The sequence below is a fragment of the Aquitalea sp. ASV15 genome (genome assembly GCF_016429115.1).
In the GTDB taxonomy this organism is placed as follows: domain Bacteria; phylum Pseudomonadota; class Gammaproteobacteria; order Burkholderiales; family Chromobacteriaceae; genus Aquitalea; species Aquitalea magnusonii.
Map to the genome: position 1 here is coordinate 1 of NZ_JAELTZ010000004.1, position 113,210 is coordinate 113,210.

The 113,210-nt window shown below is 62.5% G+C and carries 109 protein-coding genes, 2 other RNA genes and 1 pseudogene (1 of these 112 running past the window's edge); 22 read left to right on the forward strand and 90 right to left on the reverse strand.

Translation table 11 applies throughout. From position 1 onward, the window contains the following. From JHD64_RS02480 to JHD64_RS02595, 24 genes are all read right to left on the reverse strand, one after another. Positions 1–1,987 (reverse strand): retention module-containing protein (locus JHD64_RS02480; RefSeq protein ID WP_199052153.1); only part of this gene is annotated, 1,987 nt, incomplete at its 3' end. A 176-nt stretch (positions 1,988–2,163) separates the two neighbouring features. Beyond that, entirely contained in the window at positions 2,164–2,772 is a 609-nt protein-coding gene (locus JHD64_RS02485; RefSeq protein WP_199052154.1) for a response regulator transcription factor, read from the reverse strand. Beyond that, complete coding sequence (locus JHD64_RS02490; protein WP_199052155.1) at positions 2,769–4,178, reverse strand: HlyD family type I secretion periplasmic adaptor subunit; 1,410 nt, start codon at positions 4,176–4,178, stop codon at positions 2,769–2,771. The genes JHD64_RS02485 and JHD64_RS02490 overlap by 4 nt, the downstream gene beginning before the upstream one ends. Further along, positions 4,178–6,346 carry a type I secretion system permease/ATPase gene (locus tag JHD64_RS02495; protein ID WP_059286599.1) on the reverse strand — a complete coding sequence of 723 codons (2,169 nt, stop codon included), beginning with the start codon at positions 6,344–6,346 and terminating at the stop codon, positions 4,178–4,180. Before JHD64_RS02495 ends, JHD64_RS02490 begins: the two co-directional genes overlap by 1 nt. Positions 6,347–6,576: 230 nt before the next feature. Next, positions 6,577–6,924: a DUF2069 domain-containing protein gene (locus JHD64_RS02500; protein ID WP_059286600.1), complete on the reverse strand. Its 348-nt coding sequence runs from the start codon at positions 6,922–6,924 to the stop codon at positions 6,577–6,579. Next, positions 6,921–7,664: a twin-arginine translocase subunit TatC gene (tatC, locus tag JHD64_RS02505; protein ID WP_199052156.1), complete on the reverse strand. Its 744-nt coding sequence runs from the start codon at positions 7,662–7,664 to the stop codon at positions 6,921–6,923. The genes JHD64_RS02500 and tatC overlap by 4 nt, the downstream gene beginning before the upstream one ends. Then, a complete protein-coding gene (gene tatB / locus JHD64_RS02510; protein ID WP_199052157.1) occupies positions 7,661–8,173 on the reverse strand; it encodes a Sec-independent protein translocase protein TatB in 513 nt (170 codons plus the stop codon). Before tatB ends, tatC begins: the two co-directional genes overlap by 4 nt. A gap of 15 nt (positions 8,174–8,188) precedes the next feature. Then, positions 8,189–8,392: a Sec-independent protein translocase subunit TatA gene (gene tatA / locus JHD64_RS02515; RefSeq protein WP_059286603.1), complete on the reverse strand. Its 204-nt coding sequence runs from the start codon at positions 8,390–8,392 to the stop codon at positions 8,189–8,191. Positions 8,393–8,450: 58 nt separating this feature from the next. Next, positions 8,451–8,774, reverse strand: coding sequence for a histidine triad nucleotide-binding protein (locus JHD64_RS02520; protein WP_059286604.1), 324 nt, complete (start codon positions 8,772–8,774; stop codon positions 8,451–8,453). Positions 8,775–8,796: 22 nt separating this feature from the next. Beyond that, the gene (locus JHD64_RS02525; protein WP_059286605.1) at positions 8,797–9,117 is read right to left on the reverse strand and encodes a phosphoribosyl-ATP diphosphatase; all 321 of its coding nucleotides are present in this window, start codon (positions 9,115–9,117) and stop codon (positions 8,797–8,799) included. Between the two features lie 125 nt (positions 9,118–9,242). Beyond that, complete coding sequence (hisI, locus tag JHD64_RS02530; protein WP_059286606.1) at positions 9,243–9,635, reverse strand: phosphoribosyl-AMP cyclohydrolase; 393 nt, start codon at positions 9,633–9,635, stop codon at positions 9,243–9,245. Then, positions 9,632–10,399 (reverse strand): imidazole glycerol phosphate synthase subunit HisF, encoded by a 768-nt coding sequence (hisF, locus tag JHD64_RS02535; RefSeq protein ID WP_059286610.1) that lies wholly within the window; start codon positions 10,397–10,399, stop codon positions 9,632–9,634. Before hisF ends, hisI begins: the two co-directional genes overlap by 4 nt. A gap of 62 nt (positions 10,400–10,461) precedes the next feature. After that, positions 10,462–11,205 (reverse strand): 1-(5-phosphoribosyl)-5-[(5-phosphoribosylamino)methylideneamino]imidazole-4-carboxamide isomerase, encoded by a 744-nt coding sequence (gene hisA, locus JHD64_RS02540; protein WP_059286607.1) that lies wholly within the window; start codon positions 11,203–11,205, stop codon positions 10,462–10,464. A gap of 19 nt (positions 11,206–11,224) precedes the next feature. Then, positions 11,225–11,866: an imidazole glycerol phosphate synthase subunit HisH gene (gene hisH / locus JHD64_RS02545; RefSeq protein WP_199052211.1), complete on the reverse strand. Its 642-nt coding sequence runs from the start codon at positions 11,864–11,866 to the stop codon at positions 11,225–11,227. Between the two features lie 37 nt (positions 11,867–11,903). After that, a complete protein-coding gene (gene hisB, locus JHD64_RS02550; protein WP_199052158.1) occupies positions 11,904–12,497 on the reverse strand; it encodes an imidazoleglycerol-phosphate dehydratase HisB in 594 nt (197 codons plus the stop codon). 4 nt (positions 12,498–12,501) lie between these two features. After that, a complete protein-coding gene (gene hisC / locus JHD64_RS02555) occupies positions 12,502–13,572 on the reverse strand; it encodes a histidinol-phosphate transaminase (protein ID WP_059286609.1) in 1,071 nt (356 codons plus the stop codon). A gap of 206 nt (positions 13,573–13,778) precedes the next feature. Continuing rightward, positions 13,779–15,071 (reverse strand): histidinol dehydrogenase, encoded by a 1,293-nt coding sequence (gene hisD, locus JHD64_RS02560; RefSeq protein WP_199052159.1) that lies wholly within the window; start codon positions 15,069–15,071, stop codon positions 13,779–13,781. 17 nt (positions 15,072–15,088) lie between these two features. Further along, positions 15,089–15,730: an ATP phosphoribosyltransferase gene (gene hisG / locus JHD64_RS02565; RefSeq protein ID WP_059287418.1), complete on the reverse strand. Its 642-nt coding sequence runs from the start codon at positions 15,728–15,730 to the stop codon at positions 15,089–15,091. Between the two features lie 39 nt (positions 15,731–15,769). Next, positions 15,770–16,534: a flagellar brake protein gene (locus tag JHD64_RS02570; RefSeq protein ID WP_239688839.1), complete on the reverse strand. Its 765-nt coding sequence runs from the start codon at positions 16,532–16,534 to the stop codon at positions 15,770–15,772. 46 nt (positions 16,535–16,580) lie between these two features. Continuing rightward, entirely contained in the window at positions 16,581–17,171 is a 591-nt protein-coding gene (locus JHD64_RS02575; protein ID WP_199052160.1) for an SCO family protein, read from the reverse strand. Next, positions 17,171–18,079, reverse strand: a complete 909-nt coding sequence (gene cyoE / locus JHD64_RS02580) for a heme o synthase (RefSeq protein ID WP_199052161.1) — start codon at positions 18,077–18,079, stop codon at positions 17,171–17,173. The genes JHD64_RS02575 and cyoE overlap by 1 nt, the downstream gene beginning before the upstream one ends. Then, on the reverse strand, positions 18,058–19,119 hold the full coding sequence (locus tag JHD64_RS02585; protein ID WP_110313581.1) for a heme A synthase: 1,062 nt from the start codon (positions 19,117–19,119) through the stop codon (positions 18,058–18,060). Before JHD64_RS02585 ends, cyoE begins: the two co-directional genes overlap by 22 nt. A 43-nt stretch (positions 19,120–19,162) precedes the next feature. Beyond that, positions 19,163–19,669 (reverse strand): hypothetical protein, encoded by a 507-nt coding sequence (locus JHD64_RS02590; protein WP_199052162.1) that lies wholly within the window; start codon positions 19,667–19,669, stop codon positions 19,163–19,165. Further along, the gene (locus JHD64_RS02595; RefSeq protein WP_199052163.1) at positions 19,666–20,283 is read right to left on the reverse strand and encodes an SURF1 family cytochrome oxidase biogenesis protein; all 618 of its coding nucleotides are present in this window, start codon (positions 20,281–20,283) and stop codon (positions 19,666–19,668) included. The genes JHD64_RS02590 and JHD64_RS02595 overlap by 4 nt, the downstream gene beginning before the upstream one ends. A gap of 88 nt (positions 20,284–20,371) precedes the next feature. Here JHD64_RS02595 and JHD64_RS02600 point away from each other — a divergent pair, with 88 nt between their 5' ends. After that, positions 20,372–20,572, forward strand: coding sequence for a DUF2909 family protein (locus tag JHD64_RS02600; RefSeq protein WP_059284703.1), 201 nt, complete (start codon positions 20,372–20,374; stop codon positions 20,570–20,572). Positions 20,573–20,583: 11 nt separating this feature from the next. On the opposite strand, the gene JHD64_RS02605 is transcribed toward JHD64_RS02600, so the two are convergent. The 5 genes from JHD64_RS02605 to coxB are packed head-to-tail and all read right to left on the reverse strand — an operon-like array spanning position 20,584 to position 24,963. Next, the gene (locus JHD64_RS02605) at positions 20,584–21,447 is read right to left on the reverse strand and encodes a cytochrome c oxidase subunit 3 (protein WP_199052164.1); all 864 of its coding nucleotides are present in this window, start codon (positions 21,445–21,447) and stop codon (positions 20,584–20,586) included. Between the two features lie 10 nt (positions 21,448–21,457). Continuing rightward, positions 21,458–21,634 carry a DUF2970 domain-containing protein gene (locus JHD64_RS02610; RefSeq protein ID WP_082693270.1) on the reverse strand — a complete coding sequence of 59 codons (177 nt, stop codon included), beginning with the start codon at positions 21,632–21,634 and terminating at the stop codon, positions 21,458–21,460. Next, positions 21,631–22,176, reverse strand: a complete 546-nt coding sequence (locus tag JHD64_RS02615; protein WP_199052165.1) for a cytochrome c oxidase assembly protein — start codon at positions 22,174–22,176, stop codon at positions 21,631–21,633. Before JHD64_RS02615 ends, JHD64_RS02610 begins: the two co-directional genes overlap by 4 nt. A gap of 14 nt (positions 22,177–22,190) precedes the next feature. Next, the gene (ctaD, locus tag JHD64_RS02620) at positions 22,191–23,816 is read right to left on the reverse strand and encodes a cytochrome c oxidase subunit I (RefSeq protein WP_199052166.1); all 1,626 of its coding nucleotides are present in this window, start codon (positions 23,814–23,816) and stop codon (positions 22,191–22,193) included. A 10-nt stretch (positions 23,817–23,826) separates the two neighbouring features. Then, complete coding sequence (coxB, locus tag JHD64_RS02625; protein ID WP_082693269.1) at positions 23,827–24,963, reverse strand: cytochrome c oxidase subunit II; 1,137 nt, start codon at positions 24,961–24,963, stop codon at positions 23,827–23,829. 363 nt (positions 24,964–25,326) lie between these two features. Here coxB and JHD64_RS02630 point away from each other — a divergent pair, with 363 nt between their 5' ends. Next, entirely contained in the window at positions 25,327–26,598 is a 1,272-nt protein-coding gene (locus JHD64_RS02630; RefSeq protein WP_199052167.1) for an HD-GYP domain-containing protein, read from the forward strand. A gap of 9 nt (positions 26,599–26,607) precedes the next feature. On the opposite strand, the gene bioD is transcribed toward JHD64_RS02630, so the two are convergent. From bioD to ilvB, 6 genes are all read right to left on the reverse strand, one after another. Then, on the reverse strand, positions 26,608–27,237 hold the full coding sequence (gene bioD / locus JHD64_RS02635) for a dethiobiotin synthase (RefSeq protein ID WP_199052168.1): 630 nt from the start codon (positions 27,235–27,237) through the stop codon (positions 26,608–26,610). A gap of 306 nt (positions 27,238–27,543) precedes the next feature. Beyond that, positions 27,544–29,340 carry a 2-isopropylmalate synthase gene (locus tag JHD64_RS02640; protein ID WP_059284723.1) on the reverse strand — a complete coding sequence of 599 codons (1,797 nt, stop codon included), beginning with the start codon at positions 29,338–29,340 and terminating at the stop codon, positions 27,544–27,546. A 301-nt stretch (positions 29,341–29,641) separates the two neighbouring features. Next, positions 29,642–30,403, reverse strand: coding sequence for a CDP-diacylglycerol--serine O-phosphatidyltransferase (pssA, locus tag JHD64_RS02645; protein WP_059284699.1), 762 nt, complete (start codon positions 30,401–30,403; stop codon positions 29,642–29,644). Positions 30,404–30,632: 229 nt separating this feature from the next. Beyond that, a complete protein-coding gene (ilvC, locus tag JHD64_RS02650; RefSeq protein ID WP_045845777.1) occupies positions 30,633–31,649 on the reverse strand; it encodes a ketol-acid reductoisomerase in 1,017 nt (338 codons plus the stop codon). 64 nt (positions 31,650–31,713) lie between these two features. After that, complete coding sequence (gene ilvN, locus JHD64_RS02655; protein ID WP_059284698.1) at positions 31,714–32,205, reverse strand: acetolactate synthase small subunit; 492 nt, start codon at positions 32,203–32,205, stop codon at positions 31,714–31,716. A gap of 10 nt (positions 32,206–32,215) precedes the next feature. Beyond that, positions 32,216–33,982: a biosynthetic-type acetolactate synthase large subunit gene (gene ilvB / locus JHD64_RS02660; RefSeq protein WP_059284697.1), complete on the reverse strand. Its 1,767-nt coding sequence runs from the start codon at positions 33,980–33,982 to the stop codon at positions 32,216–32,218. 227 nt (positions 33,983–34,209) lie between these two features. Between ilvB and JHD64_RS02665 the strand changes: the two genes are divergently transcribed. From JHD64_RS02665 to JHD64_RS02680, 4 genes are read left to right on the forward strand one after another with little or no spacing between them, the layout of a single operon-like run. Further along, complete coding sequence (locus JHD64_RS02665; RefSeq protein ID WP_059284696.1) at positions 34,210–34,776, forward strand: RNA polymerase sigma factor; 567 nt, start codon at positions 34,210–34,212, stop codon at positions 34,774–34,776. After that, the gene (locus JHD64_RS02670; protein WP_199052169.1) at positions 34,773–35,168 is read left to right on the forward strand and encodes a DUF3619 family protein; all 396 of its coding nucleotides are present in this window, start codon (positions 34,773–34,775) and stop codon (positions 35,166–35,168) included. Before JHD64_RS02665 ends, JHD64_RS02670 begins: the two co-directional genes overlap by 4 nt. After that, on the forward strand, positions 35,161–35,562 hold the full coding sequence (locus tag JHD64_RS02675) for a DUF3106 domain-containing protein (protein ID WP_199052170.1): 402 nt from the start codon (positions 35,161–35,163) through the stop codon (positions 35,560–35,562). Before JHD64_RS02670 ends, JHD64_RS02675 begins: the two co-directional genes overlap by 8 nt. Before the next feature lie 22 nt (positions 35,563–35,584). Further along, positions 35,585–36,130, forward strand: a complete 546-nt coding sequence (locus JHD64_RS02680) for an RDD family protein (RefSeq protein WP_059284693.1) — start codon at positions 35,585–35,587, stop codon at positions 36,128–36,130. On the opposite strand, the gene guaD is transcribed toward JHD64_RS02680, so the two are convergent. Further along, complete coding sequence (gene guaD / locus JHD64_RS02685) at positions 36,127–37,446, reverse strand: guanine deaminase (RefSeq protein ID WP_199052171.1); 1,320 nt, start codon at positions 37,444–37,446, stop codon at positions 36,127–36,129. The two genes, JHD64_RS02680 and guaD, sit on opposite strands and share 4 nt — an antisense overlap. Before the next feature lie 164 nt (positions 37,447–37,610). On the opposite strand from guaD, the gene JHD64_RS02690 reads away from it, so the two are divergent. Then, on the forward strand, positions 37,611–38,108 hold the full coding sequence (locus JHD64_RS02690) for a MarR family winged helix-turn-helix transcriptional regulator (protein ID WP_059284691.1): 498 nt from the start codon (positions 37,611–37,613) through the stop codon (positions 38,106–38,108). Between the two features lie 53 nt (positions 38,109–38,161). Here JHD64_RS02690 and JHD64_RS02695 read toward each other — a convergent pair whose 3' ends face one another. Genes JHD64_RS02695 through JHD64_RS02705 form a run of 3 tightly spaced genes read right to left on the reverse strand, consistent with a single transcriptional unit; the run spans position 38,162 to position 41,868 of the window. Then, a complete protein-coding gene (locus JHD64_RS02695; RefSeq protein ID WP_199052172.1) occupies positions 38,162–39,469 on the reverse strand; it encodes an Nramp family divalent metal transporter in 1,308 nt (435 codons plus the stop codon). A gap of 54 nt (positions 39,470–39,523) precedes the next feature. Further along, positions 39,524–40,162 (reverse strand): lytic transglycosylase domain-containing protein, encoded by a 639-nt coding sequence (locus JHD64_RS02700; protein ID WP_059284690.1) that lies wholly within the window; start codon positions 40,160–40,162, stop codon positions 39,524–39,526. Continuing rightward, entirely contained in the window at positions 40,162–41,868 is a 1,707-nt protein-coding gene (locus JHD64_RS02705; protein ID WP_059284689.1) for a proline--tRNA ligase, read from the reverse strand. Before JHD64_RS02705 ends, JHD64_RS02700 begins: the two co-directional genes overlap by 1 nt. 298 nt (positions 41,869–42,166) lie before the next feature. On the opposite strand from JHD64_RS02705, the gene kup reads away from it, so the two are divergent. Next, positions 42,167–44,032 carry a low affinity potassium transporter Kup gene (gene kup / locus JHD64_RS02710; protein WP_199052173.1) on the forward strand — a complete coding sequence of 622 codons (1,866 nt, stop codon included), beginning with the start codon at positions 42,167–42,169 and terminating at the stop codon, positions 44,030–44,032. A 246-nt stretch (positions 44,033–44,278) separates the two neighbouring features. On the opposite strand, the gene ampD is transcribed toward kup, so the two are convergent. Beyond that, positions 44,279–44,854: a 1,6-anhydro-N-acetylmuramyl-L-alanine amidase AmpD gene (ampD, locus tag JHD64_RS21895; protein WP_233170310.1), complete on the reverse strand. Its 576-nt coding sequence runs from the start codon at positions 44,852–44,854 to the stop codon at positions 44,279–44,281. 3 nt (positions 44,855–44,857) lie between these two features. After that, positions 44,858–45,334, reverse strand: a pseudogene (locus JHD64_RS22440) (GNAT family N-acetyltransferase); the annotation flags it as partial. Between the two features lie 183 nt (positions 45,335–45,517). Between JHD64_RS22440 and JHD64_RS02720 the strand changes: the two are divergent. Continuing rightward, the gene (locus tag JHD64_RS02720; protein WP_199052175.1) at positions 45,518–46,048 is read left to right on the forward strand and encodes a hemerythrin domain-containing protein; all 531 of its coding nucleotides are present in this window, start codon (positions 45,518–45,520) and stop codon (positions 46,046–46,048) included. Between the two features lie 258 nt (positions 46,049–46,306). Here the strand turns inward: JHD64_RS02720 and tal are convergent, their stop codons facing one another. The 4 genes from tal to phoB form a co-directional block, all read right to left on the reverse strand. Then, a complete protein-coding gene (gene tal / locus JHD64_RS02725) occupies positions 46,307–47,368 on the reverse strand; it encodes a transaldolase (RefSeq protein WP_199052212.1) in 1,062 nt (353 codons plus the stop codon). A gap of 93 nt (positions 47,369–47,461) precedes the next feature. Then, positions 47,462–47,761 (reverse strand): Dabb family protein, encoded by a 300-nt coding sequence (locus JHD64_RS02730; protein ID WP_059284685.1) that lies wholly within the window; start codon positions 47,759–47,761, stop codon positions 47,462–47,464. A gap of 127 nt (positions 47,762–47,888) precedes the next feature. Then, positions 47,889–49,208 (reverse strand): phosphate regulon sensor histidine kinase PhoR, encoded by a 1,320-nt coding sequence (gene phoR / locus JHD64_RS02735; RefSeq protein WP_059284684.1) that lies wholly within the window; start codon positions 49,206–49,208, stop codon positions 47,889–47,891. Between the two features lie 7 nt (positions 49,209–49,215). Further along, positions 49,216–49,905, reverse strand: coding sequence for a phosphate regulon transcriptional regulator PhoB (phoB, locus tag JHD64_RS02740; protein ID WP_059284683.1), 690 nt, complete (start codon positions 49,903–49,905; stop codon positions 49,216–49,218). Positions 49,906–50,358: 453 nt separating this feature from the next. Between phoB and JHD64_RS02745 the strand changes: the two genes are divergently transcribed. Next, positions 50,359–50,802: an Lrp/AsnC family transcriptional regulator gene (locus tag JHD64_RS02745; RefSeq protein ID WP_059284682.1), complete on the forward strand. Its 444-nt coding sequence runs from the start codon at positions 50,359–50,361 to the stop codon at positions 50,800–50,802. Positions 50,803–51,010: 208 nt separating this feature from the next. On the opposite strand, the gene gap is transcribed toward JHD64_RS02745, so the two are convergent. From gap to JHD64_RS02775, 6 genes are all read right to left on the reverse strand, one after another. Continuing rightward, complete coding sequence (gene gap, locus JHD64_RS02750; protein WP_199052176.1) at positions 51,011–52,021, reverse strand: type I glyceraldehyde-3-phosphate dehydrogenase; 1,011 nt, start codon at positions 52,019–52,021, stop codon at positions 51,011–51,013. 175 nt (positions 52,022–52,196) lie between these two features. After that, the gene (gene nagE, locus JHD64_RS02755) at positions 52,197–53,939 is read right to left on the reverse strand and encodes an N-acetylglucosamine-specific PTS transporter subunit IIBC (protein ID WP_199052177.1); all 1,743 of its coding nucleotides are present in this window, start codon (positions 53,937–53,939) and stop codon (positions 52,197–52,199) included. A 63-nt stretch (positions 53,940–54,002) separates the two neighbouring features. After that, positions 54,003–56,504 (reverse strand): phosphoenolpyruvate--protein phosphotransferase, encoded by a 2,502-nt coding sequence (ptsP, locus tag JHD64_RS02760; RefSeq protein ID WP_199052178.1) that lies wholly within the window; start codon positions 56,502–56,504, stop codon positions 54,003–54,005. A 172-nt stretch (positions 56,505–56,676) separates the two neighbouring features. Further along, positions 56,677–57,699 (reverse strand): SIS domain-containing protein, encoded by a 1,023-nt coding sequence (locus JHD64_RS02765; protein ID WP_082693500.1) that lies wholly within the window; start codon positions 57,697–57,699, stop codon positions 56,677–56,679. Further along, positions 57,680–58,801, reverse strand: coding sequence for an N-acetylglucosamine-6-phosphate deacetylase (nagA, locus tag JHD64_RS02770; RefSeq protein ID WP_059286462.1), 1,122 nt, complete (start codon positions 58,799–58,801; stop codon positions 57,680–57,682). Before nagA ends, JHD64_RS02765 begins: the two co-directional genes overlap by 20 nt. Continuing rightward, on the reverse strand, positions 58,798–59,532 hold the full coding sequence (locus JHD64_RS02775) for a GntR family transcriptional regulator (RefSeq protein ID WP_059286461.1): 735 nt from the start codon (positions 59,530–59,532) through the stop codon (positions 58,798–58,800). Before JHD64_RS02775 ends, nagA begins: the two co-directional genes overlap by 4 nt. A gap of 80 nt (positions 59,533–59,612) precedes the next feature. Here JHD64_RS02775 and JHD64_RS02780 point away from each other — a divergent pair, with 80 nt between their 5' ends. Further along, positions 59,613–59,915 carry a hypothetical protein gene (locus JHD64_RS02780; RefSeq protein ID WP_199052179.1) on the forward strand — a complete coding sequence of 101 codons (303 nt, stop codon included), beginning with the start codon at positions 59,613–59,615 and terminating at the stop codon, positions 59,913–59,915. Positions 59,916–60,014: 99 nt separating this feature from the next. On the opposite strand, the gene yedA is transcribed toward JHD64_RS02780, so the two are convergent. From yedA to rnpB, 10 genes are all read right to left on the reverse strand, one after another. Beyond that, positions 60,015–60,890, reverse strand: a complete 876-nt coding sequence (gene yedA, locus JHD64_RS02785) for a drug/metabolite exporter YedA (RefSeq protein ID WP_059286460.1) — start codon at positions 60,888–60,890, stop codon at positions 60,015–60,017. Positions 60,891–61,004: 114 nt separating this feature from the next. Beyond that, a complete protein-coding gene (gene tolQ / locus JHD64_RS02790; protein ID WP_370540924.1) occupies positions 61,005–61,664 on the reverse strand; it encodes a protein TolQ in 660 nt (219 codons plus the stop codon). A gap of 35 nt (positions 61,665–61,699) precedes the next feature. Further along, positions 61,700–62,287, reverse strand: a complete 588-nt coding sequence (locus JHD64_RS02795) for an L-threonylcarbamoyladenylate synthase (protein WP_233170303.1) — start codon at positions 62,285–62,287, stop codon at positions 61,700–61,702. 81 nt (positions 62,288–62,368) lie between these two features. Continuing rightward, the gene (locus JHD64_RS02800; RefSeq protein ID WP_199052180.1) at positions 62,369–63,097 is read right to left on the reverse strand and encodes an ABC transporter substrate-binding protein; all 729 of its coding nucleotides are present in this window, start codon (positions 63,095–63,097) and stop codon (positions 62,369–62,371) included. A gap of 432 nt (positions 63,098–63,529) precedes the next feature. Continuing rightward, positions 63,530–64,807, reverse strand: a complete 1,278-nt coding sequence (gene purD, locus JHD64_RS02805) for a phosphoribosylamine--glycine ligase (RefSeq protein WP_199052181.1) — start codon at positions 64,805–64,807, stop codon at positions 63,530–63,532. A gap of 78 nt (positions 64,808–64,885) precedes the next feature. Beyond that, positions 64,886–65,737, reverse strand: a complete 852-nt coding sequence (locus JHD64_RS02810; protein ID WP_199052182.1) for a hypothetical protein — start codon at positions 65,735–65,737, stop codon at positions 64,886–64,888. A 152-nt stretch (positions 65,738–65,889) separates the two neighbouring features. Further along, entirely contained in the window at positions 65,890–67,467 is a 1,578-nt protein-coding gene (purH, locus tag JHD64_RS02815) for a bifunctional phosphoribosylaminoimidazolecarboxamide formyltransferase/IMP cyclohydrolase (RefSeq protein ID WP_199052183.1), read from the reverse strand. Positions 67,468–67,612: 145 nt separating this feature from the next. Continuing rightward, a complete protein-coding gene (locus JHD64_RS02820) occupies positions 67,613–67,849 on the reverse strand; it encodes a helix-turn-helix domain-containing protein (RefSeq protein ID WP_045845804.1) in 237 nt (78 codons plus the stop codon). Positions 67,850–67,942: 93 nt separating this feature from the next. After that, positions 67,943–68,962 carry a tRNA dihydrouridine synthase DusB gene (gene dusB, locus JHD64_RS02825; RefSeq protein WP_199052184.1) on the reverse strand — a complete coding sequence of 340 codons (1,020 nt, stop codon included), beginning with the start codon at positions 68,960–68,962 and terminating at the stop codon, positions 67,943–67,945. Between the two features lie 143 nt (positions 68,963–69,105). After that, positions 69,106–69,468: RNase P RNA component class A (rnpB, locus tag JHD64_RS02830), an RNA gene on the reverse strand. Between the two features lie 105 nt (positions 69,469–69,573). Between rnpB and JHD64_RS02835 the strand changes: the two genes are divergently transcribed. After that, complete coding sequence (locus JHD64_RS02835; RefSeq protein WP_199052185.1) at positions 69,574–72,747, forward strand: EAL domain-containing protein; 3,174 nt, start codon at positions 69,574–69,576, stop codon at positions 72,745–72,747. Here JHD64_RS02835 and JHD64_RS02840 read toward each other — a convergent pair. From JHD64_RS02840 to JHD64_RS02900, 13 genes are all read right to left on the reverse strand, one after another. Further along, complete coding sequence (locus tag JHD64_RS02840) at positions 72,724–74,142, reverse strand: MFS transporter (protein ID WP_110313588.1); 1,419 nt, start codon at positions 74,140–74,142, stop codon at positions 72,724–72,726. The genes JHD64_RS02835 and JHD64_RS02840 overlap by 24 nt on opposite strands. Beyond that, positions 74,139–75,083: a nucleoside hydrolase gene (locus JHD64_RS02845; RefSeq protein ID WP_199052186.1), complete on the reverse strand. Its 945-nt coding sequence runs from the start codon at positions 75,081–75,083 to the stop codon at positions 74,139–74,141. Before JHD64_RS02845 ends, JHD64_RS02840 begins: the two co-directional genes overlap by 4 nt. Before the next feature lie 72 nt (positions 75,084–75,155). After that, positions 75,156–76,343, reverse strand: a complete 1,188-nt coding sequence (locus JHD64_RS02850) for a M20 aminoacylase family protein (protein WP_199052187.1) — start codon at positions 76,341–76,343, stop codon at positions 75,156–75,158. A gap of 104 nt (positions 76,344–76,447) precedes the next feature. Then, complete coding sequence (locus JHD64_RS02855; RefSeq protein WP_199052188.1) at positions 76,448–80,275, reverse strand: translocation/assembly module TamB domain-containing protein; 3,828 nt, start codon at positions 80,273–80,275, stop codon at positions 76,448–76,450. After that, a complete protein-coding gene (locus JHD64_RS02860) occupies positions 80,275–82,035 on the reverse strand; it encodes an autotransporter assembly complex family protein (protein ID WP_233170304.1) in 1,761 nt (586 codons plus the stop codon). Before JHD64_RS02860 ends, JHD64_RS02855 begins: the two co-directional genes overlap by 1 nt. 211 nt (positions 82,036–82,246) lie before the next feature. After that, positions 82,247–84,046 carry a dihydrolipoyl dehydrogenase gene (lpdA, locus tag JHD64_RS02865; protein ID WP_059287336.1) on the reverse strand — a complete coding sequence of 600 codons (1,800 nt, stop codon included), beginning with the start codon at positions 84,044–84,046 and terminating at the stop codon, positions 82,247–82,249. Between the two features lie 138 nt (positions 84,047–84,184). Then, a complete protein-coding gene (gene aceF / locus JHD64_RS02870; RefSeq protein WP_199052189.1) occupies positions 84,185–85,843 on the reverse strand; it encodes a dihydrolipoyllysine-residue acetyltransferase in 1,659 nt (552 codons plus the stop codon). A 122-nt stretch (positions 85,844–85,965) separates the two neighbouring features. Further along, positions 85,966–88,629: a pyruvate dehydrogenase (acetyl-transferring), homodimeric type gene (gene aceE, locus JHD64_RS02875; protein WP_059287366.1), complete on the reverse strand. Its 2,664-nt coding sequence runs from the start codon at positions 88,627–88,629 to the stop codon at positions 85,966–85,968. Positions 88,630–88,933: 304 nt separating this feature from the next. Further along, a complete protein-coding gene (locus JHD64_RS02880) occupies positions 88,934–90,385 on the reverse strand; it encodes a M48 family metalloprotease (protein WP_110313597.1) in 1,452 nt (483 codons plus the stop codon). 135 nt (positions 90,386–90,520) lie between these two features. Further along, positions 90,521–92,230, reverse strand: a complete 1,710-nt coding sequence (locus JHD64_RS02885) for a SulP family inorganic anion transporter (protein ID WP_233170305.1) — start codon at positions 92,228–92,230, stop codon at positions 90,521–90,523. Then, positions 92,218–92,637 (reverse strand): DUF6691 family protein, encoded by a 420-nt coding sequence (locus tag JHD64_RS02890; protein ID WP_199052190.1) that lies wholly within the window; start codon positions 92,635–92,637, stop codon positions 92,218–92,220. Before JHD64_RS02890 ends, JHD64_RS02885 begins: the two co-directional genes overlap by 13 nt. A gap of 2 nt (positions 92,638–92,639) precedes the next feature. Further along, positions 92,640–93,077 carry a YeeE/YedE family protein gene (locus JHD64_RS02895; protein ID WP_170124167.1) on the reverse strand — a complete coding sequence of 146 codons (438 nt, stop codon included), beginning with the start codon at positions 93,075–93,077 and terminating at the stop codon, positions 92,640–92,642. Positions 93,078–93,086: 9 nt separating this feature from the next. After that, positions 93,087–93,407, reverse strand: coding sequence for a helix-turn-helix transcriptional regulator (locus JHD64_RS02900; protein ID WP_059287647.1), 321 nt, complete (start codon positions 93,405–93,407; stop codon positions 93,087–93,089). 163 nt (positions 93,408–93,570) lie between these two features. Here JHD64_RS02900 and JHD64_RS02905 point away from each other — a divergent pair, with 163 nt between their 5' ends. The 7 genes from JHD64_RS02905 (at position 93,571) to rlmH (ending at position 98,577) form a co-directional block, all read left to right on the forward strand. Then, positions 93,571–94,431: an MBL fold metallo-hydrolase gene (locus tag JHD64_RS02905; protein ID WP_199052216.1), complete on the forward strand. Its 861-nt coding sequence runs from the start codon at positions 93,571–93,573 to the stop codon at positions 94,429–94,431. 32 nt (positions 94,432–94,463) lie between these two features. Then, the gene (locus JHD64_RS02910) at positions 94,464–95,456 is read left to right on the forward strand and encodes a DUF2804 domain-containing protein (RefSeq protein ID WP_199052191.1); all 993 of its coding nucleotides are present in this window, start codon (positions 94,464–94,466) and stop codon (positions 95,454–95,456) included. A gap of 4 nt (positions 95,457–95,460) precedes the next feature. Further along, the gene (locus tag JHD64_RS02915) at positions 95,461–95,907 is read left to right on the forward strand and encodes a GNAT family N-acetyltransferase (protein WP_059285808.1); all 447 of its coding nucleotides are present in this window, start codon (positions 95,461–95,463) and stop codon (positions 95,905–95,907) included. A 267-nt stretch (positions 95,908–96,174) separates the two neighbouring features. After that, positions 96,175–96,756, forward strand: a complete 582-nt coding sequence (locus tag JHD64_RS02920) for a carbonic anhydrase (protein ID WP_059285809.1) — start codon at positions 96,175–96,177, stop codon at positions 96,754–96,756. Beyond that, positions 96,753–97,397, forward strand: coding sequence for a nicotinate-nucleotide adenylyltransferase (nadD, locus tag JHD64_RS02925; RefSeq protein WP_199052192.1), 645 nt, complete (start codon positions 96,753–96,755; stop codon positions 97,395–97,397). The genes JHD64_RS02920 and nadD overlap by 4 nt, the downstream gene beginning before the upstream one ends. A 213-nt stretch (positions 97,398–97,610) precedes the next feature. Next, positions 97,611–97,982 carry a ribosome silencing factor gene (gene rsfS / locus JHD64_RS02930; protein WP_059285811.1) on the forward strand — a complete coding sequence of 124 codons (372 nt, stop codon included), beginning with the start codon at positions 97,611–97,613 and terminating at the stop codon, positions 97,980–97,982. Between the two features lie 124 nt (positions 97,983–98,106). Further along, a complete protein-coding gene (gene rlmH / locus JHD64_RS02935; protein WP_103524801.1) occupies positions 98,107–98,577 on the forward strand; it encodes a 23S rRNA (pseudouridine(1915)-N(3))-methyltransferase RlmH in 471 nt (156 codons plus the stop codon). 94 nt (positions 98,578–98,671) lie between these two features. On the opposite strand, the gene JHD64_RS02940 is transcribed toward rlmH, so the two are convergent. Beyond that, entirely contained in the window at positions 98,672–99,121 is a 450-nt protein-coding gene (locus JHD64_RS02940; protein ID WP_199052193.1) for a YiiD C-terminal domain-containing protein, read from the reverse strand. Between the two features lie 145 nt (positions 99,122–99,266). Here JHD64_RS02940 and JHD64_RS02945 point away from each other — a divergent pair, with 145 nt between their 5' ends. After that, positions 99,267–99,776 carry a YcnI family protein gene (locus JHD64_RS02945; protein ID WP_233170306.1) on the forward strand — a complete coding sequence of 170 codons (510 nt, stop codon included), beginning with the start codon at positions 99,267–99,269 and terminating at the stop codon, positions 99,774–99,776. 242 nt (positions 99,777–100,018) lie between these two features. Here the strand turns inward: JHD64_RS02945 and ahpF are convergent, their stop codons facing one another. The 3 genes from ahpF to JHD64_RS02960 form a co-directional block, all read right to left on the reverse strand. After that, positions 100,019–101,569 carry an alkyl hydroperoxide reductase subunit F gene (gene ahpF / locus JHD64_RS02950; protein WP_199052194.1) on the reverse strand — a complete coding sequence of 517 codons (1,551 nt, stop codon included), beginning with the start codon at positions 101,567–101,569 and terminating at the stop codon, positions 100,019–100,021. Positions 101,570–101,863: 294 nt separating this feature from the next. Then, positions 101,864–102,433: an alkyl hydroperoxide reductase subunit C gene (gene ahpC / locus JHD64_RS02955; protein ID WP_045845828.1), complete on the reverse strand. Its 570-nt coding sequence runs from the start codon at positions 102,431–102,433 to the stop codon at positions 101,864–101,866. A 280-nt stretch (positions 102,434–102,713) separates the two neighbouring features. Then, entirely contained in the window at positions 102,714–103,106 is a 393-nt protein-coding gene (locus JHD64_RS02960; protein ID WP_199052195.1) for a YidB family protein, read from the reverse strand. A gap of 125 nt (positions 103,107–103,231) precedes the next feature. Here JHD64_RS02960 and JHD64_RS02965 point away from each other — a divergent pair, with 125 nt between their 5' ends. Beyond that, complete coding sequence (locus JHD64_RS02965) at positions 103,232–104,026, forward strand: lytic transglycosylase domain-containing protein (RefSeq protein ID WP_199052196.1); 795 nt, start codon at positions 103,232–103,234, stop codon at positions 104,024–104,026. Between the two features lie 94 nt (positions 104,027–104,120). Here JHD64_RS02965 and JHD64_RS02970 read toward each other — a convergent pair whose 3' ends face one another. From JHD64_RS02970 to JHD64_RS03000, 7 genes are all read right to left on the reverse strand, one after another. Then, on the reverse strand, positions 104,121–104,354 hold the full coding sequence (locus tag JHD64_RS02970; RefSeq protein WP_226034325.1) for a hypothetical protein: 234 nt from the start codon (positions 104,352–104,354) through the stop codon (positions 104,121–104,123). Positions 104,355–104,604: 250 nt separating this feature from the next. Continuing rightward, positions 104,605–105,609, reverse strand: coding sequence for a DNA polymerase III subunit delta (holA, locus tag JHD64_RS02975; RefSeq protein WP_059285817.1), 1,005 nt, complete (start codon positions 105,607–105,609; stop codon positions 104,605–104,607). Continuing rightward, complete coding sequence (gene lptE, locus JHD64_RS02980) at positions 105,590–106,150, reverse strand: LPS assembly lipoprotein LptE (RefSeq protein ID WP_082693422.1); 561 nt, start codon at positions 106,148–106,150, stop codon at positions 105,590–105,592. Before lptE ends, holA begins: the two co-directional genes overlap by 20 nt. Positions 106,151–106,264: 114 nt before the next feature. After that, entirely contained in the window at positions 106,265–108,883 is a 2,619-nt protein-coding gene (gene leuS / locus JHD64_RS02985; RefSeq protein WP_199052197.1) for a leucine--tRNA ligase, read from the reverse strand. A gap of 173 nt (positions 108,884–109,056) precedes the next feature. After that, a complete protein-coding gene (locus tag JHD64_RS02990; protein ID WP_199052198.1) occupies positions 109,057–109,449 on the reverse strand; it encodes a hypothetical protein in 393 nt (130 codons plus the stop codon). A 31-nt stretch (positions 109,450–109,480) separates the two neighbouring features. After that, complete coding sequence (gene pip / locus JHD64_RS02995; protein WP_199052199.1) at positions 109,481–110,422, reverse strand: prolyl aminopeptidase; 942 nt, start codon at positions 110,420–110,422, stop codon at positions 109,481–109,483. 30 nt (positions 110,423–110,452) lie between these two features. Continuing rightward, positions 110,453–110,911, reverse strand: coding sequence for an EVE domain-containing protein (locus JHD64_RS03000; RefSeq protein WP_059285821.1), 459 nt, complete (start codon positions 110,909–110,911; stop codon positions 110,453–110,455). 129 nt (positions 110,912–111,040) lie between these two features. On the opposite strand from JHD64_RS03000, the gene JHD64_RS03005 reads away from it, so the two are divergent. Then, positions 111,041–111,199: a hypothetical protein gene (locus JHD64_RS03005; RefSeq protein WP_158527745.1), complete on the forward strand. Its 159-nt coding sequence runs from the start codon at positions 111,041–111,043 to the stop codon at positions 111,197–111,199. Between the two features lie 21 nt (positions 111,200–111,220). Here JHD64_RS03005 and JHD64_RS03010 read toward each other — a convergent pair whose 3' ends face one another. From JHD64_RS03010 to JHD64_RS03030, 5 genes are all read right to left on the reverse strand, one after another. Then, complete coding sequence (locus tag JHD64_RS03010) at positions 111,221–111,835, reverse strand: 5-formyltetrahydrofolate cyclo-ligase (RefSeq protein ID WP_199052200.1); 615 nt, start codon at positions 111,833–111,835, stop codon at positions 111,221–111,223. Positions 111,836–111,907: 72 nt separating this feature from the next. Beyond that, positions 111,908–112,090: non-coding RNA, 6S RNA (gene ssrS / locus JHD64_RS03015), on the reverse strand. A gap of 32 nt (positions 112,091–112,122) precedes the next feature. Then, a complete protein-coding gene (locus JHD64_RS03020; protein WP_059285823.1) occupies positions 112,123–112,434 on the reverse strand; it encodes a cell division protein ZapA in 312 nt (103 codons plus the stop codon). After that, a complete protein-coding gene (locus JHD64_RS03025) occupies positions 112,431–112,658 on the reverse strand; it encodes a hypothetical protein (RefSeq protein ID WP_059285824.1) in 228 nt (75 codons plus the stop codon). The genes JHD64_RS03020 and JHD64_RS03025 overlap by 4 nt, the downstream gene beginning before the upstream one ends. Before the next feature lie 21 nt (positions 112,659–112,679). Beyond that, a protein-coding gene (locus tag JHD64_RS03030; RefSeq protein ID WP_199052201.1) for a cobalamin-binding protein crosses the window boundary here: on the reverse strand, positions 112,680–113,210 show its 3' portion. 345 nt of this gene lie beyond the right edge of the window; 531 of the gene's 876 nt are visible here — the last part of the coding sequence; its start codon lies off the right edge, out of view; its stop codon occupies positions 112,680–112,682.

Consider the following 113,210-nt stretch of genomic DNA (forward strand, 5'->3'; position numbering starts at 1 on the left):
TGGCCGTCCAGTTGCCATTGCCATCGACGGTGGCGGTGCTGCTGGCGGTATGGCCCTGGCTGTCGGTAAAGGTGACGGTAACGGTCTGGCCGGCTTCGACGCTGCCGGTGCTGCCGCTGACCACCACTGCGGTGCTTTCAGCCTTGTTGTAGACGTGATCGCTGCCGGAGCCATCACTGCTGATGGCAATGGTGGCAACCGTATCCTTGCTGTCGGTATTGCTGGCGCTAGCGGTATTGCCGGCCACATCGCTGACCGTGGCTTTCACGGTCACCGGTCCATCCACCAGGCCGCTCAGGCTGCTGGCCGGAACGGTCCAGCTGCCATTGGCGGCTACGGTCGCCGTGGTGGTGACCACGTGGTTGGCGCTGTCGGTAAAGGTGACGGTGACAGTCTGGCCGGCTTCGACACCCGTGGTGCTGCCGCTGACCACCGCGGCGGCGCTTTCGCTGCTGTTATAGACATGATCACTGCCACTGCCATCACTGCTGATGGTGATGGTGGCGCTCAGGTCGAGCTTGGCGCTGTTAGTGCCGGTGGCCGAGGTATTGCCTGCCGGATCGGTGATGGAGGCAGTCACCGTCAGCGTTGCACCATCTCCCGGGGCAGCCGGGGTGAGAACGACCTGACCTGCAGTAATTTCCGCAGCGGTCAGCACATGACCGGCTTGCGCCACGCCATTGATGGTGACGTTCAGCGTATCGCCTGCCTTGGCATCTGCCGGCAGGCCGATGTTGACGGTGTCGGTGCTGGCACTGCCCTGCTCGGCCTTGTTGATGAAGCCGTCGTGGTTGGCATCGGTGGCGATGACCACGGTCGGTGCCGACGGGGCGGTGGTATCCAGCGTACCGCTGTCTTTACCCTGGCCGGAGGTATTGCCCACGGCATCAGTCTGGGTGGCGGTGATGGTGACGGTGGCGTCCTGTGCCGGCGGCGTCATGCTGATGGTGACGGTGCCATTGTTGTAACTGCCGCTGACCGTGCCATCGGCACCGGTCACGCTGCCATCGCTATGCACCACCAGCGTGGTGGTATGGCCGCCATCGTTGACCACGATGGTGGCGCTGCCGTTCTTGGCCAGATCAGCGGCATCCAGCTTGACGGTGGCTTCCACCTTGCCGTTGACCAGATCGCCAGCGCCAATCACGCCGTTGGGATCATTATGTTCGGCGATGGTCACCGTCGGCGTGGCCGGCGGCGTGGTATCGATGATGGCGGTACCGGTGGCGCTGGCGGAAGAACCGGCCGCATTGGTGCTGGTGGCAATCAGGGTGTCGGTGCCATCCGGCAGCTTCGACGACGGCGTCAGCTGCCAGTTGCCGTCGCTTCCCACGACCGCGCTGCCGATAACGGTGCCGGCGGCATTGCTCACCACGACGGTCAGGCCGGGGATGCCGGTACCGTGGATGGTGGGGGTGGCGTTATTGGTGGCGCTGATGTTCTCGATGGAAACGCTGATGGGCGTGGTAGCCGTAAGCGCTTGCGCAGGTGTGGTGCTGAAGGTCTCGCCCTGTACGGTGGGCACAACGACTTCGGCCGTGGCGTTATTGTCCAGGCTGAGGCTGTTGAGGGTTTCGCTGATGCGCACCAGGCGGACAAAGCTGTGGCTGCCTTCATCGGTGGCACCGCCTGCGTTCAGACCGGCAGCAGCGGAGTCGAGCTGCGCCAGCGGATCCTGGCCATTTTCCAGGGCGGCCAATACTTGTTGCGCTTCCGGGGCCAGCTTGGCCACGGCGGCCTCGCTCTTGTCGGTGCTTTGCGGCGTGAGGGTTTCGTCAGTCAGTGCCAGATCACGCGGGCCATCCACCGTGATGCTGTCGCCACCGGCGCGGGAGACGGTCAGTGTGGCACCATCCAGCAGCACGACATGCTCGCCTGGCTGAATGATGTCGCCAGCCTTGAGAATGCGCTCGTGCCCTTGGGCATCGATGACTTTGACAATACCGTGGATGGCAACAACCTGACCTTGGATCGCGGGGGCATTCATGACTGACTCCTGAAGACGCAATAAGTATTGCGCCCAGATTAGTCAGGCAGCCGGGAAAAACCTATTGTACCGAAGGGCAATTTCCTAATTATTTTCAGAAATTTCTTAGCTCTGTAAAAAATCAAAGCCGCCGTACCAGGGCGGCGCGGCGGCTGTGCAGGCTGACGGCGGTGGCACTAACCGCCGGTGAGCTTGAGCAGCAGTTGCAGGCGGTCTTCCACGCCGAATTTCTGGAATACCGAGGTCAGGTGCGCCTTGACCGTGCGCTCGGAAATATCCAGCAAGCGGGCAATCTCCTTGTTGGCCTTGCCCTGGCGCAGCGCCTCCACCACCGCCAGTTCGCGCTCGGACAATTTGGCGGCCAGTGGCGATGCCGGCGTCGCCGGCAGGCGGCTGCCAAAACGGGCACACAATTGCTGCATGATGCTGCGGCCTACCCAGGTACCACCTGCGGCGACGGTCTCGAACATCTGTTGCAGCAGGTCGCCCGTACTCATGGCATGGGCATAGCCCACCGCGCCACATTGCAGCCAGTACAAACCTTCCGCATCGCTGGGCTGCGAGGACAAGGCCAGTACCCGGCAATGGCGGCAGGCCTGGACGATGTCCTGCTCCTCCACGTGTTGCTGGGCCAGATCAACCAGCACCAGGCTGTCGGTGGCCACGCCATGGCGGTTGAGCGCGGCCAGATCAGCCAGGCGCACGGCATCTTGCAGGCCCAGGCTGTCGGCCCAGTAGTCGGCCAGCGCCGGGCTGGCGGTAATCAGGATCACACTGTCGCTCATCGTTCGGTCAAAGCCTCTGCCTTGGCGCGCAGCACCGGTTTCAACAGATAGGAAAGAATGCTCTTCTTGCCGGTCATGATGTCCACCTGGGCCACCATGCCCGGAATGATGGGCAGGTGTTTTTCGCCCAGCGCTCCCTGTTTGGTTCGGACCTTGACGATATAAAAGGCATTGCCCTTGTCATCGGTCACCGTGTCGGCACCGATTTCCTGCAAGCTGCCCTCCATGCCGCCATACACCGTGTAGTCATAGGCGGTAAAGCGCACCATGGCGCGCTGGCCGGGGCGCAGGAAGGCGATGTCGCGCGGCGAAACGCGGGTTTCGATCATCAGCGAATCTTCCAGCGGCACGATTTCCAGAATGTCCTTGCCCGGCTGCACCACACCACCGATGGTGTTGACGAACAGGCGCTTGACCTCGCCTTTCACCGGCGAGCGTACCTCGGACAGCTTCACCTTGTCGGCCAGGCCGGAGCTGCCCGCGGACAGGCTGTTGATCTTGCCCATGGTGTCGGACAGATCGGCGCTGGCCTGATTGCGGAAATTCAGTTCCACTTCCTGGATTTTGTGATTGGCCTCGCTGATGGCCGATTGCAGCTTGGGGATCTGCGCCGCAGCCATGTCGCGATCCCCCTGATAGCGCGATACATCGCGCTGCAGGCGCAGCAGGTCGACATCGGACACCGCGCCGGATTCCCTCAGCGGCTTGGTCACCGCCAGTTCACGCTGGGTCAGTTGCAAGCCTTGCTGCGCCTGTTCGTAACGGGCACGCACCTCACTCAATTCCTGGGTACGCTGGGTCACTTCCTGGCGGGCAATGGATACCGTAGCCTCCAGTTCGCGGCGCTTGGTCAGGTACAGATCCATTTCCTGCTTGGCCACATCGGGCGCCTGCGTGGTGACTTCCTTGGGCAGCTCGAACGGCACATTATTGGCGATGGCACGCAGCCGCGCCGCCTTGCCCAGCAGGGACAGGTATTGCGCCTGGTTTTCGTTGAGCGAGGAAACAAAGCGGGTATTGTCGATATTCAGCAGCAGCTGGCCTTTTTGCACGATCTGGCCTTCCTTCACCAGAATCTTCGACACCACGCCGCCATCCAGGCTCTGGATATGCTGGTTTTGCGAAACCGGCACCACCTTGCCCTCACCGCGGGCCACTTCATCGATTTGCGAGAATGCCGCCCATAGCAGGGCCACCAGCAGCAAGGCCAGCATGGTCCAGACAAACACCCGCGGCCGCCCCGGATTTTGTTCCAGAATGGCCCAGTCGCCATCGGTGGCGAAGTCCAGCCGGTCTTGCAGGTCGCGCGCGGCGGCCCAGTCCATCAGCTTGTCCCAGTAGGGCGAGGTTTTGTCCTGACCGCGCGCTATCCAGCCTTGCAGCCTTTGCTTCCAGGTCGTTTTCATCAGTTCGCCCTCCCTACCTGGCCCTGCTGCAGGGCCTGGATCACCGCGGCCTTTTCCCCGTCGGCGACAATGGCGCCGTTGTCGATCACGATCAGGCGGTCGGCCAGCTCCAGCAATGAATTGTGGTGGGTGACCATGATCATGGTCTTGCCGGCCATGACCTTGACCAGCGTCTGCTTGATCTGGTTTTCGGTGCTGTTGTCCATATTGCTGGTCGGTTCGTCCATCAGCAGGATGGGCGGCGCATTCAGCAAGGCACGGGCGATGGTGACGGCCTTGCGCTGGCCGCCGGACAGCGAGTCGCCACGCTCGCCGATGATCATGTCAAAGCCTTGCGGGTGGCCGTTGATGAACTCGGCCAGGCCAGCCAGCTCGGCCGCGGCGGCAATGCTGGCATCGTGTGCATGCGGTGCGCCCATGGCGATGTTCTGGCGCAAGGTGCCATAGAACAGTACCGAATCCTGCGGCACATAACCGATATGGCGGCGCAACTCGGCCGGATCGATCTGGTTGATATCGATACCGTCCACCCGCACCGAGCCCTCCGTCGGCCGGAACAGGCCAAGAATCAGCTTTTGCAGGGTGCTCTTGCCGGAGCCGACACGGCCGATGATCGCCACCCGCTCGCCCGCCCTGATCTTGAACGACACATTGCGCAGTGCCACCTGCGGATTGTCCGGGTAGCTGAACGACACATTGCGGAATTCGATCTCCCCCTGAAAACTGGTGCGATGGAAGAAATTGGCATCCTGTTCGCGCTCCACCGGCATCTTCATGAAACCGTCCAGCGAAGACAGCGAGGTCTTGGCATTGTGGTACTGCGTCAGCAGCCCCACCAGCTGGCCTAGCGGTGCCATGGCACGGCCGGACAGCATTACCGCCGCAATCACCCCGCCCTGCGAGGTATTGCCGTCCATGATCTGGTACACCCCCAGCACCAGCATCACGATGGATACCAGCTGGGTGATGAAGCCGGCAAAGGTATTGGCCGAGGTGGCCAGCAGCTTCAGCCGCGCCCCCACCTGGGCCAGATACAGCGTGCCCTGTTCCCAATGCCCCTGCTGCTGGCCTTCCGCCGCCAGGATCTTGATGGTTTCCAGGCCGGCCAGGTTCTCCACCAGCTGGGCATTGCGCTGGGCCGAGGCACGCAGGGTGGCCTCGGTCAGCTCCTTCATCTTTTCCTGGATCAGCAAGGCAAACACGATCATCAGCAGCCCGCCCACCACCACCGGCAAGGTCAGCAGCGGCGACACCCACAGGATGGCCAGCAGGAAGATCAGCACGAAGGGCAGGTCGATCAGCGCGGTAATGGAGGCCGAGGCGATGAAATCGCGCACCGTTTCAAAGGCGCGCAAATTGGACGAAAACGCCCCGACCGAGGCCGGCCGCGCTTCCATGCGAATGCCCAGCACCCGCTCCATGATCAGGCTGGACAGGGTCACGTCCACCCGCTTGCTGGCCAGATCGATCAGATAAGCGCGGGTCATTTTCAGCAGGAAATCGAAAATCAGCGCCAGGAGACCGCCAATGGCCAGTACCCATAGCGTTTCGGTCGCCATATTGGGCACCACCCGGTCGTAGACATTCATCGACACCAGTGGAATGACCAGCGCAAACAGATTGATCAGCAAGGCGGCAATCATCGAATCGCGATACAGCGGCAGGCCACCATAAACCGTCTGCCAGAACCAGTGGCGCGAACGGATATCACCCAGCTCGGGCGCGCGGCGTTCGAAATTGAAGCGCGGCCGCACGAAAATGGCCAGACCAGCATATTTCTCCGCCAGATCAGCCAGCGGGATGCTGGTTTCCGCTTCGGTCAGCTCGGCAAAGCTCACCCGCGCCATGCCGCTTTCGCGATCGATGCCGCGCAGAATGCAGGCCTCGTCGCCGTGCAACAGCAGCACGGCTGGCAGCAGCTGCTCGCGCAGCTTGTCCAGCGGCTGGCGCACCACGCGTGAAGTCAGGCCGATGCGCCGCGCCGAGCGCGAAAACATCGAGGGATTCAGCCGGTTGTTGATCAGGGGAATACCCGCCACCAGCGACTCGCGGGTGGCATTGATGCCATAGGATCGCGCCAGCGCGAACAGGCAGTCCAGCAAGGGATCCAGATGGGTTGCCTGCAGGGGAATGGAGCTATGTTGCGGTTCCGGGGAAGGGGAATGCATGCGCTGCCCTCAATATGCTTTTGTTGTTGGCGACTGTTGAGCGGGTCGCCGTTAATGCCGACATTCTAATGGAAGCTTTTATATCGGCAAATTCTTTCAATTAATTAAAATAATTGATTAAAAAAAACAGAAAATTCTCTGCGGACTTTCATCACTTTATTAAAATCCGCCGCTAAAAACAAAAACCTGCCATTAAAGACAGGTTTTCGATCAATTACCGCAGCAAGCGCTCAATGTGCCGGGCGTTTGAAAGTTCGGGCAAAGCCCAGCACGCAGGCAAAAAACACCACGCTGATCGCCACCTCGCACAGGGCCAGCGTCTGCGACAGGCCGTGGTCCGCCCAGCTGCGCATGATGCCTTCGGTAAAGAAAGCCAGAATGAACATGCTGGACCACTGATAGGTATACAGCCGCTCTTTCAGGATGCCCATCAGCGGCGCCAGCAGCAGCACCGCTTTCAGTGCCAGAAACGAGCCGCCCGGCCGCAGCGGTGCCAGCCACAGCTCCCAGGCCAGGGTCAGCAGAATCAGCGCCACCAGACTGGCGGTGGCTCCATAGTGAAACAGTTTGCGGTTCATTTTTCCTGATTTCCGGCGGGTTCGGCCGACGCGGGACGCGTCATGCATGCAGCCATGATGATGCCTGCTTCGTACAGCAACCATAGCGGCACCGCCAGCATGGTTTGCGACAGCACATCGGGGGGCGTCACCACGGCGGCCACCACAAAGGCGCCGACGATGACATAAGGCCGGCCCTCGCGCAGCTTGGCCACCGACACCACCCCCATGCGCACCAGCACGATGACGATGATGGGGACTTCAAAGGTGACGCCAAAGGCCAGGAACATGCCCATGACGAAGGACAAATACTTGTCGATGTCCGTCATCATGCTCACGCCGCTGGGCGTCATCATGGAAAAGAAATGAAACGCCACCGGAAACACCAGGAAATAAGCAAAACTCATCCCCAGCAAAAACAGCAGCACGCTGGCCACCACCAAGGGCAGGATCAGCTTCTTTTCATGGCTGTACAGGCCGGGAGCGACAAAGGCCCAGATCTGGTACAGGGTATTGGGCAGCGAGATGAGGAAGGCCACCAGCATGGTGAGCTTCATCGGCACGAAAAAGGTGGCGGTGACTTCGGTGGCGATCATGCTGCCGCCATTGGGCAGCGCATCCAGCAGCGGCTTGGCCAGCAGGTGGTAGATGTCACCAGACCAGTGAAACAGGCCGAGAAACACCAGCAGCAGTCCCAGAATGGCGCGCACCAGCCGTGTACGCAATTCCAGCAGGTGGGCAAGCAGAGGTTGTTCGTTCATGCGTGAGGGCGGGATTCGGTAGCAGGCTGCACAGCAGCCGGGGGAAGATCATCAAACAGGTCGAGCTGGTTTTCGTCGCGTACGGGCGGTTCGGCCGCACTGTTTTCCACCACCAGTGCTGACGCCACGGCAGCCGGCGCGGCAGGGGCCTGCAGATCGAGCGCGCCATGAATGCTGCGTTCGGCCTCGGCAAAGGGCGCACTGGCCTCGCCGGACAGCTGCTGCAACTGGGCGGACTGCTCGGCCATCACCTGGCGCACACCTTGCACCTCGGCCTCCATCTGCGACTTGAAACTGTTGGCCGCATCCTGGATATCGTTGCGCAGGCCATCCAGCCCGCTCAGATTGGCCTGCTGATGGATGTCGGCCTTGACGCTGGCAACAAAACGCTGGGCGCGCGCCACCAGCGCCCCCAGGGTGCGGGCCACGGTGGGCAGCCGCTCCGGCCCCAGCACCACCAGGGCCACGATGCCGATCAGGAGGATCTCACCAAAACTGATATCGAACACGGCGCGCCCTGTGGGTTATTTCTTGTCGGATTCGTTGTCGATGATGCGGCCGGTTTCGGCAGGCTTGTCGGCCTTGTCGTTCTCGCCCTTCATGCCTTCCTTGAAGCCACGCACCGCGCCGCCCAGGTCTTCACCCACGTTTTTCAGTTTTTTGGTGCCGAAAATCAGCACCACGATCAACAGCACCACCAGCCAGTGCCAGATACTGAAAGAACCCATTGCCACTTCCTTTCCAAATAGTCTGGCGCGCCGGCAAGCGGCGCACCGTCAAAACCGTTCAGCCCTTGTGGCCGAAAACATGCACATGCAGGTGGAACACTTCCTGGCCGCCGCCACGCCCGGTATTGATGCCGGTCTTGAAGCCGGCGCTCATGCCCTGCTCGGCTGCCAGCTTCGGCACCAGGCCCATGATGCGGCCCAGCAAGGCTTCGTGTTCTGGGCCACAGTCGGCCAGCGAGGCCACATGCAGCTTGGGAATGATCAGGAAATGCACCGGCGCAATCGGGCGGATGTCATGAAAGGCGACGACATCGGCGTCTTCGTAAATCTTGTTGCAAGGGATGTCCCCTGCGGCGATCTTGCAGAAAATGCAGTCACTCATTGCTTGGTCCTGTACGAATGGTTCAGGAAGGACGGGAGGCTTTTTCGTCGATGCCGGAAATGCCTTCGCGGCGATGCAGCTCCATCAGCACATCTTCCGGGCGCAGGCCATGATAAGCCAGCAAGACCATGGTGTGAAACCACAGGTCGGCCACTTCGCGCACCAGATGCAGCTTGTCCTTGTCCTTGGAGGCCATGATGGTTTCAGCCGCCTCTTCTGCCACTTTTTTCAGAATGGCGTCTTCACCCTTGTGAAACAGCGAGGCCACATAGGAGGACTGGGGGCTCGCTTCGCGGCGGGCTTCCAGGGTATCGGCTACAGTCTTGAGCACATCGAAGGTCATGATGCTTCACCTTTGCATACTGGGAATTCGGCAAGTATAGGCCGATTCACACATCGGCCGTTAGCGCCCGAAGGCGACCTGCCATTGTAAGGGCTGCGGATGGCAGCCGTTTGACACGGCGCAACTCAATGCTTGTGCTGGTAAATGGCGTCCGGGTCTTTGAGCACTGCATCCACCACCGTCCAGCCGCCATTTTCAAAACGGCGATAGAAGCAGCTTTCGCGGCCGGTATGGCAGGCAATGCCGCCGGCTTGCTGGATCTGCATCACCACCACGTCGCCATCACAGTCCAGTCGCAGTTCCTGTACGGTTTGCAGATGGCCGGACTCCTCACCCTTTTTCCACAGTTTCTGGCGTGAACGGCTCCAGTAGTGGGCAATGCCGGTGTCGGCGGTCAGTTGCAGGCTCTCGCGGTTCATCCAGGCCACCATCAGCACGCGGCCGGTGGCGCTGTCCTGGGCAATGGCGGTCACCAGGCCCTGGGCATCCCATTTGACTTCATCCAGCCAGTGGCTCATAGCCTTACCTCGATGCCTGCGTCACGCATGGCCTGTTTGGCCTCGCGCACGGTGTATTCGCTGAAATGGAAAATGCTGGCAGCCAGCACGGCATCGGCCTTGCCCAGCTTTACGCCATCCACCAGATGCTGCAGATTGCCCACCCCACCGGAGGCGATGACCGGAATGCCCACGCCTTCGGACACGGCACGGGTCAGCGGCAGGTTGAAGCCGATCTTGGTGCCATCGCGGTCCATGCTGGTGAGCAGGATTTCCCCGGCGCCGTATTCCTGCATCTTCTGCGCCCATTCCACGGCATCGATGCCGGTACGGTTGCGCCCGCCATGGGTAAACACTTCCCAGCGGTCGTTTTCCGGGGTGACCGCCTTGGCGTCCACCGCTACCACGATGCACTGGCTGCCAAACTTGGCGGCGGCTTCGCGCACCAGCTCGGGATTGGTCACCGCCGCGGTATTGATGCTGACCTTGTCGGCACCGGCGTTGAGCAGACGACGGATGTCTTCCACCTTGCGCACGCCACCACCCACCGTCAGCGGGATGAACACCTGCTCGGCTACCGATTCGATCACATGCAGGATCAGGTCACGGTCGTCAGAGCTGGCGGTAATGTCCAGAAAGGTGAGTTCGTCAGCGCCTTGTTCATTGTAGCGACGGGCGATTTCCACCGGGTCGCCGGCATCGCGCAGCCCGACAAAGTTGACGCCCTTGACGACGCGACCGGCAGTCACGTCCAGGCAGGGAATAATGCGTTTGGCCAGAGTCATGTTCACGACACAAAAAAAGCTTGGCCGAAGAGTCTTCGGCCAAGCTGGGGTTTAAGGCAGGATCAGGCCTCGGACAGTTCGTCGGCCAGCGTCTGCGCGGCAGCAAAGTCGATGCTGCCCTCGTAGATGGCCCGTCCGGTAATGGCGCCTTCGATGCCTTCGTCTTCCACCGCGCACAGATTGCGCACATCATCCAGATTGGTCAGGCCGCCCGAGGCGATGACCGGGATGGTGAGGGCCTGTGCCAGCTTGACGGTGGCTTCGATATTGACGCCGTTCATCATGCCGTCGCGGCCGATGTCCGTGTAGATCACCGAATTGACGCCGTAATCCTCGAAACGCTTGGCCAGGTCAATCACATTGTGATTGGTGATCTTGGCCCAGCCATCGATGGCCACCATGCCATCCTTGGCATCCAGGCCGACAATCACCTGACCGGGGAAGGCATCGCAGGCATCGTGCAGGAAGCCGGGGGTTTTCACCGCCGCCGTCCCGATGATGACGTAGGACAGGCCCATGTCGAGGTATTTTTCGATGGTGTCCAGATCGCGGATGCCGCCACCCAGCTGAACCGGCATGTCATCGCCCACTTCCTGCAGAATCGAGCGGATGACATTCAGGTTCTTGGGTTTGCCGGCAAAGGCACCGTTCAGGTCAACCAGATGCAGACGACGGGCTCCCTGGTCTCGCCAGTGAGTGGCCACCTTGACCGGATCGTCAGAGAACACGGTGGCATCGTCCATAACGCCTTGTTTCAGGCGTACGCATTGACCATCCTTGAGGTCGATAGCGGGTATAAGCAGCATGGTGCTAGATCAACGTAAGTTAAACACTGCCGTCCCATGCCAGGAAGTTCTTCATCATCTGAAGTCCGGCACGGTGGCTCTTTTCGGTATGAAATTGCGTCGCAAAGATATTGCCACGCCCGACGATACAGGAAAACCTGTCCGGGTACTCACTTTCCGCCAGCGTCAGCGTCGCATCGGCCGGGGCGAAATGGTAACTGTGGACAAAATAGAAACGCTCGCCATCCTCGATCCCGGCAAACAGCGGATGGGATACGGTCTGGTAAACGCGGTTCCAGCCCATGTGCGGCACCTTCAGGCGCTCGCCAGCGGCGTCAGTCAGGTTAGCCGAAAAACGGACCACATTGCCCGGAAACAAGCCAAGTCCGGGGGTATCGCCCTCTTCACTGTGCTGGAAAAGCAACTGCGCACCCACGCAGATGCCAAAAAACGGCTTGGTCTGCGTGGTTTCACGTACTGCCTCGGCCAGACCGTAGCTGTTCAGCTCGCGCATGCAGTCCGGCATGGCACCCTGGCCGGGAAACACCACCTTGTCCGCCTTGACGATGGCTTCCGGGTCGCGGCTGAGGAAAATATCCGCCCCGGTTTCATTGACTGCCTGGATGGACTTGAGCACCGAGTGCAGATTGCCCATGCCATAGTCGATTACTGCGACTTTCATCATGCCCCTAACTGTTCAGGTGGAGATGGCCTGCGGCTCAGGCCGTCAGCGTGCCCTTGGTGGACGGTGTGGCACCACCCATGCGTTCGTCCACTTCACAGGCCATGCGCAGTGCGCGGCCAAAGGCCTTGAAGATGGTTTCGGCCTGGTGATGGCTGTTCACACCGCGCAGATTGTCGATGTGCAGGGTCACCATGCTGTGGTTGACGAAGCCATGGAAGAACTCGGAGAACAGGTCGACATCGAACTGGCCGATGCTGGCGCGGGTGTAATCGACGTTGTACACCAGGCCGGGACGGCCGGAGAGGTCGATCACCACGCGGCTGAGCGCTTCGTCCAGCGGCACATAGGCATGGCCGTAACGGCGGATGCCTTTTTTGTCGCCAATGGCCTTGGCAAAAGCCTGGCCCAAGGTGATGCCGATGTCTTCCACCGTGTGGTGGGCATCGATGTGCAGGTCACCCTTGGCGACGATGTCCAGGTCGATCAGGCCGTGGCGGGCGATCTGGTCCATCATGTGATCGAGAAAAGGCACGCCGGTATCGAAATGGCTGCGGCCATGACCATCCAGATTGATGGTGACGGTGATCTGGGTTTCCAGGGTATTGCGGGTAACGGATGCGGTTCTCATGATTTCAGGCAAAGTAGCGGCCCAGTGCGGCAAGCACGGCCGTGTTTTCTTCCGGGCTGCCCACGGTAATGCGCAGGCAGTTGTCGAGCAGCGGGTGGCTGCCATGCAAGTTCTTGATCAGGATGCCATTTTTCTTCAGCCATGCAAACAGCTCACCGGCATCCGGCACCCGTAGCGTGATGAAATTGGCTTGCGAATCAAAAACGGTGGTCGCCGTAAACTGGCGCAGCGCCTGCAACAGGCGCTGGCGTTCGTCGCACAGGGTTTGCGCCTGCTGCATGAACACATCCAGATGGCGCAGCGCAAAACGGGCGGCGGCCTGGGTCAGTACATTGATGTTGTAGGGCGGGCGTACCTTGTCCAGCTCGTCCATCCACTCGGCAGGGCCGGCGGCATAACCCAGGCGCAGCCCGGCCAGCCCCAGCTTGGACAGCGTGCGCATCACCAGCAGATTGGGACGACTGCCAGCCAGGTCCATCAGGCTGTCGCTGGCAAAGGCCTGATAGGCCTCGTCCACCACCACCAGTCCCGGTGCGGCATCCAGCACGGCCAGTACCTGGTCGCGGGCGAACTGCGGGCCGGTGGGATTATTGGGATAAGACAGGAACACCACCGCCGGTTGATGGGTGGCAATGGCCTCCAGCAAGGCCGGCAGGTTCAGGCTGAAATCGGCATGCAGCGGCACACCCACATACTGCAGGCCGGAGAACAGCGCGTTCATGCGGTACATGACGAAGGACGGCTCCAGCGCCAGCATCACCGCACCGGGACGCGCCAGCGCCTGGGCGATCAGGGTGATGATTTCGTCCGAACCATTGCCCAAGAGCACGCTGGCCGCTGCCGGGATGGCAAACGCCGCCTTCAGTTCGTCCTTCAGCCCGCCGCCATGCGGATCGGGATAACGGTTGATGGCGACCTCGGCCAGGCATTGCCCCAGTTCGGCGCGCAGGGCAGCCGGCAAGGCATAGGGGTTTTCCATGGCGTCCAGCTTGAGCAGGCCGGCGGCATCAGATACATGGTAGGCCTTGATTCCGGCGATTTCCGGACGGACCAGTTGCTTGGCAGTCAATGTCATCACGATGGGGCTGTAGCGGTCATGGCAACCGGGCCAGCCATGCAGGTCAACAGGGGGCGTTGTCAGGACAACGCAGCAGGTGGCTATCCTACCGTGTTCGGCCGGTTTGGGCTACCCGGCCATGTCCACCGCCGCCCATGGCCGGGCTGGCAAAAACATGGCCAGACACTGTCTGGCCATGTTCAACGCGGACTGATCGGGCGGGCTCAGGGTTCCAGACGCAGCTCGGCCGCGCGGGCGTGGGCGGTGAGGCCTTCGCCATGCGCCAGCACGCTGGCGATCTTGCCCAGCTTTTGTGCCCCGGCCGCAGAAACGCGGATCAGGCTGGAGCGCTTCTGGAAGTCGTACACCCCCAGCGGGCTGGCAAAACGCGCCGTGCGGCTGGTGGGCAGCACGTGGTTGGGACCGGCACAGTAGTCGCCCAGGCTTTCCGAGGTGAAACGGCCCATGAAGATGGCACCGGCGTGGCGCAGCAGCGGCAGCTGCTGTTCCGGCTCGCTCACCGACAATTCCAGATGTTCCGGCGCGATGTAGTTGGCAATCTCGCAGGCTTCTGCCAGGTCGCGCACCTGAATCAGCGCACCACGGTTGCCCAGGCTGGCTTCGATGATGGCGCGGCGCGGCATGCTGGGCAGCAGCTTGGCAATGCTGGCTTCCACTTCGGCAATATATTCCGCCGACGGGCACAGCAGGATGGCCTGGGCGATTTCGTCGTGCTCGGCCTGACTGAACAGGTCCATGGCGATCCAGTCGGCCGGGGTGTTGCCATCGCAGATCACCAGGATTTCGGACGGGCCGGCCACCATGTCGATGCCGACCACGCCGAACACGCGGCGTTTGGCAGCGGCCACATAGGCATTGCCCGGCCCGGTGATCTTGTCCACCTGCGGGATGGTTTCGGTGCCATAGGCCAGCGCGGCCACCGCCTGGGCGCCGCCACAGGTGAATACCTTGTCCACGCCGGCGATGAAGGCGGCAGCCAGTACAAGGTCGTTACGCTCGCCCTGCGGGGTGGGCACCACCATGATGATTTCACCGACACCGGCCACCTTGGCCGGCATGGCGTTCATCAGCACCGAGCTGGGATAGGCCGCCTTGCCGCCCGGCACATAGATGCCGACGCGGTCCAGCGGCGTGACCTGCTGACCCAGCAGGGTGCCGTCTTCGTCCTCGTAGCTCCAGGAGTGGGCCAGCTGCTTTTCATGATAGCGGCGCACGCGCTCGGCAGCGGCGCTCAGGGCCTGTTGCACCTCGGCCGGCAAACGATGCCAGGCGGCTTCCAGCTGCGCGCGCGACAGGGTGAGCTCGGCCATGGTGCTGGCCTGCATGCGGTCGAAGCGGTTGGTGTATTCCAGCACGGCGGCATCGCCACGCGCCTTGACGTCATCGCAGATGGCGGCCACGGCGCTGTCCACTGCCGGGTCCTGCGCGGTTTCAAAAGCCAGCAGGGCTTGCAGCTGCTGCTGGAAATCAGCTTGGGTAGAAGACAGTTTCAGCATGGGATTCCGTTCCTGCCTTATGCCGGCACGGCAGAGGCAAAGGCATCCAGCACCGGCTGGATGCGGTCGTATTTGAGTTTGAGCGCAGCCTGGTTCACCACCAGCCGCGAGCTGATGTCGATGATGTGCTCCACCGCCACCAGATTGTTGGCGCGCAGCGTGCCGCCGGTGGATACCAGGTCGACGATGGCATCGGCCAGGCCGACCAGCGGTGCCAGTTCCATCGAGCCATACAGCTTGATGATGTCCACATGCACGCCCTTGGCGGCAAAGTGTTCGCGGGCGATTTTCGGGTACTTGGTAGCCACCTTCAGGCGGGCGCCCTGGCGCACCGCATTCTGGTAGTCGAAACCGTTTTCCACCGCCACCATCATCTTGCACTTGGCGATATTCAGGTCCAGCGGCTGGTACAGGCCATCGCCACCGTGTTCGATCAGCACGTCGCGGCCGGCAATGCCCAGATCGGCCGCGCCATACTGAACATAGGTGGGGACATCGGACGCTCTTACAATCACCAGCCGTACATCGGCATGATTGGTCTCGATGATGAGCTTGCGCGAGGATTCCGGATCTTCCGCCGGAACAATGCCGGCCGCAGCCAGCAGGGGCAGGGTTTCTTCAAAGATGCGCCCTTTGGACAGGGCAATAGTCAGGGTCATGATATTAAGCAGGCAATAGGAAAAGAAGGGAAACCGCCATCAGCCGACCAGGGCGCGCCGTTCGCGCTCCAGCTGGCCGACATAACGCTGCACCAGCGTTTCTGACGACGGAGTCATATTGAGAAAGGCGCAACCGGCACGGACGGCTTCATTGCCGTTGCGCAGCTGGGTGGTCAGGCGGTGGCGGATTTCGATACCCACCCGCAAACTGCCCAGCGGTTTCAATTCGAGTGAACAATTCTGGTATTTCTGGCCCAGCTCGAAACCGGGCGCATGCGGTGCCGGCAGCCACAGGCTGCAGCCACCCAGGCTGATGTCGAACAGCACCAGGTCCAGCGGCCGGCCGGGGTAGTCGGCAATATGGCAGCTGACCGGATTGCTGACCGGGGTCTGGATGCGGAAAAACTCGCGCCGCTGCAGCTTGATCACCTGCTCGGGCAGGTCCACCTCGAAGGCCGGGCCACTGTCCAGCACCACCTTGCGGGCTGCGCCGGTGACAAACTGGGTCTTGACCCCGTCCGGCGAGCAGACGAATACATTGCGCTCGCTGTTCAGCAGCTGTTCATTGGTGGCCGGGTCGGCCCCCCAGTCGAGCAACAGCACGCCTTGCCTGGCGTCCACCTCCAGAAAGCGCGTGAGAATGAAGGTTTTTCCCTTGTTGGAAAACACCGTCACCATGTGCCCGGACTTGGCGATAGACGTCAGATGATGCACGACCTCAACCGGGGTGGCCAGGATATACCTGGTCAGATCGGGCTGGGCATGGTCGCCGTGCAGCATACCGGGGGTGTTGTCTTCGCTCACGATGGGCGCTTCTTTCCGCAGTCAAGGTTGGGTGATTGCCTGAATTCTAGCGTAACAGCTGACGAATATCATGAGTCAGGCTGTCTGCCGGCGTGGCATAAGCCTCATAAACCCGCAATTTTCCGCTTTTGTCGAACAGATAGGAGCCGGCACTGTGGTCGACCGTATAAGCGCCACCCGGCACGGCCACTTTCTGTGCCACCACCTTGTAGGCCGACTTGACCTGCTCGATCTGCGCCGTGCTGCCGGTAAGGCCGACAAAACGGGGGTCGAAGTGCGGCACATAGCCGGCCAGCACCGCCGTGGTGTCCCGTTCCGGATCTACCGTGACAAACAGGACTTGCACCTTGTCAGCGTCCGCGCCCAGCTTTTTCATGACCGTGGCGTATTCCAGCATGGTGGTGGGGCAGACATCCGGACAATGGGTATAGCCGAAGAACAGCGCGACCACCTTGCCGGAGAAGTCGGACAGCTTGCGTGGCCGGCCCTGATAGTCGGTCAGGCTGAAATCGCCGCCCAGCTGGGTATCGCTCATGTCCGTGCCTTTGAGATCCAGCTTGGGCGCCGCCGGCGGCGCACAGGCAGCCAGTGCGATGGACAGGATGAACAGGGAGAGCAAACGTAGCAGATGGCGCATCAGGAAACCGGTAGCAGACAGTAATGATCGGACAGCATCGCGGCAAACAGCCAGGTCAGATACCAGATCGACCAGGAAAAGGTGCGGCGAGCCAAGGCGTCAGCATACTGACGATGCAGTTGCACAGCAAGAAACAAGAAGCGTCCGTCCAGTGCCAGCGCTGCCAGCAGATACAGCCAGCCGGCCACGCCCAGTGCCACCGGCAGCAGGGTGACGGCGGTCAGCAGCAGGGTGTACAGCAGAATGGACAAGGTGGTGAAACCCTGGCCATGCGTCAGCGGCAGCATGGGCAGGCCGGCGCGGGCGTAGTCGGCACGCCGGTATAGCGCCAGCGCCCAGAAGTGCGGCGGCGTCCAGGTGTAGATGATCAGCAGCAGCAACAGTGCATGCGGGCTGACCTGCCCGGTCATCGCCGTCCAGCCCAGCAATGGCGGCATGGCCCCGCTGATGCCGCCGATGACGATGTTTTGCGGGGTGTATGGTTTCAGCAGCAGGGTATACACCAGCGCATAGGCCAGCAGGGTGGCCAGCGTCAGCCAGGCGGTCAGCGCGTTGACCCAGCCCCACAGCAGCAGCATGCCACTCCCACCCAGCAGCACCGCCAGCAGCAGGGTTTCGCCACGCCCGGCGCTGCCCCGCGCCGTGGCACGCCAGGCGGTGCGCTGCATGCGGGCATCCAGCGCATGCTCCAGCAGGCAGTTGAGCATCGCCGCCGCGCCAGCCATCAGCGCAATACCCAGCGTGGCCGGCAATAGCAGCCGCAGGGCCGGCAGCGCTGGCTGTGACAGCAACATGCCGATCACGGCGCAGAACACGATCAGTGCCACCACGCGCGGCTTGGCCAGTTGCAGCATGGCCAGCGCATGCTCATAGCCGGCTTGCAGTCTCACACTGGCAGACAGGGCCATCTTGCCGTTCTCCGGTGTCCCTGCCGGCGCGACAACATGCCACCGCGCCAGGGCCGGACGGTACTGCTGCGGCTCTGCCAGCCCAGCCAGTGCTGGCGCAAGGGCCGATAAGCGGCCGGCACCTGCAGCCGGCACAGCAGCATGCTGCTGCCCGCCAGCAGCAGCATGGCCCCGGCATGGTGGGCCAGCGCCAGGGGCAAGGGGTGCAGCCACAGCACATTGGCCACGCCCAGCATAGGCTGCAGCAAGCCTAGCGCCAGCAGCAACAGCAATTGGCGACGCAGACCGGGTATCGACCACAAACGCCAGCACAGCAGGCCCAGCACCAGCATCACCAGCAGCGCACCCAGCCGGTGCAGCCAGTGCATGGCAACCAGGCTGGCCATGGGCAAGGCTCCGCTCTGCAGCACAAAGGCGTCAGCCAGAGAAGATGATGGCCACCAACTGCCGTTGCAGCGGGGAAAACCCTGGCAGGCCAGCGCCGCCTGATGGGACGACACCCAGCCCCCCAAAGCAATCTGCCCGGCCACCAAGCACAGCAACAGCCACGCCAGCCTGCGCTGGCCTGCCCTCACCCGCACGCCCGGCCAGCGGCTGCCGGCCGCCTGCCACAACAGCACGGCCAGCAGGCTCATGCCCAGCAACAGATGAGCGGTGACCACCAGCGGCTGCAGGCGCATGGTCACCGTCAACATGCCCAGCAGCGCCTGAAGGGCCAAGAGCAGCAGCAACAGGCCGGCGACACGCCGCTGCCGGCCGCTGCGCCAGGCTTGCAGCGCCTGCCACAGGATCAACAGCCCCAGACTGCCCGCCAGGTAGCGATGCAGCATTTCCTTCCAGGCCTTGTCCGGGCTGACCGGGCCATCCGGCTGCAGCTGCATGGCCTGCGCGATGGCCGTGGCGGCATGCGCCGGACTGAGCCGGCCATAGCAACCCGGCCAATCCGGACAGCCGAGGCCGGCATCCGACAAACGCACATATGCCCCCAGCGGCAGGACCACACAGGCCAGCAGCAGGGCCAGCCAGGCCAGTTTTTTCATTGCGGCCTCCTTGCCAGCGCGCAGCGCCGGCAGCTGCACGGCATCATCCCAAGCCGTTGTTAACCTTCATCAGCTGTTGCACTTCCTTGATGATCTTGTCCGGACGCAGGGCATCCGGGTAAAACAGCACCTGGTTGCCCAGCGGGTCGATCAGGTAAAAACCGTCGGCTCGGGCCGGCAAGCGCTGGCGTGCCACGGCCAGCTGCACGAAGCCATCTGCCGCCACCGGTGCCGCCGCGCTATACAACAGCACCCGCTGCAAGCGCCCGGCAGCTTCGCCCTGGGCCAGATGAATCTGTCGCATGGTGAACAGGCGCTGGCGGCATACCCGCTCGCAACTGCCCTGAAACTGGCCAACCAGCACCCAGCGCTTGCCAGGCCAGTCCGCCCGGCTGGCGGCGGCGAAGGGCTGGATCGGCAGCAATTCGCCAGCGCTATTGCCGCCCTGCGGTGGCCAGTAGCGATAACTGAACCAGGCCGCCAGCAGCGGCAGCAGACAGAGCAGCACGATCAGCAACAACACCAGCCGGCTGTAGCGTCCCGTGTTCATCCCTTCCTCCATCTGCGTGGCCGCAGCAATAGCAGCAGGCATAGCGCCAGCACCGCCCATTGCAGGGCATAGGCAAAATGCCGCTGTGCCGACAGGGGGGGCTGCAGCGGCCACATCTGCAAACCCGGCAGCGCGGGCTGCAACACCAGCACGCCCTGGCGCCAGCGGCCCGGATACACCTGCGGCAAGCTGGCCATGGCAACCTCATCCACCCGGCCGGCAACGCCCGACCGCGCGCCGGGCAAGGTCCAGCGTCCATGCCACGGCAACCATTGCCCGCGCAACTGCGGTGGCAGCAACAAGGCTGGCTGCGGGCGGGAGTCGGCCAGCCAGCCCAGATCGAGCAGCAGCATGCTGTCATCCGCCAGCCGCACCGGCAGCAGCAGCCTGGCTCCCGGCTGCTCGTCCAGCAGGCTGTTGCCCAGCTGGATCACCGGCCCCAGCGGGCGGGCCCCTGCCACGCTGCGGCGGGAATAATCCGGGGCCTGGGTCAGCGGCACCGCCGACCACACCTGCACCGGCTGGCTGCCCGCCCGTGCCAGCGCCTGTTCACGCTGCAAGGCATCGCGGCCACGCAACACCTGCCAGCAGGCCAATACAAAAGGTAACAACACACAGAGCAACAGAAGCCCACGACTACGCTTTTTGCCACTAGACTGAAAGCATGTTTTTGCAGGCGCAGCAGCACCGGAGGGCTCAGCCATGAAAATCGTCATCGTCTTTTTGCTTGCCTGCATCGTGCTGGCCCTGTTCTGGGGGCTGTCCGGCCTGCTCAAGGCCGAGTCCGGCTCACAGCGGCTGATCCGTTCGCTGACCCTGCGGCTTGGCTTGTCCATTGGCCTGTTCATCCTGCTGTTGCTGGGCGTGCTGTTTGGCTGGTGGCGTCCGCATCAGCCCAGCTAGGCTGGCTGCGGCTACAGGCAGTAGACGAAGACAAACAGCAGCAGCCACACCACATCGACAAAATGCCAATACCAGGCCGCCGCCTCGAAAGCGAAATGGTGTTGCTGGTCGAAGTGTCCGCGCAGCACCCGCAACCACACCACCAGCAGGATGACACTGCCCAGCAAGACGTGCAGGCCGTGCAGGCCGGTCAGCATGTAGAAGGTCATGCCGTAGCCTCCCGCCGACAATGTCAGCTGCTGTGCCGTCCAGGCATGGTGGTATTCGATGGCCTGCAGGCAGAGAAACCCCAGCCCCAGCACGATGGTGATCAACAGGCCCAGCTTCAGTTGCGCCCGTCGCCCCAGTAGCAGGCCCCAGTGCGCCCAGGTCAGGCTGACCGCGGAAGACAGCAGGATCAGCGTATTGAGCGCCGGCAGCCCCCAGGCTTCCATGGCCTGATAAGCCGGCCCCGCCACCGGGGCGGTCTGCAGCGGCCAGCTGGCGGAAAAATCCGGATAGAGCAATTTGTAATCCAGGCTGCCCAGCGTCGGCAGCGCCACCTGGCGCACCCAGAACAGCGCGGCAAAGAATGCGCCAAACAGCATGACTTCCGAGAAAATGAACCAGCCCATGCCCCAGCGGAAGGACAGCGCCTCCTGCCCGTGATAGCGGCCGCCCACGCTCTCGCGGATGACATCGCCAAACCAGCCGCACAGCATGCGCAGCAGGATCAGCCCACCCAGCGCCAGCAGCCACCAGCCCGGCAGCATGCCGTTCAGCGCACAAGCCGCGCCCAGTCCCAGGCAGAACAGTGCCACGGCCCCCAGCAGTGGCCAGCGTGACGGGGCGGGGACGAAATACTGCACCGGCCCATGCTCATCCAGTAGCGCCATGATGCTCTCCTCAATGGCTGATCCAGTTCACCAGTAGCAGCAGCAAGCCGATAAGGGCCGCCACCAGCAACAAGGCGGTGGCAATCAGCTGCAGCGGCCGCAGGTGTCCATCCTGCTGTGCCGCCTGCTGCCGGCGGATACCGGCAAACGCCGCCAGCACCGCCAGCACGCCACGCCACCAGCTCATGGCCTGCCCTCCCCCTGCGGCACATCGAACACGCTGTACGACAGGGTGATGCTGTCTATCGCGGCCGGCAGCGCCCGGTCTATCACCAGCACCACCGGAAAACGCCGTGTCTCACCCGGCTGAAACAGCTGCTGGCGGAAACAGAAGCACTCCAGCTTCTTGACATAAGCCGCCGCCTCGGCCGGCAGATAGCGCGGAATCGCCTGCCCCACCACCTGCTGCCGGCTGTTATTGCGCAGCTCGTACTGCAGCTGGATGAACTGCCCGGTTTTCACCTGCAGCCGTGATTGCAGCGGCCTTACCTGCCAGGGCAGGCCCGGCTGCACCATGGCATCCAGTTGCAGTACCACCGGCCGTGCCGCGACCTGTGCCGCATCCCTGCCCGGCATGGCATCGGCCACCACCACCCGGTTCAGACCGGTCACCTCGCAAATCACCCGGTACAGCGGCACCAGCCCCCAGGCAAAACCGAACATCAGCAACACCAGCAGCAGCAACCTGCGCAACAGGGTGAGATTGGCTGCCTGCATACCGCTGGCCATGGTGGTCTCCCGCGCTAGCCGTGCTTGCCGCCCTGCATGGCAACCACCACGCCATTTTCCGCCACGTCCAGCTGCGGAGCCTCGCTGAAGCTGTGATACGGCGCGGGCGTCGGCAGCCGCCACTCCAGGGTATTGCCCCCCTCCCACGGTTGCTGGGCAGCCGTTTTGCCATGGCGCAGCGAGTACAGGATGTTCACCAGGAAAATCAGCTGGCCCAGGCCGAACATGAAGGCACCAACGCTGGCAATCTGGTTGAACTGGGTAAATTGCAGTGCGTAGTCGGGAATGCGCCGCGGCATGCCGGCCAGGCCAAGAAAATGCATGGGAAAGAAGGTGACGTTGAACCACAGCAGCGACCACCAGAAATGCAGCCGCCCCAGGCGCTCGCTATACATCTTGCCGGTCATCTTGGGAAACCAGTAATACACGGCGGAAAACAGGCTGAACAAGGCACCGGCCACCAGCACATAATGAAAATGCGCCACCACGTAGTAACTGCCATGCAGCTGCACGTCGACTGCGGCCACGCTGAGCGTGACGCCGGACAGCCCGCCAATGGTGAACAGCAGGATGAAACCGATGGCAAACAGCATGGGGGTTTCAAAGCTCATGCTGCCTTCCCACATGGTGGCTATCCAGTTGAATACCTTCACCCCGGTGGGCACGGCGATCAGCATGGTGGCGTACATGAAAAACAGCTGGGCGGTAGCCGGCATGCCGGTGACAAACATGTGGTGTGCCCACACCATGAAGGACAGCACACCAATCGAGCTGGTGGCATACACCATGGAGGTGTAGCCAAACAGCGGCTTGCGGGCAAAGGTGGGAATCACCTGGCTGACTATGCCGAAGGCCGGCAAGGCCATGATGTAGACCTCGGGGTGACCGAAAAACCAGAACACATGCTGGTAGAGGATGGGGTCGCCGCCACCGGCGGCATTGAAAAAATGCGTGCCGAAGTGGCGGTCGGTCAGCACCATGGTCACCGCACCGGCCAGCACCGGCATGACGGCGATGATGAGATAGGCGGTAATCAGGCTGGCCCAGGCAAACATCGGCATCTTCATCATGCTCATGCCGGGGGCGCGCAGATTGATGATGGTGACCACGATATTGATGGCCCCCATGATGGAGCTGATACCCAGGATATGGATGGCAAAAATGGTCAGATCCATGCCCATGCCCAGCTGCACCGACAAGGGCGCATACAGCGTCCAGCCGGCCGCCGCGGCGCCGCCAGGCACCACAAAGGACAGCAGCAACAAGGCCATGGCCGGTGGCAACAGCCAGAAGCTCCAGTTATTCATGCGGGCAAACGCCATGTCCGGCGCGCCTATCATCAGTGGCAGCATCCAGTTGGCCAGGCCGGTAAAGGCCGGCATGATGGCGCCGAACACCATGATCAGCCCATGCAGAGTGGTGAGCTGGTTGAACAACTCCGGCTGGAAAAACTGCAGGCCGGGGCGAAACAGTTCGGCCCTTATGCACAGGGCCAGCACCCCGCCCACCAGAAACATGCAGAAGGCAAACCACAGGTAGAGCGAACCGATGTCCTTGTGATTGGTGGCAAACAGCCAGCGCCGCCAGCCATGCGGCCGGTGCGACTGCTGCGGTACTGCTGCAAGACCGGCAATAGCCATGCTGCCCTCCTCAGGATGCGGCACCGGCACGGGCGGCCCTGATCTCGGCCGGCTGCACCAGTTGCCCGGTGTGATTGCCCCAGGCATTGCGCTCGTAGCTGATGACCGCCGCGATGTCGGTATCGGACAACTGCTTGCCCCAGGCCTGCATGGCGGGATTTTTCTGGCTGCCATTGAGCACGATATTGATATGGCCGGCCTTGTCGCCATTGACCACGGGCGAACCATCCAGCGCCGGGAAACTGCCGGGGATGCCCTTGCCGTTCGCCTGATGGCAGGGAATGCAGTTCTGGCCATACACCTTCTCGCCACGCTCGCGCAGCGCCGCCAGCGTCCATACCCGGGTCGGGTCGTCAGCACTGGCTGCCGCCTGCTTCAGCCGCGCATCGCGCCAGCGCGCATAGTCCTCAGGGCTGCGCGCCTCCACCACGATGGGCATGAAGCCATGGTCCTTGCCGCACAGCTCGGAACACTGGCCGCGATAAATGCCGGGGGTATCCACCATGAACCAGGCATCGCGCAGAAAACCGGGAATGGCATCCTGCTTGATGCCCAGCTGCGGCACCCACCAGGAGTGGATGACATCGTTGGCCGTCAGCAGCAGCCGCACCTTGCGCCCGGTGGGCACCACCAGCGGCTCATCCACCTCCAGCAGATAATTGGCCGGTTTGGCTGCCGTACCGGCAATGGCACTGGCTGGCGTGGCCAGATGGCTCATGAAGCCGAAATTGTCGTCGAGATAGTCGTAACGCCACTTCCACTGATAGCCGGTGATCTTGATGGTCAGCTCCTCCCCGCGCGTGCTTTTCTGGTTCAGCACCGCCCGGGTCGCCGGCCAGGCGATCAGCAGCAGGATCAGCAGTGGAATCAGCGTCCAGATGATTTCCACCGTGGTGTTCTCGTGAAATAGTCTGGCGGCGTGGCCGGCCGACTTGCGATGACGCACGATGGCATACAGCATGACGGCCAGCACCAGCAGGAAGATGCCGCCGGTCACCAGCAGCAGCATGGTGTGCAGATCGTATTCCAGGCGGGCAAGCGAGGTGGCGGGGGCTTGCAGATTGATGGCCGCGCCCCGGGCCTGCATGGCGGTGCAGGCAAGCAGGCTGCTGGCAGCGGTACGGCCCGGCAGGTACCGGCAGGACATGGCCCCCCCTCTCTGGCCAGCCGGCTGTGACACTGGCCTTTTCAAGCGCTGACATTAACAATCATCAGCAGCTGCTTGAAATGCTAGGTCACCCGCAGATAAAAACAAGAATCTTTCATGATGCAATGCAAAAGGCAATCTTCATACCAAAAGCATAAACTTGTAATTGGAATGAGATGACAAATAATGAGGATACACCTAGCGCTTTTTGGCTAAGAGCCGCGCACAACACCGCGCAGAGGCCCCGGCTCAGGGCGGGCTGACGCAGACAGCACCAGCACAATGGCCAGGAGGCACAACGCCGGGGTGGTGGGTTTTGTCAGTGGGTCTAAAACGCAAGCAGTCCAGACGGCAACTCAGATCATGTCCAATGCCAGCCGTGCGCAATACAGCGCCAATCCGCATTTCCTGCACACCCTGTCCGGCCTGCTGGCCAGACAGGCCATTGTGGTGGAGCATGCCATCAGCGCACCCGATGGCAGCATTCTGTTGACCAGTGGCAGCCGCCTGCAGCCACGGCATTTCCAGCTGCTGCCACAGCAGCAGCTGCGCTCGCCACTGGAATCCAGCCTGGCTCTGCCTGATTTTGCCGCACACCGCCTGTTACGGGAAAAGAGCGACCAGCTGCTGGCCGATCAAGCACTGTTACAACAGCTGCTGCAAAAAACAACACACCGGCATGCCTGCCTGGCCGTGTTGGAAAACCTGCCCCTCAATCCTGCCCTCACCGTCTTGCTGGCCATGCTGGATCAACAACAGCTGCTGGAACACGGCCTGCTGTGCTGCCTGTTCAGTCTGGGACTGGCCTTGCGCACCGGGCAATCCAGCGCGCTGCTGGAACAAATCGCCCTGGCCGCACTGTTCCATGACATCGGCGAACTGTATCTGGATGCCGGACACCCAGCCCAAGCGGCCGCGGGCAGCGCGCCGCTTGCATGGCGGCACCGCATGGTGCATCCGCTGATTGCTTACCGGCAGATGCTGCAATTGGGTCAGCATCCGCAGCTGGAGGCCATTGCCCTGGCCATGCTGCAGCATCACGAGCGGCTGGATGGCAGCGGCTACCCGCGCCGGGAAAAGGAAAAACAGCTGGGCATTGCCGGCCAGCTGATCGCGGTGGCCGACCTTAGCTGCCGGCTGCTGCAGAAAAGCCACCCCGGCCAGCGGCTGGATATTGCCTTGCGCATCATCCCCGGCGAATTTCACCGCCCGGCGGTGGCGGTGATGCACCGCGCACTGCAGCAGCTGGACAAGGACACGGCGGCCATGCCGACGTCGGCGCAGGCGATGGCGGCATTGCATGCGCTGCTCAAGCGCATCGGCGAAATCACCCACCTGCTGCTCAATCTGCAGGAAGAAACGCTGACGGCGGCTGGTCAGGCGGCGCTCGGCCGCTGCATGGGCCAGTTTGATACCATCCAGCGCTCGCTGTTCAGCACCGGCATGCAAGCCAGCCAGCCGCTGGCGCAGGAGGAGGATCTGCAGCTGGAGATTCTGCTGGTGACCGAGGAAATCAACTGGCGGCTACGCAATCTGGGCCGCGATCTGAGTCTGGCCCAGGACAAGCTGGGCCCGGATGATGCCATGCTGTTCCAGTCACTCAGCAGCGTGTTGCTGGCCGGCACGCCGGCTTGAGCGCACCGCTCAGGCTGGCGCGTAGGGTAGCTCCAGCAACAAGGGCGCCGCGATGGCGGCTTGCAGGGTGGCCAGATTGTCGGCATAGGCCAGTTGCTGCGGCACCACCCGGTTGGCCACCCAGCCGGCCAGCTGCAAGCCGGATGCCTGAATGGCACGCACAGTCAGCAAGGCATGGTTGATGCAACCCAGGCGCATGCCCACCACCAGAATCACCGGCAGTTGCAGCGCCCGTGCCATGCCTTCCATGTAGACACCCTCGGCCAATGGGGCCAGCCAACCGCCTGCGGCTTCCACCAGCACGGTGTCCGCCTGCGCCGCCAGTTGCTGGTAATGGCTGACAATGGTGTCCAGCACAATCTCCACCCCGGCTTCGCGTGCGGCGATATGCGGCGAGACCGGCGGCAAAAAGCGGTAGGGGTTCATCAGGTCCAGATCCTGCTGGCCGGTGGCCGCCACCAGCCGTGCCACATCGTCATTCAGCCAGCTGCCATCCGGCAGAATCTCGCAGCCGGAGGCCACCGGTTTCATCGCCACTACCCGCTGCCCCTGTGCCTGCCAGTGACGGATCAGCGCGACAGCGGAATGGGTTTTGCCGATTTCAGTATCGGTGCCGGTAATGAAAAAGCCTTGAGCCATGGTGGGTTTGCCTTGCATCTATGAAGCAGGCTGGATGATAGCGCGGGAAAGGGTAATGCGGGAAACCGGGGGCCAGCCCGCCAGCGCAGCGACGCCGACCTCCTGGGTCGGCGATCTGCCACGCTGGCCTTGTGAGCCTGGGCTGTATGGATGCGGCCTTGTGAGCCTTAGGGTTTCAATATCGGAGTGGACTGAAACCGGTTTGCCAGGGCTTGCCCGTGGCTGCCTGCCCGCCTGCCGGGAACGGGATGGGAAAATCCGGCAGACGGTAAAGCAGCACGGGACCGGCCCGGCAGGTATTGCTAATCAGACATTGCCTTGCGCCTTGACGCGTTCCTGACGGTTGCTCAGCTTGTTGAGCGCCGACAGATAAGCCTTGGCACTGGCGACAATCACATCGGTATCCGCGCCCTGGCCATTCACCACACGGCCATCCTTGGCCAGCCGCACGGTGACTTCGCCCTGCGATTCGGTACCCTTGGTAATGGCATTGACCGAGTACAGTTCCAGTTCGGCCTGGCTGTTGACCGTGCTTTCGATGGCCTTGAAGGCGGCATCCACCGGGCCGGAGCCACTGGATTCGCAGCGCTTTTCCACGCCATGCTCGACAAACACGATGGCAGCCTGCGGTGCTTCGCCGGTTTCGGTATTCACCTTCAGCGACACGAACTTGTAGTCTTCCTGCAAGGTGGCCACCAGCTCGTCCGACACCAGCGCGTGCAGGTCTTCGTCGAAGATTTCACGCTTGCGGTCGGCCAGATCCTTGAAGCGGGCAAAAGCGGCGTTAAGCGCTTCTTCGCTGTCCAGCACGATGCCCAGATCGGTCAGCTTGGTCTTGAAGGCATTGCGACCGGACAATTTGCCCAGGGTCAGGCGGTTGGCACTCCAGCCCACGCTCTCTGCCGACATGATTTCATAGGTTTCGCGATGCTTGAGCACGCCATCCTGGTGGATGCCGGATTCGTGGGCAAAGGCATTGGCACCGACGATGGCCTTGTTCGGCTGTACCGGATAGCCGGTCACCGTGGATACCAGCTTGGAAGCCGGCACGATCTGGGTGGCATCGATACGGGTTTCCACCGCAAAAATGTCCTTGCGGGTACGCACGGCCATGACGATCTCTTCCAGCGCGGCATTACCGGCGCGCTCGCCCAGACCGTTGATGGTGCATTCCACCTGACGGGCACCGCCCAATACGGCAGCCAGGCTGTTGGCCACGGCCATGCCCAGATCGTTGTGGCAATGGGCCGACCAGATCACCTTGTCGCCACCCGGCGTCTTGCTGATCAGCTCGCGGAAGAAGGCTTCGGTGGCACGCGGCACGGCGTAGCCCACGGTATCCGGCACGTTCAGCGTGGTGGCGCCGGCCTTGATCACTTCGCCAAAGATGCGGGCGAGGAAGTCGATATCCGAGCGCAAGGCGTCTTCGGCGGAAAATTCGACATCATCGGTGTATTCACGCGCCAGCTTGACGGCCTTTACCGCAGCCTCTACCACCTCATCCGGCGTCATGCGCAGCTTCTTTTCCATATGGATGGGGCTGGTGGCGATAAAGGTGTGGATGCGGCCACGGGCAGCCGGCTTGATGGCTTCACCGGCGGCGCGCACATCGCGCTCGTTGGCACGGGCCAGGCTACAGACGGTGGAATCCTTGATCACCTCGGCAATGGCGTGGATGGCATCGGCATCGCCCGGGCTGGCGGCAGCAAAGCCGGCCTCGATCACATCGACACCCAGACGTTCCAGCTGGCGGGCGATGCGGATCTTTTCTTCCTTGGTCATGGAAGCGCCCGGCGACTGCTCGCCATCACGCAAGGTGGTATCAAAAATGTAAAGACGGTCGCCCATGTCGAATGCTCTCCCTTGTCCCTGTGCTGCTGTCCCGGCTGCGTTCAGGTAATCGTTGAAATCGAATCTCTTGCCCTGGCTTGCCGCCAGTTGCGCCAACTTGTTCAACTGCGCCAGCGGTAGGCTGCCGCGTTCTCTCCACTTGTAGACTGCTGCACGGCTGACCGGCTCATCGGGAAAAATCCGGCTCAGGCCTTCTGCCACCGCACCGGGGCCGCCCAGGTCGTCAATGAGTCGTTCAATGTCCAATTGCATGTTGTGCTCCTGCAGCAAGTTTTGATTCAATGTAACGATTCGACGACATAACGTCAAACCCGCAGTGCAACATGCGGCAAAAATATCGTCAAATCTGTGTCAAATTTACAATTATTAGACATTAAGTCTAATTTACAACAAAAAACGTAGTTCCCTCCGCGTCAACCTAGCCTTGCAGCCAAGTATTTTCCTGCCATCCGATAAGAAATATCAGACCAATCCGTCCAATCACCCACCCGCATCAAGCAAAAGCCCCGCTGCTGCCGGGGCAGGAGCGGGGCTTGATCACACAGATCGACAATCAGGGCGAGACCGCCGGCAGCGGCTTGCGCCGCAGCAGATTCCAGCCTGCCATCACATAGCCGGACAGGGCATAGCAGACAAAGAAGCCGAACAGCACCAGCGGCGGCTCCGACATCAGCAATAGCAAGCCCACCACCAGCGCCAGCAACATCACAAACGGCACACGGCGGCGCAGGTGGATCTCCTTGAAGCTCCAGAACTTGACATTGGTCACCATGGTGATGCCGGAAAAGGCAGTAAAGCCCAGCAGAACCCACTTCAAACCCGGCAGGCCAGTGTAGTCATAGGCATGGCAGATCCACACCAGCCCCGCTACCAGCGCCGCTGCTGCCGGGCTGGGCAGGCCGGTAAACCAGCGCTTGTCGGTACTGCCTATCATGGTGTTGAAACGGGCCAGCCGCAGTGCGGCGCCGGCACAGTGGATGAATGCCACCATCCAGCCCAGCTTGCCCATGTCTTTCAACAGCCATTCATAGGCCACCAGCGCGGGAGCGACACCAAAGCTCACCATGTCCGACAGGCTGTCGAACTCGGCACCAAAAGCACTCTGGCTATGGGTCAGCCGGGCAACCCGCCCATCCATGCCATCCAGGATCATGGCAACAAAGATGGCAACGGCAGCAATCTGGAAATTCTGGTTCATCGCTTGCACGATGGCGTAGAAACCGGCGAACAAGGCCGCCAGGGTAAAGGAGTTGGGCAGCAGGTAAATACCCTGACGGCGCAGGGACGGCTTACCCGGAACGGGGTCATGGATCATGGTGTTATCCGTAAGCGAAGCTATCGGTACGGCGCTGAGCACACACCGGCGCGGGCCGGCTGTCAGTACGTCGACGATCTAGACAAAGGGCGCATGCGCGCAGAGCCGCTGATTTTAATCCAAGCCGGCCCCGGCAGCAAAAGCGCCGGTCCGCCCGCACTGCCGACCACCCATCCTGCATGAAAAAAGCCGGGTTTCCCCGGCTTTGGCACACTGACTGACTTCGAAATCAGTTCTTGGACTGGTCGACCAGTTTGTTCTTGGAGATCCAAGGCATCATGGCGCGCAGTTCGGCACCCACCTTTTCGATCGGGTGATCGGCGGTCAGGCGGCGACGGGCAGTCATGCTCGGATAGTTGGTCTTGCCTTCCAGGATGAACATCTTGGCGTATTCACCGGACTGGATGCGATACAGCGCCTTTTTCATGGCTTCCTTGGTGGCGGAGGTCACCACTTCCGGGCCGGTCACGTACTCGCCATACTCCGCGTTATTGGAGATGGAGTAGTTCATGTTGGCGATGCCGCCTTCGTACATCAGGTCGACGATCAGCTTCAGTTCGTGCAGGCACTCAAAGTAAGCCATTTCCGGAGCGTAACCGGCTTCGGTCAGGGTTTCGAAACCGGCTTTCACCAGTTCTACCGCGCCGCCACACAGCACAGCCTGTTCGCCGAACAGGTCGGTTTCGGTTTCTTCGCGGAAGTTGGTTTCGATCACGCCACCCTTGGTGCCGCCGTTGGCAGCAGCATAGGACAGGGCCACGTCACGGGCCTTGCCGGACTTGTCCTGGTAAACGGCGATCAGGGTCGGCACGCCGCCACCCTTCACGTACTCGGAACGCACGGTGTGACCCGGGCCTTTCGGGGCCACCATGATCACGTCCAGGTCTTCGCGCGGAACGATCTGGTTGTAATGCACGTTGAAGCCGTGGGCAAAAGCCAGGGCAGCGCCCTTCTTGATGTTCGGGGCGATTTCGTTGCGATAGACGTCCGGCTGGGATTCATCCGGCAGCAGAATCATCACGACATCGGCCTTCTTCACTGCTTCGGCCACTTCCTTCACCTTGTGGCCAGCCGCTTCGGCCTTTTTCCAGGACGCGCCGTCCTTGCGCAGACCCACGATCACATCAACGCCAGATTCCTTCAGGTTCTGGGCGTGGGCATGGCCTTGCGAGCCGTAGCCGATGATGGCGACTTTCTTGCCCTTGATGATGGAAAGATCCGCGTCCTTGTCGTAATACACTTTCATTTGCTTTGTCCCTTGTTATCCGGGCGGCCACCTGCTGTGGCCCGCCGTCAGATGTATAGATATATCAGATTTTCAGAACCCGTTCACCACGGCCAATGCCGGATGCGCCAGTACGGACCGTTTCCAGGATCACTGCGCGGTCGATGGCCTCGATAAAGGCCCCCAGCTTGTCGCTCGTACCAGTCAGCTCGATGGTGTATGTCTTTTCCGTAACATCAATGATGCGACCGCGGAAAATATCCGCCATGCGCTTCATTTCCTCCCGGTCCTTGCCGGTAGCGCGCACCTTGATCAGCATCATCTCGCGTTCGATGTGCTCGGATTCATTGAGGTCTATCACCTTGACCACCTCGATCAGCTTGTTGAGCTGCTTGGTGATCTGTTCGATGACTTCGTCGGAACCATGCGTGACGATCGTCATCCGTGACAGTGTCGGATCCTCGGTAGTCGACACCGTCAGTGAGTCAATATTGTAAGCCCGGGCCGAAAACAGCCCCACCACGCGGGACAATGCGCCCGCTTCGTTTTCCAGCAAAATCGAAAGAATATGTCTCATACCGTCCGCCTCAGCACATATTGCCGTAGTCACGGTTGTTCTCGAAGGGGACCTGCTGGACGTCGCGCATGTGCGGCGGCAAATCCATCTGGTCCAGACCCTTGCCATTCTGGATCATCGGGAACACGTTCTCGGATTGATCGGTACGGAAGTCTAGGAAGACCAGACGTTCCTTCAGGGCGGGGCCAAAGGCCTCGCGCAGTACCGGCTCGACATCGGACGGGTTTTCGATCTTGAAGCCAACGTGGCCATAGGCTTCCGCCACCTTCACGAAATCCGGCAGCGCATCCATGTAGGATTCGGAATACCGGGTGCCGTAGAAGAATTCCTGCCACTGGCGCACCATGCCCAGATAGCGGTTGTTGAGCGCCACGATCTTGACCGGTGTGTGGTACTGCTTGCAGGTGGACAGCTCCTGGATGTTCATCTGGATGGAGCCTTCGCCGGTAATACAGGCGACGGTGGCATCCGGATTGGCCAGTTGCGCGCCCATGGCTGCAGGCAAACCGAAGCCCATGGTACCCAAGCCGCCGGAATTCAGCCACTGCTTCGGGCTGTCGAACTTGTAATACTGGGCCGCCCACATCTGATGCTGTCCCACATCGGAGGCGACGATGGCCTTGCCACCGGTGATTTCATACAGCTTTTCCACCACGTACTGCGGCTTGATCAGCTCGGTGGACGGGGTGTACAGCAGGCTGTTGTGGCCGCGCCATTCTTCGATCTGCTTCCACCAGTTGGCCAGATGCTGTGCATCCGGTTTCTGGCCGGACTGGCGCAGGATGTCCAGCATTTCACGCAGCACATGCTTGACGTCGCCGACGATGGGCACGTCCACTTTCACGCGCTTGGAAATGGAAGACGGGTCCACGTCGATGTGGATGATCTTCTTCGGCTGCGACAGGAAATGCGATGGCACGCTGATGACGCGGTCGTCGAAACGCGCCCCCACGGCGATCAGCACATCACAGTACTGCATGGCCATATTGGCTTCGTAAGTACCGTGCATGCCCAGCATGCCGAGGAATTGCGGATCGGAACCCGGATAGGCACCCAGGCCCATCAGGGTGTTGGTACACGGCAGGCCCAGCGATTTGACCAGCTCGGTCACTTCGGCTGCGGCATTGCCCTGTACGGCACCGCCACCGACATAAATGTAGGGACGCTTGGCTTCCAGCAGAAGGTTGATGGCCTTCTTGATCTGTCCCGGATGGCCGCGGGTGGCAGGCACATAGGAACGGATGTGCACGCTTTCCGGGTAATGGAATTCGGCACGTTGCTGGGTCACATCCTTGGGAATATCCACCACCACCGGGCCGGGTCGGCCACTCTTGGCGATGTAGAATGCCTTCTTGATGGTGTCAGCGATATCGTTGACATCCTTCACCAGGAAGTTGTGCTTCACGCACGGGCGGGTAATGCCCACCATGTCCACTTCCTGGAAGGCATCCAGGCCAATGGCGGGTGTGGCCACCTGACCGGAAATCACCACCATGGGGATGGAGTCCATGTAGGCGGTGGCAATGCCGGTGACGGCATTGGTGGCACCGGGACCGGAGGTCACCAGCGCCACGCCCACCTTGTCGCTGGAACGCGAGTAGGCATCCGCCGCATGTACGGCAGCCTGCTCGTGACGCACCAGAACGTGCTTGAATTTTTCCTGCCGGAAGATGGCATCATATATTTCCAGAACCGCGCCGCCGGGGTAGCCGAACAAAAATTCGACCCCTTCTTCCTGCAGGCAACGGACTAGGATTTCCGCGCCCGATATCTGCATCTTGTGCCTCTTTGTCTTGTCTTGCAGTCAATCTTGGCGATTGACTTGTGTTTCATCCCGTTGTGATGAAAGACCTTAGCTTATCCCTCAAATGGCGGTCAAGTGCTTTTGTGCAGGTGCAAAAACACGCTAAGCCACGGTAAAAACAGGGAAATCCGCGGGGTGGCCTTGCCTGTCCGGCTCTGCTACTATCTTTCGTTGGCATCAACCAGAATCTTCCCCTACACATGGCAAGCCGCAAGGAAATGGCCGACTTTCTGCAGTCGGCGGAACGACGCGCCTTCAAGCAAGCCCTGTACGCCGTGCGCAATGACGAAAACGCGCTGGACATCGTGCAAGACTCCATGATGAAGCTGGCAGACCGCTACGCCCATGCACCGGCGGCGGAATTGCCGCTGATTTTCCAGCGCATCCTGCAAAACACCATTCGCGATCACTTCCGCCGTGCCAAGGTGCGCCAGTTCTTTGGCACCCTGCTGTCTTCGCTGCTGCCCACCCGCGAGGAGGACGAAAGCGCCGATCCGCTGGAAACGCTGAACATCGCGGCAGACGAGGCCAGCAGCAATCCGGAAAAATGGTATGCCCGCAAGGAAGTCGCTCAGCTGATTGATGGCGCGGTGCAGCTGCTGCCCAATCGTCAACGGGAAGCCTTCCTGCTGCGTTACTGGGAAGGACTGGATGTCGCCGAAACCGCACGGGTGATGGGCTGCTCGGAAGGCAGCGTCAAGACGCATTGCTCGCGCGCCACCCACACGCTGGCGGCCATCCTGCAGCAAAAAGGAGTGGTGCTATGAAGCCCTCGCAAGATTCTGCGAACCATGCCGGTGCCAACGACAAGCTCAAGCACAGTGTGACCACCATACTCGACCAACCAGGCAATCAGCTCAGTGCCCCCCAGCAGCAGCGACTGCGCCAGGCCCGCGAGCTGGCCCTGGCCCGCTTTGACCTGCGCGCCAGCGAAACGCCGCGCTTGCGCGAGCAGCTGTCGCTCTGGCTGCAACGCCATACCCAGGGCTTGCGCCGCAGCCTGCTGGCCCTGAGTTTTGCCGTGATGGCCGGTACCGGCCTGTGGCTGATGGAGGGCTTGCTGGTCGAGGAAGAAGCGGTGGATGCCGCCATCCTGGCGCATGAGCTGCCGCTGGAAATGCTGATGGAACCGCACTTCTCGGGGAGCCTGCATGACTAGGCTGCATCGCTTGCTGCCCTGGCTGCTGCCCTGGCTGCTGGCCGGCTGCCTGCTGGCCACGCCGGTACTGGCCAGCCCGCTGACCAACCCGCGCTGGGATCAGCTGGATAGCGAGCAACAGACGGTCATGGCCCCGCTGGCCGCCGAATGGGACCGCTATGCACCGGAGAAAAAGAAAAACCTGCTGGCCATCGTGCCGGAATACCGCAGCCTGGACCCGGCCGGCCGCCTGCGCCTGCAAAGCAAGCTGAAAAGCTGGTCGGACCTGACGCTGGAGCAACGCCAGCAAATCCGCAATAACTGGAAAACGCTGCAAGGTCTGCCTCCTGCCGAGCGGGAAAAAGCCATCCAGCGCCTGAAACAAAGCCAGCCCAAGCCCCAGGCTTCCGGCTGAGCATCACCCTGCCATCATCATCATGAGCCCAACCCTTACCGCGGCCAGCCTTGGTCGCCGCCTGTGCAGCCAGCTTTACGAATTGCTGCTGATTGCAGCACTGCTGCTTACCGTTTCCGCTGTCATGACCGGCCTGCAAGCCTGGCTGGGACAGTCGCTAGTGCTGGACCTGCTCACCCAGCTGGCGCTGGCCGGCGCGCTGTTCGGCTATTTCGGCAGCAGCTGGGTCAAATCCGGCCAGACCGTGGCCATGAAAGCCTGGCGGGTGAAGGTGGTGCGTCAGGATGACGGACAGCTGATGGATTGGCGCCAGGCCGGTTTCCGCTACATCGTCGGCCTGCTGCTGTTTGTCGGCATGCCGGCCATTTCCTACCTGGCCTGGTCGCGCAATCTGGGCCATGGCCGTGAGGCGCTGCTGATTTCGCTGGCCTGGTGCATGCTGCCCTATCTGGCGGCCTGCTACGACAAGGAGCGGCTGTTCCTGCACGACCGCCTGGCCCGCACCCGCCAGATCACCCTGCCCAAACCGCCCCATCCGGGCAAGGGCCGTCGCGCCGGACAAGACTAGCTGCCGCCGGCGGCCGCACGCTGGTAAACCAGCTGGCCAGCCACATAGGTCGCGGCAATCGCCCGGTCATCACCCAGCATCATCTGGATGAACAGGGCATCCTGCACATCGCGGGCATAGCGCATGCGAAAAGTGATCAGCGGTGTCGAGTACCAGTCCAGCACCAGCAGATCGGCCTCCATGCCGGGCGCCAGGCTACCCACCTTGTCGGCAATGCCCAGTGCTGCGGCACCGCCACGGGTGGCCAGATACCAGGCTTGCACCGCCGTCAGCGCATTGCCGTGGCTTTGTGCCGCGACATAGGCCGCTTGCATGGTCTGCAGCATGGAAAAGCTGGTGCCTGCGCCCACATCCGTCCCCAGCCCCAGCGCCACCTGTCGTGCGCCCTGCTTGAGCCGGCGCAGGTCCAGGCTGCCCGAGCCGAGAAACTGGTTGGAAGTGGGGCAATGCGCCAGCGCCGCACCGCTGTCGGCAAAGGCGGCGATTTCCGCATCCGACAAGTGAATGCCGTGGCCGAAGACCGCCCGTGGCCGTAGCAGCCCGTGCCGGTCATAGACATCGGCATAGTCACGGCAGTGTGGAAACAGCTGTTGCACCCAGGCCAGTTCATCGAGGTTTTCCGCCACATGTGACTGGATCAGCACATCAGGATACTCACGGGCCAGTACGGCCAGCGCATCCAGCTGTGCCGGGCTGCAGCTGGGAGCAAAGCGTGGCGTCAGCGCGTATTCGGCCCGGCCGCGCCCATGCCAGCGCCGTATCAGTGCCAGCGAGTCATCATAGGCGGCCTGCGCCGTATCCAGCAGTGCCGCCGGCGCATGGCGGTCCATGCAGACTTTGCCGGCAATCAGTCGCAAGCCGTAGCGGGCCGCCTCTTCGAACAGCACGTCCACCGAATGCGGGTGCACGGTGCCAAATACGCAGGCCGTGGTCACGCCATTGCGCAACTGCTCTTGCAAAAACAGCCGTGCCACCTCGCGCGCGTGTTCACCCTCGGCAAAACCCTGCTCGGTGACAAAGGTGTAGTCATTCAACCAGTCGATGAGTTGTGCGCCAAAAGCCGCCATCATCTCGGTCTGCGCATAATGCACATGGCAATCGATAAAGCCGGGCAGCAGCACGCCGTGCGGAAAGTGCTGCAACGGGACATCGGCCGGCAAGGCGGGCAGCAGGCTGGCAGCCGGACCCAAGGCGCTGATCTTGCCGTCTTCCATGATGATCAGGGCATCGCTGTCATAGTGCAGACACGCTGCGGCAGGATGGAGGAAGGGGTCGGCCCGGAAACTGATCATGGCGGCACGTACTGCGGTTTTCATCCGGCTCATCCTCGCTGGGTGGCTAGCGCAGCCTGCAAAATCAGTGCACTGGCGATATGTTACGATCAAATATCTTTATGTGAAGATATTTTAGCACAAACACATGATACTCTTTGCGCCCGGAACGGAAAGCCTTGCCCCTCCCTTACCTGGAAGCACGCAGAATGCATCAACAGCCCGATCAGATCGACCGTATCGTCGCCCTCTGGAATGAAGTACGTCCCGACCTGGACCCCTCGTCCACACAGGTTATCGGCCGTATCGTACGGATGGAATATTTCATTACCCGCCGGGTACTGCAGGATCTGGCCCGCTACAACCTGAATGTCGGCGAATTCGACGTGCTGGCCGCACTGCGCCGCCGTGGCGAGCCCTACCAGTTGTCGCCCAACCAGTTGCAGGGCATGGTGCTGATTTCCTCCGGCGCACTGACCAACCGCATCAACCGGCTGGAAGAAGCCGGCCTGGTCACCCGTTCGCCCGATCCGGAAGACCGCCGTGGCGTAATTGTGACACTGAGCGCCAAGGGTTTTGCCGTGATCGAAGAAGCCGTGGTCAATCATCTGGCGGCGGAAGCCGAGCTGATGGAAAACCTGGACGAGACCGAAAAAGTGCAACTGGCCGGCCTGCTGAAAAAGCTGCTGCAAACCCAGGAAGACTGATCCAGGCGCTAGCCATTTCAGCAAAAAAGCCGCATCACTGCGGCTTTTTTCATTTACAGCCCCACCAGCAACAGCAGGTTGGCACCACAAATCAGCACGAACAGCAGCCAGCCCAGCAGCTGCATGGCCGGTGCCAAGGCAAATTCCCCCATCTGCTGCTGGTCGGCGGTAATACGCAGCAAGGGCCACATCGCCAGCGGCAATTGCAGGCTGAGCACCACCTGACTCCACACCAGCATGCGCCCGACAGCCCCTTCCCCCAGCCACAGCAAGCCCAGCAGCGCCGGCAGCAAGGCCAGACCACGGGTAATCAGCCGCCGCTGATAGCAGGGAATACGCACTTGCAGGAAGCCATCCATGATCACCTGCCCCGCCACCGTACCGGTGAGGGTGGAGCTTTGCCCGGAGGCCAGCAAGGCCAGGCCGAACAGCAGCGCCGCCGCCCCGCCGGCCAGCGGCGTGATCAGCCGGTAGGCTTGTTCGATATCATCCACCACCGGCTGGCCAGCCACATGGAAGGCCGAACCGGCCAGCACCAGGATAGCCCCGTTCACCAGCATGGCCAGCAACAAGGACAGCACAGTATCCACGCGGCACAGCGCCAGCGTGTCGCGCAGGCCATGCCGCCCGCCCTCCACCCGCCGGGTCTGCACGATGGAGGAATGCAAGTAAAGATTGTGCGGCATGATGGTGGCACCGACGATGCCCAGCCCCAGCACCACCGCCTGATGCAGGTCCGCACCGGGGCTGGATGGCAACAGGCCGCGCGCCACTGCCTGCCAGTCCGGCCCCACCATGAACACCTGGATGGCAAAACACAGTGCGATGGTGGCAATCAAGCCCAGCACCACCGCCTCGATCTGGCGGAAGCCCTTGCCCTTCATCCCCAGCACAATCAGGGTGTCGAAAGCCGTCAGCCCCACGCCCCAGGCCAGCGGCACGCCAAACAGCAGCTTGAAGGCCAGGGCGCAGCCCAGTACCTCGGCCACATCGCAGGCGATGATCGAGAGTTCGGCACTCAGCCACTGCAACAGGCGCCCGGCCGGGCCGTAACGCTCGCGACTGGCCTGCGCCAGGTCCATGCCGGTGACCAGGCCCAGCCGCGCCGCCATCAGCTGTAGCACAATGGCCACCACACTGGACAGCACCACCACCCACAGCAAGCCATAGCCAAAACGCGAGCCGGCCTCGATATCCGTCGCCCAGTTGCCCGGGTCCATATAGCCGACGGCCACCAGCAGGCCGGGGCCGGCAAAGCGGCGCAGCCGCTGCCACCAGGTGGCCTGGGCGTCGATGCGGATACTGCCTTGGACTTCGGAGGGACAAAACGGCGCGGTGGCAGTGCGTGGGAGGGAGAACATGCAAAATCCTCAAGCGAAGAGGAGAGAAAAATGCACGCTATTTGCGTGCAAAGTCTACTGGCCTAAAGGCAGGTTACTGCCAGCCACTTTGACTGGTACTGGCGCAGTCCAGGACCATTGTTTCTTCCAGGCGCCAATCACCAGATTGGGATATTCCGGCCGGCCCAGGCTGCCGTTGTAGCGTCCCAGGGCGCGATAGAGATTGCCACGCTCCATGTCCAGATAATGGCGCAGGATGGTGCAGCCATAGCGCAGATTGAGCGTGAGTTCGAACAGATTGTGCTGCGGATTGCCGATCTGGCGCACCCAGAAAGGCATCACCTGCATCAGGCCACGGGCACCGACCGGTGAGATGGCGTATTTGTTAAAGCCGCTTTCCACCTGGATCAGCCCCAGCACCAGCTGCGGGTCCAGCCCGGCGCGGGTGGCTTCGTACTGGATGGCGGTGAGCAGCCGCTCGCGCATCCAGGCATCCGGAATGCGCTTTTGCAGCCGGCGCGACATCTCGGCCAGCCAGGCCTGGCCTTCCTGCGGCGTATCGAATACCAGCCGTGGCGCATTGACATCGGCAATGGTGCGGCTCATGGCCGAGGCCACATTGGCGGCCAGCGCCTCCTCGCGCTGCGCACCCGCCCACGCCGGCGGCAAGGCTAGCATGGTGGTGAGGGCACACAGCGTCAGGAGGATTTTCATCAGGCGAGCTTGGCGAGCAGATGTTCCAGAATAGCATCTGCCGCAACCGGCGTTGCCGTGGCATCACGGCGCTGCTGGTACTCGACCTTGCCTTCTTTCAGACCACGGTCGCCGATGGTGACGCGGTGCGGTGCACCGATCAGCTCCCAGTCGGCAAACATGGCGCCCGGACGCTCGCCACGGTCGTCGATGATCACATCCACGCCCTTGGCCAGCAGGGCCTCATACAGGCTGTCGGCGGCGGCTTTCACTTCGGCCGAGCGGTCGTAGCCCACCGGGCAGATCACCACATTGAACGGGGCCAGGCTGTCCGGCCAGATGATGCCCTTGTCGTCGTGGTTCTGCTCGATGGCGGCACCCAGGATACGGGTGACACCAATGCCGTAGCAGCCCATTTCAAACGGTTTCGGTTTGCCGTCTTCGTCGAGGAAGGTGGCGTTCATGGCGGCGGAGTACTTGGTACCCAGATAGAACACATGGCCCACTTCGATGCCGCGCTGGATGGCCAGCACGCCCTTGCCGTCCGGGCTGGGGTCACCGGCCACCACATTGCGGATGTCGGCCACTTCCGGCTCGGCGCAGTCGCGGCCGAAGTTGGCGCCAGTGTAGTGCTGGTCGTCTTCGTTGGCACCGATGACAAAGTCGGCCATCTTGGCCACGGTACGGTCAGCAATCATGCGCCCCTTGAAGCCCACCGGACCAAGCGAACCCGGATTGGCACCAAAGGCTTCGCGGATCAGTGCCGGGCTGGCCATGGTCAGCGGTTTCTTGATGCCGGCGATTTTCTCAGCCTTCACTTCGTTCAGTTCGTGGTCGCCGCGCACCAGCAACAGTACCGCCTCGCCTTCGGCGCCTTCCACCACCAGCGCCTTGACCGTGCTCTTGATGTCGATGTTCAGGAATGCCACCAGGTCAGCAATGGTCTTGACCTTGGGGGTGTGTACTTTGGTGAGCGCGGCAGTGGCGGCAGGGCGTTCGCCGGCCGGGGCCACTGCTTCGGCCAACTCGATATTGGCGGCGTAGTCGGAGTCCGGGCAGTAGATGATGGCATCTTCGCCGGTATCGGCAATCACCTGGAATTCGTGCGAGCGGTCGCCGCCGATGGCACCGGTATCGGCCGCCACGGCACGGTAGGTCAGGCCCAGGCGGTCGAAGATGCGGCAATAGGTGTTGTACATGTTTTCGTAGCTGGCACCCGCCGCTTCAGCGCTGCGGTCGAAGGAGTAGGCATCCTTCATGGTGAATTCGCGTCCACGCATCACGCCAAAACGCGGACGGCGTTCGTCGCGGAACTTGGTCTGGATCTGGTAGAAGTTTTTCGGCAAGGCGCGATAGCTGCGCAGCTCGCTGCGGGCGATGTCGGTAATCACTTCTTCGGCGGTCGGCTGCAGGGCAAAGTCACGCTCGTGACGGTCCTTGAAGCGCAGCATTTCCTCGCCCATGGTGTCCCAGCGGCCGGATTCCTGCCACAGGCCAGCCGGCTGCACCACCGGCAGCGACACTTCGATGGCTCCGGCACGGTTCATTTCTTCGCGCACGATGTTTTCCACCTTGCGCACCACGCGCAGGCCCATCGGCATCCAGGAGTAAATGCCGGCGGCCAGCTTGCGAATGAAACCGGCACGAATCATCAGCTTCTGGCTGGTGATGTCGGCGTCGGCGGGGGCTTCTTTCAGGGTGGAAATGAAAAACTGCGATGCGCGCATGATGCGTCCTTGGTATTCGGCTAAATGGGGATGATTGTAGCGTTTTGCGGCCTTGGCGGGAAAGCATCCCGTCCACAGCCCCATGCTGGCAGGGTAGCAGGCGAAAATCCGCGGCGCTTTGTCGTTTTCCCCCTACATGGCCCAAGGTAAAACTGGCAGGAACACAGCATTAGCTTGGCGCTGCCCCGACTCAGTAGTAACCTTCGCGCTCACAGGCCATTCGATTTTCTTGCGCCGCAACAAACACGGAAAGCGGATGGCATTGCATGCTTAACTACACAAAGAACGCACACAAATCATGCAGGCTCACAATAAACAAGCCATGACCGGCCTGACGCTGGCTGCGCTGGGCGTGGTGTACGGGGATATCGGCACCAGCCCGCTGTATACCTTGCAACAATGTTTCACCAGCCACAACATGGCTACCACACCGGATAACATCCTGGGGATTCTTTCCCTGATTTTCTGGTCGCTGATTTTTGTGGTTTCCATCAAATATGTGGCCTTTGTCCTGCGTGCCGATAACCACGGCGAAGGCGGCATCATGGCGCTGATGGCGCTGGCCAGGCATTACATCACCCATTCGGCACGCTGGAAGGTGGTGCTGCTGGGCCTGTTTGGTGCCTCGCTGTTTTATGGCGATGCCATCATCACCCCGGCCATTTCCGTCCTGTCAGCGGCCGAGGGCCTGAAAGTGCTCAGTCCCAGCATGGGTCCGTACATCCTGCCCCTGGCCATCGTGGTGCTGGTTTTCCTGTTTATCCTGCAGCGCTTTGGTACGGCCAGTGTCGGCATGTTGTTCGGACCGGTCATGACCTTCTGGTTCTGCACGATCGGCGTGCTGGGCCTGCTGCAAATCCTGCAAGCGCCTGCGGTATTGGCCGCCATCAACCCCCTGCATGCCGTTCGCTTCATCTACCAGCACGGTGTTGGTGCGTATCTGACCCTGGGTTCGGTGGTACTGGCACTGACCGGGGCCGAGGCGCTGTATGCCGACATGGGCCACTTTGGCAAAACACCGATCCGCCGCGCCTGGTATGGCCTGGTGCTGCCGGCACTGGTGCTGAATTATTTCGGCCAGGGTGCCTTGCTGATGCTGAACCCCAAGGCCATTGAGAATCCCTTTTTCATGCTGGCCCCGCAATGGGCGCTGCTGCCACTGATCATCCTGGCCACCCTGGCCACGGTGATTGCCTCGCAGGCGGTGATTTCCGGTGCCTACTCGCTCACCCGCCAGGCCATCCAGCTGGGCTATAGCCCGCGCATGGAGATTTCCCATACTTCGGAAAAGGAAATCGGCCAGATCTACCTGCCCTTCGTCAACTGGGCCTTGCTGATTGCCGTGCTGGTAGTCGTGCTGACCTTCCAGACGTCGGATAGCCTCGCTTCTGCCTACGGCATTGCCGTGACCGGCACCATGCTGATCACCACCCTGCTGTTCTTCGTGGTGGCACGGGTCAACTGGCGCTGGCCGCTGCCGCTGGCGCTGGGCGTGACCATTATCTTCGGCATCATCGACGCCGCCTTCTTCAGCGCCAACCTGCTCAAGCTGTTCTCCGGCGGCTGGCTGCCGCTGGTGCTGGGCATGGTGATCTTCCTGCTGATGACCACCTGGAAACAGGGCCGCAAACTGCTGTTTGACCGCCTGCGCGAACAGGCCTTGCCGCTGGACAGCTTTATCGAAAACCTGGAAGCCTTCCCGCCCACCCGTGTGCAGGGCACGGCGGTCTTCCTCACCAGCACCCTGCATGGCGTACCGCATGCGCTCCTGCATAATCTGAAGCACAACAAGGTGCTGCATGACCGTATCGTGCTGATGACCATCCGCACCGAGGATGTGCCTTACATCAACGATGAATCGCGGCTGGAAGTGGTGCAGCTGTCGCCCTCGTTCTGGCGCGTGGTGGCCCGCTACGGCTTCAAGGAAGACCCGAGCGTGCTCAATGTGCTGGAATTGTGTGAAGCCGATGGCCTGGCTTTCGAGCTGATGGATACCTCCTTCTTCCTGTCGCGCGAAACCATCATCTCCACCGAGCGTCCGGGCATGGCACGCTGGCGCGAACGGCTGTTTGTGTGGATGAGCAAGAATGCGCTGCGCGCCACCGACTTTTTCCAGATTCCGACCAACCGCGTCGTGGAACTGGGCGCGCAAGTCGAACTGTAGTCAAGCAACTACATCAAAAGGCAGGCTTTTCAGCCTGCCTTTTTTATTTGCCATGCCATATTCATGCAATGTAATCGATTACAAAGCACCAGCAGGCACAATAAAATCCCATTCAATACAAGCACTTGCCACTTGAATGGTGGCAGTCACCGGCCGCCGGCATCGCGCTGAGCACAAAAATGGCCGACGCAAAACTGTCGGCCACATGAGGCAAAACGGCTGAAATTTTACTATGTAGTGACGCCACTACGCCGGCAGGTCGATTTCCCTTCGCACCCTGGCCCAGTCGAAGTAAGGACCGGGATCGGTTTTACGCCCCGGGGCAATATCCTCATGCCCGGTCATGCCACGCAAGGGCAGCTGGCTGCGCAATTCGCGCAATAGTGCCAGCAACATCTGGTACTGCGCATCGGCAAAGGGCTCGAAATCGCAGCCCTCCAGCTCTATCCCTACCGAAAAGTCATTGCAACGCTCGCGCCCGCGCCAGCTGGACACGCCGGCATGCCAGGCACGCTGATGCACGGAAACAAACTGCAACAGCTGTCCGCTGCGGCGGATAAAGAAATGCGCGGAGACGCGCAAGTGCTGAATGCTGGCAAAGAAAGGATCTTCCGCCGGGTCCAGCGTATTGGTGAACAGCTGCGACACGGCCTGCCCGCCATAGCGATAGGGCGGCAGGCTGATATTGTGAATGACCAGCAATTCGGCCGCCCCGCCCTCGCGGGCATCACAATTGGGTGAAGGAATCTGTCGCGCTTCGCGCACCCAGCCATTGGCATCCAGATGCAGCACCGGCTGCACACGGCCGGCCTGATAGACCATGCGCCACAGCACCAGGCCATCCGGCACCTTCCAGCGCTGTTCCAGCACAAAACCCGCCTTGTGATACAGCGCCACCGCCGCGGCATTGACCTCGGCGGTATCCACGCTGACTTCGTCGGCATCCGCCAGCAGATGGTTGAGCAAGCGGTAACCCCAGCCATCGCCAAAGCAGGCCGGGTCCACCACCGTGCGCTCGATATGCCAGCCGCCCTGCTGGCGCTGGCTTGCCACCAGCACACCACGCAGCACATTGCCCTCAAAGGCGCCCAGCACACGGTCGCGGCAGGCCATCACGGCAGCCAGATCAGGCCACATCAGCGGCAGCTGGGGATAATCCAGCCACGCGCACTCCACCTGATGCGCCAACAGCTGGATACGCAGCGCCGCGGCTGCCAGTTGCGGGTCGTCCAGCCGTATTGGCCTGATTTCAAACGGAATGTCCATTGCTGCCTTTCTCGCCGGTCTTTGCCGCCGCCACATCGCCACCCTGCCCCCGCCCGCGCATTGCGCTGGGCAAGCCACCCTGGCAGGGCGCACAATGTCCTATTGTGCCAGCAGCGCCGGCCGCTGCGAACCGAGTGCCGCGCATTTGAGCAGAATCATGGTTTTTTGCAATGCAGCACGGCACACTCGATCCATTCACCCAGCTTGAGGCTTCCCACCATGCTTACCCTGAATGATATCGGCAACACCGGCAGCGCCAGCTTCGAACAACCCCTGGACATGCTGCTGGCCTGCCATGACAAGATCCGCCGCTTCTGCGACCAGCTGGACAAGCTGCCGGGCTATATCGCCGAACATGGCGTGAATGAGGCGGTAAAGAACACCATCGATGGCGTGATCCGCTATTTTGACGTCGCCGGCCCCGCCCACCATATCGACGAGGAAGAAGAACTGTTCCCCATCCTGCTGGAGCGCGTCCCCACGGCAGCCCCGCGCATCGAACAGCTGGAGGCCGAGCACGGCTATCTGCATTCCTGCTGGAATGCCATTCGCGATGATCTGCGTGCCCTGCGCAATGGCGAAATCGACAGCATCAGCGAAAATGCCGTGGCCGAATTCGTGCGCCAGTATCGCGAGCACGCCGCCTCGGAAGAGGCTTGGCTGATTCCGACCGCAGCCGCCACCCTGAATGCCGACGAGTTGCGCGTGGCCGGCCAGCACATGGCCCAGCGCCGTCAGCAAGCCTGCTGAACACCCGCCGGTCCTAAAGCAAAAAAGGATGCCGTCAGGCATCCTTTCAAAACGCCTTCGCGCTTTCTGGAAGGAAAGCGGGGCTCCCTTGCGGGGCAAGGGCGGGGGGATTGGAAGTAGATGGAAAGGCTGCGGAGTCCATAAGTCAACTGGAAGGCCCGGCTTTGCCGGGTCCAGTAGAATCCTGCCAAATCACTCTGTCAGAGCCTAAAAGGATGCCGTCCGGCATCCTTTTAGCGTTAGCGGCTGCCGCCAGTCTTAGGCCGTTAGTTGCAACAATGCAGCGAATGCATCTTCAAACAGCTTGAGCCCGTCCTGCTGCAGCTTGTCGCCCACCGCCACCAGGTCGATATCGGCCTCAGCCACCTCCAGCAGGGTGATCTGGGCCTGCTGCGCATCCTGCGGCAAGGTCAGCGCAGCCACGCCGTGATCACGGAAGGCCGCCAGCGTGCCATCCGGCACGGTATTGACGGTTTCATCGCCAATCAGGCTTTCCACGTACAGCACATCGGAGTAAGCGGCGTTCTTGGTGCCGGTGGACGCCCACAGCAGGAATTGCGGCCAGGCACCGGCGGCCTTGAGCGCAGCAAACTCGCTGCCATGGAAACGCTGCTGATAGCGGGCGTAAGCCACCTTGGACAGGGCAATGGCGGTCTTGCCTTGCAGCGCAGCCGGCAGTTGCGGGTCCAGCAGGCTGTCCACCCGCGACAGGAAGAAGCTGGCCACGGCCTTGATGCCGGACACCGGCTTGCCGGCGGCGTGGCGTGCGCTCAGGCCGTCGATATAGGCATCCCATACCGCTTCCACCTGCGGCAGGCTGAACAACAGGGTGATATTGACATTGATGCCCTCGGCCGTGAGCATCTGGAAGGCGCGGATGCCGGCCGGCGTGGCCGGGATCTTGATCATGGCGTTGGGACGGCCGATCTCGGACCACAAGCGGCGTGCCGCAGCCAGCGTGCCGGCTTCGTCGTGCGACAGGGCCGGGGACACTTCCAGGCTGACATAGCCATCATTGCCCTGGCTGCTGCGGTACTGCTCCAGCAACAGGTCGCATGCGGCCTGGATGTCCGGCACCACCAGTGCCTCGTAGCGCTGCTCTGCGCTGAGCGCGGCATTGCTTTTCAGCTGTGCCAGATCACCCTGGTAACTGGCATCGCTGCTGATGGCCTTGTAGAAAATGGCCGGATTGGAAGTCACGCCGGCAATGCCGTCTTCTTGCAGCAAGGTGGCCAGTTGGCCGGAAGCCAGCAGTTCACGGGACAGATTATCCAGCCAGATACGCTGGCCGAACTGACGAATGGATTGCAGACGATTCATGGTGTGGTCCGGGAACAGGGTAGTTTGCATTATGGAGGAATATCCTAGCGCGCCAGCGCAGGCAGGCCAAGCCCCAAACGCAGCGATTTTCCGTTAACTTGCATGGAAATCACTGACTAAAACGTCATCAACAAATGGTTTGAGGAAAGAAACGAAATCCAGGTGGGCCGGGTGGTGCAGATAAGCATCACGGGCGGCCGCGTCGGCAAAGCTTAACAGCCAGCCGTGGGTGAAACCCTGCTGCAAGCCTTCCGGGCTGCAATCCGGCCCGCCGGCAAAGGACTGGATGCCGGCGATCAGCGCAGGCAAGGCGGCAAAACGCCGGCTGATTTCGGCAATGTCGGACGGCGTGGACGCCGCGGTAAAACGCAACAACACCACATGATGCAGCATGCCAGCTCCTTGGCGGTGGAAGCTGCCATCCTACCTGCCATGAGGCGGGCTGGCGAGGGTTGGCCAGACCAGCAGCCCAGCCGGCCGACCGTGGCCGGCGCAGCCTGCTGGCCAGCCATGGCGCCAATCAGGCGCTGTGGGAGCCGTTTTCCGGTTCGGCGGAACGCTCGCGCTGGAAAATCACGCTGAAGGTACTGCCCTTGTCCGGTTCGCTCTTGATATCCAGCCTGGCGTTGTGGCGGGCAATCACATGCTTGACGATGGCCAGGCCAAGGCCGGTGCCGCCATTACCACGCGAACGGCCACGATCCACCCGGTAAAAGCGCTCGGTCAGCCGCGGGATATGCTCGCGCGGAATGCCAATGCCGCTGTCCTTGACGGAAAAACGCAGGCGTTCGCCTTCGGCCTTCCACGACAGGGTGATGGCGCCGCCTTCCGGGGTGTAACGCACGGCATTGGATACCAGGTTGCCAAACGCCGAATGCAGCTCCTGCGCACTGCCCCACAACCACTGGCTGCAATCCCTTTCCAGCCGGATCTGGTGCCGGCCCTGCGACAGGCCTTCGGCCTCCACCATCAGGGTATCCAGCATCAGCTGCATGTTGACCTTTTCCGCCACCGCGGCCTTGGGGCTGTTTTCCAGCCGCGACAGGGTCAGCAGATCTTCCACCAGGCTTTGCATGCGCCGCGACTGCTCCATCATCATCGGCAGAAAGTGGCTGAGCGTGGCCTGATCCACTTCTTCCATGTCGGACAGCGTCTCGAGAAAACCGCCCACCACCGTCAGCGGCGTACGCAGTTCATGCGAAACATTGGCGACAAAATCGCGATGCACGGTCTGCACCCGCTCCAGCGAAGTGATGTCGCGGCTGAGCAGCAATTTGCGCGTGGAATCGAAGGGCACCAGCTGCACCGAGATCACCAGCTCGCGCGGCTGGGTAAACTGCAACACCAGCGGCTGACTGAAGCTGGCGTTTTTCATGTAGGCATGAAAGCTGGGCTGGCGAATGAGATTGAGAATCTGGTTACCCACATCCTGCTTGCGGTCCAGGTTCAGATGCTCCATCGCCATCGGGTTGATCCACTCGATACGGTCATGCTCGTCCAGCACCACCACCCCATCCGGCATGGCCTCGCCGGCATTGATGAAGCGCTCCAGCACATTGGTCAGCTTGCGCTTGCTCTGCATCTGGGTACGCATGGTGCGGTACAAGGTCATGAACACCGTATGCCAGGCACCGAAACCATCCGGCACCCGTTCGGCCGTGGGGTGGTCAAGCCAGCGCAGCAACAGGGCAATGTGATAGAGATGAAATCCCAGCCAGGCCAGCAGGCTGAGACAGGCAGCGATCAGGCCTTCAATCGGGCCGCTGAAGGCCCAGAAGCCCAGGCCGATGAAGAGGATGACAATCAGCCAAACCAGGGTACGCTGCAGGAATTCTCGCAAGACTGCCTCACTGCTGGGTGGAGAAACGGTAACCTGTGCCGCGAACGGTCTGAATCAGGGCATCATGGCCAGTGGTTTCCAGCGAACTGCGCAGACGGCGGATATGCACGTCGACCGTACGCTCCTCCACGAAGACATGATCGCCCCACACCTGATCCAGCAGCTGGGAACGCGAGTGTACACGCTCCGGGTGCGTCATGAAGAAATGCAGCAGGCGGAATTCGGTCGGCCCCAGATCGATGGTGCCGCCATTGCCACTGACGCGATGGGTGATCGGGTCCAGCCGCAAGCCCTGCACCTCGACCGCATCATCGGTCATCTGCGGCGCGCGGCGACGCAATACGGCCTTGATGCGGGCCAGCAGCTCGCGCGGCGAAAAGGGTTTGGTGATGTAGTCATCCGCACCGGACTCCAGCCCGGTAATCTTGTCCTGCTCGTCGGAGCGGGCAGTCAGCATGATGATGGGGATGTGCTTGGTGCGTTCGTCCGAACGCAGGCGCTTGGCGATATCCACCCCGGAAGCACCCGGCAGCATCCAGTCCAGCAACACCAGGTCGGGCAGTGCATTGCGCACCAGGGTCAGGGCAGCTTCGGCCGTGCTGGCGCGCAAGACGTGATGCCCCGCCTGGGTGAGGTTAAAGGCGATCAGTTCCTGAATCGCCGGTTCGTCTTCAACAAGCAAAATATTGGCAGCCATGTATCGGTCCAGTCCCGGTTTGATTATGGCAAGGATAAAAACCAGCGATTACAGAAATATGACATTTCTTAAATAGTTGCCGAAACTTTTACCGCACGCGCCAGCACAGGGGGCAAGGCTGTCATCTTGCCATGCCTGGCCCGGAAAACAGGCAAAAAAAACGGGCCTGCCACAAGGCAGACCCGGAATGGCCTTCGTCAAAAATTTGTTTGTCTGACTTGAGACCAGGGACAAAGAGATCACCAGGACAGTTTCAAACGGGTTACATGCAAATAAACCCATCAGCAACGAATCCGGACAAGAGCCATCCCGGCGGGACAGTGCCGAAACAGCTCTGATACGGCAGGCATTGTACGGAGCTGGCAGCAATAATTTAATGTGAAAATATGGGATTTTTCGCATTAATGCCTTGTAAAATGGCTTTTTTAAGCCATGAAACTTTCGATTCGTAGTATGGATAAATTCGACAAAAAAATTCTGGCTGCCCTGCATGAAAATGCCCGTATCAGCTTTGCCGAACTGGCGCGCCGGGTGAACCTGTCGGCACCGGCCATTGCCGACCGGGTGGCCAAGCTGGAAGCACAAGGCGTCATCACCGGCTACCATGCCCAGATCGATCCGGCCAAGGTTGGTCTGCCCATTTTCTGCATGATCGAGCTGACGGTGAAACATCTGGAGTACTACGTGGTGCTGGAAAGAATCCGCAATATGCCGCAGGTACTGGAGTGCGCCTCCATCACCGGCACCAGCGGCCTGATGATGAAAGTGGCAGTCGACACCATGCCCAGCCTGCAGGCACTGATTGCCCAGTTGATGCAGTTTGGCGATACCAAGACCTCCATCATCATCGACATGCCGGTTGCACCGCGCATGCCGCAACTGCTGCAGGACGACTGAAAGCCGCGGCCGACACGGCCGACACGGTGCATCCCAGGCAAAAAAATGGCCGAAGAATCGACGATTCTTCGGCCAAACTCTTGGGAGAGACCATATAGAAGCACATCTACGAACGAAGCACCCAGGCAGGCATCTTCTGACCAATGCCTGCCGGGTTTACTGCACCGGTTTCCCCCTGGCGGTTCTGACGCCGCCAGGGAGAAACGGATTACTTGGCAGCCACCCAGGCCAGCGAGGTGTCCAGCATGCGGTTGGCAAAGCCCCACTCGTTGTCGTACCAGGACAGTACCTTGACTTCGCGGCCAGCGATGACGCGGGTCAGCGTGGAATCAAACACGCTGGAAGCCGGGTGGTGCAGGAAGTCACGCGAAACCAGCGGCAGGGTGTTGACGGCCAGCACGCCAGCCAGACGGCCCTTGGCAGCGGCGGTGATCAGCTCGTTGACCTCTTCCACCGTGGTATCGCGCGAGGAGGTGAAGGTCAGGTCGACCAGCGAGACATTGCTGACCGGAACGCGGACGGCAAAGCCATCCAGCTTGCCCTTGAGCTTGGGCAGCACCAGGCCGACGGCAGCGGCGGCACCGGTCTTGGTCGGGATCATCGACACGGCGGCAGAACGGGCACGGCGCAGGTCGGAGTGATCGGTATCCAGCAGCACCTGGTCGTTGGTGTAGGCATGGATGGTGGTCATCAGGCCACGTTCGATACCGATGGTATCGATCAGCGGCTGTACCAGCGGAGCCAGACAGTTGGTGGTGCAGGAAGCGTTGGAGACCACGGTCATGGCGCTGGTGAGCACATCGTCGTTGACACCGAACACCACGGTGGCATCGGCATCGTTGGCCGGAGCGGAAATCAGCACGCGTTTGGCACCGGCTTCCAGATGCAGGGCGGCCTTGTGGCGTTTGGTGAAGATGCCGGTACATTCCAGTACCACGTCCACGCCCAGTTCCTTCCACGGCAGCTCGGCCGGGTTGCGGATGGACAGCAGCTTGATCGGCTTGCCGTTCACCACCAGGGCATCGCCTTCCAGTGCGATGGTGCCACCGAAGGGGCCATGCACGCTGTCAAAGCGGGTGAGGTGTTCGTGCAGTTCCGGCTTGCCCAGGTCATTGATGGCCACGATCTCGATATCGCGGTCAGCAAAGCGCTCCTGCCAGGCGCGGACCACCATGCGGCCGATACGGCCGTAACCATTAATGGCAACTTTCAACGTCATGATGCATCCTCCAAAATGATAATGGCGCAAGGTCATCTAAGCGTGCCCTGCGCCATTCAATTTCTGCTCCTTTTGCTCTGTAAGCAAGTGACTACAAAAGTAGTGTGCAGGCTACCAACAAAGCGGTGAAATCCTTGTCAGGCAAGGCCCGCCGCCCTGTAGTGCCCGGCTGTGCTCAGGCCTGTAACAAACTGGCAAAAGGAGCAGGGTCTTCTGCCAATACCACATGTAGCAGATTGCCGGAAAATGTGGTCACGCCACGCGCGCCCAGGGCGTGCAGGGCCTGTTCATCCACCAGGCTGGCATCGGCCACTTCCACCCGCAGACGGCTGCCGGCCACGGCCTCCACATGTTTTACATTAGCTGCTCCGCCCAGGGCCAGCAGCCAGTCGTTACGCTGGCCACTGCTGGCCACGGCCTTGACGCTGCTCACCACCGCCGCCGGGGCTGCGTTATCCGTCACCGCAACACCCTGCTGCAGGGCCGTGCGGATTTCATCAGAGATCAGATCGGCCTCCGGCCCCAGCACGACCTGCACACTCCCAGCCGCCGGCTTGATCAGCCCACGCGAGCCCAGGGCCTTGAGCGCAGCCTCGTCCACCTTGGCGTTATCCGCCACCTGCAGGCGCAGACGGGTGGTGCAGGCATCCACCGCTTTCAGGTTGGCCGCCCCACCCAGCGCCAGGATGAAGCCATGTGCGCGCGCCGATCCCGCAAGCACTTGCACGGCGACTTGCGGCGCATCTTCCCGCCCCATGGTCTGCAGATTGAATTTGCGGATAAAGAAGCTGAACAGGCCGTAATAGATGACGAAATACAGCAGGCCCACCGGCAGCAGCAGCAGCGGTTTCTGGGCAATGCCGAAATTGAGCAGGTAGTCGAACAGGCCGGCGGAGAAGCCAAAGCCCAGGTGCACGCCCAGTGCATACATCAGCGCCATGGCAACACCGGTCAGCACGGCATGAATGGCATACAGCACCGGCGCGAGGAACATGAAGGCGAATTCGACCGGTTCGGTCACCCCGGTCAGAAAAGCCGTCAGCGCCATCGAGAACAGCACGCCGCCGACCGCGGCCTTGTTTTCCGGCTTGGCGGCACGATACATGGCCAGGCAGGCCGCGGGCAGGCCGAACATCATCACCGGGAAAAAGCCGCTCATGAACATGCCGGCGCTCCTGTCGCCCGCAAAGAAGCGGGTGAGGTCGCCATGAACCAGCTTGCCGGCCGCATCGGTGTAATCACCCACCTGGAACCACACGATGGTGTTGAGGATGTGATGCAGGCCGGTGACAATGAGCAGGCGATTGAGCACACCGTAGATAAACAGGCCAATCTCCCCCACCCCGATCAGCCACTTGCCCAGCGCGTCGATGCCGTTCTGCACCGGCGGCCAGGCCAGGCCCAACACCACGCCCAGCAGCAGCATGGCAAAGCCGGTGGCAATCGGCACGAAACGCCGGCCACCGAAGAAGGCCAGATAGGTGGGCAGCTTGATGTCCTTGTAGCGGTTGTACAGCACACCGGCCACCAGGCCGGCCAGAATGCCGGCCAGCACCCCCATGTTGATGGCGAAAGGCTTGCCCGCGGGATCGAGATGCACCAGCGACTTGAAGGCATCGTAGCCCAGCAGCGTGTCGGGCATCACTTTCAGCACCGCGGTCAGCACCATATAGCCGATGGCCCCGGCCAGACCGGCGGCGCCATTATTGTCGCGGGCAAAGCCCACGGCCACGCCGATGGCAAAAATCAGCGCCAGATTGCCGAAAATGGCATCACCAGCCTGCGCCATCACCTTGATGTCCAACAGATCGGGCTGGCCCAGCCGCAACAGCAGGCCGGCCACCGGCAACACGGCAATCGGCAGCATCAGGGCACGGCCCAGCTGCTGGATGCCGGCAAACTTGTTTTGTGTACTCACCTCTACTCCTCCTTGGGTTTATCGGATGGCCTGACGGCCATCCTGTTTTGTCCGCAAGCCGGCTCAGGCAGCCGGCCAACAGTGTTGTGCGCGTTGACGTACTTCGCTGGCAGCCGTCAGCCGCTGCATGGCGCTTGCTTCGCGCTGGCATTCGGCATAGTCCAGCCCGCGGATGCGGCTCTTGATCTCCGGCACCAGACCGGGGCTGACCGACAGCTCGCTCACCCCCAGTCCGACCAGTACCGGCACTGCGACCGGATCGGAGGCCAGCGCACCGCATACGCCCACCCACTTGCCATGCTGGCGTGCGCCCGCCACCGTCATGGCGATCAGCCGCAGCAGCGCCGGGTGCAGGGCATCCATCCGTGATGCCAGCGTGGCATTGCAGCGGTCCATGGCCAGGGTGTACTGGGTCAGGTCATTGGTGCCGATGGAGAGGAAGTCGGCATGGCGGGCCAGCTGGTCGGCCAGCAGGGCGGCGGCAGGCACTTCGATCATCACCCCGAGCTGCGGACGCTCGCTCAAGCCCAGTTGGCCGGCCAGCAGCTCCAGCCGCTGTCGTACCCGCAACAGTTCGTCCACTTCGCTGATCATCGGCAGCAGGATGCGCAGCCGTGACTGCGGCTGTACCGACAACAGGGCATTCAGCTGCAGGTCGAGCAGGGCCGGGTCGGCAAAGCCGCTGCGGATGCCACGCAAGCCCAACGCCGGATTTTCCTCGGCCGGCAGCTGCAGATAGGGCAGTTCCTTGTCGCCCCCCACATCCAGGGTGCGGATGATGACGGGACGTTCCGGCATGGCATCCAGCACCGCCTGATAAGCCTGTTGCTGCTCGGCGGCATCCGGTGCCTGCTGCCTGTCGATAAACAGGAATTCGGTGCGGGTCAGGCCCACGCTGTCCGCACCATGGCGCAGGCCGTCGCGGGCTTCATCGGCATTGGCAATATTGACGGCCACCTCGATGCTGACGCCGTCCAGCGTGACGGCTGCGGCATTGGCGCAGGCCTGCATGTGCTGTCGTCGCTGGGCCAGCGCGGCGATGCGCGTGGCCGCCTCGCTCAGGGTGCGCTCATCCGGAGCGGGATGGCAGCAGCCCTGGCTGGCATCCAGCAAGACCTGTTGCCCGCTGTGCAATTGCAAGGCGGCAGGCCCGCAGGCCACCAGGGCCGGAATGCCCAGTGCCCGCGCCAGAATGGCCACATGTGCCGTGGCACCGCCGGCGGCGGTCAGCATGCCGGCCACCTTGTCCTGCGGCAGGCTGGCCAGCTGGGACGGGGCCAGGTCTTCCGACACCAGGATGACCGGGGCGCTCAACTGTAGCGCCTGCTTTTCCTCGCCCAGCAGGATCTGCAACAACTGGCGCTGCAGATCGCGCAGGTCGGCAATGCGCTCGGCCAGCAGCGGATTACCCAGCGCCGCCAGCAACTGGCACTGGGTACTGATGGCCTGGCGAAAGGCAAAGCCGGCGCTGTGACCGCTGGCGATGCCCTGCTGGCTGGCCTGCAATAGCTCGGGGTCATCCAGCAGGGCCAGATGAGCGGAAAAGATTTCGCTTTGCGTGAGGGCGCCACGTCGCTGGGCATCGTTGACCGACTGGCTCAGCCGGCCACGCAGCTGTTGCAGGGCCTGCTGCAGCAAGTGTGTTTCCCGCTGCGCATCCTCCGCCCATTGCAGTGGCTCCGGTTCACTCATGTCGAGTCTGAGTACCGGGGCGATGGCCAGCCCCGGTGCGGCGCACACGCCACTCAGCAGGCCCGCCGCCACCGCTGCCGGTTGCGCCACCGGCGATGCCGGGGCATGCCCGCCCTGGCTGCGGGTCTGCAGCGCGGCAATGACGGCGGCGGCGGCGGCGGGGGCATCGCTGCCCTGTGCCAGCACCTCGACATCGTCCTGTTCGGCGACACCCAGCGTCATCAGCGCCACCATGCTTTTGGCGTTGGCGCGCTGCCCCTTGAACGCCACCTGCACCTGGGCGGCAAACGGCCGTGCCGCATTCTGTACCAGTGCGGCCGGGCGGGCATGCAGGCCACCGGCATGTCGTACCGTGGCATGCCCGCGGCTTTCGCCTGCCGGCGTGCTGGCAGGGCTGCTGCTGGCAGCTGGCAAGGCATGCAGGCGCAGCAGCGGTGTTTGCCCGGCCTGCGCCAGCCCGCTGGCGCGTTCGGCCAGCTGGTAGTGTTCACCATTGGCAATCACCAGCATGCTGATCAGCGAGGCGGCCCGGCGTGCCACGGCATCCAGATCGACCTCGATCAAGGGCTGCCCCTGCCGCACGCGGTCGCCCTGCGCCACCAGCGCGGTGAATCCGGCTCCAGCCAGCTGCACGGTGTCGATGCCGACATGCAGCAGGATTTCCGCACCATTGGCGGCGGTCAGCGTCAGGGCATGGTGGGTGCGCGCCAGCTGGCTGATCACGCCATCACAGGGAGCAAGCAGGGTGGAAGACAGGGGTTCGATGGCCAGGCCATCGCCCATCATCAGGCCGGCGAACACCGGATCGGGCACTTGCGGCAAGGGCAGCAGCGGCCCGCTGAAAGGGGCCATGAGTTGCAGCGAAGGGTTCATCGACATCCTCCTGTCTAAGCCAGGAGGTGCCGTCCCGCGGGGAGGACTCCTGGCGTTCAGGCCGCGCCGGGTCGGCTGCACCAACAACAGGCGCAAGCCGGGCCGGGCACGGCGCCAAACCGTGTCTGTTCTGTCACTGGCTGCCGGCTGGCAGCCATGTCTGGAGCAGGCTTCAATGCGTGCGCGTTACCTTGGACAGATGACGCGGGGTATCGGGATTGAGGCCACGCGCCTCGGACAATTGTGCGGCCATCAGGTAGAAGCTCTGGATGGCCAGCAAGGGGTCCAGCGCCTCGTCATCCGCCACGCTGAGAGTCAGGTCGCGGCTGGGCTCATCGGCCGGTGCGGCCAGCAGCACCCGCGCACCACGGCCACGCATCTCGGCGGCCAACTCGATCAGACCCTGTTGCTCCGGTCCGCGCGGCGCAAACACCAGCAAGGGGTAACCTTCGTCAATCAGCGCCATCGGGCCGTGCTTGATTTCCGCGCCGGAGAAGGCTTCGGCCTGGATGGCGCAGGTTTCCTTGAACTTGAGCGCCGCTTCCAGCGCCACGGCAAAGCCAAGGCCACGCCCCACCACCATGATGCGTTCGGCGGTGGCCAGCACCGGGATGGCTGCGCTCCAGTCCTGGCGGCAGGCTTGTTGCAACTGGCCGGGCAGTTGATCCAGTGCCCGCAGCAAGGCGCTGTCACCCTGCCAGTGCGCCACCAGCCGGGCCACGGCAGAGAGCGAGGCGATATAGCTCTTGGTGGCGGCCACGCTCTTTTCCTCGCCGGCGCACAAGGGCAGCGACCACTCACAGGCAGCCGCCAACGGCGACTCATGCTTGTTGACCAGGGCCACCGTGCGCGCTCCGGCAGCGGCTAGGCGGCTCATGGTGTCGATCAGGTCCGGGCTTTGGCCGGATTGCGACAGGGCCACCGCCAGTTGTCCCTTCACCGCCAGCGGCGCGTGGTGCAAGGTCACCAGCGACATGGGCAGGGACACCACCGGCACACCCAGGCGCTGCATGGCCAGATAGGCAAAATAGCTGGCGGCATGGTCGGAGCTGCCGCGTGCCACCGTCAGCGCCAGCGTGGGCGGAGTGGTGGCCAACTCGCGCCCCAGCACGGCCAGGCCTTCATCGGCATACATGTGTTGGGCGGCCACGGCATCCGCCGCAGACAGGGCTTCTTCATACATCAGAGACGACAAGGTGTTCCCCTTCCAGATAGACATCCAGCAAATTCATGGCTTCATCCAGCACCAGCACATCGGCCCAGGCTCCCGCCTGCAGCCGGCCGCGGTCGGCATGGCCCAGATAATCGGCCGGATACAGCGACAGCCGGTGCGAGGCCTCGGCCAGCGGCAGGCCGATGGACAGCAGATTGCGCAAGGCCTGATCCATGGTCAGCGTGCTGCCCGCCAGGGTGCCGTCGGCCAGCCGCACCCCACCCAGGCATTTGTGCACGGTATGTGAGCCCAGCTTGTATTCGCCGTCCGGCATGCCGGCAGCGGCGGTGGAATCAGTCACGCAGTACAGGCGCGGAATGGCGCGCAAGGCGGTGCGGATGGCGCCGGGATGCACATGCAGCAGGTCCGGAATCAGCTCGGCATAGTCGGCATGAGCCAGTGCCGCCCCCACCATGCCCGGCTCGCGGTGATGCAGGCCGCTCATGGCATTGAACAAATGGGTAAAGCCGGCAGCGCCCTGCTGCAGCGCTTGCACGCCATCTTCATAACTGCCCAGGGTGTGGCCGATCTGCACCCGGATGCCGGCATCGCTCAAGGCGCGGATGATCTCCATGTGGCCGGGGATTTCCGGCGCCAGCGTCAGCAGGGCAATCGGGGCCAGGCGGCCCAGCTTTTCGATTTGCGACAGCACGGCGCGACAGGCATCGTCCGGCTGCGCGCCCAGCTTGCCGGGATTGATGTAGGGGCCTTCCAGATGCACGCCCAGCAGCCGTGCCATGCCGGGGCTGCGCTGGCGACAGCAAGGACCAAGCGCGGCCAGCACGTTTTCTATCTCTTCCATGGGGGCGGTCATGGTGGTGGCCAGCATGGCGGTGGTGCCATGCCGCGCATGCAGCCGGGCTACCGCTGCGGCCGCCTGGCCGCCTTCCATGATGTCTACCCCGCCGCCGCCATGTACATGCAGGTCGATAAAGCCGGGCAGGATGTAACGCTCCACTGCGTGGCCGGAGGCCAGCCGGCCATCGATGGCGGCGATGCGGCCATCCGGGCCCAGGGTGATCGTGCCGTCCAGCCAGCCCGTGCTGCTCAGGATGCGGCCCTGCAGTACATGTCGTGTCGTCATCGTCTCAGTTCAGCGACAAAGTCGTAGTAGTCGTTACGGCAATAGGTGTCAGTCAGCTCTATCGCCAGATTGTCGGCATTGAAGCCGATGCGGGTAATCAGCAGCATGGCCTCGCCCTGGCGGATGCCGGCCAGCGCCGCGATCTCCGGCGAGGCATTCACCGCGCGGATGTGCTGCAAGGCACGCACCACCGAGTGGCCGGCAGCATCCAGGTAGGCATACAGCGAGTTGCCCACTTTATGCGGCTCTGGCAGATAAGCCACTGGCAATGTGGTCATCTCTATCGCCATCACCACGCCGTCCGCCAGCCGCTGGCGCTTCAGCCGTGCCACCTGCGAGGTGGGCGACAGCCCCAGCTTGATCACCTCGTCATTGCTGGGCGGATGAATGCCCCGCTCCAGCCATACCGACGAGGGCTCGAAACCGCGCTGCCGCAACTGCTCGGTAAAGCCGGTCAGGCGCGACAAGGGTTGTTCCAGCCGGGGCGTGATGAAAGTGCCCGAGCCGTGACGGCGGCGAATCAATCCCTGTTCCAGCAATACATCCATGGCTTTGCGGGCGGTCACCCGCGAAATGCCCAGTTCTTCCGAAAAGGTCCGCTCCGATGGCAGGGCCTCATCGGCCTGCCACCAGCCGGCATTGATGGCATCGGCCAGCTTTCTGGCCAGTTGCAAATACAACGGGGTGGTGGACTCCCCTTCCGGTTTAAGTGCGCTCCAGCGATTTTCCATAAGCGGTCTGCATGTGGTCTTGACGATAACAGGCTCAATATCGCATTCATCGCCGGCTGCGCCTAGCGGCTGGATTGCTGATGAAGTTAATACCACTTAAATACCACGTCAATACCAATTTTCTCAAACTCCCGGTAAACAGCTGGGCAAAGGCAGGACGACAGGTAGTAGCTGCCGCCAGCGCCGTGGGCTTTTCCCACAGGGCTGGCAAGCTGCCATATCAAATATCAGCGGTAATTGGTATTGAATTGGTAATAAATAACGAGCTAAACCGTGCAGAGCCTGCGGCCCGGGCCGACAGGCCGGACATGGTCTTGTCCAGCACAGGGCCGTGGTGGCATGGCGGTGCCAGCGTGGTCAGAAAACCACAACAACTGGTATGAAGGGATGAGCGCGCAATCGCGCACATGAAAAAGGGCCGCTGCGCATGCAGGGCCCTTGGCAGGGGGAGTACAGCGGCCGTCCAGCGCCGCAAGGGGGGATCAGCGCTTGCGCCAGCTGATGAGAATGACCCCGGACAGGATGATGACCATGGCGATGATTTCCTGCTGGCCGACATGTTCGCCCAGCAGCACTACCCCCAGCATCACCGCAATGATGGGGTTGACGTAGGCATAGCTGGTGGCCGCTGCCGGCGATACCGTCTTCAGCAGATGCAGATAAGCGCTATAGGCCAGCATGGAGCCAAAGATCGACAGATAGGCAATGGCTGCCCAGCCCTGCCAGGACGGTGGCGCAGCCAGCCGCTCGCCCACCGCGGCACTGCCCAGCAGCAAGGCGAGGCCGCCAAAAATCATCATCCAGGCACTGCCCATCGGCCCCTTGGGCTGCACGATGACCCGGCTCCAGGCCGAACCCAGTGCCCAGCCAGCCGAAGCAAACAGCAGCCAGAATGCCCCCAGCGGGCTGGCGCGCAGATTGGAACCCAGATTCAGCACCAGCATGCCCAGCATGCCCAGCGCGATGCCCGCCCACTCGCGCCGCGTGGCGCGCAGGCCGAAACAGAAGCGGCCAAACAGCACGGTAAACAGGGGCACGGTGGCCACCACCAGCGCCGCCACTCCGGAGGACACCTGTTTTTCTGCCAGGGTGACAAAGCCATTGCCGATGGCGGGCATCAACACCCCCAGAATGGCGGCCCCGCGCAGCTCCTGCCGGCTGGGCAGACGATGGCCACGCAGCAGCAGAAAGGCCAGCATCACGCTGCCGGCAAACAGGAAACGCAAGCCAGCCATCATGAAGGGTGGCCAGGATTCGATGCCGATGCGGATGAAGAAATAGGTGGAGCCCCAGATCACATACAGGGCGAAGAAGGCTGACAGGGTCAGCATGGACAGCGAAGCGTGGCGGGAAGACATGGCGGACTCGGCGATACTGGCCGCCTACCATGCCTTCCGCATGCGGAAAACTCAAGCCCTGCCGGGAAAAGATCTGTTCTGCTGGCAGAACAATCCCGCCCGGCACGCCGTGGTCTAGCGGGTGGCCAGCCGTTGCAGGATGTTGGAAAACTCTTCCATATAAGTGTCGAAGCGGGTGGCCAGCCGGTCGACATCGGTGGCAAAGCGGTTATAGGCCACCACGGCCGGAATGGCGGCAAACAGGCCGATGGCCGTGGCCACCAGCGCCTCGGCAATACCCGGCGCCACGGTGGACAAGCTGGCCTGGCCGGCATTACCCAGCCCGATAAAGGCATGCATGATGCCCCACACCGTGCCGAACAGGCCGACATAGGGGCTGACCGACCCCACCGTCGCCAGAAAGGAAGTATGGCTGTCCAGCGCATCCAGCTCGCGCTGGGCGGCAGCGCGCATGGCACGGCGCGAGCCATCCATGATGTCCGACAGCTCGGCGCTGCTGCGGCCGCGCAGCTTGAGGAATTCGGCAAAGCCGGACTGGAAGATGCGTTCCATGCCCACGCTGTCATTGCGCCGGTTGGCATCTTCGTACAGCCGGTTCAGGTCGGCCCCGCTCCAGAAATTGCGCTCGAACTCGTCACTGTGGCGGCGCGCTGCGCGCAGCACGGCAATCTTGTTGAAGATGAGTGCCCAGGACAGCACGGACACCACGGCCAGGCCGGCCATGACCAGCTGCACCACCAGGCTGGCGTTCATCACCAGGCTGAAAATGGAAATCTGCTGCACGATGTTTCCTTGTCAAAAAGTGCGGCCTAGCGCAAGACGCGGCCGCTGGCGAAATCGATGATGGTGGAAGGTTTTCTGCGCTTGCCGATACGGCCTGGCAGGGTCAGTACCGTAGGGCCAAAAGCCTGACGACAGGCCCTTGCTGTCTTTAACGCACGTTGCCCGGCACGGTTGGCCGAGGTCGACACCAGCGCCGTACCCAGTGCCCGGCACAAGGCCGCCGCCTCGCCGTGGGCGGTAATGCGCACGGCAATCTGCTCATGGCGGCCACGCAGCGCAGGTGGCACCTTGTGCGAGGCCGGCAGCAAAAAGGTATAAGGACCGGGCCAGTAGCCGGCAAGTTCCGCCCATTGCGCCGCGGAAAGCGGCTTGACCAGATGGCGGATCTGGCTGACATCGGCGGCGATGACGATCAGCCCCTTGTGGTTTGGCCTGGCCTTCACCGCCAGCACGCGCCGGATGGCGCGCACATCCCCGGGCAGGCAGCCCAGACCAAAACAGGACTCGGTGGAATAGGCAATCACGCCGCCCGCTCGCAAGCGCGCGCGTGCCTGCTGCATCAGGCCGGCCTTGGGCAGGCGGCGACGGGACGACAGCAATGGCAGGTGGGACATCGGCTAGCAAACCACGGAAAAACAGAAGCTGCCATTGTAGCGGCAGCGCCCCCCGCGGCGAAACCGCGATCTGCGGTGGTGTCAGTCTTTCTGGTTAAGATATTTGGCATTGATGCGCGCCAGCGTGCCGTCGCGCTGCATGCCACGCAGCAATTCATTCAGCTGCTGTACCTGGCTGTCCGGCATGGCCGGATTGCAGGCCAGATAGAGCAAGGTGGTGTTGAAGGTGAGCACCGGCCGCACATGGCTGGCATTTTCCCTGGCCAGCAAGGATGCCCCCAGGTATTTGCCGGTGGCCCAGAAGTCGATGCGCCCGGCCAGCAGCTTTTTGACATTGAGCTGGTCGGTATTGGCCAGATCGACATCAAAACCGCGGTCGATCAGGAATTGCGAGGTGGCATCGCCGGCATAACCACCGATCTTGAAAGGCCGGGCATCTTCCAAGGCCAGAATGGCATGCCGGTTGTCGGCACGGGCGTACAGCACCCAGGGGTTTTCCACCAGCGGGCCTATCCATTTGAACTGATGTTCGCGGCTGTCGGTCCGGGTGGTGGAGTAAAGACAGGTATTGGCCTCCAGCACGGTCAGATTGAAGGCGCGTATCCACGGCAGCAAGCTGATACCGTAACTGACGCCCGCGCGGTGGAACAGCTCTTGCACGATCTCGGTGGACAAACCGCTGATGTGGCCACCCTGCCCCACCATATTGAAGGGCGGGTAATCCTCGGTCAGCAGCTTGAGCGCAGCAGCGGCCTGGCCCAGCTGGCTGCACAACAGCAGCAGGCTGGCCAGATAAAGGCGGATGGGCATGGCAGCGGCTCCGGCAAGTGCTCGACCCTTCCAGTCTAGTCACGGGTCCTGCCTGTTGCCAGAAGGGAGACGGCGGCGGCTTGCTGCGATCCGACCTTTGCCGGCTGCGCATGCCAGGCGCAGCAGCGCATGGCCGGGACTTCACTGTTGAAGCGGGCCAGCCAGTAACCGACGCGCCGCCAGCAGCGGCGCTCGTGGCGCATGAAACGCAGCAGGGCATGGCCCCGACTGTCGGGCTCCGGGGGGATGGCGCTTGCATGGTGCTGACAGGACATTTTTCTCTCCACAAGACCGGCGGTACGGATGAAAAAAATATAGCGCCGGGCGGGTGAATATCCTGTCAAGAGAAGGCCGTGGCACATAAAAAAGACGCAAAAAAACGGCAGCCTTGCGGATGCCGTTCACTCACTGCCTGCTGCGGATGGCTTGCGCTTATTTGGGCCGGTTGATGGCCTTGCTGCCAATATCACGACGCAGCTGGCAACCATCGAAATGGATGGCATCGGCCACACCATAAGCCTTGGCCTGTGCCATCTTGACACTGTCACCCAGGCCCACCGCGCACAGCACGCGGCCGCCATTGCTCACCACCTGCTTGCTGTCGTTGAACGCCGTGCCGGCATGGAACACCATGCTGTCGGCAGTTTCGGCCGGCAGGCCGCTGATGACATCGCCCTTGCGCGGTGCTTCGGGGTAGCCGGCGGCAGCCAGTACCACGCCCAGCGCCACGCGGCGGTCCCATTCGGCTTCCACCTGATCCAGCTTGCCGTTGACGCCGGCTTCCAGCAGCACGGTGAAGTCGGACTTCAGCCGCGCCATGATGGGCTGGGTTTCCGGGTCGCCAAAGCGGCAGTTGAATTCGATGGTGAAGGGGTTGCCGTCCTTGTCTATCATCAGCCCGGCATACAGGAAGCCGCTATAGCTGTGACCGTCCTTTTTCATGCCCTGCACCGTCGGCAGGATGATTTCGCGCATCACGCGGTTATGCACCTGCGGGGTGACCACCGGAGCCGGGCTGTATGCGCCCATGCCGCCGGTATTGGGGCCCAGGTCGTTGTCCAGCAGGCGCTTGTGGTCCTGGCTGGTGGCCATCGGCAGCACGTGATCGCCATCCACCATGACGATGAAGCTGGCTTCCTCGCCCTGCAGGAAGTCTTCGATCACCACGCGGGCCCCGGCGCTGCCCATCTTGTTGCCCACCAGCATGTCGTCGATGGCGGCATGCGCTTCGTCCAGCGTCATGGCCACCACCACGCCCTTGCCCGCCGCCAGGCCATCGGCCTTGATCACGATGGGCGCGCCCTTGCCGTCGACATAGGCATGGGCCTCAGCCGCATCGGTAAAGGTCTGGTAACCGGCCGTGGGAATGCCATGGCGCTGCATGAAGGCCTTGGCAAAGTCCTTGGAGCTTTCCAGCTGGGCGCAATACTGGGTGGGGCCGAAGATTTTCAGGCCGGCCGCGCGGAAGGCGTCCACCACGCCGGCAGCCAGCGGGGCTTCCGGGCCGACCACGGTCAGCTGGATGTCCTCGTTGCGGGCAAAGGCGACCAGTTCTTCATTGCTGGTGAGCTGGACATTGGTGAGATTGGGGTCGAGCGCGGTGCCGGCATTGCCCGGTGCCACAAACACCTTGGAGACGCGGCTGGACTTGGCGATACGCCAGGCCAGTGCGTGTTCGCGGCCACCAGAGCCGATTACCAACACTTTCATCTTGCGAGATCCTTCATCGTTGGGCGACAGGCATGTTGCCGTCGCCGGCATTGTGCCGCAGCCATGGTGGGACTACGGTCAGAATTGTACATTCAAGCCGGGGGGAAACGGGTAGTTTCCACTGTTTGCATCCGGCAGCAACTGGCGCTGGCCGCGGACCGGCTTGCCATCGACATGGCCCTGCCAGCGGATGTCCAGCGGGAAGAAACGACCGACCGGCTGGCCGGCTTGTTGCAGCCACTGCCAGTGCACCTGCAGATCGGTCAGCGCCGGGCAGCCATCACCGCCGGCATCACCACACACACCCTTGTTGTCGGCCTGTTCGGTCAGGCGGCCCATGCTGCGGATGTCGCTGGCCACGGCATGGAAAAACTCCACGCTGCTGGCACTGTAGCCTTGCTGGATGTAAGCGCTCTGCATGACCCAGCCCCATTCCTGCGGCCCCAGTTGCACCACCCGGGCGGCCGCGGCCATGCCGTTGCTGCCCATTTCCAGCTGTTTTTCGGTTTGCAGCACGAACTGGCCATCTTGCAAGACAAAGCACAACAGGCGGCTGATGCCGGAGGCGGCAAAGCTGTCCATGCCCTCGCCGGCCGAATCCGCCGTATCCGCCACAAAGGTGGTCAGCAACAGCTGGCGGCCCTGGCCATCACGCGCCAGCTGCAAGGGGCCGAACACGCCGACAAACGGTCCGGGACTATTGCTGGCCTGCGCCTGCAGCTTCCATTGACCCGGCTTGGGGCCGGCCTGCATGCCCTGGTTGCTGCGATAGACCGCCACGGCCTGCTCGGCCAGCCGGTTCAGGTCCGGGGCATGGGCCGCGCCGACCGGCGCAAGCGGAGCCGGCGCGGGCTGCTCCAGCCAGTAGACACCGGCAGCCAGGCCGATCATCAGCACAATCAGCAGCATGGTCTTGTTGGTCTTGGTCACGGCTTCTCCGCCAGGTGCTGGCACAATATCGCAGCCCCCTCCCCGCCGCCACAGCAGCGGGGAGACGGGTACGGCCTAGCGCGGCTAACAAGAGCGTAGCGCCCCTGGGGCAAGGCGGCGCCAGACCGCAACAGGGGTTTTGCTCGCCGTTCTTAGTGGCGGAAGTGGCGCACGCCGGTCAACACCATGGCAATGCCATGCTCGTCGGCGGCGGCGAACACTTCTTCGTCACGCATGGAGCCACCCGGCTGGATGATGGCCTTGATACCCTGCTCGGCAATCACGTCGATACCGTCGCGGAAGGGGAAGAAGGCATCGCTGGAGGCCACGGCACCTTGCAGGCTCAAACCGGCATCCTGTGCCTTGCGGGCGGCGATGCGGGTGGAATCCACGCGGCTCATCTGGCCGGCGCCGATGCCGACGGTCTGACCGTTATTGCAGAACACGATGGCATTGGACTTGACGAACTTGGCCACGCGCCAGGCGAACAGCAGGTCGGACAGTTCTTGCGGGGTGGGTTGACGCTTGGTCACCACACGCAGTTCGTCCAGTGCCACGTTGCGGATGTCCGGGGTCTGTACCAGTACGCCGCCGCCCACGCGCTTCAGTTCGAAGCGGTTGGCACCGCATTCCAGCGGAATTTCCAGCACGCGCACGTTTTTCTTGGCAGCGATGATGGCCTTGGCTTCTTCGGTGAAGGACGGGGCGATCAGCACTTCCAGGAACTGGCCGGTGACCGCTTCCACGGTTTCGGCATCCACCGGGCGGTTGAAGGCGATGATGCCGCCAAAGGCGCTGGTGGTGTCGGTGGCAAAGGCCAGCTTGTAGGCGCTCAGGGTGTCACCGGCCACGGCCACGCCGCAGGGGTTGGCATGCTTGACGATGACGCAGGCGGTTTGGTCGAAGGTCTTGACCGCTTCCCAGGCAGCATCGGCATCCGCGATATTGTTGTAGGACAGTTCCTTGCCCTGCAGCTGACGGTAGCCGGCGATGGTGCCGGCTGCCGGGTCCAGGTCGCGGTAGAAGGCGGCGGACTGGTGCGGGTTTTCACCGTAGCGCATGTCCTGCACCTTGACGAACTGGGCGTTCAGGCGGTTCGGGAAGGCCACGCGTTCCGGCTTGCCGCTCACCACGCCATCGGCCAGGCTGGTCAGGTAGTTGGAGATGGCACCGTCGTAAGCGGCGGTGTGGGTAAAGGCTTTCTTGGCCAGCTCGAAGCGGGTGGTCTTGGCCAGCTTGCCGTCATTGGCCTGCAGTTCGGCGGTCAGCGCGGCGTAGTCGGCGGCATCGGTGACGATGGCGACATGGGCCCAGTTCTTGGCGGCGGAGCGCACCATGGTCGGGCCGCCAATGTCGATATTCTCGATGGCGTCTTCCAGCACACAGTCCGGATTGGCGATGGTGGCTTCAAACGGGTAGAGGTTGACACACACCAGGTCGATATTGCCGATATCGTATTCGGCCATCTTGGCCACATGTTCCGGCAGGTCGCGACGGCCCAGGATGCCACCGTGTACCTTGGGGTGCAGGGTCTTGACGCGGCCGTCCAGCATTTCCGGAAAGCCGGTGTAGTCGGACACTTCGGTCACCGGCACGCCGTTATCGGCCAGCAGTTTGGCGGTGCCGCCGGTAGACAGGATGTGCACGCCCAGTTTGGCCAGTTCCCGTGCGAATTCCAGAACACCGGTCTTGTCGGAGACGCTGATCAGCGCGCGTTCGATTTTGGTCATGTTTCTCTACCACCTTGGCTAATGAATGAAAAAAACTGGTCAAGCTTGGACCTGATGCCGGCATCAGGTCTGGTCCGGCATGTGCTGCACGGGCGGCAGGCACAAAAAAACCGGCCATCCTGTGTGGGGTATGGCCGGTTTATCTTCATATCAAATCATACGACTTCATTTTTTTACGCAGGGTGTTGCGATTGAGCCCCAGCAACTCGGCAGCCCGGGTCTGGTTGCCCTGGGTGTGTGTCAGCACCACCTCTATCAGTGGCTTTTCCACGCAGGCCAGCACCATGTCGTAGATGGAGGCGGGGATCTCGCCGTCCAGATCACGGAAATATTGTTCCATCGCCAGCCGTACCGACTGGGAAATATGTTCGTTGTTTTGCATGTTTATTGTTCTGTCTTCAGCATTTCGTGTGAACACTGCTGCTCCGCCCCGATGTCGGCCCCGGGCACCTTTACCGCCTTGCTGCCCTGCCGGCTAGACCGGCAGCGACTCCTGCGGCAGAGAGTCATATTCCAGCCGCTCGGATTGCGCGGCCAACTGATCAAAGTAGCCGGCCACCGCCTGCCGTTGCGCGCCGGTGTCTTCCAGCTGGTACATCGCCTGGCGAAACTCGTTGGAGCCCCTCAGCCCCCTGGTGTACCAGGCAATATGCTTGCGTGCGATACGGCAGCCGGAGTATTCGCCATAAAAGCCGTACAAATCATCCAGATGTTCCAGCATGATCTGGCTGATTTCACTGACCTGCGGCGGCGGCAACAGCTCGCCGGTGTCAAGGAAATGCTGTATCTCACGGAAAATCCACGGCCGGCCCTGTGCTGCCCGGCCTATCATCACCGCATCGGCCCCGGTGTACTGCAATACCTGCTGCGCTTTTTGCGGGGTATCGATGTCACCGTTGGCAATCAACGGAATGCCGATGCTGGCCTTGACCGCGCGGATGGTGTCGTATTCGGCAGCCCCGCGATACATGTCTTCGCGGGTGCGGCCATGCAGCGCCAGCGCGGCAATGCCGCAGTCTTCCGCCAGCTTGGCCACGCGCAAGGCATTGCGGTGCTCGGGACTCCAGCCGGTACGGGATTTCAAGGTCACCGGTACCTCTACCGCCCTGACCACCGCCTCCAGAATGCGGCCCACCAGCGCTTCGTCGCGCAGCAGGGCGGAACCGGCGGCCACATTGCACACCTTCTTGGCCGGACAACCCATATTGATGTCGATGATCTGCGCGCCCTGCTCGACATTGATGCGCGCGGCCTCCGCCATCTGCTGCGGGTCCGAACCGGCAATCTGCACCGAAATCGGCTCCACCTCGCCGGCATGATCGGCCCGGCGCAAGGTCTTGGCGGTAGCCCACAGCGATTTGTTGGAGGTAATCATCTCCGACACCGCCATGGCTGCGCCCATTTTCTTGCACAGCATGCGAAACGGTCTGTCCGTCACACCGGCCATGGGGGCGACGATCAGCCGGTTTTTCAGGGTATGAGGACCAATGCGCATCAGGGTTTTCTGCGGTCAAACAAGCAAAAGGGCGGCCATTGTAATGCTTTTTTTTTAAGCAGTAAAAACCTTTTTGCTTATTTTTTGAGCAAGGTCGATAGCCAGAAGAAATGGTACAGCCGGGTACTGCGGAAGGGGTGGGGATTGGAAGTCAGCCGATAAGCCGGGTTCTGTCGTTGGACAGTCATTCCTCTAGTACTGCCGTTACCGACAGTCTCAAGCAACCTACCCGGGGACAACGCGAGCCACGTTAACGCCCCCCTATTTGGTCTTGCTCCTGATGGGGTTTAGCCTGCCGTCCGTGTTGCCACGTCCGCGGTGCGCTCTTACCGCACCTTTTCACCCTTACCTGTGCTGACAAGTCAGCCATCGGCGGTTCAGCTCTCTGTTCCACTTTCCGTCGCCTCACGGCGCCCGGCCGTTAGCCGGCATCATGCTCTGCGGAGCCCGGACTTTCCTCCCCGCCGCTGCTTGCGCAGCAGCGCGGCGACTGTCTGTCTGACTTCCAGCCGCCAGTTTACCTGAAGCAGATCAAACACGCGGCATTTTTTCCTGCAGCGAAATAGCATTCATTTATACTAACCGGTCATTTCTGCGGGGTTCGTTTAAGAATGGAGCTTAATCAAGCCAAGCTGTCGCGCTTGCAGCTGCTTGGCACGCTGGTCATCATCTTCTTGCTGGCATTGACGCTGGCAGGCTATTTCCTGCTGACCAGCTGGACGGATTTCCATGCGCGCCAGCAACAGATCGAAGGCGATGCCTACCAGCATGCGCGCGAATACCTGCAAGCCTCCGGCGATCACACGGCGCTGACCCTGCTGGCCCTGCGCGATCACTCCACCGACACCCTCAAGCAACAACTGAAAGAACAAGTCGACCAGGCCTACCATGTGGCCGAAGGCATCTGGCAGCGTGAACACCAGCGTTTGCCGGAAGCGCGGGTCAAGGGACTGATTGTCGAGGCACTGCGCCCGCTGCGCTTTTTCGAAGGGCGCGGCTATTTCTTCATCGACACCATGGATGGACGCTGCGTCTTGCTGCCCACCGCAGCAGAACGCGAAGGCAGTTCGCTGCTGGACAACCGCGACGACCATGGCCGCTACATCATGCAAGCGCTGATCGACTCGGTCAGCAACCCGGAGCGACAAGGCTTCACCGCCTACCGCTGGTATTTGCCGGGCAGCCACAATATGTCGGAAAAAGTGGCCTATTCGCGCCAGTTCACCCCCTATCACTGGGTCATCGGCAGCGGCGAATACATTGCCAATGTCGAGGCCAGCCTGCAGCAACGGGCCATTACCCTGCTCTCCCGCATGCACATGGGGCGTGATGGTGACGATTTCATGGTGGTGGACGAGCAGGGCGTACTACAGTTCTACCCCGCCGACCCTGCCTTGCAGGGCCGGCATTATCTGGCGCTGCAACCCGAGCTGCGCAAGCGGGTGCTGGAAGTCCTGCAGCTGGGCAAGCGTGGCGGCTTCATGGAGTACGCCGTGCCCGAAGCCGGCAGTGCCAAGCCGGTGGCCCACCTGGCCTATGCCCGCCACTTGCCGGGCTGGGAATGGACCATGGTGACGGCCATGCATATCCAGTCCATTCGCGATGGCAGTGTGCAAGCCCGCCAGCAACTGGACCAGCAATTGCTGCGCCGTATCGACACCACCCTGTTGATGACCCTGCTGGCCATGGCCAGTGCCGCGCTGTTTTCCTGGTTCTTCGTACGCTGGATGAATGCACTGGTGGCGCGCTACCAGCAGGATTTGCGCCAAAGCCATGCCGAGCTGGAAGCCAGTGCGCGCGAGCTGCAGCTCAGCCGCTTCATGATCGACCACGCCACCGATCTGGTCGCATTGCAAGCGGCAGATGGCCGGCTGGTCTATGCCAACCGCGCCGCCCTGGATTGCCTGGGTAGTGAAGCAGAAGGACGGCAGCAACTGAAAAAACAGCTGTTTGCCCCGGCCGGCGTCAGCCTGCCGCATACCTTCGAAACCCGGCTGCAATGTCGCCAGGGGCATCTGCACCTGGAAGTCACCCTGACCGGCATCGACTATCACGGTGACAGCTATCTGTGCGCCACCGCCCGCGATATCAGCCAGCGGCACCATGCCGACCGCCAGCAGCGGCTGGCGGCCAAGGTTTTCGAATCCAGCAATGAAGCCATCCTGATCACCGATGCCGACAACCGCATCCTGGCTGTCAACCGTGCCTTCAGCCTGATCACCGGTTTTGACGAGCAGGAGGTGCTGGGGCAGACCCCGGCCTTGCTGGCATCCGGCCAGCACGATGGCGATTTTTATACCCGCATGTGGGACAGCCTGGCCAAACGCGGCCAGTGGTCGGGGGAAATCTGGAACCGCCGCAAAAACGGCGAGGCCTTCCCGGAGTGGCTGAACATCAGCGTGCTGACCGACGAACAGGGGCGGATCACTCACCATGTGGCACTGTTTACCGATATCTCGGAACGCAAGGAGCACGAGGCGCGCATCCAGCATCTGGCGGAATATGATGCCCTGACCGACCTGCCCAACCGCATCCTGGTCAACGACCGCCTGCTGCAAGCCATCCGCCTGGCCGAACGCCATGGCGGCCAGCTGGCGGTACTGTTTGTCGATCTGGATCATTTCAAGAACATCAACGACACCCTGGGCCACAACTGCGGCGATGAACTGCTCAAGCAAGTGGCCGGCCGCCTGTGCGGCGCAGTGCGCGAGCTGGACACCGTGGGCCGTACCGGTGGCGACGAGTTCGTGCTCATCCTGCCGGCCATCGCCCAGCCGGACGAGGCGGCCCAGGTTGCCGAGCGCATCCTGCGCGCCATGCAGGCACCGTTTGATATCGATGGCAATGCCCTGGTGGTGGGCTGCAGCATCGGCATCAGCCTGCTGCCGGGTGATGGCGAGGACATCCAGACCCTGCTGATGAATGCCGATCTGGCCATGTACCATGCCAAGGCGCATGGCCGGAATACCTTCCGCTTCTATACCCGCGAAATGAATACCCAGGTGGCAGACCGCCTGCAACTGGAAAACCGGCTGCGCCGGGCACTGGAACAGGATGAGCTGTTCCTGCTGTTCCAGCCGCAATACGACATCCACAGCCAGGCACTGATCGGCTGCGAGGTATTGCTGCGCTGGCAGGACCCGGTGGAAGGGCTGATCATGCCCGGCCGCTTCATTCCCATTGCCGAAGACAGCGGGCTGATCGTGCCGCTGGGACGCTGGGTGCTGCGTGAGGCCTGCCGGCAGATGGCGCGCTGGCGGGCACAGGGCCTGCCGCTGCCCAAGATCGCCGTCAATGTGTCGGCGCGCCAGCTGGCACGGCTGGACTTCATCGACGAGGTGAGGGATGCGCTGCAAGAGAGCGGCCTGCCAGGCGATTGCCTGGAAATCGAGGTGACCGAAAGCACCCTGATGGAAGACGCCGACCTGGCCTCGCGCCAGCTGGCCATGCTAAAGGCCATGGGAGTCAGGCTATCGGTCGATGACTTTGGCACCGGCTACTCCAGCCTGGCCTACCTCAAGCGCTTTGCCCCGGACACCATCAAGATCGACCGCTCCTTTGTCTGCGACCTGCCCGGCGACAGCGAAGACGCCGCCATCGTGTCCGCCATCATCCACCTGGCGCGGGCGCTGGGCATGAGCACGCTGGCCGAAGGCGTGGAAACCGTGGAGCAATGCGATTTCCTGCGCCAGCTCGGTTGCGGTGGCATCCAGGGCTATCTGCTGGGCCGGCCGCAGGACGCCAGCGCCATTGCCCGCCAGCTAGCGCTGCCGCTCGGCAGCTGACAGCCGCCCATCCACGCCGACCAGCTCGGCCGCCTGTGGCCGCGGGATCAGCAAGGAAGTCAGCCAGGCCAGGCCCACGATGCCCAGGCCGGCCAGCATGCCGCTGGCAGCGGCGGGCACACCCGGCAGCCAGGCTGGCAGCGCAGGCAATACGGCAAAGCTGAGCCCGGCCCCCAGATTGAAGGCAGCTGCGTTCAGGCCGGGCAGCAGCCCCGGATAGCGCGCGGGCGACAGCACCACCCCCAGGCCATTGAGCATGATGTTGGCGGTACCGGCATAGGCCACGCCGGCCAGCAGGCAGGCCGCCACCATCCACCACAGACTGTACAGGCCCCAAACCAGCATCAGCACGATGGCCAGCATGCTGCCGGCCAGGCCCAGCCGCAATACCCGGCCATATCCCCATTGCGGTGCCAGCTGGCCGGCCCATGGACCCACCAGCCAGCCCACCAGCGCATAGGGGGTCAGCAACAACCAGGAAGCGTGATCGGCAGCCAGGCCAAAGCCACTGCCTGCTTGCTGGGCATGGGACATCACCAGCCCGTTGATGATGGCAAACACGCCGCTCATGGTCAGCATGGTGGTCAGCAGCAGGGCCCAGGTACTGCGCTGGCGCAGGATGTCCAGCGCCAGCAAGGGCTGTGGGCTGCGCTGCTCTTGTCGCAGGAACAGGGCCAAGGCCAATGACGCCAGCAAGACCATGCCGCCGATGCCTCCCCACTGGGCAGGGCCAGGCGCCGCCGCCAGGTTCAGCGCCCACAGCAGGCTGGCCAGCGTCAGCACCAGCCACCCCACGCCGGGCCAGTCCATGGCCGCCCCGGCTGACGGGCGCGACTCCGGCGCATACCTGGCTACCAGCACACAGGCCACGGCGGCGACGATGGCAATGCACCAGAATACGGCCCGAAAGCCGAAGTGGGTCGCCAGCAAGCCACCGGCAATGGCATCGATGCCGGCGATGCCGCCATTGACCGCCGTGATCACCCCCATCAGCAGGCCGTAGCGCCGCGGCTCATTCACCTCGTGGTAAAGCATCAGCAGACAGATCGGCACCACCGGGCCGGCTACCCCCTGGATCAGCCGCGCCAGTTGCAGTACCGCGATGGAAGGGGCCACCGCCGCCAGCATGCTGCCGGCCAGCATGATGGACAACATGCCCAGCAGCACCCGCCGCCGGCCCAGCATGTCGCCCAAGCGCGGCAGAAACAGCGAAAACAGGGCGGCCGCGGTGAAAAAGGCCGTTTGCGACAGGCCCACGGCGCCATCGCTGGCCTGCAGCTCGCGGGCGATAGTCACCAGCACCGGGCTGAGCATGCTGGCATTGAGCTGAAACGCCACGCAGGCGGCCACCAGCGCGGTCATCAGGCTGGCAACGCCAGGGCTGGCGCGCTTCATGGCTGCTCCCTGCCGATCTGTTGCAGGGCATCGATGATCATCTGCCAGAAATAATCATGATCCAGCCGGACCGCCACCTGGGTATGGCAAGCGGATGGCGGCGGCGCCCGGAAATCGGCCACGGTCATGCCCAGGGTCAGCGCACCCTGTAGCTCCACATCCAGCGGCACCTTGCGCACCGTCATCACCTGCGGGTCGATGACATAGGCCACGGCACAGGGGTCGTGCACCGGTGGGCTGGCAAAACCCTGTTCCCGGCGGTAGGTCTCGCCAAAGAACAGCAGCAGTTCCTGCACGAAGCGGGCCGGGGCCGTCCCCAGCGCGGCAATGCGCGCCTGCACCGCGGGGGTGGCCAAGGCCTGGTGGGTCAGGTCCAGCCCCACCATGGTAAGCGGCCAGGAGGTATTGAATACGATATGGGCCGCTTCCGGGTCGATCTTGATATTGAACTCGGCCACTGCGCTCCAGTTGCCGGTGTGATAGCCGCCGCCCATCAACACCACCTCGCGCACCCGGCTGGCAATGCGTGGCTCCTTGCGCACGGCCAGCGCGATATTGGTCAGCGCGCCGGTCGGCACCAGGGTGATCTCGCCCGGCGGGTGCCGCATGACCAGCTCGATGATCAGGTCCACCGCATGGCGCGGATCAAGCTGGCGTTGTGGCGGCGGCAAGGATGGCCCATCCATGCCGCTGTCGCCGTGGATGGAGGGTGCCACTTCGATTTCCCGCACCAGCGGGCGCGGGCAACCCGCGGCGATGGGAACCTGGATGCCGGCCAGCTCGGCCACGGCCAGGGCATTGCGCGTCACCTTTTCCAGTGTCTGGTTACCGGCGACCGTGGTGACCGCCAACAGTTCGATGGCCGGGCTGCCATGTGCCAGCAGCATGGCAATGGCATCGTCGTGACCGGGGTCACAATCGAGGATGATCTTGCGGGGCATGGGGTGTCCTTGTGCGGGCGATGGAAACAGGGCTGCCATGGTGCGCCGGCAGCAACGCCGGTGCATGCTGGCTTACGCTGTCGTGGCGGGTCCCAGCCAGTGTTCCACCAGCCGCACCCAGAAACTGGCCGCCAGCGGCAGGGCCTCATCGTTGAAGTCATAGCCGGGGTTGTGCACCATGCAGCCGCCATCACCATCGCCATTGCCGACAATGAAGTAACAGCCAGGCACCTGCTCCAGCCAGTAGGCAAAGTCCTCGCTGCCGGTCAGCGGTGCCAGATCGGCGATGACATTGCCGGCCCCCAGCCACTCGCTCGCCAGCAACATGGCTTGCTGGGTGATGACATCATCGTTGACCAGTACCGGGTAGCCGTGCTGAAACTGCACCTCGGCCCGCGCACCGAAGCCGGCGGCATGCTGCTCGGCCAGCTGGTGGATGCGCTGGTGCAGCAGCTCTCGCACCGCCGGATTGAGGGCGCGCACGGTCAGGCGCAGTTCGGCGCTGGCCGGAATCACATTGGCAGCCTCTCCGGCCAGAATGGCCCCCACGGTCAGCACGGCGGTTTCCAGCGGTGGCACATTGCGCGAGACGATGGTCTGCAATGCCAGCACCAGCGATGCGGCCACCACCACCGGGTCGACCGCGCGTTGCGGCATGGCGCCATGGCCGCCCGTGCCATGGATCAGAATGGTGATGGTATCGGTGGAGGCCATGAAGGCGCCGGCCCGGAAACCCAGCTTGCCCAAGGGGATGCCCGGCATATTGTGCAGGGCGAAAATGGCATCGCAGGGAAAACGCCGGAACAGCCCGTCGTCCAGCATGCGCTTGGCTCCGGAGCCGCCATGCCCCTCTTCGGCCGGCTGGAAAATCAGATGCAGGGTGCCGGCAAAGCGCCGGCTGCGCGCCAGCTCGCAGGCGGCGGCCAGCAGGATGGCGGTATGGCCATCATGGCCGCAGGCATGCATCTTGCCGTCTATCTGGCTGGCCCAGGGCAGGCCGGTTTCTTCCTGGATGGGCAGGGCGTCCATATCGGCTCGCAGACCGATGGTCGGCCCGCGTCCACACTGCAGTGTCGCCACCACCCCGGTGCCGCCGATTCCCTCGGTGAGCTGGTAGCCCCAGCCCTGCAGCTTTTCCATCACCAGCCGCCGGGTATTGAACTCCTCGAAACCCAGTTCGGGATGGGCATGCAGCTGGCGACGCAGGGCCACCATTTCATCGTTGATACGCAGGATGCCGGGCAGGATGGCGTTATGCATGGAAACAGTCTCCGCAGTCAGGTACAGGACTGCAAAGACTGTGAGAAAACCGCTGCCGGGCGATACCGGGACAAAGTGCAGGAGCCCCCGCCAGCCCCCGGCGACTAATCGAAGCGCAGGGTGTAACGCGACTCGACCGAGGTATTGGTGCCGGCACGCAAGACCACGGACCAGCCCTTGCTCAGCTGGTAAGCCAGCTTGACCACCTGATCGGCGCTGGTCACGCCATATTCGTAGCCCAGGTAGAGTTCGCGGGTGAGTTGCCGCCCCACCGTCACCACCTGCTCGGCCGGGCTTACCGTACCATTGGCCAGGGTCCGCTCCTTGCGGCTGGCCATGCCCAGTTCATCGAACAGACCGACATGGTCGTTGATGGAGCCGGCCAGCATCATGCCGGCAGAAGCAGCCAGCGCGGCATCATCACGATCACCGCTGGCCGCATGGCCCAGCACCAGCCAGGACAGCTTGTCCTTTTCCGACATCGACTCATCCGCCACCAGCCGGATGCGTGGCGCGGAGACGCTGCCGGACACCTCCACCCCCGCTCCCACCGGGGACAAATGGCGCTTGGCCACGACATTGAGCACCGGATTGTCCAGCGGACCGACAAAACTGATGATGCCCTGCTCGATGTCCAGATCCTGGCCATACGCCTTGTAACGCCCTTTCACCACCCGGACCTGTCCGCGGGCCCCCGGCGGCATGCCGGGATTGGCGCTGACCTTGACCACGCCGGTCAGCTCCACGTCCAGGCCCTGGCCAACCAGGCGGAAACGCTCGCCCAGATCGAGATCCAGCGCCACCGTCAGCGGCAGGCTGGCAAAGGCAGACGGCTCGGCACTCTCGCGCCCCTTGACCACCACATCGTCGCTCAGGCTGGGCGCACCGGTCTTGGGCAGGTCGATCCGTCCCTGATCGGCACGAATGCGGCCGGTCAGCGAAATTTTCCGGTCCACCATGCTCAGCTCGGTACTGCCGGAGACCACCAGCTTGCGGCTGGGCTTATCGAATACGCTGAACTTGTTCAAGGTAACCCTGACCGTGGCATCCGGGCCGGTTTCCTTCAGATCCAGGCTGCCGCTGGCGCTGACCTCGCCCTGGCCACCGGCAAAGCGCAGCTTGTCGAGAATCAGGCTGCGACCGCTCATTCTGGCCTGCAGCACACCGTCGCCCAGCCGGATGCCGGTTCTGTGGTCGGCCAGCAGCAGTTTGCTGCCCTGGATGGTGCCCTGCGCCTGCAACTGCCCCAAGGGCCCGCTCAGGCTCAGATTGGCCGACAGCTGGCCGGCCAGCTCGAGTGCGGGCGACGACAGCTGCGCCAGGGCGGCCAAGGAGGGCAGCGACACCGTGGCGCTGGCTGCCAGCGGGGTGCGGCTGTCGATGGCGCCGCCATTCCACGGCAGGCTGCCCTTGCCGCTCAGCTGGGCATAGCGGCTGTCGATGTCGCTATCGAACAGCAGGCTGCCACCATCAAAGCGCAGCCTCAGTTGCGCGGCTTTCAGGCCGAGTGCGGCCGGACGGCCTGCCTCAGCCGGCAGGCTGATATCGCCAGCCGCCCGCTTCAGCCAGAGCTGACCTTGCGGTCGATTGCCGCTCAGCTTGAGGTCCCAGCCACTGTCCAGCAGCAAATTCTGCTCCACCGGCAGCGGCAGCAGCGGGGCCAGCTCGGCCAGCCGCAAGCCCTCGGCATGCCCGCGCGTGCTCAGGTCGCCGTTACTGCTACGGGTCAGCTCGCTCAGGCTCAGGCTGCCGCCCAACAGCGCCAGCCGGGCACTGCCCAGCTTGATGCGCGCCGCACCGGCTTCCACTGCCAGCGGGGTTTGCAGGCTCAGTGCGGGCTTGCCGGTGATTTCCAGCCGCTCCAGCACGCCTTGCCACTGGCCGCTATTGAGCGGCAGGCCACCACTGGCCGCCAGCTGCACGCCATAGGGCCGGCCATCCAGCCGCAGCCGGCCATCCAGCTGCAGGTGATGGCGGGTACGGGTGCCACTGCCCTGCGCCCGCAGTTGCTCGGCACTGAAATTGCCGGCCTGCAGCTTGTCCGCCGCCAGCTGCAAGCGGAAAGGACTGCTGGGGTCGGCCTTGATGTCGCCATCCAGGCTCAGGCTCTGTACTGCCAGATTGCCCGGCAGGCGCAGTCGCTCGGCGCGCAGGCTGGCGCTGAGCAGTGGCACCCTGGGGGTGCCGGCCAGTTCGGCCTGACCCTTGATCACCCCGGAGAAGTCCCGTCCCAGCAGCGCCAGATTGGGGGCGTCGATCAACAGCTTGAGTTTGTCACCAGGCGCACCATAGGCACCGCTGGCCTGCAGCCGGTTGCTGGCCAGCCTGAGGTCGGCCGCCAGCTGGCGCACGCGCTCGCCCTGCCAGTCGGCACTGAGTTGGCCGGACAGCGCGGCACCGGACAGCCGGCTGGGGGCGAACTGCAAGCCCAGCTTGCCGCTGAGGGGCGCTGCCAACTGGCCACTGGCCTTGATGGCCGCATTCAGTTCGCCTGCGGGCAAACCGGCTTGCAGGCGGGACGGATCGGCCTTGAGCAATTTGCCTTCCAGCTGGTATTCCTGCCGCCCTTCCAGCCCCAGCTTCCCGCTGAGCGCCACTTTGCCGGCACCGGCGGTCAGATCCAGCTGGCGCAGCAGCAGTACCTTGCCACCAGCCGCCTGCTGGAAGCCCAGCGCCGTCTGCAATTGCAGGGTCTTGCCATACAGATTGGCCTTGATGTCGGGTCCGCTGAGCGCGCCGACCACCCGCGTCGTGCCCTTGATCACCTCATCCGGCGCGGTCTCATACAGGGCGCGCAGGCCGATATTGTCCAGCAGTGCCACGATGTCCAGCGCATTGTGCTCGACCTTGCCGGTCAGATTGAGCTGACCACCGCCCAGCCGGGCCATCAGCTTGTCCAGATGCAGTGCCTTCTCGTCGGCGCGGAATTCGCCCACCAGCAGCGACAAGGGCAGCTGGCTGGCTGAGAGCGGGCCGGGCTGGCTGTTGAGCAGGGACAGCCCGCCCTTGATGCGCGCCCCGCCATCAGGTTCGGCATGGATGGCGAAACCCAGCCGGGCCTTGGGCCAGGTCGGCATGATGGCCTGGGGATTGATGCCACCCACCCGCACATCCAGCCGGCGGAAGCGGTTATAGGGATTAAAGGCGAAGGGATGCAGCTGGCCATGTGCCTCGGCCAGCATGCCCTTGCCGCTGGCAGTGCCATCCACTTGCAGCTGCAGCAGATTGCCGCCCAGCTTCAGTCCGGCCAGCAAGGGAATCTGTTCCAGCTCACCCTGCGCCTGCAGCTGGCCCTGGATGGCAAAGGGGCTGCTGTCGGCCAGTTGCAAGGTGGCACGGCTCCCGCCCCAGGGGGTTTGCAGGCTGTGCAGCTGCAAGCGGTGCTGCTGACGGTCGTAGCGATAGCTCGCCTGCAAACCGTATAAGCGTATATCGCCCGGCAACAGGGTCAGGCTGGCCAGGGCCAGCTCGTCCACTTGCACCGCCAGCGGCAGTGACAGCGAGGCTGGCGCACCGGCCGCCGGTGTGGGCGGGCTGGGCCGCGTGGTCAGCCGCACATGGCCAATGCGCAGCGCCTGCACCTGCAGCTGGCCCTGCCATAAGGCGGCCGGCTGCCATTGCAGTTGCAGGCGGTCGATGTCGGCATCCTCGTACTGTGCGCGCCAGCGGATGTCGTGCAGGGTAAAACCCGACCACAACGTGCCTTCGCTGCGCGCAATGCTCAGTTGCTGCCCGCTTAGCGCCGGCAGCTGCTGGCACAGCCAGGCAAAACCCTGCTCATTGCCGGTCAGCCAGCCCAGGGCCGTGAACAGGGCCAGCACCAGCAGCAGACAGACAGGGCGCCACCAGCGCCGACGTGGCCGGACTGGCGGTGTGGCCGGCGGGGGAGCATCCGGCATGGCCGGTGTGACGGGAGGCTGGTTCTCGCTCATCAGAATGCCAGCCCCAGGCTCATGTTCCAGCGCAACTTACCGTCCTTTTCTGCCTTGGCAATATCCAGCGCAAGCGGGGCCACCGGGCTGTACCAGCGCAAGCCGACACCGTTTGACTGCTCCAGCTTGAAGCTTTGCCAGCTTTGCGCGGCATTACCGGCATCGTGGAACAGGGCGATGGCCCAGTCCTTGACCACCGGAATCTGGTATTCCAGTGTGGCCGTTGCCACCACCCGCCCGCCCACCACCGCGCCATCCGGACCGGGCAGGCCCAGGCTCTGGTAGTCATAACCGCGCACGCTATTGGAGCCACCGGCACGGAACAGCTGGGAGGACGGCACTTCGTCAGTGTCCTTGGCCCACACCTGCCCCACTTCCAGCCGGGTCAGCAGGGTGCCGTACTTGGGCCAGGGACTCCAGTAGCTGACGCCGCGCGCATAGCCGCGGACAAAACTGGTAGTGGACAGCAAGCCGCCCAGCGTACTGGAGAGCGAGACGTCCAGCAGGGTGCCGGAACGCGGGCGCAGCGTGTCGTCCACATCGCGCCGGGTCCAGCCGAATGCACCGAGCAGCGCCCGGGTATTGTTGCTGGGCGTGTTGCCGATGGTTTCCTTTTCCTGCAGGAACTCCACCCCGAAGCGGGCATTGATCTTGTCATGCGAACGGATGCGCCAGGCACCGGCATCCACCGTGGTGGTTTTCACCCCCTGGATGTCGGTTTCCTTGTACGAGGAGGTAATGGAGTGCGAGTAGCCGTTGGCCTGGCGCGGGAAGCCCAGACCGAAGCTGAGATTGCGGTCGCTGTTTTTCCAGTCCAGCAGGACGGAACCGGTCCAGCCCTTGCCGAACAGATTGTAGTAGTCGTAGCCGATACGGGTACCCGGACCGTCTTCCGAGTCGTAAGTCAGGCCCAGCTCCAGCTTCTGCTTGGGGAATTCGGTGAGGCTGACGTCCACCGGCACCTGATCCTGCTCGATGCGCGCCATGTCGGCACTGACCACCACCCCGGAATATTGCGGTGCCTGCTCCAGTGCCGACTGGTAATCCAGCAATTTCTTTTGCTGATAGGGATCACCCTGGCGGAAATCGGCCAGACCGGTGGCCACGCTCAGCGGATAGCGCTGGTTGCCGCTGATATGGGTGGGGCCGAAACGGATCAGCGGCCCGCTGTCCACCTGCACCAGCAACTGGCCGCGATGGGTTTGCGGGTCGATGTCGGCCTGACTCTTGACGATTTTTGCCAAGGGAAAACGGTCGACGGTAAGCAGACGCAGGATGGCACGCTTGCTGCTGCTCCAGTCATCCTGGCGGTAGGGCGCACCCATCGGCAGGGCCCAGGCTTCCAGCACGGCGGCCAGCCGTTTCTGGTAATCCGCCTGCTGGCGAATCGGTCCGTTCAGCTGCAGGGTGACATCGTCGATGATGACCGGCTCGCCCGCTTCCACCTTGATGACATAGTGCTGCTCACCCTGCTCCTCCACCCGGATGACGGCACTGAAATAGCCTTCGGTCTCCAGCAGCGCCTGCGCGGCGGAAGGTGTTTCCTTGATGATGGCCTGCAGCTGGAAATCGTCCAGATCGGCATCGTTGCGGGCGGAAATCAGTTCCAGATGGTCATTGAGCAGGCTGGCAAGCGCCGCCGGTGCCTCCACACTGACGGTGTAATCGACTTTGGCCCAGGCCGGTGCGCTGCACAGTGCGAGGGCGAGAGCGGATGACAAGGCAAGGGGATGGGTGCGTGGCAGCATGTCGGCATTCATCAGGAGTCCGACTGATGGTAGCGAAACTGGTTCAGTCTGGCGAGGAATGTCGGTAGCAATGCCAGCGGCAGCAGCACATGCAGCCGGGCCAGGGACATAAAAAAAGGCGGAATGATCCGCCACAAGACTGAGAGAGAGATAAGACACGGCCCGCGTGACAGCGGGCCGGGACTGCAGGCAGCCTGCCCGGCCTTGCGGCCGGACTGGCAGCTTACTTCTTGCGCTGCGGCGGCAGGTCCGTGCAGCTACCCTCGAATACCTCGGCAGCCATGCCGATGGATTCGCCCATGGTGGGGTGCGGGTGAATGGTCTTGGCGATGTCTTCGGCATCGCAGCCCATTTCGATGGCCAGGCAGATTTCACCGATCATGTCGCCGGCGTGCGGGCCGACAATGCCGCCACCAATTACCTGATGGGTAGCCGGATCGAAAATCAGCTTGGTGAAGCCTTCATCACGACCATTGGCAATGGCGCGACCGGACGCAGCCCACGGGAAGACGGATTTCTCCACCTTGATGCCCTGCTTCTTGGCTTCGTCTTCGGTCATGCCCACCCAGGCCACTTCCGGATCGGTATAGGCCACACCCGGAATCACGCGGGCATCGAAGAAGGCCTTGTGGTCGGCGCAGTTTTCGGCGGCAACGTGGCCTTCATGCACGCCCTTGTGCGCCAGCATCGGCTGACCGACGATGTCGCCGATGGCGTAGATGTGCGGCACATTGGTGCGCTGTTGCTTGTCCACCGGAATGAAACCACGGTCGGTCACCGCCACACCGGCGTTTTCCGCACCCAGCAGCTTGCCGTTGGGCGCGCGGCCGGTGGCGTACAGCACCAGGTCGTAACGCTGCGGCTCTTTCGGAGCCTGCTCGCCCTCGAAGGTGACGTAGACGCCGTCTTCCTTCGGCTCGACAGCCACGGTCTTGGTGTTAAGCATGATGTTGTCGAAGCGGTGGGCATTCCACTTCTGCCATACCTTGACCAGGTCACGGTCGGCACCCTGCATCAGGCCGTCCAGCATTTCCACCACATCCAGGCGGGCGCCCAGCGTGGAGTAAACGGTACCCATTTCCAGACCGATGATGCCGCCACCGATGATCAGCATTTTTTCCGGCACGGCTTTCAGTTCCAGCGCGCCGGTGGAGTCCACCACACGCGGATCATCCGGAATGAACGGCAGTTTCACCACGCGCGAACCGGCGGCGATGATGGCGTTCCTGAACTTGACGATGGTCTTCTCGCCGCTCTCTTCACGACCGTTACCGGTGGTGACCGATACTTCGATATGATGCGGGTCGATGAAGCGGCCATTGCCACGGACGATCTGCACCTTGCGCGCCTTGGCCATGCCGGCCAGGCCACCGGTCAGCTTGCCGATGACCTTTTCCTTGTAGCCGCGCAACAGGTCGATATCCACTTCCGGCTTGCCGAACTTGATGCCGTTGGCAGCCAGATGGCTGACTTCGTCAATCACCGCGGCATTGTGCAGCAGGGCCTTGGACGGAATGCAGCCCACGTTCAGGCACACGCCGCCCAGGGTGGAGTAACGCTCGACGATGACCACTTTCTGGCCCAGGTCGGCCGCGCGGAAGGCGGCGGAATAACCGCCAGGGCCACCGCCCAGTACCATCACATCGCATTCGATATCGGCACCACCACTATGGCTGGCAGCCACCGGGGCAGCTTGCGGCGCGAAACCGGCATCGGTGTGCGCCGAGGCCACGCCGGTGGTTTCCAGCGGCTTGGCTTCTGCCGGAGTAGCGCTGGCGGCGGCAGCGGCTTCGACGATGACGATCACGTCACCTTCGCTGACCTTGCTGCCCACGGCGACTTTCACTTCCTTCACCACACCAGCGGTTTCCGCCGGTACTTCCATGGTGGCCTTGTCGGTTTCCAGGGTGATGAGGCTGTCGTCCTTGCTCACCACATCGCCCGGCTTCACAAAGACTTCGATCACGTCCACATTGCTGTGACCGCCGATATCCGGGACTTTCAGTTCAATCAGATTGCTCATGGCGTTTGGGAGTGGGGAATGGGGAGTAGAGAGTTACTCCGTCCGCCATCCACCACCCACTTCCTTTATCAGTTCGTTTTCCCGATGGGGAGGGCCTGCCTTGCAGCAGACACCATTCCCCACTCCCTACTCACGATTTCACAGGATCAGGCGACGCACGTCGGACAGCAGCTTGCCCAGATGCACGGTGAAGCGCGCGGCAGCAGCGCCGTCGATCACGCGGTGATCGAAGGACAGCGACAGCGGGCACATCAGGCGCGGTGCAAATTCCTTGCCGTTCCATACCGGCTTGATCTGGCTCTTGCACACACCCAGGATGGCCACTTCCGGCGCATTCACGATCGGGGTGAAGCTGCTGCCACCGATACCACCCAGGCTGGAGATGGTGAAGGTGGCGCCTTGCATGTCGGTCGGCTTGAGCTTGCCTTCGCGGGCTTGCAGCGACAGCTCGGTCAGTTCCTTGGCGATCTGCTTGATGCCCTTCTGGTCGACGTTCTTGATCACCGGTACCACCAGGCCATTCGGCGTGTCGGCTGCAAAGCCGATGTGGTAGTACTGCTTGAGCACCAGGTTGTCACCGTCCAGCGAGCTGTTGAAGGTGGGGAAGGCTTTCAGGGCTTCGGCAGCAGCCTTGATGATGAAGGCCAGCGGCGAAATCTTCAGGCCGGATTTTTCCCATTCCTTGCCGATGGTCTTGCGGAAGTCTTCCAGCTCGGTGATGTCGCACTCGTCGTTGAACGTTACGTGCGGGATCATCACCCAGTTGCGGCTGAGGTTGGCACCGGAAATCTTCTGGATGCGCGACAGCGGCTTGGTTTCGATCGGGCCGAACTTGGCGAAGTCCACCTTCGGCCACGGCAGCAGGTCCAGACCCACGCCGGAGCCACCAGCAGCGGCCGGAGCGGCAGCCACCGGGTTCTGCAGCACGCTCTTGACGAAGGCCTTCACGTCGGCGTCGATGATGCGGCCCTTGCGGCCCGTACCCTTGACGCGGCCCAGGTCCACGCCCAGTTCGCGGGCCAGACGGCGTACCGACGGACCGGCATGGGCCTTGGAGAAGCTGGCTTCGTTGATGGCAGGCAGGCTGGCGCTGGCGGCCACCGGGGCAACGGCGGCAGGCGCAGCGGCAACCGGTGCCGGAGCGGGCGCAGCAGCCGGGGCCGGTGCGGCAGCCGGAGTGGCTACCGGTGCAGCGGCGGCGGCAACAGCGCCTTCCACTACCACGATCAAATCACCCTGGCTGACCTTGCTGCCAACGGCAACCTTGACTTCAACTACCTTGCCAGCGGCAGTGGCCGGTACTTCCATGGTGGCCTTGTCGGTTTCCAGCGTGATCAGGGAATCGTCCACGCTGATCACATCGCCCACCTTGACCGACACTTCAATCACGTCCACACCGCTGTGGCCGCCGATATCCGGCACCACGATGTCGATGCGACCACTGGCAGCCGGGGCGGCAGGCACTGCAACGGCTGCAGCTGCCGGAGCAGCGGCAACCGGGGCCGGTGCCACAGCGGCAGGTGCGGCGGCGGCCGGAGCCGGCGCGGCTGCGCTGGCGCCGACTTCCAGAATGGCGATGACATCGCCTTCGGAAATCTTGCCGCCAACGGCGACTTTCACTTCCTTGATGACACCGGCAGCTTCAGCCGGCACTTCCATGGTGGCCTTGTCGGTTTCCAGGGTGATCAGCGAATCGTCCACGGCCACGGTCTGACCGGCGGTGATGAATACTTCGATGATGTCTACATTGCTGTGCCCACCGATGTCGGGCACTTTCAGTTCGATCAGATTGCTCATGAGCTTTCCATCCGTAGAGCGGCGGCACCTGTAGGGTACCGCCACCGATATTCGGCTACGTTGCAAGCCTGCCCGGGCAGGGCAGGCTCGCTACCTCAAGCTTGGCCGTATCCGGCCCGGCCTCATGCCTTCCAGGAAGGCAGCTTGTCAGCCTTGATGCCGTACTTGGCAATCGCTTCAGCCACCTTGGCCGCTTCGATCTTGCCTTCGCGGGCCAGGGCGGACAGGGCAGCCACGGCGACGTAGTGACGGTCCACTTCGAAGAACTCGCGCAGCTTGGCGCGGCTGTCGGAGCGGCCGAAACCGTCGGTGCCCAGTACCACGTAGCGACCCGGTACATATTCGCGAATCTGGTCGGCGTAGTTGCGGATGTAGTCGGTAGCGGCAATCACCGGACCGCTGCGGCCTTCCAGCTGCTGCTCGACAAAGGACTTGCGGGCCGCTTCGGTCGGGTGCAGCAGGTTGAAGCGGGAAGCTTCCATACCGTCACGACGCAGCTCGTTGAAGGAAGTCACGCTCCAGATGTCGGCAGCAATGCCGAAGTCGTTGCGCAGCAGGTCGGCTGCGGCAATCACTTCACGCAGGATGGTGCCGGAGCCCATCAGCTGTACCTTCACCTGAGCGTCGCCGCCGTCCTTCAGCAGGTACATGCCCTTGATGATGCCCTGCTCGGCGCCTTGCGGCATGGCCGGGTGGGTGTAGTTCTCGTTCATCAGGGTGATGTAATAGAACACGTCTTCCTGCTCGCCATACATGCGGCGCAGACCATCCTGCAGGATGACTGCCAGCTCGTAGGCGAAGGTCGGGTCGTAGGACACGCAGTTCGGAATCAGGCCAGCCTGGATGTGGCTGTGACCGTCTTCGTGCTGCAGGCCCTCACCGTTCAGGGTGGTACGACCGGCAGTGCCGCCCAGCATGAAGCCACGGGCGCGCATGTCGCCGGCAGCCCAGGCCAGGTCGCCGATACGCTGGAAACCGAACATCGAGTAGTAGATGTAGAACGGAATCATCGGGATGCCGTGGTTGGCGTAGCTGGTGGCTGCGGCAATCCACGAGGACATCGCGCCCGGCTCGTTGATGCCTTCCTGCAGCATCTGGCCGTCTTTGGATTCCTTGTAGAACATCAGCTGGTCGGCGTCCTGCGGTACGTAGTTCTGACCCTGGGTGGACCAGATGCCGTACTGGCGGAACATGCCTTCCATGCCGAAGGTACGGGATTCATCCGGTACGATCGGCACGATCTGCTTGCTGATGTTCTTGTCTTTCAGCAGGGTGCCCAGCATGCGCACGAAGGCCATGGTGGTGGAGAACTCGCGCTCGCCCGAATCGCCCAGCTGGCTGTCGAAAATGTGCAGACCCGGGATGGCCAGCGGGGCCTTCACCGGTTTGCGGGCCGGCAGATAACCACCCAGTGCGGCGCGGCGTTCGCGCATGTACTTCATTTCCGGGCTGTCTTCAGCCGGCTTGTAGTACGGCACCTTCGGCAGGTCTTCGTCGGATACCGGAATACCGAAGCGGTCGCGGAATTTGCGCAGGCTTTCGATATCCATCTTCTTGGCCTGGTGGGCAATGTTCTGCGCTTCGCCGGACGAACCCATGCCATAACCCTTGATGGTCTTGGCCAGGATCACGGTCGGACGGCCGTTGGCATTGTGGGTGGCTTCGTAGTAAGCAGCGTAGACCTTGTGCGGATCGTGGCCGCCACGGTTCAGGGCCCAGATCTCGTCGTCGGACATATTGGCCACCATTTCGCGCAGCTCCGGGTACTTGCCGAAGAAGTGTTCGCGAACGTAGGCACCGTTCTTGGACTTGAAGGTCTGGTAGTCGCCGTCCACGCACTCGTCCATGCGCTTTTTCAGCAGGCCCTTGGTGTCCATGGCCAGCAGCGGATCCCAGCGGCTGCCCCAGATCACTTTCAGCACATTCCAGCCGGAACCGCGGAAGTCGCCTTCCAGTTCCTGGATGATTTTGCCGTTGCCGCGCACCGGGCCGTCCAGACGCTGCAGGTTGCAGTTGATGACGAAGATCAGGTTGTCCAGGCCTTCACGGGCGGCCAGGGCGATGGCACCCAGGGATTCCGGTTCGTCCATCTCGCCGTCACCGCAGAAGCACCATACCTTGCGACCCGGCGTGCGGGCCAGGCCACGGCTTTCCAGGTACTTGAGGAAGCGGGCCTGATAGATGGCCATCAGCGGGCCAAGACCCATGGATACGGTGGGGAACTGCCAGAAGTCGTCCATCAGCCACGGGTGCGGATAGGAGGACAGGCCGTTGCCGTCCACTTCCTGACGGAAGCTGTCCAGCTGCTCTTCGGTCAGGCGGCCTTCCAGGTAAGCGCGGGAATACACGCCCGGCGCGATATGGCCCTGGAAGTAGATCAGATCGCCGTCCTGCTCGTCATTCGGCGCACGCCAGAAGTGGTTGAAACCGACGTCGTACAGGGTGGCGGAGGACTGGAAGGATGCGATATGGCCGCCCAGCTCCAGGTCTTTCTTGCCGGCGCGCAGCACCAGGGCCGCAGCGTTCCAGCGGTTGATGGAGCGGATGCGGTGCTCCATCTCGTGATTGCCGGGGGATTTGTGTTCTTTGCCCACCGGGATGGTGTTCTGGTACGCGGTGGTGGCGTCGAACGGCAGGTAGGCACCACGGCGGCGGGTACGCTCGACCATGGTTTCCAGCAGGAAGTGCGCGCGCTCGGAACCTTCGGTATCCAGAACCGACTCCAGCGCTTCAGTCCACTCCTGGGTTTCCAGGGGATCGATATCGTCAGGGAAGGTTGCAGCCATATCTCATCCTCACATCGGGGGTGACCGGGACAGGGATCAAGTCCATGCCCACTTTATTGTGTTACCGGATCGAAAACGAAAAAACGAACCGGACTCGTTGGAGACAGATTATAAACGATCACTTTCGCAATAAAAATGTTCATTTATGAAAAGCTCTTCTGGTGTTGCGGAGTGTATAGTTTCAGGAGGCGACAACGGAATAGGCAATTAGGGTTATCACTCAAAATTTGCTCCGTTTATCAGTATATTGCGCTGCATCATGTTGTTTTTTTGCGATACGGTGACATGCAGTCGCCACTCCCGCTTACTTCCCCGAGTCCTTCTTTTCTTCTTTCAGCATTTTTTCAACTTCGCGCATGCGCGCTTCGATGGAAGAACGCAGATAGAAGTCATCGCCCTTGGCTTGCGTGGCAAACTGGAACTGCTCCAGCGCGGCCTCGTAGCGCCGCTCGAAGTAGAAGGCATTGCCCAGGGCCGCGTGATAGCGCTGGGCATCCTTGTCTGCAAACAGCCTGGCCTCGCTGCGATACAGTGCGGCCTCGCGCGGATAACGACTTTGCAGCTGGCGCAGCAAAGCCTGTGCTGCCGTGCGGTTGCCACTATCTATAAGGACATCCAGCTCGGCCAATTGCAAGGGTTGGCTGTCTTTGAACTGCGCCTGTCCGCGCCGCAGGCTGGCCAGGGCAGCCGCCCAGTCGCCGCTCTCGCGGGCGATGGCCGCCTCCTGCCCGAATAGCATGGGGTCAGCCGGCAAGCGGCTTTCCGCCTTGGCCAGTGCGCTGCGTGCGGCCGGCAACTGGTGACTGGCCAGTTGCGCGCGCGACATCCCATACCACGCAGCCCCCTCATTGAGATACTGGCCTTTTTCCAGCATGGTCTGGTAGTAGCGCACGGCCTCGTCCGGCGACAGCGTCATGACACGCAGTTTTTCCCGCACCAGCAGGTAGGCGGTACTGTCCGCCTTCATTTTCACCGGGTATTCCAGTGCGCGATTCTGCGCCTCGCTGATGCGCTGCGAGGTCACCGGATGGGTGCGCAGGAAGGCATAGGCGTTGTTGTCGCTGTAGCGGTTGGCCGCCTCCAGCCGCTGGAAGAAGGCCGGCATGGCCCGCACGTCGAAACCGCCCTGGGCCAGGTACTGCATGCCCACCCGGTCGGCTTCGCGTTCGAAATCGCGCGAAAATGACAGCTGGTTGGATATCTGCAAGCCCAATCCCGCTGACAGGGTGCCGATGGAGGCCTGCCCGCCCCCGGCACGCGAGGCCAGTACGGCGGCCAGCACCGTCCCAAGCAATAGCAAGGGGCTGGTGGCATCGCTGACGGCCTTCATGCGCGCGATGTGGCGCTGGGTGATGTGGGCGGTTTCATGGCCGACCACCGAGGCCAGCTCGCCCTCGCTCTGGGTGCCGATCAACAGCCCGCTGTTGATGCCGACATAGCCGCCGGGCATGGCAAAGGCGTTGATCTGCTTGTCGTTGACGACGAAATAGCTGAGTTGCAGGCCGGGCATGCGCACCGCTGCCGACAGCCGGTGCCCCAGCACATTGATGTAGTCGTTGACCTCGGCATCTTCCACCACATCGCCGTCATCGCGCATGGCGCGCATGAAGTCGCGCCCGATGCGGGCTTCGTCGGCCATCGACAGGGAGGCATCGGATATCTCGCCCAGATCGGGCAGGGAAGGCAGATCGGCATAGACTGCCAGCGGTTGCAGCAGGGTCATGGCCAGCAGGCTGGCCAGCAAGGTCTTTTTCATCTTTGATGTGAGCAGGCAGCTTGGATTTGGTTGCATGCCGGCCGGCAGGCGGCCAGCACCGGAAACAGCCACAGCATAGCCGCCCCTCACCGTGCGGACCAGCACCATGGTGCCGCACCATGCCAGGAAAATTGTTCAGATATGATAATCCGGCAGGCCTGCCAGACTTTGCCAGGCAGCCTGGGTCGACAGATGGACCCGGCCGGCAAAGCGCCGCGCCAGTCCGCTGCGTTGCAGGATGTCGGCCACCGGCCCCTTGATTTCAGCCAGATGCAGCAGTACCCCGGCCTGCTGCAAGCGCTGGTCCAGATTCTCCAGCATTGACAGGGCGGTGGTATCCACCCGGTTGACCGCGCTCATCACCAGCACCAGCTGTCGCAGATGGGGGTTCTGCCCGGCCCGGTGCAGCAAGGCACTGCCCACCTGGCGGGCATTGCCGAAGTACAGGCTCTCATCTACCCGCAGCAGCAGCACACCCGGCAGGGTTTCCACCGCGTGACGCTGGCGGTTGCGAAAATGATGGGTGCCGGGCAGCCGCCCCAGTTCGGCGATATGCGGCCGGCTGCTGCGCCACAACAGCGTGGCCAGCGACACCAGCACGCCGGCCATGATGCCGCTGTCCACGCCCAGCAACAGCACCAGCGCAAAGGTCAGCAGCCAGGCCACCGCATCGGCACGCTCGGCCAGCCAGGCACGGCGCAGGCTGCCGACATCCAGCATGGCCAGCAGCGCCGCAATGATGGTGGCGGCCAGCACCGGCAGCGGCAGGTGTTCCAGCGCGGAAGTGGCCAGACACATGACCAGCAGCATGCCGGCGGCGGTCAGCAGCGAGGCCAGCTGGGAACGGGCACCGGCCTCGGCGTTGACCACCGAACGGCTCAGCCCGCCGGTCACCGGGAAGCCGCCCACCAGCCCGGACGCGATATTGCACAGGCCCAGCGCCACCAGCTCGCGGTCGGGGTCGACGCTGTCCTGAGTGCGCGCAGCCAGCAGTTGCGCCACCGACAGGCTCTGCAGATAGTTGATGAGGGCAATGAAGAAGGCCGGCAAGGCCAGATCGGCCAGCTGTTCCAGCCCGATGGCAGGCAGCACCAGCCGCGGCAGGCCGGCCGGCACCGGGCCGACCACCGGGACATGCAGCGATGCCGGCAGCAGCAGGATGCCCGCCAGCATGGCCAGTACCGGCGCGGTACGTACCAGTACGCCGGCAGCGGTGGCGGACAGACCCAGTCTTTGCAACAGACAGCCCCCCCAGCGCCGCGCCAGCAGCAACCAGCCCAGGGCAAGCAGGCCCACCAGCAAGGCTGGCGGCTGCACCCGGACGGGCTGATGCCACAGGCCGGCCAGCCATTGCGGCAGGGAGTTGCCCGGATTGTGCAGGCCGGACAAGGGAGCCAGCTGCGACAGGATGATCAACAGGGCCGAAGCGGTGGTGAAGGCCGACAGTACCGGCTCGGACAGCAGGTCGGCGATAAAGCCCAGGCGGGCCAGGCCCATGGCCAGCAGCATCAGGCCGGAGAGCAGGGCCAGCCAGACCGCCAGCAGCAGGTAGTCGGTGGCGCCGGCATCGGCAAAGCGCGACAAGGTGGCGGCGGTCAGCAGTGAGGTCAGCGCCATCGGCCCGACCGACTGTGCCGGGCTACGACCAATAAAGGCATATACCAGCAGCGGTGCCACGCTGGCATACAAGCCGGCCTCGACCGGCAGGCCGGCGAGCAGGGCATAGGCCAGGCTCTGCGGGATCAGCAGCAGGGTCACCACCACGCCGGCGGTGATATCCCCTGCCAGCCACACCCGGCGATAGCCGCGGAGCCAGTCCGGCAATAGCCGGCTCAGGGCAGGCATCGTGACAGCGGGCGAAACAGCAGCATGCCCAGCAGCATGGCCGCCACAAACCACCAGCCAGCGGGCAGAGCCATGCCGGCCAGTACCAGGCCGGGCCCCGGACAGATGCCGGCCAGTCCCCAGCCCAGACCGAACAGCAGGCTGCCCAGCACCAGCCGCAGGGTCAGCCGGTTTTTGTCGGGCAGCTGCAGCGGATCACCCAGCAAGGCGTGGGTTTGCCGCTCGGCCCGGCGAAAGGCAAAAAATGCGACGGCAATGGCGCCGGCCATCACCAGTGCCAGGCTGGGATCCCAGCGGCCGGCGACATCGAGAAAGCCCAGTACCTTGGCCGGATTGCTCATGCCGGACAGGAGCAGGCCGAAGCCGAACAACAGGCCGGCGAGCAGTGCAGACAGCAATTTGGCCATGATCAGTTCCACCCGAGCAGATGACGCATCACGAATACGGTCAGGGCGGCACTACCCATGAAGCTGAGCGTGGCCAGCAAGGAGCGCGGCGACAGGCGCGACAGGCCGCATACGCCATGGCCACTGGTGCAGCCGGCAGCCAGCCGCGTGCCAATGCCCACCAGCACGCCGGCCAGCAACAGCAGGGGCAAGGGCGTGCCCAGCTGCGGTACCGGCAAGGGGCCGATCAGCCCGCGCCAGACCAGGGGGGCAGCCAGCAGCCCCAGCACGAAGGCCAGCCGCAGCGGCCAGTCGCCAGCCCGGTCGACCAGGCCACCCAGCATGCCGCTGATGCCGGCAATGCGGCCGTTCAGCAGCAGCAGCCAGCTGGCGGCCAGTCCAATCAGCATCCCGCCCGCCAGCGAGGCGAAGGGGGTAAAGCTTTCCCAGGCTATCTGCACACTTGCTCCTCAATCGGCGACGGCCGCGCCGTCATCCTCACCGCAAAACACGCCATGTAGCGCCGACAGCATGACCATGGCCTCGGCGCTGGCCACGCTGTAGTAAATCCATTTGCCTTCGCGCCGGGTGGCCACCAGCCCCTCGTTGCGCAACACGCCCAGCTGCTGCGACAGGGTGGGTTGGCGGATGCCGGTGAGTTTTTCCAGCTCGGACACCGTCTTCTCGCCATCCACCAGCTGGCACAACAGCATCAGCCGGTCTTCGTTGGCCAGACTTTTCAGCAGGGTTGCCGCCCGGCTGGCGTTATCACGCAATATGCTCAAATCCATTGTCACCATCCCGACCACCGGTCCGGCCGCTGCGCAGCGCGCAAGCAAGGCGGATACCGGCTTATTTTTATAATATACATTATAGTATAATGTTTCGCAGTGTGCGATAGTGCCATGCATGGCAGCCCATCGCCCTTCCCATCCTGTTGCGGAGTTCACCATGATGCAGCCACAGCTCGCTTCCTTCTTCGACCCGGCGACCTCCACCATTTCCCACGTGGTGTACGACCAGCCGGGGGGGCAGGCTGCCATCATCGACCCGGTGCTGGACTATGACGCCACATCCGGGCGCATCGCCCACGGCTCCGCCGGGCGCGTACTGGATTTTATCCGGCAGCAGGACCTGAGCGTGCAGTGGATACTGGAAACCCATGCCCATGCCGATCATCTGTCGGCGGCGGCCTGGCTGCAACAGCAGGCCGGTGGTCGCATGGCCATTGGCCAGGGCATTGCCCAGGTCCAGCAGTTGTTCAAGGGCATCTTCAATCTGGGTGACGATTTTCCCTGCGACGGCAGCCAGTTCGACCACCTGTTCGCGGATGGCGAGGTCTTCCCTATCGGCCGGCTCACGGCAAGGGCCTGGTTTGTCCCCGGCCATACTCCCGCCGACATGGCCTACCAGATCGGCGACATGGTGTTTGTTGGCGACACCCTGTTCATGCCGGATGTCGGCAGCGCCCGTTGCGACTTTCCCGGCGGCAATGCCGCCATGCTCTATCAATCGGTACAAAAGCTGCTGTCGCTGCCGGATGACACCCGCCTGCTGATGTGTCACGACTATCCGCCCCCGACACGGCCCATCGCCTGGCAAAGCACGGTGGCCGAGCAGAAGCAGCACAATATCCACCTGCATGGCGGCATCAGCCAAAGTGAATTCGTCGCCTTGCGTCAGGCACGCGATGCCACGCTGGACCTGCCGCAGCTGATCTTGCCGGCCATCCAGGTCAACATCCGCGCCGGGCAGCTGCCCGCGGCAGAAAACAATGGCGTGCGCTACCTGAAAATACCGCTGGATATGCTGTAGACTCGAACAGGTGTTTCACATCGGCCCTCCGCATGCCTGCCACCGCCCTGCCCCCCGCCCCCGCCAGCCTGCTGGATGCCCATGGCCAGCCACGGCATGGCCGTTACCAGGGCTGCATCGCCCGGCACGACTGGCACCCCCTGCCCATGACGCGCTGGCAAGGGCTGCTGCGCCCGCTGCGCCACAAACGCTGGCAATACCTGGCGCTGGCGCATGACGATTATCTTGTCGGGCTGGCCGTGGTGGATGTGGGCTGGACCGCAGCGGCCTTTGCCTATCTGTTCGACCGTCGCCAGCGGCGGATTCTGGCTGATGTCGCCGCCGACAGTTTTCCCCTGCATGGTGCGCAGCTGGCCGACCAGCCATTTGCCGATGCCAGCTTTACCGGCCGCGGGCTGAGCGTGCGCTTCGAGCGCCAGACGGCACGCCTGGCGGTGGAAGTGCACTCAGCGCAGTTACGGCTGGCGGCCCATGTCAGCCTCGACCCGATGCCGCCCGTGCTGGCGGCCATCGGCCCGGCCAACTGGCTGGCCCACTCCACCCACAAATCCACCGCCCTGGCGGTCAGCGGTTTTGCCGATTGCCAGGGACAGCGCTTTTCGCTGGATGGTGCCGTGGCCAGCCTGGATTACTCCAACGGGCTGCTGGCGCGCCGCACCGACTGGCGCTGGGCCAGCGCCCACGGCAGCGAGCTGGGTTTCAATCTGCAACAGGGTTATATGGGAGACGCAGAAAACGCCTGCTGGCTACACGGCAAGCTGTATCCGCTGTCTGCTGTTGAATTCACATTCGATCCGCAACAGCCGCTGCAGCCCTGGCAGCTGCGCAGCAGCGACGGTTTGCTGGCCTTGCAGTTCAGCCCGGAAGGCCTGCGGGCAAAAAATCAGAACCTTCTGATCGCCAGTAGCCGTTATATTCAAGCCATAGGCCGTTTCGACGGCTATCTGACCGATCCGCTCAGCGGTACACGCCATGTGGTGCAGGCACTGACTGGCGTCACCGAAGACCATTACGCACGTTGGTAACACCATGACCATCATTATCCGGCCGGCCAATTACCAGGACGTACCGGCCCTGACCGCACTGACCGCCGAGATGGGCTACCCCGCCGGGGTGGAAGCACTGGGCAACCGGCTGACCATGCTGCTGGGCAGCCCCGACCTGCACCAGTTGTGGGTCGCCGAAATCGAAGGCGAAGTGGCGGGCTGGCTGCATGCCTTCTGGCGGCCGCTGCTGGATGCGCCGGCCGCAGTGGAAATCGGCGGGCTGGCCGTGGGACTGCGCTGGCGACGACGCGGGGCCGGCCGCGCCCTGGTGCATGTGGCCGAACGCTGGGCACTGGCCAAGGGAGCCACCACCGTCACGCTGCGCTCCACCATCCACCGCGAAGAAGCACCGGATTTCTACCAGAATCAGGGCTATCAGCTCAGCAATGCCCAGAAAACCTTCCGCAAGCAACTGGGCGACAACAGCTAGCAGCGCCCCCGGCACTCCCCCACCTTGCCGGCCGCCATGCGCCAGCGTTCTCCCGGCAGGCACGGGAAAAACCCTTTGCAAATCAGGACAAGCCGGCCGGATGCCGCAGAGCGACAAAGTTGGCCTTCCCGCCTGAATCTGGTCTACCATAGCCCCGCTGTCGCGTTGGGTGCCATGGCGAAATACCCCCTCTTCGCTGCTGACTCCGTGTTAGCATGGCGCCCCGATTAGAGCACTCAATCTAACCTCAGCCAGGAGATTACGCGCATGGGTGTGCTGAATACCATTCTCGAGCACAATCGGAGCTTCGTCGAAAACCGCGAATACGAGCAATTCAAAACCGACAAATTCCCCGATAAAGGCCTTGCCGTCCTCGCCTGCATGGATGCCCGTCTGGTCGAACTGCTGCCCAAGGCCATGGGTCTGAAAAACGGCGATGCCAAGCTGATCAAGAATGCCGGCGCGCTGATCACCCACCCCTGGGGTTCGGTCATGCGTTCGCTGATTGTGGCGGTCTACGAATTGCGCGCCGAGGAAATCTGCGTGGTGGCCCACCGCGATTGCGGCATGCGCGCCATCGATCCCAACAAGATCCTGACCCACGCCACCGAGCGCGGCATCAGCGAGGACACCATCCACACCCTGCGCAATGCCGGCATCGATCTGGACAACTGGCTCAAGGGTTTTGACAACGTGTCCGACAGCGTGCGCCACAGCGTGCAGACCATCCGCAACCACCCGCTGATGCCCAAGGACATTCCCATCCACGGCATGGTGATTCATCCGTCCACCGGCCGGCTGGAACTGATCATCGACGGTTACACCGGCAAACCACCCGTACAGGAATGACGCAAGCGGCTGCGCTGGGACTGTTTGGCGGCACTTTCGATCCCATCCACGCCGCCCACCTGCGCATGGCGCAGGCTTTTCGCCAGGAATTGCGACTGGCCGAGGTGCGGCTGATCCCCGCCGGCCAGCCCTACCACCGCCAGCATGGTCCCCATGCCAGCCCGCAACAGCGGCTGGAGATGGCGCAACTTGCCATCTGCGGCCTGCCCGGCCTGACGGTCGACCCGCGGGAAGTGCTGCGCGACAAGCCGGCCTACACCATCGACACCCTGCAGGAAATCCGCGCGGAAATCGGCCCGGAGCCTGCCTTGTGGTGGCTGATCGGCGGCGACTCGCTGGCCAGCCTGCATACCTGGCGGCACTGGGAGCAATTGTTCGAGCTGGCCAATATCGCCGTGGCACTGCGTCCCGGCTTCGATGCCACCCGTCTCCCCGCCCCGGTGCGCACACAATGGCAGGCGCGCCAAGTCACTGATTTTTCAAATGGCGCGCCTTCCGGTACAATGCGCCCCCTGGCCCTGCCACCGCTGGATGTCTCGGCCACCGAGGTACGCCACCGCTTGCAGAGCGGGGCCAGCGTCGAGCAGCTGCTCTGCGCACCGGTACTGGACTATATTCGCCAGCACCGGCTATATCTCTGAAACAACAAGCCGTTCCACGCCTGCCCGCCGCACACTGCGGCACCGGCAGCGCACAACGGTTTCCAGTGCCGGCGCCACGATGGCCGGCCGGGCCGCCCGCCCCTGATTGCGGCCCCTGCCCGTTTTTGCCGCAGGTTGCGGCAAACGATCTTTACCTGATACCTCTGGCCGCCATGCTGCCGCCACGTATCGCCACCGACATCAAAGGACATCATGGAAGTTCAAGACATTGCCAAACTGGCACTTACCGCCCTGGAAGACATCAAGGGCAAAGACATCATCGAAATGGACACCTCTGCGCTGACTTCGCTGTTCCAGCGCATGATCGTGGCCACCGGCGACTCCAATCGCCAGGTCAAGGCACTGGCCAACAATGTGGCCGTGACCCTGAAGGAAGCCGGCGTTGAGCTGGTTGGCACCGAAGGCCACGAAAGCGGCGAGTGGGTGCTGGTGGACGCCGGCGACGTGGTAATTCACGTCATGCTGCCGGCAGTACGCGACTACTACGACCTGGAACAACTGTGGGGCGGCCAGAAGCCGAGCTTTACCCCGGTTGGCGGTCGTCCGTGGCAAGCCAATACCTGATCGGCCATCCAGGCTGCATCAGCTGCGGCAGACGGGCGGCACCCGCCCCGTCTGCCGCCATCCTCCGGTTTTTCCCATCACAGGCAGCGTCATGCGCCTGCTGCCTACGCGCTGAAGCATTGCCATGAAAATCACCATTCTTGCTGTCGGCACCAAGATGCCGCGCTGGGTCGACGAAGCCTATAACGACTACGCCAAACGCTTTGGCCGCGACATCAGCCTGGAACTCAAAGAGATCAAGCCGGAAAAGCGTGGCGGTGGCGTCACGGCGGAAAAAGGCATCGCCGCCGAGCACGACAGGCTGCTGGCGGCCATTCCCGCCCGCTGCAAGCTGGTGGTGATGGATGAGCGAGGCCAGAACTGGACTTCGGTGCGGCTGGCGGCCGGGCTGAAAGAATGGATGGCCGGTGGCGATGACGTGTGCTTCATCATTGGCGGAGCCGATGGCCTGTCCGCCGAACTCAAGCAGCGCGCCGATGTGCTGTTGCAGCTGTCCGCCATGACCCTGCCGCACGGCATGGTGCGGGTGATGCTGGGCGAGCAGATCTACCGTGCCTACTCCATCCTCAACAATCACCCCTACCACCGCGAATAAGGCCCGATAACACCCCCGCGCCAGCGTTGCGCCGCCTGGGCCCGGGCTCTCTACGCCGTGTTGTGGGTGGTTCCCAATCCCTGGTCTGCGGCACTCAGCTGAGCGGCAACACCACGAACTCGCCGTCCAGCCGGCCAGCCGCCACGCCGCCGCACTCCAGCTCCACCGCCAGCGTCAGCCGTGCCATGCGCCCCTTGGCCAGGGCAGCCACCATGCGCTGCCAGGCCGTGTCTGCCAGCGGCAGGGTGTGGGCAGTAAACGCGCCGTGCATGGCTTTCTGATAATCCATCTGGCTGCGCCGCACCATCACCTGACCACGCACCCCCAGCGCCTGCAACTGGCGATACACCAGCAGCCAGCCCGCCAGCGTGGCCACAGCGGCGGCACTTCCCCCGAACACCGTGGCGCAGTGATTGATATTGGGTTCCAGGGGGGCAGCCAGCACCACCTGCTCGCCATCGGCCTGACGTACTTTCACCCCCATGGCCTGTGCCAGCGGGATGGCCTGATACAGATATTGTTCGATGTCCTGATTGTCCTGCACGGCAATTCCTTTCCTGCAATGAGGCTCCAGCATGCCACAGCCGGCGCACAGCGGCAGCCGTGGCTGCGACAAGATGTCGCAGGGCGCTGCCATGGCCTTCCCTTACAATACATGGCTGATAACTGTTCTCATCCAGGAAGCCATCATGCAAAAGCTCGCCATCCTCGCCCTGCTGCTGTGCAGCGCCGCCCAAGCCCACGTCACCCTGGAAACGCCTACTGCCACCAGCGGCAGCTATTACAAGGCCGTGCTGAAGGTGGGCCATGGCTGCGATGGCAGCCCCACCACCGGCATCAGCGTGGAACTGCCGGAAGGCGCGCAGCTGGCACGCCCCATGCCCAAGGCGGGCTGGCAGGTTCAGGTGAGCAAGAGCGCGGTCAAGCCCTTCGACAACCACGGCACGCTGGTCAAGGAAGATGTCAGCCGTATCAGCTGGACGGGTGGCAATCTGCCGGGCGATTTTTACGATGAATTCGTGTTCCAGACGCGCATTGCCGCCAAGCCGGGCAAGCTGTACTTCAAGGTGAAGCAGCAATGCGCCCAGGGCAGCAACAACTGGGTGGAGATTCCGGCTGAAGGACAAGACGCCCACAGCCTGAAAACCCCGGCCGCGGTGTTGCAGGTGACCGAGCCGGGTCAGGCACACCAGCACTGAGAGCTGGCTAACAAAATAGCGTAGCGTCCCTGGGGCAAGGCGCACCGCCGCAGACAGTACAAAGAGTACGGCAAGGAGGCGCAAGGCAGCAGCAGGTTTTTTGTTAGCTACTCCAAGCGCCAACACGCTACCGGCAACACATGAGCAGCCCCTTGCAACACGACGATGCAAGGGGCTGCTGCTATGTGCTCCGTGCCGCTGCGACAAATAAACCAGGCAGCGGCAGGGTGGTACGGACGGCTTTACTGGCGGATCAGGTAGTCAAAGGCCGACAGGCTGGCCTTGGCGCCTTCGCCCATGGCGATGATGATCTGCTTGTACGGTGCGGTGGTGGCATCACCGGCGGCAAACACACCCTCGGCCGAGGTCTGGCCCTTGGCATCCACTTCGATCTCGCCGCGCGGCGACAGCGCCACGCTGCCTTTGAGCCAATCGGTATTGGGCAGCAGGCCGATCTGTACGAAGATCCCTTCCAGCGCCACATGGTGTTCTTCACCGGTAATGCGCTCCTGGTAGCTCAGGCCATTCACCTTCTGGCCGTCGCCAGTCACTTCGGTGGTCTGGGCATTGGTGATGACGCGCACATTGGGCAGGCTGTGCAGCTTCTTCTGCAATACCGCATCGGCGCGCAGGCTGTCACCGAACTCCAGCAGGGTAACGTGGCTGACGATGCCGGCCAGGTCGATGGCGGCTTCCACGCCGGAGTTACCACCACCGATCACCGCCACGCGCTTGCCCTTGAACAGCGGGCCATCGCAGTGCGGACAGTAGGCCACGCCCTTGGCGCGGTACTCGGCTTCGCCCGGCACATTCATTTCGCGCCAGCGCGCACCGGTGGCCACAATCACCGCCTTGCTCTTGAGCACGGCACCGCTTTCCAGCGTCACCTCGGCCAGCTGGCCGTTTTGTGCCGGCTTGAGCGCAGCAGCGCGTTGCAGGTTCATCACATCCACATCGTAGGATTTGACGTGTTGTTCCAGCGCCATCGCCAGCTTCGGCCCTTCGGTTTCCTGCACCGAGATGAAGTTTTCAATCGCCAGCGTATCCAGCACCTGGCCACCGAAACGCTCGGCCACCACACCGGTACGAATCCCTTTGCGCGCCGCATAGATGGCAGCAGCAGCGCCGGCCGGGCCACCGCCGACGATCAGCACGTCGAATGCTTCCTTGGCGGCAATCTTCTCTGCTTCACGTGCTACGGCACCGCTATCCAGCTTGGCGATGATTTCTTCCAGGCCCATGCGGCCACTGCCAAACTGTTCGCCATTCAGATAGATGGCCGGCACGCCCATGATCTGACGGTCGCTGACTTCCTGCTGGAACACGCCGCCATCAATCATCACGCTACGTACATTGGGGTTGAGCACCGCCATCAGGTTGACGGCCTGCACCACGTCCGGGCAGTTATGGCAGCTGAGCGAGACAAACACTTCAAACTGGTAGCTGCCTTGCAGGCCGCGAATCTGGGCGATGGTGTCCTCGTCCACCTTGGGCGGATGGCCACCGGTTTGCAGCAGGGCCAGCACCAGCGAGGTGAATTCGTGGCCCATCGGAATACCGGCAAACTCGATACGGCCCGCTTCACCGGGGCGGGCAATAGCAAAGGACGGACGACGCGCAGCCTGGCCATTGCTGTTCAGCGTTACCTTGGGCGACAGGCTGGCGATGTCTTGCAACAGGCTGAACATTTCCTGTGCCTTGGCGCTGTCATCCAGGCTGGCGACCAGTTCGATCGGCTGTTGCAGTTTTTCCAGATAGGCGGTCAGTTGGGTCTTGATGGTGGTGTCGAGCATGGGAAGTCCTCAGGCAATTGCACTGGCAAGCTCAGGGCTGCCAACAGCTTGCCACTGCAATCGGGTGGTAGGGGTGGGCAGCCAGGAGGTGGCTGCCCGGGAGTGCCGCACCGGGATGACGATGCGGCAGTCAAGATTGGCGTAGAACCTGTTCAGGGTCTCGCGAGCTAGAGCGAGACAAGGCGAAAACGACTGAGAAAGCGGAATTTACATGCAGTAAATGAGCATTTCGAAGGCGTTTTTAACGCAGTATCGCCCCATATTTAACCAGCGCAGCAGACCATGAATTGGTTCTTAGATCTTGCCAACCAGGTCCAGAGAAGGAGCCAGCGTAGCTTCGCCTTCTTTCCACTTGGCCGGGCATACTTCACCCGGGTGGCTGGCCACGTACTGGGCAGCCTTTACCTTGCGCAGCAGTTCGCTGGCGTCACGGCCGATGCCACCGGCGTTGATTTCGATGATCTGGATCTTGCCTTGCGGGTCGATCACGAAAGTACCGCGTTCGGCCAGGCCGGCTTCTTCAATCATCACGCCGAAGTTGCGGCTGATGATGCCGGTCGGGTCGCCAATCATCGGGTAGTTGATCTTGCCGATGGTTTCCGAGCTGTCGTGCCAGGCTTTGTGGGTGAAGTGGGTGTCGGTGGATACCGAGTAGATTTCCACGCCCAGCTTGGAGAATTCGGCGTAGTTGTCAGCCAGGTCGCCCAGTTCGGTCGGGCAGACGAAGGTGAAGTCAGCCGGGTAGAAGAATACGACGGACCACTTGCCTTTCAGGTCGGCATCGCTCACGTCGATGAACTTGCCATTGTGGAATGCGGTGGCCTTGAACGGTTTGACTTCGGTATTGATCAGCGATACGGACATGTTTTTCTCCAGTCGGTGAAATAAGAAAGTGCAGTGGTTGGCTGCGTTTGCATTTGATGGATGCATCTTAAGCAGGCCGTATCAATTGATCCACTTGATTGTTTAAATGTTAAAAATAGAATTTTCCTATCAACATGCAGACCAGGGCAAATCGGCCCTGGCGGTAGCGATACGGCCGGTCCAGCCAGCGGGAGGGTCAGGCACTGTAGCCTGCTCGCCACAGAAAAATAAGAAAAGCCGCCAGAAATGGCGGCTTTTTCCATGGCGGAACGCAGTTTATTCAGCTTTTGTTAAAAAAGCCTTGCAGCATGCCCAGACCCTGCGACAGCAGATCACCCCCCTGCGGCACCTGGCCATCCGGGGTCAGCTTGTCCACGGCCTGCGGCAGGTAATCCGCCAGGGCCTGGCTGAGCTGTTGCGGGTCCAGACCGAATTTGCCGGCCAGTGCCGCCACCTGCTCATTGCCCAGTACTTGCTGGATCTGCTCGGCCGACACCGGCAGGTTGCCGCCCGTCCCCACCCAGGACGACACCAGCTCACTCATGCCGCCGCTATTGAACTTCTCCACCAGTCCGGCCAGGCCGCCCTGCTGCTGCATCAGTTCGCTGACCGCACCGGCCACGCCACCACCTTCGCCGCCCAGCAAACCACCCAGTTGATCAAACAGGCTCATGCTCAGTCCTTTCGCATTAATTTGCTTTAAAATGTCTTCAGAAAACTTTACTTGCAAAATAGCATAGAAAAATCAGTACAATAGCGCATCAAACCCAAACCAATGACGGGCTGCTCTTCATCACAATGCGATTCATCACCGTTTTCCTGGCCTGGCTGGCCTGCTGTGCCAGCAATAGCGTACACGCCGATCTTTATGGTTTTGTGGACGAACAGGGCCAGGTTCACCTTGCCAACCGCCAGCTGGACGAGCGCTATCAGCTCTACCAGAAAAGCATGCTGCCTGCCGTCAGCAGCAATGCGGCACTGGATGACGCCACCACGCCCGGCCTGGGGGCGACCCTGAGCAGTGACAACCGCCTGCCAGCACCCGCCACACCCCGCACCGACGGCCTGAAAAGCGTCAATGCCCCGACCTACAACCCCAGGCTGGCCGCCCAGTACAAACATCTGATCGACCAGACCGCGCGTGAGTTCAAGCTGGATGCCAATCTGCTGCATTCCATCGTCACCGTCGAATCCGGCTACAACCCGCAGGCCCTGTCTCCCAAGGGTGCGGTGGGCCTGATGCAGGTGATTCCGGCCACCGGCGAACGCTTCGGCGTGACCGAACTGAGCGACCCCCGGCAAAACCTGCGGGCCGGGGCGCGCTATCTGCGCTTCCTGCTAAGCCAGTTCAACAATGATCTGCCGCTGGTGATAGCCGCCTACAATGCGGGCGAAGGGGCGGTGCAGAAGTATCGCAACACCATCCCGCCCTACGAGGAAACCCGCGACTATGTGGCCAAGGTGCTGGCTTCCTACCAAAAACGTGGTGGCCTTGCCTATCCGGATGGCCTGCGCACTGGTGCCGGCAAGCCCCGTGTCCGTGCAGTCATCCTGCCCGGTACCCTGTCCTCTTCAACAGCCTCTGCCCTGTAAAACTGCAGGGACAGACTGCTTCATGACATGACAAAGGCCTTCCTGCGAAGGCCTTTTTGCATGGTTGGCATCGATCACCACCGCCAGTGCGGCATTAGAGCTGGATACCCAGGATTTCCCCCAGCGGCTCGGCCAGATCGCGATAGTGCGCGCGATGGTCGAATACCCCCAGCAAGCCCGGATAGGCATCCGGCGCATGCAGAATCTGGTTGGCCTTGCGCGAGGACAGCTTGTGTATGCGCAGGATGCGGCCATCCCAATGCACCAGGCGGGCTTCTTCCGCGGTCAGCAAGACTTCCAGCGCCTGGTGGATGATTTCCACCAACACGACTTTGCTGCGGGTTCTGCTTTCGCCCGCAGGTGCAGCACTTCTGACTCCCTCGTCTTGCATAGTGTCTTTTTCTAAAACTATTATTGTTTAAAATGAATTAACTTCTCCTTAATCATAGGGCAGGTTTTGTGCAATCTCAATAGTTGATTAAAAGAAATTTAAACAACAACCACATAAGTTTTGATTCAATTTAAAAAAAAATGGCCAGCACTGGCTGACCATTTAAAATTACTGTGTTTTTTCTGCATCATGTCGCCAACAGCAGCGCCAGCGCGCGCAGGGAATGCCAGGGATCGCCGGCCGCCACGCCCTTGATCTGCTGATCAATGCGGGCACACTCCGACAAGGCCGCCATCAGCTTGCGCGGGCCGATTCGGCGCAGCGCCGGCTCGGCCAGCCGTTGCTTGTCACCCCACAGGCGCAATTCACGCGCCAGATCACGCAGCTGCCGCCCGTCTTTCAGGCCCTGGCGCAGGCGCAGCAGCATGCGTACATCCTCGGTGAAGGACCACAACACCAGCACCGGCGATTCGCCTTCGGCCAGCAGGCCCTCCAGCATGCGTTGCACGCGGGCGGCATCGCCGGACAGCCAGGACTCGGACAGATGGAACACATCGAAGCGCGCCACATTGGCCACCGCTTCGCGCAATTGCTCCAGCGTCAACTCGCCGGCCGGGTAGAGCAGGGCCAGTTTGTCGACTTCCTGGCGGGCAGCCAGCAGATTGCCTTCCACCCGGTCGGCAAAGAAAGTCAGCGCCTCGCCCGCGAGTTGCTGGTGCTGGCGTTTCATGCGACGGGCAATCCAGCCGCCCAGCTCATGCCGCCCCACCGGCTTGGCCTCCACCACCACGGCTGCTTTTTCCAGCGCGAGATACCACTTGGATTGCAGCTGTGCCTTTTCCAGTCGTGGCAGGGTGATCAGGGTGATGGTGTCTTGCGGCGGGTTGGCCGCCAGCTGTTGCAGGGCTTCGGCGCCCTCATTGCCCGGCTTGCCGCCGGGAATGCGGATTTCCAGCAGCTTGAGCGAGGCAAACAGCGAGACGCTGCTCATGGCATCACGCAGTTGCGACCAGTCGAAACCGGCTTCCACCGTCAGCACTTCGCGCTCCTGATAGCCTTGCGCACGCGCATGCGCGCGCAGGCTGTCGGCCGCCTCCAGCGCCAGCAGCGCCTCTTCACCATGAATCAGGTAGAGCGGCGCCAGCCCCTTGGCCAGCACCGTCTCCAGCGCATCAGGGCTTAGGCTGGGCATTGGCAGGCTTCAGGCTTTGCGGGCCAGTCGTGCCCATGGTGGCCGGGCGTTTGATATAGGCCAGCCGGCGGGCGACCTGGTCGGCCGCATCGCGGCGCATATCGGTCCACAGCAGGTTTTCTTCCTGCTCCTTGCCCAGCACATCGCTATCCGAATAATTCATGTAACGACGAACCGCTACCTGCATGTCCGGTTCGATGGGCGAACCACCGATCACCGTGCGTACCGTCGCGGTGTAGCTCAGCTGGTATTCATTGACCTTGCCGCCGCTGTTGATGGTGGAGACTTCCTTGGACTGGTTCTCGCTCAGCACGCTGACCACGGCTTCCGCCTGTTTGGGCGAGGACAGCACCACCAGCCTGTCATTACGCGACAGGGTTTCCCGCAACAAGGGCCCCAGCTGGGTACTGCCCTCTTCCACATAAACGCTGCTGAAGGGCAGCGGGCGGCTGCTTATCCCCAGGCCCTTGAGATGAAAACCGCAGGCGCTGAGCAAGAGTACGGCGCCAGTGAGCACCAGCCAGTGCAGGGTTCGGGTCATTCCTGTTTCTCCGTAAGGAAAAGCCGGATCAGCCCATCCCCTGTTCTGGGGAATCTGGTCCGAGCCGGCCCGGGTTTGTTGGCGGCCCCGGCATGCTCCGGGGCCGGTTTGCCATTAGACGACGATGTTCACCAGGCGGCCCGGCACCACGATGATCTTCTTGGCCGGTTTGCCTTCCATGAACTTCTGCACGTTTTCATGGGCCAGCGCGGCGGCTTCGATCACATCCTTGGCGGCATCGGCCGCCACGGTGATGCTGCCACGCAGCTTGCCGGCCACCTGCACCATCATTTCGATTTCGCTCTTTACCAGCGCGGCTTCGTCCACCTTGGGCCAGGCCTGGGCCAGCAGCTCGCTGCCCGGCTGCAATACCGACCAGATGGCGTCGGTGATGTGCGGCACGATGGGCGACAGCAGCAGGGTGACGCTTTCCAGCACTTCCTGAGCCACGGCACGGCCAGCGGCATCGCTGCGGTCGGTCTTGTCGTAGGTGTTGAGCAGTTCCATCACCGCGGCAATGGCAGTGTTGAATTGCTGGCGACGGCCATAGTCGTCGGCCACTTTCTGGATGGTGCTGTGCAGCTTGAAGCGCAGCTCCTTCTGGCTGGCATTCAGCTCGCCACCGGCATAAGCAGTCACCACGCCGGCGTCGGCATGTTCCTTGGCCAGTTTCCACAGGCGCTTGAGGAAGCGGAAGGCCCCTTCCACACCAGCGTCAGACCATTCCAGGCTCTGCTCCGGCGGAGCGGCAAACATCATGAACAGGCGCGCGGTATCGGCACCGTATTTCTCGATGAATTCCTGCGGGTCCACGCCGTTGTTCTTGGACTTGGACATTTTCTCCACGCCGCCCACCACTACCGGCAGGCCATCCACGCGATGGGTGGCGCCGGTGATCTTGCCCTTGGCGTCACGTTCCAGCACCACATCTTGCGGGGCAATCCAGTCCTTGCTGCCGTTGGGCAGCTCGCGGTAGAAGGTTTCGCAGATCACCATGCCCTGGGTCAGCAGGCTCTTGAACGGCTCGTCGCTGGATACCAGGCCTTCGTCACGCATCAGCTTGTGGAAGAAACGGGCGTACAGCAGGTGCAGGATGGCGTGTTCGATACCGCCCACGTATTGGTCCACTTGCAGCCAGTAGTCGGCTGCGGCCTTGTCCAGCATGGCGGTGTCGCACTTGGGCGAGGCATAACGGGCGTAGTACCAGCTGGATTCCACGAAGGTATCCATGGTGTCGGTTTCGCGCTTGGCGGCACCGCCACACTTGGGGCAGCTGGTTTCGTAGAATTCCGGCATCTTGGCCAGCGGCGAACCGGCGCCATCCGGAATCACGTTTTCCGGCAGTACCACCGGCAGGTCTTTTTCCGGCACCGGCACATCGCCGCAAGTCGGGCAATGGATGATGGGAATCGGGCAGCCCCAGTAGCGCTGGCGGGAAATACCCCAGTCGCGCAGGCGGTACTGGGTTTTCTTCTGACCGGCAGCCTTGGCTTCCAGATCGCCGACGATGGCATCAAAGGCTTCGCTGAAGGATTTGCCGTCGTACTTGCCGCTGTTGACGGTGCGTACGCTGTCGTCCTTGGCGGCATACCAGTCTTGCCACTGGGTGGCATCAAAAGCATGGTCACCGGCAACCGGGGCATACACTTGCAGCAGCGGCAGGCTGTATTTGTTGGCGAATTCGAAGTCGCGCTCGTCATGCGCCGGCACGGCCATTACCGCGCCTTCGCCATAGCCCCACAGCACGTAGTTGGCCACCCATACCGGCAGCTTGGCACCGGTGAGCGGATGGATGACGAACAGGCCGGTGTCCATGCCCTTCTTTTCCATCTTGGCCACGTCGGCCTCGGCCACGGAACCGGCCTTGCATTCGGCAATGAAAGCCTGCAGCGCCGGATTATTGGCCGCAGCCTGGGTGGCCAGCGGGTGTTCCGCCGCCACGGCAACGTAAGTTGCGCCCATCAGGGTGTCCGGACGGGTGGTGTACACCTTCAGCTGGCCGTCGTGACCGATGCTGTCCTGGTCGTAGGCAAATACCACGTCAGAACCGTGGCTCTTGCCAATCCAGTTTTTCTGCATGGTCTTGACCTGTTCCGGCCAGCCATCCAGCGTGTCCAGGCTGGTGAGCAGTTCGTCGGCGTACTGGGTGATGGCGAAGTAATACATCGGGATTTCGCGCTTTTCCACCACAGCACCGGAGCGCCAGCCACGGCCATCCACCACTTGTTCGTTGGCCAGTACGGTCTGGTCCACCGGGTCCCAGTTCACCACGCCGTTTTTCTTGTAGATCACGCCTTTTTCAAACAGGCGGGTAAACAGCCACTGCTCCCAGCGGTAGTAGTCGGGCTTGCAGGTGGCCAGCTCGCGCTCCCAGTCCAGGGCAAAGCCCAGGCTGTCCAGCTGCGTCTTCATGTATGCGATGTTGGCGTAGGTCCAGGCTGCCGGGGCGCCGCCGTTTTTCATGGCCGCGTTTTCAGCCGGCAGACCGAAGGCGTCCCAGCCCATCGGTTGCAGTACGTTAAAGCCTTGCAGGCGCTTGAAGCGGGCCAGCACGTCGGTAATGGTGTAGTTGCGCACATGGCCCATGTGCAGCTTGCCGGACGGATAGGGGAACATCGACAAGGCGTAGTACTTGGGGCGGCTGGCATCTTCAACTGCCTTGAAGGCGGCAGTGCGCTGCCATTTTTGTTGCGCTGCGGCTTCGACTTCGCGCGGGCTATAGATTTCTTGCATGGTGTTCTTTGTCTGGAATGGCTGGAAAACAAAAGGGCGGACTGCCCAAGTCCCCGCCAGGCAGGGCTGCTTGGGCAGTCCGTCGCAAATTCAATCGGCCCATTATAGCGGCCAGAGTGCCCTGCCGATAAGAGCCGCACAAAAACAAACGCTTGCCGCCAGCCTCCCCGGCATCAGGGGCAGAGACGACGGGTCCAGCCCGGTTTGGCCCGATAACAGGAAAAATCCTCGCGCACGGCGTGAATCTCCCAGCGTCCGTTACGGCGGCGCAGCTGCAATTGCTGGCGTATCGCCTTGACGCTGTCGTCTTGCAAGCCATCGCGAATCAGGGTGATGTCTGCCCGGTCGAATGCGGGGGCCGGGCTGTGCTGAATCAGCCGGAAAGACGGATAGTCGATCTGCCCCTGCTGCCCCAGCTGCTTCCGGACAAAGCGCAGGGCCAGTTCGGCCGGCAATTCGCCTGGCTGGCCGACGAAGGGAAGCCGCCCTGCATCGGTATAGGCCCAGGCCATGGGGGTGATGGACAGGCTGCACAAGAGCAGCAACAAGCGCAAAGAGGTTTTCATCTATTTACAGACTGCCACACGGCTGGCAGGTTCAGCTCAGGCGCAGCTTGAAGCTTTCCAGTGCCTGCATCAGCAGCTGCAAAATGCCGCCCTCCCACAGCGAGTGGCCGGCCATTTCCACCAGCTGGAAATCGGCCTCCGGCCAATGCGCCGCCAGTTCGCTGGCGGTGACCGGCGGGCACACCACATCGTAGCGGCCCTGTACGATGACAGCGGGAATATGGCGGATGCGGTCGATCTGCTGCAGCAATTGCGCCTCGGGCAGGAAAATGCGATGCACGAAGTAATGCGCCTCCAGCCGCGCCAGCGACAGCGCCACATATTCGCTGCTGGCACGCTCGATGGCGTCGGCATTCTGACGCAGGGCGACGCAGGCCCCTTCATAGCGGCCCCAGGCACGGCAGGCCGGCAAGTGCACTTGCGGGTCGGGATCGGTCAGCCGCCGGTAATAGGCTTGCAGCAAGTCCTGTCGTTCGGCAACAGGAATCGGCGCGACAAAGCGCTGCCATTCCTCGGGATAGAACTGGCGCATGCCGTGCATGAACCAGTCGATTTCACTTTGCCGTCCCAGAAAAATGCCACGCAGCACCAGACCCTGCACCCGCTGCGGATGCGCCTGGGCATAGGCCAGTGCCAGCGTGCTGCCCCAGGAGCCGCCAAACACCAGCCAGCGCTCTATGCCCAGATGCTCGCGCAGGCGTTCGATATCGGCAACCAGGTGCTGGGTGGTGTTGTCGCGCAATTCACCGCGCGGCACCGAACGGCCACTGCCACGCTGATCAAACAAGACCGCGCGATAAAACCAGGGGTCGAACAGCTGCCGGCTCATCGGCGCACAGCCATCGCCCGGCCCGCCATGCAGATACAGCACCGGCTGGCCATCCTGCCGGCCACATTGCTCCCAGTACATCTGGTGCAGGCCATCCAGCGGCAACATGCCGCTGGCGTAGGGCGTAATCGGGGGATAGAGCATCGGCGTCCTTGTCAGGTTGGCAGGCAGGATTCAGCACAGCTGGCTGGTGATGTAATCCCACTCCAGCGGGCTGACCGGGGTAATCGACAGCCGATTGCCACGCTTGAGTACCTGCATCTGTTCCAGCGGCGGATGCTGGCGCAGCAAGGCCGGCGTCAACAAGGCGGTCTTGCGCACGAAACGCACATCCACGCACTGCCAGCGCGGGGCTTCGGGCGTGGACCGGGCATCGAAATAGGGGCTGGCCGGATCAAACTGGCTGGAGTCGGCATGGGCGGTGCTGGCCACCACCGCCAGCCCGGCAATACCAGGCTCGGCACAGCTGGAGTGCCAGAACAGCACGCCATCACCCGGCTGCATCTCATCGCGCATGAAATTGCGCGCCTGATAATTGCGTACGCCGGTCCACTCGAAAGCGCGCTGCGGCGCGGCCATCAGGTGGTCAATGGACGTTTCGTCCGGCTCGGATTTCATCAGCCAATAGCGCATGGGCAATGTCTGTTAATCAATGGAAGGTTAACTTAACAATTTACGCCATCTTACAACTGTCTGGCTGGATTATGCTTGGCTCAAGATAAACATCAGGGCCAAACCGCCCTTGCAACCGGGAGTAACATCATGAAAAGCCTGTTGATCGGCATCCTGCTGACCAGTGCACTGAGCGCCTGTGTCGTTGTCCCGCCACGCGTGGCCTACCGCGGACCGGAGTTCCGGCCGGTGGAGGTGGTTCCCGTCTACGTCCCTGCTGAGCGTGGTTATCACCACTGGGAGCGTTGAGTCTCAGCCCCGCCCAGTACTTTAAATAGCAGGGCGGCCTGCTGCCAAGCGGTGCAAGCCCGACTCGGTCAGCAGATAGTCCAGTTGCACATCCCACGCTTCGCGCGGCACGGCAGCGACCCGCTGGCAATCGTAGGCAACTCCCACCAGCAGGGGCTTGCCGTATTGTGAATGCCGGCGGCGAAAGGCCAGGCTGCTGTCGTAAAAGCCGCCGCCCTGCCCCATGCGGTAGCCTTGCTCATCCACGGCCAGCAAGGGCAGCAACAGCACGTCCAGCCGCTCGGCCCGCAGGCAGGGGCCATCAAACTCCATGATCCCGTAGCGCGGATGGCGGTACCACTGCCCGGAGGCAGTCAACCGGGAAAACCACATGCGCCGGCCACGCGCCGGAATCTGCGGCAGCCAGACACTGGCACCGCGTTGCAAGGCGGTGCTGAGCAGGATTTCCACATCCAGCTCCGAACCCGCTGCCAGATAGCCGCCAATCCGCTTGCCCCGCCGCAACAAACGGCCAGCATGGCGCGCGACGGCACGCATGGCCTGCGCCCGATAGGCCGGGCTCAATGCCATGCGCTGGCGACGAATGCTCTTGCGCAGGCTGATCTTGTCGGTAGCAGCAGAAGTCGATGGGGTCATGGCGGCGCGATGAAAGCTGAAACAGCACAGAAATGAAAACGACCCGGAGCAAGATGCGCCGGGTCGTGAAGGGAGACCCCCGCGAGTGTCGTTTGGGCATAATTCGCTTGTACCCTGTTTCCAGGGAGGGTCACCTGCCAGTCACTTCGGGCGCGTCCGCAAGGGACGCGACACACCCGTGACTCACGCTGGCAACCAGAAGCGAACGCATTGGTACAAAGGAATTGTTTGCCGTCACGAACACCGCAGGGGATAAGCTGACCTGTAGTGTCCACCAGCCGGCCTGTTCAGAACAGGGCTTGCTGGCTTTCGCGAAGCGCCGTGTCGGCTGCCTCGCTCATATTGCGTATTTTACGCTGGAACGAGGCCATTTCCAAGCCCTCTCCCACTTTGGTACGCAACAAATCGTGGGCGATGTTCAGCGCCGCCATGATGGCGATCTTGTCGGCGTCCATCACCTTGCCATGCTGCTGGATCATGTCGATCTTGCCTTCCAGCAGCCTGACTGCTTCCAGCAGGGTTTCGCGCTCGTCGGCGGGTGAGCCTATGGTGAAGTGACGACCCAGCAATTCGATGTCCACCTGCACGATATCGCTCATTCTGCCTCCCCTGCGCCCTGCTCCGGTTCATCCGCCTTCGGCAGTCGCTCCACCAGTGCGGCCACGCGATTGCGGGTTTCGTTCACACGGAAATTCAGCTCGGCGTTTTCCTTGAGCGCTTCTGCCAGCGCCTGGGCAAAACGGCCGTTCTGGGTTTCCAGTTCCTTGATGCGGGCAATTAGTGCCTGCACGCGGGATTCGAGATATTCCAGTTCCTTGTCCATGGCGGCGAGGATAACGGTCGGCTAGTCCAGCGTCAAACCCAGACTACGCCGTGCTGTGTCCAGCGTGGCACACATGGCCAGTGCGCCATCCGGCAAGCGCGGGCCGGGAATGGTCAGCAGATCCTCGTCCACCACATAGCGCGTCGCTTTGGCCACGGCCGGCAAGGCCGGCCAGCGGTCCCACATGCGCAGGATATCGGCGCGGCCAGCCAGCATGACTTGTGGCTGGGCCGCGACAACCGCTTCCATGCTGACCTGCGGTGCCGCCTGGGCCAGACCACCGAATACATTGCGCCCGCCACACAGCTGCATGACCGAGCCCATGAAGCTGCGCTGGCTGACGGTAAAGATGGGCGCACTGCTGATCTGGTAGAACACGCTGACCGGGGTGCGGCGGGCATAGCGCTGGCGTAATTGCTGCAGACGCTGGCGATAGTGGCTGGCCGCGGCATCGGCTTGCGGCTGCGTTGAGGTCAATTGGCCCAGGCTGTGCATTTCGCTGGCAACATCATCCAGTTGCAGCGGATGGCTGATGAACACCGCCACCCCCAG

Excerpts from the sequence above, each read along its gene's own strand:
- aceE (WP_059287366.1), bottom strand. The coding sequence starts at position 88,629 with ATGGCTGCAACCTTCCCTGACGATATCGATCCCCTGGAAACCCAGGAG.
- hisG (WP_059287418.1), bottom strand. The coding sequence starts at position 15,730 with ATGACCCTGACTATTGCCCTGTCCAAAGGGCGCATCTTTGAAGAAACC.
- JHD64_RS02670 (WP_199052169.1), top strand. The coding sequence starts at position 34,773 with ATGAAGCCCTCGCAAGATTCTGCGAACCATGCCGGTGCCAACGACAAG.
- ahpF (WP_199052194.1), bottom strand. The coding sequence starts at position 101,569 with ATGCTCGACACCACCATCAAGACCCAACTGACCGCCTATCTGGAAAAA.
- ahpC (WP_045845828.1), bottom strand. The coding sequence starts at position 102,433 with ATGTCCGTATCGCTGATCAATACCGAAGTCAAACCGTTCAAGGCCACC.
- JHD64_RS02965 (WP_199052196.1), top strand. The coding sequence starts at position 103,232 with ATGCGATTCATCACCGTTTTCCTGGCCTGGCTGGCCTGCTGTGCCAGC.
- phoB (WP_059284683.1), bottom strand. The coding sequence starts at position 49,905 with ATGGCTGCCAATATTTTGCTTGTTGAAGACGAACCGGCGATTCAGGAA.
- ptsP (WP_199052178.1), bottom strand. The coding sequence starts at position 56,504 with ATGAACCCTTCGCTGCAACTCATGGCCCCTTTCAGCGGGCCGCTGCTG.
- JHD64_RS03020 (WP_059285823.1), bottom strand. The coding sequence starts at position 112,434 with ATGAGCGATATCGTGCAGGTGGACATCGAATTGCTGGGTCGTCACTTC.
- lptE (WP_082693422.1), bottom strand. The coding sequence starts at position 106,150 with ATGACCCGAACCCTGCACTGGCTGGTGCTCACTGGCGCCGTACTCTTG.
- JHD64_RS02840 (WP_110313588.1), bottom strand. The coding sequence starts at position 74,142 with ATGAAGCGCGCCAGCCCTGGCGTTGCCAGCCTGATGACCGCGCTGGTG.
- JHD64_RS02845 (WP_199052186.1), bottom strand. The coding sequence starts at position 75,083 with ATGCCCCGCAAGATCATCCTCGATTGTGACCCCGGTCACGACGATGCC.
- hisB (WP_199052158.1), bottom strand. The coding sequence starts at position 12,497 with ATGAGAACCGCATCCGTTACCCGCAATACCCTGGAAACCCAGATCACC.
- coxB (WP_082693269.1), bottom strand. The coding sequence starts at position 24,963 with ATGTCCTGCCGGTACCTGCCGGGCCGTACCGCTGCCAGCAGCCTGCTT.
- JHD64_RS02945 (WP_233170306.1), top strand. The coding sequence starts at position 99,267 with ATGCAAAAGCTCGCCATCCTCGCCCTGCTGCTGTGCAGCGCCGCCCAA.
- JHD64_RS02730 (WP_059284685.1), bottom strand. The coding sequence starts at position 47,761 with ATGCTGCATCATGTGGTGTTGTTGCGTTTTACCGCGGCGTCCACGCCG.
- JHD64_RS02610 (WP_082693270.1), bottom strand. The coding sequence starts at position 21,634 with ATGAGCTGGTGGCGTGGCGTGCTGGCGGTGCTGGCGGCGTTTGCCGGT.
- JHD64_RS02990 (WP_199052198.1), bottom strand. The coding sequence starts at position 109,449 with ATGAAAACCTCTTTGCGCTTGTTGCTGCTCTTGTGCAGCCTGTCCATC.
- JHD64_RS02585 (WP_110313581.1), bottom strand. The coding sequence starts at position 19,119 with ATGAAAAAACTGGCCTGGCTGGCCCTGCTGCTGGCCTGTGTGGTCCTG.
- JHD64_RS02860 (WP_233170304.1), bottom strand. The coding sequence starts at position 82,035 with ATGAATGCCGACATGCTGCCACGCACCCATCCCCTTGCCTTGTCATCC.
- ilvB (WP_059284697.1), bottom strand. The coding sequence starts at position 33,982 with ATGCAGATATCGGGCGCGGAAATCCTAGTCCGTTGCCTGCAGGAAGAA.
- JHD64_RS02960 (WP_199052195.1), bottom strand. The coding sequence starts at position 103,106 with ATGAGCCTGTTTGATCAACTGGGTGGTTTGCTGGGCGGCGAAGGTGGT.
- JHD64_RS03010 (WP_199052200.1), bottom strand. The coding sequence starts at position 111,835 with ATGACCCCATCGACTTCTGCTGCTACCGACAAGATCAGCCTGCGCAAG.
- JHD64_RS02690 (WP_059284691.1), top strand. The coding sequence starts at position 37,611 with ATGCATCAACAGCCCGATCAGATCGACCGTATCGTCGCCCTCTGGAAT.
- JHD64_RS02495 (WP_059286599.1), bottom strand. The coding sequence starts at position 6,346 with ATGCATTCCCCTTCCCCGGAACCGCAACATAGCTCCATTCCCCTGCAG.
- tal (WP_199052212.1), bottom strand. The coding sequence starts at position 47,368 with ATGAATCGTCTGCAATCCATTCGTCAGTTCGGCCAGCGTATCTGGCTG.
- hisH (WP_199052211.1), bottom strand. The coding sequence starts at position 11,866 with ATGAAAGTCGCAGTAATCGACTATGGCATGGGCAATCTGCACTCGGTG.
- rsfS (WP_059285811.1), top strand. The coding sequence starts at position 97,611 with ATGGAAGTTCAAGACATTGCCAAACTGGCACTTACCGCCCTGGAAGAC.
- JHD64_RS02700 (WP_059284690.1), bottom strand. The coding sequence starts at position 40,162 with ATGAAAATCCTCCTGACGCTGTGTGCCCTCACCACCATGCTAGCCTTG.
- JHD64_RS02780 (WP_199052179.1), top strand. The coding sequence starts at position 59,613 with ATGAAGTTAATACCACTTAAATACCACGTCAATACCAATTTTCTCAAA.
- JHD64_RS02695 (WP_199052172.1), bottom strand. The coding sequence starts at position 39,469 with ATGTTCTCCCTCCCACGCACTGCCACCGCGCCGTTTTGTCCCTCCGAA.
- purD (WP_199052181.1), bottom strand. The coding sequence starts at position 64,807 with ATGAAAGTGTTGGTAATCGGCTCTGGTGGCCGCGAACACGCACTGGCC.
- JHD64_RS02885 (WP_233170305.1), bottom strand. The coding sequence starts at position 92,230 with ATGCCTGCCCTGAGCCGGCTATTGCCGGACTGGCTCCGCGGCTATCGC.
- JHD64_RS02525 (WP_059286605.1), bottom strand. The coding sequence starts at position 9,117 with ATGACCTTCGATGTGCTCAAGACTGTAGCCGATACCCTGGAAGCCCGC.
- JHD64_RS02600 (WP_059284703.1), top strand. The coding sequence starts at position 20,372 with ATGAAAATCGTCATCGTCTTTTTGCTTGCCTGCATCGTGCTGGCCCTG.
- ilvN (WP_059284698.1), bottom strand. The coding sequence starts at position 32,205 with ATGAGACATATTCTTTCGATTTTGCTGGAAAACGAAGCGGGCGCATTG.
- JHD64_RS02835 (WP_199052185.1), top strand. The coding sequence starts at position 69,574 with ATGGAGCTTAATCAAGCCAAGCTGTCGCGCTTGCAGCTGCTTGGCACG.
- JHD64_RS03005 (WP_158527745.1), top strand. The coding sequence starts at position 111,041 with ATGAAAAGCCTGTTGATCGGCATCCTGCTGACCAGTGCACTGAGCGCC.
- JHD64_RS02590 (WP_199052162.1), bottom strand. The coding sequence starts at position 19,669 with ATGAACACGGGACGCTACAGCCGGCTGGTGTTGTTGCTGATCGTGCTG.
- JHD64_RS02680 (WP_059284693.1), top strand. The coding sequence starts at position 35,585 with ATGAGCCCAACCCTTACCGCGGCCAGCCTTGGTCGCCGCCTGTGCAGC.
- JHD64_RS02675 (WP_199052170.1), top strand. The coding sequence starts at position 35,161 with ATGACTAGGCTGCATCGCTTGCTGCCCTGGCTGCTGCCCTGGCTGCTG.
- JHD64_RS03000 (WP_059285821.1), bottom strand. The coding sequence starts at position 110,911 with ATGCGCTATTGGCTGATGAAATCCGAGCCGGACGAAACGTCCATTGAC.
- JHD64_RS03025 (WP_059285824.1), bottom strand. The coding sequence starts at position 112,658 with ATGGACAAGGAACTGGAATATCTCGAATCCCGCGTGCAGGCACTAATT.
- dusB (WP_199052184.1), bottom strand. The coding sequence starts at position 68,962 with ATGCGCATTGGTCCTCATACCCTGAAAAACCGGCTGATCGTCGCCCCC.
- JHD64_RS02850 (WP_199052187.1), bottom strand. The coding sequence starts at position 76,343 with ATGCATAACGCCATCCTGCCCGGCATCCTGCGTATCAACGATGAAATG.
- hisC (WP_059286609.1), bottom strand. The coding sequence starts at position 13,572 with ATGACATTGACTGCCAAGCAACTGGTCCGTCCGGAAATCGCCGGAATC.
- kup (WP_199052173.1), top strand. The coding sequence starts at position 42,167 with ATGCAGGCTCACAATAAACAAGCCATGACCGGCCTGACGCTGGCTGCG.
- cyoE (WP_199052161.1), bottom strand. The coding sequence starts at position 18,079 with ATGGCCCTGTCTGCCAGTGTGAGACTGCAAGCCGGCTATGAGCATGCG.
- JHD64_RS02900 (WP_059287647.1), bottom strand. The coding sequence starts at position 93,407 with ATGGATTTGAGCATATTGCGTGATAACGCCAGCCGGGCGGCAACCCTG.
- JHD64_RS02575 (WP_199052160.1), bottom strand. The coding sequence starts at position 17,171 with ATGCGCCATCTGCTACGTTTGCTCTCCCTGTTCATCCTGTCCATCGCA.
- hisA (WP_059286607.1), bottom strand. The coding sequence starts at position 11,205 with ATGCTGCTTATACCCGCTATCGACCTCAAGGATGGTCAATGCGTACGC.
- tatC (WP_199052156.1), bottom strand. The coding sequence starts at position 7,664 with ATGAACGAACAACCTCTGCTTGCCCACCTGCTGGAATTGCGTACACGG.
- JHD64_RS02630 (WP_199052167.1), top strand. The coding sequence starts at position 25,327 with ATGTCCAATGCCAGCCGTGCGCAATACAGCGCCAATCCGCATTTCCTG.
- JHD64_RS02500 (WP_059286600.1), bottom strand. The coding sequence starts at position 6,924 with ATGAACCGCAAACTGTTTCACTATGGAGCCACCGCCAGTCTGGTGGCG.
- rlmH (WP_103524801.1), top strand. The coding sequence starts at position 98,107 with ATGAAAATCACCATTCTTGCTGTCGGCACCAAGATGCCGCGCTGGGTC.
- JHD64_RS02915 (WP_059285808.1), top strand. The coding sequence starts at position 95,461 with ATGACCATCATTATCCGGCCGGCCAATTACCAGGACGTACCGGCCCTG.
- JHD64_RS02855 (WP_199052188.1), bottom strand. The coding sequence starts at position 80,275 with ATGAGCGAGAACCAGCCTCCCGTCACACCGGCCATGCCGGATGCTCCC.
- JHD64_RS02800 (WP_199052180.1), bottom strand. The coding sequence starts at position 63,097 with ATGCCCATCCGCCTTTATCTGGCCAGCCTGCTGCTGTTGTGCAGCCAG.
- hisF (WP_059286610.1), bottom strand. The coding sequence starts at position 10,399 with ATGACTCTGGCCAAACGCATTATTCCCTGCCTGGACGTGACTGCCGGT.
- lpdA (WP_059287336.1), bottom strand. The coding sequence starts at position 84,046 with ATGAGCAATCTGATTGAACTGAAAGTCCCGGATATCGGCGGTCACAGC.
- JHD64_RS02775 (WP_059286461.1), bottom strand. The coding sequence starts at position 59,532 with ATGGAAAATCGCTGGAGCGCACTTAAACCGGAAGGGGAGTCCACCACC.
- JHD64_RS02820 (WP_045845804.1), bottom strand. The coding sequence starts at position 67,849 with ATGCAAAACAACGAACATATTTCCCAGTCGGTACGGCTGGCGATGGAA.
- ilvC (WP_045845777.1), bottom strand. The coding sequence starts at position 31,649 with ATGAAAGTGTATTACGACAAGGACGCGGATCTTTCCATCATCAAGGGC.
- JHD64_RS02910 (WP_199052191.1), top strand. The coding sequence starts at position 94,464 with ATGCCTGCCACCGCCCTGCCCCCCGCCCCCGCCAGCCTGCTGGATGCC.
- nadD (WP_199052192.1), top strand. The coding sequence starts at position 96,753 with ATGACGCAAGCGGCTGCGCTGGGACTGTTTGGCGGCACTTTCGATCCC.
- hisI (WP_059286606.1), bottom strand. The coding sequence starts at position 9,635 with ATGAGCCACTGGCTGGATGAAGTCAAATGGGATGCCCAGGGCCTGGTG.
- JHD64_RS02890 (WP_199052190.1), bottom strand. The coding sequence starts at position 92,637 with ATGGCCAAATTGCTGTCTGCACTGCTCGCCGGCCTGTTGTTCGGCTTC.
- aceF (WP_199052189.1), bottom strand. The coding sequence starts at position 85,843 with ATGAGCAATCTGATCGAACTGAAAGTGCCCGACATCGGTGGGCACAGC.
- hisD (WP_199052159.1), bottom strand. The coding sequence starts at position 15,071 with ATGCTGAAACTGTCTTCTACCCAAGCTGATTTCCAGCAGCAGCTGCAA.
- JHD64_RS02485 (WP_199052154.1), bottom strand. The coding sequence starts at position 2,772 with ATGAGCGACAGTGTGATCCTGATTACCGCCAGCCCGGCGCTGGCCGAC.
- JHD64_RS02920 (WP_059285809.1), top strand. The coding sequence starts at position 96,175 with ATGGGTGTGCTGAATACCATTCTCGAGCACAATCGGAGCTTCGTCGAA.
- JHD64_RS02720 (WP_199052175.1), top strand. The coding sequence starts at position 45,518 with ATGCTTACCCTGAATGATATCGGCAACACCGGCAGCGCCAGCTTCGAA.
- JHD64_RS02520 (WP_059286604.1), bottom strand. The coding sequence starts at position 8,774 with ATGAGTGACTGCATTTTCTGCAAGATCGCCGCAGGGGACATCCCTTGC.
- tatA (WP_059286603.1), bottom strand. The coding sequence starts at position 8,392 with ATGGGTTCTTTCAGTATCTGGCACTGGCTGGTGGTGCTGTTGATCGTG.
- JHD64_RS02665 (WP_059284696.1), top strand. The coding sequence starts at position 34,210 with ATGGCAAGCCGCAAGGAAATGGCCGACTTTCTGCAGTCGGCGGAACGA.
- ctaD (WP_199052166.1), bottom strand. The coding sequence starts at position 23,816 with ATGGCTATTGCCGGTCTTGCAGCAGTACCGCAGCAGTCGCACCGGCCG.
- leuS (WP_199052197.1), bottom strand. The coding sequence starts at position 108,883 with ATGCAAGAAATCTATAGCCCGCGCGAAGTCGAAGCCGCAGCGCAACAA.
- JHD64_RS02745 (WP_059284682.1), top strand. The coding sequence starts at position 50,359 with ATGGATAAATTCGACAAAAAAATTCTGGCTGCCCTGCATGAAAATGCC.
- holA (WP_059285817.1), bottom strand. The coding sequence starts at position 105,609 with ATGCCCAGCCTAAGCCCTGATGCGCTGGAGACGGTGCTGGCCAAGGGG.
- JHD64_RS02795 (WP_233170303.1), bottom strand. The coding sequence starts at position 62,287 with ATGTCCCACCTGCCATTGCTGTCGTCCCGTCGCCGCCTGCCCAAGGCC.
- nagA (WP_059286462.1), bottom strand. The coding sequence starts at position 58,801 with ATGACGACACGACATGTACTGCAGGGCCGCATCCTGAGCAGCACGGGC.
- purH (WP_199052183.1), bottom strand. The coding sequence starts at position 67,467 with ATGACCAAAATCGAACGCGCGCTGATCAGCGTCTCCGACAAGACCGGT.
- JHD64_RS02905 (WP_199052216.1), top strand. The coding sequence starts at position 93,571 with ATGCAGCCACAGCTCGCTTCCTTCTTCGACCCGGCGACCTCCACCATT.
- yedA (WP_059286460.1), bottom strand. The coding sequence starts at position 60,890 with ATGTCTTCCCGCCACGCTTCGCTGTCCATGCTGACCCTGTCAGCCTTC.
- ampD (WP_233170310.1), bottom strand. The coding sequence starts at position 44,854 with ATGGTCTATCAGGCCGGCCGTGTGCAGCCGGTGCTGCATCTGGATGCC.
- JHD64_RS02605 (WP_199052164.1), bottom strand. The coding sequence starts at position 21,447 with ATGGCGCTACTGGATGAGCATGGGCCGGTGCAGTATTTCGTCCCCGCC.
- JHD64_RS02615 (WP_199052165.1), bottom strand. The coding sequence starts at position 22,176 with ATGGCCAGCGGTATGCAGGCAGCCAATCTCACCCTGTTGCGCAGGTTG.
- JHD64_RS02490 (WP_199052155.1), bottom strand. The coding sequence starts at position 4,178 with ATGAAAACGACCTGGAAGCAAAGGCTGCAAGGCTGGATAGCGCGCGGT.
- pssA (WP_059284699.1), bottom strand. The coding sequence starts at position 30,403 with ATGATCCATGACCCCGTTCCGGGTAAGCCGTCCCTGCGCCGTCAGGGT.
- gap (WP_199052176.1), bottom strand. The coding sequence starts at position 52,021 with ATGACGTTGAAAGTTGCCATTAATGGTTACGGCCGTATCGGCCGCATG.
- JHD64_RS02640 (WP_059284723.1), bottom strand. The coding sequence starts at position 29,340 with ATGCAATTGGACATTGAACGACTCATTGACGACCTGGGCGGCCCCGGT.
- pip (WP_199052199.1), bottom strand. The coding sequence starts at position 110,422 with ATGCTCTATCCCCCGATTACGCCCTACGCCAGCGGCATGTTGCCGCTG.
- JHD64_RS02705 (WP_059284689.1), bottom strand. The coding sequence starts at position 41,868 with ATGCGCGCATCGCAGTTTTTCATTTCCACCCTGAAAGAAGCCCCCGCC.
- guaD (WP_199052171.1), bottom strand. The coding sequence starts at position 37,446 with ATGAAAACCGCAGTACGTGCCGCCATGATCAGTTTCCGGGCCGACCCC.
- JHD64_RS02880 (WP_110313597.1), bottom strand. The coding sequence starts at position 90,385 with ATGAAAAAGACCTTGCTGGCCAGCCTGCTGGCCATGACCCTGCTGCAA.
- bioD (WP_199052168.1), bottom strand. The coding sequence starts at position 27,237 with ATGGCTCAAGGCTTTTTCATTACCGGCACCGATACTGAAATCGGCAAA.